Source organism: Mucilaginibacter oryzae (assembly GCF_003148845.1).
GTDB classification, from domain to species: domain Bacteria; phylum Bacteroidota; class Bacteroidia; order Sphingobacteriales; family Sphingobacteriaceae; genus Mucilaginibacter; species Mucilaginibacter oryzae.
Genome location: NZ_QGHA01000004.1, coordinates 57,672 through 173,014, shown reverse-complemented (window position 1 = coordinate 173,014; position 115,343 = coordinate 57,672). Strand labels below are relative to the sequence as shown.

Genomic DNA, 115,343 nt, shown 5'->3' with positions numbered 1-115,343 from the left:
CAGGGGTATTAAGAATATTGTTTGCCTTTACAAAAACACTGATCCCGCCTTTAAACCTCTTCTCGGCCGAGGCATCCATCTGGATAAAGCCTTTTTGCCATAAGTCGTTGTTCAGGAACTGCGATACCGTGTTGATACGCGGACCGGTGTAAGCCCCGGCTACCTGCGCGTCCCAACCTTTTTTAGTGTCTTTATACAATAATGCCAGGTTGGCAATGTGCGCCGACTGACCATACAAAGGTCTTGACTGATCAACCAGGTAAGCCTCAATATCGCCGGTTGTTGAGTTGATCCTTCTTGCGGTTTTTGGGGTAGTAATGCGTGAGTGGGTGTAAGTATAGTTGGCCCTGATACCAATTTTATTGAAAAACCTGGTATAATCAACCTCCGCACCGTAGTTTTTGGCGGTACCAAAGTTACCCGGACTGTAGTAAACATCCTGCCCCCTTACGGCATCTGGCTGGAAGGTATACTCGATAGGGTTATTGATCCTTTTGTAAAATACGCCGGCCAATAATTGCTCAGAAGCACCGGGGAACAACTCATAACGCAAATCGTAGTTATCGGCAATGGCTCGTTTCAGGTTAGGGTTGCCACGCTCCTGGTACTCTTCGTTAACAACTTTACTTGGCACAATTTCATAAAAACCCGGACGGTTTACTGCTTTATAGTACGATGCGTGTAATTGTGATTTGGCATCTAAATGATATTTAACAATAGCGCTTGGCAATACATCGGTATAAATCTGGCTGCCAGTAGGTTTTGATTCGCCTGCCGGGAATAACAGGTTATAACCCTGGTTAGTATGCTCAATACGTACACCACCGGTTAGTTCCAGTTTTTCGGAATTGTATTTGAACATACCATAACCCGCGCTTGTTTTTTCAGAAGCGTCGTACGTAAGCGGGTTGGCCACCGCGCCGGTTGGATTGGTTACAACCAGGTTAAGGTCGGTATAGTTTTGAAAATCTGTGCCGTATTGGTCACCTGCATGGGCAGCGGGCTGGGCAAGGGTGTAGTTATTGAAAAAGCTGCTGCGTTGTTTATCGCGGTATAAACCACCAACCATTACATCAAGCTTTTTGTCCCCTCTGAAAATATTGTAGGTAAGATCCAGATAACCAGCCTTATCCTCGTCGGTGTTACGCTCCCAGCGGCGTTGTACCGGCGAAGTGTTTACCAGCGAGGTGCGCTTATCCTGGAAGTTTTGCTCTATACCGTTTACGCTGATGGTAGTGTTATCTGGTACATCATTTTTAGCTGATGAATACACTGCCGACCATTGTACTTTAAATTTGCTATCGAAAAAGCTGTGATCGCCATGCAAAGTACTGTTATAAATCTGCTGTTCGGTTAAGCGGCTACGGGTAGTATAAGTTAACTCAGCGTTACCGGCCGACGGATTATACACCCCATTGTATGAAGTGCTTAACCCATCGCGCAATTGCTGGTTAATTAAGTTAACATACACATTGTAAAGGCTGATCTTGTTGTTTTTATCAAACACATAATCAACTTTGCCATGCAAACCTAAACGTTTTTGCTGCTCAGAATACTGGCGGTAATCTTTACTGGTGATAACGGCGTACTGATCGGTACCGGTTACCGACGAGTTATAAAAAGTACTGTTGCTGCCGCGGTAAGTATTTTGATAACTTCCGGCTACAATAATACCCAGTTTGTTGTTTAAAAACCGCTGACCGATTGAAAGGCTACCGATCAGGTTAGGAGCAGGTTTTTTGGAGGTATAATCTAAAGTACCTTTGGCAAAATCGGCCTGGGTTGCGTTGTAGTTACGGCCATGTAACTCGTAGGGCGATTTGTGGTTAATGCCGGAAGCGTCAAAACTTGTAAAATTGCGATCAAAAAACAACTGGCTGTAGCCGGTGGCAATGTTAGCGTTGATCTGCAAGCGCTCTGGCGCGTTTTTCATCACCATGTTTACAGCACCACCAATAGCATCGCCTTCCAGGTTAGGGGTAAGGGTTTTGTAAACTTCCAAACGTTCTAAAAGGTCGGAAGGGAAAAGGTCGAGTGGTACGTAACGATATTTGTTATCGGGGCTTGGAATTTTAACGCCGTTTACCAAAGTATAGTTATAGCGTTTATCCATACCGCGTAAAATAGCATACTGGCCATCGCCATTGCTGTTACGCTCGATAGATACGCCGGATACACGCTGCATTACGTTGGCTACCGTTAAATCGGGCGATACTTCGATGGCTTTGCCCGATACGATATTCATAATCTGTACCGCGTTTTGCTCAATACGGCGGGCTTCCCTATCGGTAGACCCTCCTGCCGATGCTCGTACAGTAACCTCTGTGATATCTTTAGAGGCAGCCTCCATATAAATTTTTAAATGAGGGTTATCCTCTTTCAAAACATTAATTTGCTGGGTAACGGTTTTATAGGTGATGTAAGTTACCCGGATAGTGGCCGACCCGGTTGGTACGTCCTTCAGTTCGAACGAACCGTCGAGGCCGGTAACAGTTGCTTTGTTGGTTTGCTCTAAAACAACTGTCGCGCCAACAAGGGCCTCGCCCGTTTGCTTGTCATAAACATGACCTTTAATTTTTGCAGCGCTGGCTACCGAGGCGCAGAACAGCATCGGTAGCAGGATTTGTAAAAGTTTATTCATTGTATTACGATAACGTCCTTGATTTTGATTGACGATGCAAAGTTGTGTAACTGTCTTAATTGGAATGAAACTTAGGCTGTTACATTAAAGCAACAGCGTTACCAGGTGCGTATATCAAAAAGAAACAAAAACAAACAAAAAACTGATTTTCAAAACATTATATCATTTAAAAACCTCCGTTATCGTTTAGTTACCGTTACATTAACAAATTGTTAACCATATTTTTGACCTAAAAACAGCCAAAAAAAACGTTTTATGTAACGCTATTATAAAGCCTGTATAAAGGCGGTAAGGTTATCGCCCTGCGGTATATTGAGCTTTTTGCGCAGCCGGTAGCGAGATACCCGCAGGCTATCCGGCGAAATACCGAGCAAAGTGGCGATATCGTTCGAGTTGAGGTTGATGCGCATCAGCGCGATGAGCCGCATATCGGCAGAAGTGAGTTCGTTGCTGTATTTACGGATATTATCAAAAAATTGCTGGTGTACCTGCTCAAAGGCTGTAGTAAATTCTTTCCAGTATTGTTCGTGGTTAAAGCTGTCGTTAATCTGCGCTATCAGTTGCTGCATTTGCTTTTTCTGGTCGCGCTTATCGTCTTTTACCATCGCGTGGAGGCTACTGCGCAGATGCTCCAAAAACTGGTTATTTTTAATCAGGTTCAACGTGTGGGTTGATAGTTCCTTACTTTTTATTTCGAGCTGCTGCTTCAGGTTTTCTTCTTCCAGTTGCTTGTTTTTTAATTGCATCTGTACCAGTTCATGCTCGGCTTCCTTTTGCCTGGCCAGCGTTTGCTGCTCCTTAATTTTAAACCGTTGCCGGCTAAAGATCACCAGGCTCAGGATGATGATCAATACCGCCACAATTACCCCGGCAATGGCTATTACCTGGTTTAACTTACGTACGCTGTTCAGCCGATTGATCTCATCGCTTTTTTTATTCATATCATACAGTACCTGTAAAAAAGCGGTTTGATTTACGCCATCCTTCGAGTAAACTTCGAGCGAATATTTTCTGCTGAGTTCGGCATAGTGATAGGCGCTATCCATCTGGTTCATCAGTTCGTACACCTTACCCAGATCTTTGCTGCACGATGCCAGTTGATAAATATTACCCGTTTGCCGGGCAAGTTCCATAGCCCGGCGCGATTGCACAATGCTTTCCTTATACTTCCCCGTTTTACGAAGTATGTCGCCCAGGTTATTGATTACTTCTATTGATCCTATTTCGTTGTGATCTTCTTTATACAACTCCAACGAGCGATTAAAGCTTACATACGCCGAATCGTATTTTGCCAGGTCTTCATATACACTGCCCAGGTTTTCGTATATCTTTGCAGCGCCCTGCCTGTAATTTGCCTGCTTATAACATTTTAGCGCCAGGTTCTGGTAATAAAACGAGCTGTCGTATTGGTGGCTTTTTTCGTACAGGTGCCCGATGTTGCCCAAAATAGCGGCCTGCCCTTTCAGGTTATTATTCTTTTTGTAGATGGCCAGCGCTTTATTATACATCTGTCGCGATTTGCCTACCTGCTTGTTGTAGTAATATAAAACGCCCATTTCGCCCATGTTAGCGGCCAGCAGGTTTTGATTGTTAATCTTGTTAAAAACCTTATCGGCATGCAGGTAAAACTCCAAGGCCTGCGCGTAATGACCCTGGTTAAAGCAAATTTCGCCCATTTGCTGCAGGCACATCCCTTCGGCTGCACCGTCGTTTTTATCAACAGCGCGGGCATAGATTTTTTTTAAAATGATCAGTGCCGAATCAGGATGTTTTTGGCTAAGGGAATGGATAGAGAGGAGTTTGTCGTCTTCGGCGCGGGCGGTTAAACCCGGTAATACGATGCCAAAAACCGCGATGAGGAAACAAAAACGTTTAAACATTTGCTAATCAGCTGATTTAATAAGCGGATAATCAGCAAATGAACGGCTTTAATGTTAATTTAATATTAACAAAACCCAACAATCAATCTATGTTAATCGCATCAAAATCATCAATTCAACTGATCAGCAATTTGTAACTTTTAAAAATGCAACGAAACATCCCTGCTGTTCGTGATATATTTGCAGGCATCCGCCAATTATTTACCATGACAAACATCCAGGCCCGCATTTATCCATCTAACCTGCACTTCCTGCAACAGTTGAAAGAGCACAACGAACGTAACTGGTTTAACGCCAACAAAAACACTTACCTGAAAGAGCTTGCCGATATTGAACTATTTGCAGGGGAATTGCTGAAACTGATGAACACCCATGATGTTATAGAAACTCCATCGGGCAAAAAGAGCCTGCACCGCATTTACCGCGATACGCGTTTCAGCCTTGATAAAACTCCTTTTAAAACCAATTGGAGCGGCGGCTTTAAACGTGCCGGTAAAACCCGCAGGGGTGGTTATTATTTTCACATTGAACCGGGCAACAGTTTTGTAGGCGGCGGTTTCTGGGGGCCCAATGCCGATGACCTGAAAAGGATCAGGGAAGAAATTGCTTATGATGCCGGTCGTTTAAGAGAAATACTGAACAGCCAGCTATTCATAACTAACTTCGGAGCGTTAGAAGGCGAACAACTTAAAACTACCCCAAAAGGCTTCAACGCAGATAATGACGCCCTTAATCTGCTCCGTTACAAACAATTTCTGCTCAGAAAGCCATTCAGCGACGAAGAAGTAGTAAGCGGCGATTTTTTATTTAAGATGAATGAAGCATTCAAGGCTATGCGGCCGTTTTTTGATTATATGAGTGAGGTGCTGAGTACGGATATCAACGGCATTGAGATCATCTGAAAGTCAGCAGGGCCATCATTTATAACTTTTAAGTAAAAACGCGCCAGCCTTGCCATTTTAGTAAAGTTTCAGTCTGTTCATTGCTTAACTTCGCGCTATTATCGGCCGGGGCGTCGATGTGATCAAATCTATCCACACCCTTGTAAAGGCCGTTAAACGCTATAACAATTGGTGCGATGTTAAAAGAAAAAAATCAAAAAATTGCCACCTTGCTGGCATTTTCCCTTATACCATTATCGGGCTTTGCCACTGATATATACATACCCTCATTACCCAGCATGGGGCTCAGCATGCATGCGGGCAGCCTGCAGGTACAAATGACGTTAACCTTCTTCCTGATCAGCTACGGCATATCACAGCTTTTCATCGGGAGTATCCTGGATAGTTTTGGCCGTTACCGTTTTAGCCTGGTGGCTTTGCTGGTATTTGCCGCTGCCAGTTTTATTATAGCTTTAACGCATAATGTTTATGTAGTGTACCTGATGCGTATTATCCACGGCATTACCGTTGCGCTCATCGTGGTATCAAAAAGAGCGTTTTTTGTGGATGTTTATAAAGATAAACAGCTAAAACATTACCTCAGCCTGTTCACCATTATCTGGTCGGCCGGGCCAATTGTGGCGCCTTTTTTGGGTGGCTACCTGGAAAGCGCCTTAGGCTGGCAGTATAATTTTTACTTTTTAGGAGGTATGGCATTGGTAATAGCCCTGCTTGAATTTATTTTTAGCGGCGAAACATTAAAAAAACCGGCAGAATTTCATCTCAAAAAGATAACAGGCGTTTATGCTGACATGATCCGCGCAACCGATTTTACGTTGGGCTTATTGATGTTGTGTTTCGCTTATTCGATGGTGATGGTCTATAACATGACCGGGCCATATATTATTGAGCACCAGTTGCGCCTTACCCCGGTTACAGCAGGCTATTGTTCGCTGATATTGGGCTTGGCCTGGATGATTGGCGGCTTCATCGGCAAAGCCACTATCGACCGCCCCTTTTTCAAAAAAATGGCCACTAATATTACCCTGCAACTGTTATTGGTAAGCATCATGATCATCAGCCTGAAATTTATAACCGGGTTGTACGCTATGGTCACCTTCGCGTTCCTGATCCACGTTTGCGCGGGCTACACCTACAATAATTACTTTACTTACAGCATGAGCAGGTTCCCTAAAAACGCTGGTATTGCAGGCGGTTTAACAGGCGGCGGCGTTTACGTGCTGCTATCGTTTTTAACCTATGGTATCGTTTACCTCATACCGGCACGTGATGAACGGAACCTGAGCTACAGCTATATGATCCTGATCGTGTTATCGGCCATCGGTATGTACTTTATCCATCGTTTAAATAAAAAGCAGGAAGCCAAAGTATCCTCATTAGCGGCAGCTTAAGCAAATATCGCCTGTTAAAACTTGGTGTAAACAGACTTTGCTTCCGGGTAGGTTTTAACAGGATAGGGAGTTATACTAAGCTTATTAAAAAAGTCGGCAGTTTTTTGAATATTGGCTTTATCATTCACAGCAAAATACCAAAACTGCTCACGGTCGCCATCGTTCATGCCCATCTGTGCAAAACCCTGCGATTTATGTTCGGCAATTTCCCAGTTGGCTATCACTTTGTAGTTTAAACGGTTTTTATAGCTGAATGAGGCCGTGCGGTCAACCCTGAATAAAGCGGTATCTGCTATGGTTTGTGTTTCCGGATAACCTTTATAAAATGCAAACCTGCTTACCAGATCGGTTTTGTTGGCGGTAGCTGCCCCTAAAATCACCGGCCGGTTTTGCGGCGGCAAGGCTTGCACTGCATCCAAAGCTAATATTGCGGCAGCCTTATGCCCGCCGTGGGTACCGTTAACAGGCAGCAATACAAATAGGTAATCATAACGACCGGCTGTTAATACCTCTTTCAGGCGCTTTTTCACTGCAGGAACATGCCAGCTGGTATCCAGGGCTTCTTTTTCATCAAGGGTAAAATGGGCATCCAGCTGATCCATAAAGTAGCATTTATTAACGCCCAGTATTTTACCGGCACCGGCCAGCTCTTTTTTACGGATGCGGGGCAGGTTTGCCCGGCCAACCGGTTCATCTGTAAGTTTTACACCGTAATAATCCTCGGCAAGCGTTGAGTACTTGTAGCCCGCTTCTCCGTTGGTAATCACAAACAAATCAACAATGCCATGCTGCTCTTTAGCTATTTTGTATAGCGTTACCGAAAAAGTGCTTTCATCATCCGGGTGCGCTATTACCACCAATGCACGTGGGGGCGGCGTAGTTATCTGCGCCCTGGAACCGGCAACACCCAGGCAAATCGCCATTATAGATAATAAGATGCGCTTTTTCACGCTGATCATATGTTATAGTCAATTAAATTTTAGCTTTTTGCCTTCCGCTTTAAGCTTAAACAAGAGGCGTGAGGACGGATTCGAACCGTCGTAAAAGGTTTTGCAGACCCCTACCTAACCACTCGGCCACTCCGCCTTATTTGGCGGCTACAGCTTTGAACCATAGCCGCCGTTTATTTTAGTTTACGTCAAACCACAATTTGGTGGTTAATGCGTCCGCGCCCTGGCTGGCTACGGCCGCGTTATAGCTAGTTTTATTAAGAGTTTGCTCGCTTCCCGGATAAATAAACCGAACCGGTAGTTTACCATTTAAAGTAGCCGCCGGGCCAGGCTGCAGCACCGGGTAATCAAGCCTGCGCCATTCTGTCCATCCTTCAAGGCCCTGCCCAAATAAGGCGATCCATTTTTGTTCGCCAATTGATTTTTTGTAGTTTGATGCATCGTACTGCACAGCCGGTTGCGCCAGGTAAGTAGCTATATCCGTTGCGCTTACACCATACTGAAGCAATGCTGCGGTAACAGCTTGCTGATACAATGAAGCGGCATCTTCAGTAGTGAACCCGCGGGCAGCCGCTTCGGCCCTGTCAAACAAACTTTCGGCGTAGCTTAATATCACAGCCGGGGCATTAGCGCCTCTGAAATAGGTACCCGGTTTTGAGGTTTTTGTGAAACCATAACCACTTGCATCTCCTACCAATAAACCATTAGGCAGGCCCACATAATTTTGAGGCGTCGCATCCTGCGTTTTGGAGGCGTATATAGGTAAACGCGGGTCATTCAGGGCAAACAGTTTATCAACTATGGTTTTACTGATGCGGTAGTCATCGCGGGTATCAAACAAATTGCTTACCGGGTTTTGATTGGGTGAGTTCACATAAACAAACTGCGCCGTTTCGGCATTAGCGCTAATGTAACCGCTGCCGTCTGTCTTGATATCATCCAATACCTGTTTTGCTTTAGCTGGTTCCCTATCGGCAATGCGTAAAGCGATACGGAGCCTTAAGGAGTTAGCAAATTTTTTCCATAGCGCGATGTTACCGGCAGCTTTACCGTATATCACATCGCCGCCGATAGCCTTGCCCGATGGGTTAAGCGCGGCTTGCGCGGCCTTTAAATCATCTAACAATGCAAAATAAACATCCTTTTGGCTATCATAAGCCGGAGTAAGATATTGATCAATATTTACCGATTGCTTGTAAGGGATATTGCCGTAAGCTTCGGTTAATAAGCTAAAAACCCATGATCGTAACACCAACGCTACACCTTTGTAATTTGAATTTCCCTGCGCGTCGGCAAGTTTAATGATCTCGTTAAAATTTCCTATTCCTTTGGTATAGCCTGTAGTCCACAGTTCCTCAAAAGCGCTACTTGCATAAATATAGCGGTCGGGATCGGTGTACTGTATTTTCGACCAGTATTGCGCAAAAAGCAAACTGGCATCCATGTTATTGGCTACTCCCCAATAAGTATCGGCAGTTGCCTTGGTGGCCGCGGTTAAAAGGTAATCGGGCTGTGCAACCTCCGATCCGTTGGGGTTTTGATTAATCCTGGAAAGTTCCTTTTTGCACGATGCAACAGATAATAAAGCCGCGCCGGATAGTATAGTGATGTATTTAAATTTCATGATATTTTAAAATTTAAGGTTTACGTTAAAACCAATGTTACGTACCGTTGGCAGGGTCAAATCTTCCAAACCTTGCCCGTTGCCCGAGTTGAAAGCGGTTTCGGGATCGATGTTAGGCGCATTTTTATGGATAATCCACAGGTTGCGACCGACTACCGAGAAGGTAGCACCCTGGAAACCTATTTTATTGATCCATTTGGCTGGCAGGCTGTAGCCTAATTTCACCTCGCGCAGTTTGATGTATGAGGCATCATAAACAAAGGCCTCATCAACATTGGTAAACCCTTTATAGTATGATTGTGCAGGCAGTATGGTAGTGTTTGGTGAACCGTCGGCTTTAACACCTTTAAATATCATACCATCATGATAAACAGTTTCTCCGTTAGGTGCGGCACCTGTTACCTGTACCGCGGCAGCAGATGTATTGTTGCCCGGATAATAATAGCTTAAGCCCCCGTTGGCAGCGCCGCGACCCGGCAAGGTAGAGGCCAGTACACCGGTATAGGTGCCGGTACGGTTGGTATTGGAATAAATCGATCCGCCAAAACGTGCATCAACCAAAAAGCTTAGGTTAAAGCCTTTATACGTGAAACTATTGTTGATGCTTCCCTGCCATTTAGGGGTGTATTTGCCAAGGTATTGTTTGGTAGGGTTGATAACCGGGGTTCCGTTAGCACCGATAATGATCTGGCCCTGGGCATTACGCTGATAGGCGTTGCCGTAAAGTGTGCCGTAAGGCTGGCCCAGTGCTGCCAGTACCTGTACGGTACGGTCAGTACCCAAAACAATGCTTTGCAGGCGCCCGTCGGCATCAAGCGAAACCACCTTACTGCGGTTTAACGAATAATTGGTGGTAATATCCCAGGTAAAGCCTTTTGACTTAATTGGTGTGATACCCAGTTGTACCTCTAAACCTTTGTTGTTGATGCGGCCGCCGTTAATTACTTTTTGGCTAAAACCTGTAGTTGGGCTTACATCTACCGTGAGGATCTGGTTTGTACTATTGGTATTATAGGCGCTCACATCGAGATGCAGCCGGTCGTGAAAAAAGCCCAGCTCAAAACCAGCCTCTGCCGATGTTGTGGTTTCGGGCTTCAATTTGTCATTCAAATCGATAGTTGGCGAGCTCTGTTGCGGATTTGAACCAAAAAGTGTTGAAGAGATATAAGCATTGTTTAGCTGGTACGGATCGGTAGCCTTACCCACTTTACTCCAACCGCCGCGCAGTTTGGCGTAGGTAAGTATATCGCTCTTAATGTCTAAAGCCTCCGATAGCACCAGGCTACCGTTTACTGAAGGATAAAAGTATGATAGGTTATCTGCCGGCAAAGACGACGACCAATCGTTACGAGCGGTAACGTTCACAAAGGCGTAGTTGCGGAAACCTACCTGCGCCGAGCCGAACAGGCTGTAAGTTTTTAGTTTGGAATAATAGTTTGATGATACCAGCGGATCGCGGGAGTTGCTCAAGGTATATAAGCCGGCAACGGCAAGCTTTGGCGCTACCTGGTCGTTTTGCTCAAAAGTACGCACAGCAATATTGCCACCGCCAAAAACATCGAGCGAAAAATCGTTGCTCAGCTTTTTGGTGTATTGCAACCTGCCCTCGGTATTATTTTCGTTTACGCTGTAGGCATCTTCCTCGTACGAGCCAAAGGGTGTACCGTTGGTGCCGTAAGCTACTTTAATTTTGCGGCGATCGTTATAGTAATCGGTACCGGTACGGAAGTTTGCCGACAGGCCATCGATAATTTTGTAGTTTAACTCCACGCTGCCTATCAGGTGGTTTTTGTGCTGGCCTACCGTGTTTTCATACGCAAGCCAGTAAGGGTTGCTGTAGTAACTATTGTTCCAGTTAAAAGTGTTACCATTGGCATCTTTATAATTTTTTAACCGGCTGATATCAACCTGGCGGCCAAACCAGGTAAACTGCAGCATGGTGCTCGTAGCGCGTTTACCATAAGTGCCAGGCAAATTATCGGCATCATCCTTACTGTAATTAACAATGGTATTGACAGTTAATTTTGAGTTGACACGGTAGCTTGAATTTAAAGCGAACGAGTTGCGCCCCTGCGAAGTATTTGGCACAATACCGGTTTGGTGCAGGTTATTGTATGAAAGCCTGAAATCGCTTTTGTCATTACTGCCTGCTATGGCTATGCCGTTGTTAAGGGTAACACCGGTGCTGAAAAAATCGCGTACGTTATTGGGGTGTGCCACAAAGGGAACAGCCTGCCCGTTTGAATAAAACTGCGGGATGAGCGAACCATCTAAGGCAGGTCCCCAGCTCTCATCAACTCCATCGTTAACGCCGCCACCCTTGCCATCCACATAGCTGAATTTTCCGTTTGATCCCTGGCCATACTGGTTCTGATAATCGGGCAATATTTGCACGTTAGAAAAGCTGGTGTTGGAGTTGATCGTGATTCCGAGGCCCTTTGCGCCTTTACCTGTTTTTGTACGGATAAGAATAACACCCGCTGCCGCGCGCGAGCCGTAAAGCGCCGCGGCATTTGGCCCTTTTAACACACTTACCGATTCGATATCTTCCGAATTGAGATCAGAAATGGCATTGGCAAAATCTCTTGAGCCGCCGCTACCTAAAAACTGGCTGTTATCAACAATAACCCCATCAACCACAAACAAGGGCCGGTTGTTACCTGATATGGATGTTTCGCCGCGGATAACGATACGCGACGATCCCATATCGCCCTGGCTGTTGGTAACCTGTACACCGGCAACTTTACCGGCAAGGGCGTTAACAAAATTGGTTTCCTTGGCTTCAGAAATATCCTTTGATTTTAATCCCTGAACCGAATAACCCAGTGATTTTTTATCCTTCGAGATGTTCAGCGCCGTAACCACAACCTCGTTAAGGGAGTTGGCCTGTTCAACCAATACCACATTAAGCGAGGTTGTACCGGCTGTTACCGCGATTTCCTGCGTGGTATAACCTATATAGGCCACCCTGAGCACATCATTAACATTGGCGGTAATAACAAACTTTCCATTTACATCGGTTTGCCCGCCGGTATTTTTTCCTTTAACCGATACACTTACGCCCGGCAATGGCAGGCCGTCGGCTTTGGCGGTTATCACCCCGCTTATTTTAACAGATTGCGCCGCAACCGTTTGGATGAGAATAAACGGCAATAAAACTGCCAGTAATACTTTGTAAATTTTTAACATGATGTCAAAATAATTGTGATTGATTTTTAATGTCGATACAAGCTTGAACAGGGCATAGCAATGGCTAACACAGGGGTTATTTAACCCTGCCCAAAAGCTGTAAACCGTAATTTTTAACTGATTGCCAGGCTGATAATACGCCTTTAAGCCAATAAGGCTTAAACGTTTGCTGCCTGCTGTAGGAGGATCAACAGCAACAGCGCATACTTAAAAGAGGGGTTGTGCAGGCAAACTGCAATGATGAATTGGAGGCAGGAACCAGGCCGCTTTGTGTTACGGGGTTAATGGTTTTGTTCATGACGATAGTAATAATTATATATGCTGATAGATTTGTGCTTTTTTAAATGGCGACCGGACAGGCCGGCCACCATAGTTTATAGTTTTAGTTTAGTGATGCGGTTTTACTGTTTACCAGGGCATCAACGGCTTTCAGCATCGATGCAAATTCCTGCTTATCATACAGGCGGGTGAGGTAAACTATTTTGCCATCCCTGTCAATGACCACGTTGCGGGTTACGCCGCTTTTTTTATTGGCAAAACGCCCGAAAATATCGGCGCCGGGATCAAGCGCCAGCGGATAGCTGATGTTCATTTGTTGCTGGAAACCTTTCACTTTCTCCAGCGGTTCATCGCGGTCAACGCCTATTAATACCAGGCCCTTATCTTTATAAGGCTGCCATACGTCGCTTTCCAGATGGGGCATTTCTTCGCGGCATACGCTGCACCAGCTTGCCGTAAATTGCAATATCACCACTTTGCCGCGCAATTGCTGCAGCGATGTTTTGGTGCCATCGGTTAAAGCCAGCTCAAAATCGGCAGGGGCCGTATCGCCAACTTTTACAATGTACCCCTTGTTGGCATCGGCGGGGTTAGCAACTGTTTTTGTCTGGGCCGATGCGAACGCGGCAACTGCAACCAAAGAAAAAGTAAAAAGCAGATGTTTAGTATTCATTGTTATACATATTAACCTCAACACTTAATTACCAGGAAAAACAGAGAAGAAAAGGAAGATGCACGGTATGTAAATCATGCACTATTTACTTTTATTATCTTCTCTGCCATGTAAACGGCAGACAGGAATTAGCACCTTTATAACAATGGGCTTACAGGTTGCTAAGACATCACAGGGCCTTTCCCTCAGTCTTTCTTGATAATTAAAATATTAAAGAACCATTTGATGATGCAAATGTAAACAAATAATCTACTATTTACATAGATATTATAGATTTAATTATATTTTTCTTCAAATGACATTCTGATTACTGAAAAGCCTATTGCAGATTTAATTATTTAAACATCGCGCAGCTTGTGACACAATTTATATTTAGTTATTTTACAGCGCCTTAACTAACCAATTAAACCCTACCTTATGCAGGCAAAAACCATTGACGAAGTAATAACAGCCTTACAGGCGATTATTGACGATAGCAAGAAAAACAACAGCCGCCTCGGCTACTTTGCCGTATTATACTACAAAGTAACCGCCAGCGTGCGCGATGGCATCAGGAACGGCCAGTTCCAAAACGGGCCGCGAATGGAGCAACTCGATGTGATCTTCGCCAACCGTTACCTCGAGGCTTACACTCAATGGCAGCAAGGCGCCGAACCATCCTACAGCTGGAAACTGGCTTTCGAAATGACCAAAAAATCATCGGTTTTAATTTTACAGCACCTGCTGCTGGGTATGAATGCCCACATTAATCTTGACCTGGGCATAGCCGCCGTTGAAGTTTCGGGCGATAAGCCCTTGCAGGAACTGCATAATGATTTTAACATGATCAATACCATTATATCCTCACTAACCTACCAGGTATTGAGCGAAATTGACCGGTCATCGCCCCTGCTTTCGTTGTTAGGCCTGCACGCGGGCAACAGTAATTCGGTACTCATTCAATTCAGCATTGATAACGCCCGCGATGGGGCATGGTGCTTTGCCGAAGAGCTTTATGCCAAAACCGTTGCCGAAAGGCCGACAGAGATCAAAACCCGCGACCAGAACGTTTTGGCCATAGGCAAAAGCCTGGTTAACCAAACCGGCTTCCTGAAGTTTACCGTTTGGCTTATTCATTTATTTGAATGGAAAAACCCGCTAAAAGTGATTGAATTACTACAGGAAAATCAAAAGAAATATTTTAGCGTGAATGATCAAATGGAGGTAAAGGCATCATGAGTTGATTGACGGAAGGTATGATCTAAACGGAACCGCTTACTTAACAGCCTCATCATAATTGATGAACAGATCGTCGTTATCATCATCATAAACCGCGCCCGCTATAATGCTTTGCCCGGTAATTCCGGGGTTATTACCACTCCCCAACGGCCACGAACCTTTAGAATTGGTAACACCAAACCCCGCGAACGAGGCCGCCTGCAAGGCAAAATCAGTACAGTTATTTTTGGATAAGTGATATTCCAAGCCTTCGTAACGTTGGGTTAATTTCAGGATGCGTTGAAATTTCCGTTCAGAGATAAACTTACCCATCACCTCGTCCCAGTGATGGTCCGAATCATTTTTAAAGCCGCCGGTAGTTTCCGGTTCCCAGGGGGTGGCCGAAAATATATTATCCTTTACGGGATAAAACCCGAATGAAACGGAAACCGAAGTTGAATCGGTATTGTATTTGATGAGGGTGATAAAAGTATGCCCCGTATTAGCCCTCACAAATACCGTTGGCTTGCCTGGTTTGGGTTGCTTAACATGAAACAACAAGGCATAGGCAGCGGCTTTTTTACCATCATTAAATGTATTGAGGATACGGTTATAAGTAATGGATTTGCTTTTCTTTTCCTTCTTCTCCTTAAGCTGTACAGGGCTGTTTACAAATACGGAGTCGTCGACCGCGTTGATGGTTAGCGCAAATCGGTTAAACCCTAAACCGGTTTGAGCCGCCATTACCGAATCGGGCTTATGTTGTGCCTTCTGCTTATAACCCATCGTTTTAAAAAAACACTTCATGGCCAAAGGATACAACCGCAGCTTAGCGAACAGACCGGCAAGTTTATAATAGCCCTGCGCTTTTGCCTGGTTGTAGGCAAGCTCATCGCTATTGTTATCGCTTAAATCCTTCAAATACTCCAGTAATTTCTCACGACCGACACGGGTATCCAGCTGGCTTTCTATGTTACTTTCAAAGCTTGATATGCTTTCGGCGCTTAGTTTTTTATCAGTTTTGGGGGAAGTGATGGCGGCGGTGTAATTATCATCGATAATACGCAGTAGTGTATCGGGCAGCTTATTTTTGATCTTTAGCGAAGCCGATAGCTGTGCGGAGCCTGTAGAGGCAAAGAAAATAAAACCTACTATGGTATATGCAGTAAATTGATACTTTATGTTAAAGGTTTTCATGGTAAAATTTTTAAACTGTTATTGTTGTATGATAGAGCTTAACGCGCTTATTTATCAGCATCGGCAACAACAACACCCTGGCGGGCTACAGCTTAAAAGTTGAAAACGGAGCATTATGTTTTGTTATATCGCTACAAACGTAAAAACAATTTAAATAGTCTACAATATTAGTAGATTATTTTTATTTAAACTTGCAACTCGTTAATATCTGAAACCGATGGAAGGATACGCTTTAATAACCGGCGCAGGCAAAGGCATAGGCCGGGCCATGGCATTACAACTTGCGCAAAAAGGTTATAATTTATTGCTGGTTTCCCGCTCAGAAACCGACCTGCGTGACCTGGCCCGGCAACTGCTTGCCGAATATAAAATTAAGGTTGAATACCTCGCCGCCGATCTTTCGCTTGATAACGCGGCTTCAACAGTATACAACCGGGCTGCTCAACTCGCCGTTCCGGTATCCATTTTAATTAATAATGCCGGTCATGGCCTTTGGGGCGATTTTGAACAACTGGATCTTCAAGCGCAAACCGGTATGATGCAGGTGAACATGAACGCGCTTATTGAACTTTCGCACCTTTTTATACCCTTGTTAAAAACACAGAAGCAGGCTTATATCCTCAATGTAGCCAGTACTGCGGCTTACCAGGCTGTGCCAACACTGGCTGTTTACGCTGCCACCAAGGCTTTTGTATTGTCATTCAGCAGGGCGTTACGGTTAGAGTTAAAAGACACATCGGTATCAGTAAGCTGCTTAAGCCCCGGTCCTACCGATACCGGTTTTATCAAACGCGCGGGCATGGAGGCTGTTGCGGATCTGGCGGCAAAATTTAACATGGATGCCGGAGAAGTAGCCGGAACCGCGTTGAAAGGCATGTTTCACAAAAAAGCGGAAATAATACCAGGCCTGTTAAACGTGTTTTCGGCATTTGGCGCACGGCATATTCCCAAAGCATTTGTTGAGCGTATAGCGGCTAATCTGTACAAGCGCTAAAAAATATTTTTAGAAAAATTTGGTGCGATTAACATTTTCTTTACATTTGTATTAATCTACTAAAAAGATAGATTTAATATACATTGAACAATTACCACCACATATCGCTTGCATCCCGAATGCGAATGCCTTTGTTAACAAGGGAGATGTGTAGCTGTTGTTGTTAATTTCCACTTTCAGGACTATTGTCCTCCACTCGTCCCATGCGGGCAATCCAAAAACTTTCTTAACTCATTTTCCAGGTACTTTAATCATTCTGTTTTATGGCATCGTCATATCAAAAATTCACCTTAGGCTCAACAATCACACCCCAACAGCAAGCTTTTTTCAATCAAAACGGTTACATCCACTTTAAAAATTTCATCAAGCCCGAAACGGTAAATGATATTATCGAGGCGTCTAAAAAGGTGGAGCAAAAATGGATCAGTGAAAAAACCGAAAAAGTGAATGGCGTACCCATCAAGTACGGGAAAGACCTTGACGGAGCGCCCATAGTACAACGCTTCGCTTTTATCAACAAGCATAGCAGTACGCTTGATGAATTTTCGAAAGATCCGCGTTTTCAGATCCTGTTAAGCCTTGTTGGAGATGGCGCGAGGCTCGGCACCGATGAAAAAGACGGGATGGTTTTTAACCACTACGTAAACGGCCCTAACAGCAGCTTTACCAAAATGGGCTGGCATACCGATGGGTTGCGCGATATTTTCCACGGGCAAAAGCTGAACCCGATGCTGAATGTAGGCATCCACCTGAGCACCCTGAAGCCTGAAAACGGCGGTTTAAGGATTTTGCCTGGTACCCATAAACAAAACCTGTATCAGCTACTATTCCGTAAAAAGTATTTCCTGGATCACGATACCGATGAAAATGAGATTGCCATTACCCCCACCGCGGGCGACCTCACCATACACGATGGCCGCCTGTGGCACCGCGTAGCCCAATCATTGGTAACCGGCGAAGAAAGCCGCCGCAGGGTGATCTACATTCCCATCATCGCCGGTAAATACGAGCCCAAGCATGCCGATAGTCCGACAGCTTTTTATCAACGTTTTGCAGGTATAATAAAATAAATATGTTTAAGTAAAATATCTGTTATACTGTTAATTAAGCGCTATTTTCACTAACTTAAAGGCTCAAATTAATTTAGTAAAATGACTATATCCTGTGTTTCAAGGTATGGCAATCTGCTGATCGGGATTTTACCCGTATTGGCAGCGCTTACATCGTGCCAAAAAAACAAACAGGCTTTTCAAAGCAACTGCAACGCGGGTACTAACTACAAAAAGGTATCCTTTGCCGAACTGGTGAATCATGCAGAAAAATACCAGCATCAATATGTCGAGGTTTCAGGGAAATACAGGGAGGGATTTGAGCAGTCGGCTTTATTTAACGGCGAACTTTTTGCCGATCATTCAAACGCCAGCGCTTTATGGGTTGACTTTAGCCAGGATTGCCCCCTGTACATTCCCGGTACACAAACGGGGCTTTTTACTTACAACAGCGGGGAGTTTGTACAAATCAATAACCGCCCGGTTATCATCCGCGGCATAGTTGATGTAAAAGATAAAGGCCACCTGAACCAATACCGGGCCACTATAGATCGGGTGAGCTATATCGAACTATAAAAACAAACCAGTTAAACGGACATCGGCAGATACTTTGAAAACAGAAAAAGTAAATTATTATATTTAACCATGCTTACGCTGCTTGTAAGTCATCAAAAACCGGTTTAAACTACACTATCACTTATGAAGATCTTCAACATTGTTTGGGTTGTGCTTTTTATCATTTTTGCAGGCCTGCAATACAATGACCCCGACCCTTACTTATGGATCCCTATTTACCTGTACTGCGCCTGGTTTTGTTACCTGGCCACCAAAAAAGAGTTTTACCCTATAGGTTACGGTGTTGGTATAGTTATATTTTCGGGGTATGCTATCTATAAAGTTTTCGATAGTAACGGGCTCATCGACTGGTTTAAGTTTCATCATGCGGAAAGCCTTGTACAAACCATGAAAGCTGAAAAGCCATGGGTTGAGGAAGTACGCGAATTTTTTGGCTTAGTGATCTGTATAACGGTTTTAGGGATAAACTGGATCTATGCTGCCAGGCAGGACAGAAAATCGGCACCGTTAAAATCAACCAAAAAACGTTAAACCGGCCTACAGGTAAGTGATGCCCAAAAACTCATCTTGTTTGTAAAAAAATGGCTCGAAACAGGTGTCAGCCAGTTCGCAGCTTACCTCCATACTGTTAAACATCACATCGCCAAAAATATTCGCCACTGCCGAGTCGGCAGCGTCAAAACCTGTGGCTATTTTAACAAAACCGTTAAGAGGTACCAGTCCGGTGGCATCAAACAACACCCATTTGCCGTTTAAAAAAGCTTCAAAACAAGCATGAAAATCGGCAGGGTAAAGCTGGTAGGCGTAGCCGGTAAAATATCGTGCCGGAATAGTAAGAGCGCGGCAAAGGGCAATCCCCAGGTGTGCAAAATCGCGGCATACACCTGCCTGTTCGGTAACGGTGTTAAAGGCTGAGGTTTGCGAGTTGGTTGAACCGCTGAGGTACTGCACATTTTTGTTGATCCACCCGGTAAGCGTAAGCACCTGCTGAAAAGGATTTGAAATATGGCCAAACATGTTGTGCGCCATCCGGTACAGCTTATCCGACTCGCAATAGCGGCTTGGATTAAGGTAAGGCAACACCGAACTGTCAAGCGCCGATACATGTGTTTCAGTAGCATAGCTAAAATCATTCACCTCGTAACAATTATCAACCGTAGCCTGATAGGTGGCGCTAATGTTAGGTATATATTCGTTAACATCAAATCTTACTAACCGCTTTTCACCCTGCGGTAATTCAAACTGGTTGTAATTAATATAGGGTTCTAACCAAAATTCCTCGTTAATTACAGATTGCTTCCATGTATTAAGCGCATGAATATTGAGCACCAAAGTACCTGCGGCATGCGCCGTATATCCTAACCGGCTAAATACACTGAACTTCATAACTATTTATATCTCTTTCTGATGGCTAAGCTGTAACTGATGGCAGGTAATTAGCGGAGGTTGTTCCGCCGGTTCACATTGCTGTTTAATAATACTAAATATTCTTAAACTATTGGTTCATTTATTGATAAATCGGCAATAAAACTATGATTTGTTAATAACATTTATTTATCTTGCTTTGCCTTTTACCTTGTATAGCAATGAGTTGTAAGCCATTCCTGCTTTTATTATTCGTTATTATCATCAACACTGCCTTTGGCCAGGCGCGTAAACCGGTACCCGTTATTTTTGATACCGATATTGCAGGCGATTACGACGACGTGGGTGCTATGGCCCAGTTACACGCTTTTACAGATCAGGGTAATTGAACAATTAATGATGCACCAACCGGTTAAAAAAGCTTAAATAAACATTAAAAAAACGTCCACCGTCCGGTATGTGTAATTTTATAAAATGACAGCACCTTAGTTATATTATGAACAGGTTTATAAAAATTCAGGATTCTATTTTTGTTGAAAAGTGCATTGTTTGCGGCAGCCGCCCCGTTATTCAGCAGGCGCCCGGAGGTAAATTTATTGTGCGTTGCAAAGCCAACGCCGATCACTATAAAACCCAACCCGGCCTTATTGATATCGATGCATGGAATAAACATAACCGCAAACCCGATAACGGATCAGACAATATCAGGCACCTGAAGCGTGGCTAAACGCCTGTTAATTAAACAGGCGGGTTACTGAATAGCCAATCACTTCTTTGATATACAAACCCCAGCCCGCCAAAGCGCCGGTATTTGGCAGTAAATCATCCACGGAAATGGAAAGTTGTTTACTTGAAAAGTTACAGGGATAAGGAATTACGTCAATTCCCTGCTTTTTAAATATCATTACCGAACGGCGCATATGAAATGCCGAAGTAACCAACAAATACGGTCCCTGCAACTTTTGTTTTTGAAGCAATGCCTTTGTAAAGGCAGCGTTCTCGATTGTATTGCGCGATTTATCTTCTACCAGTAAACAACTGTCAGGCACCTTCAAATCTATATACTGCTGCCTCACCCAATCTGCCTCCCTATACCCCGACGGAATGAGCAAACCATTTCCGCCTGTTATCAAAATTTTACCAACCTGCCCGGTACGCTGTAAACGGAGCCCCTGGATAAACCTGTCTGCCGCCATATTGAAAAAGCCGCCGCCCTTACCATCATCCGAACTAAAACCGCCCAGCACAATAGCGCAGCTATACTTCTTATCAGCCAGAGCTGTAGTGTCCCGGATATCCCAGGCCGAGCTAACTATATTAATAAGCACCGAATTAGAAAAAACATACAGTAATACAATCCCCCAAATCAAAAATCTTTTCCGTTGTTTCACATTCTTTGAACATAGCGCTATTAACAAAAAAGCAAACACCCATAAAAGCAGGTTCATTAAAAACGAGAGTACTTTGGAAAATATAAAAAACATTGCCAACAGTTAGGTGCCTCAAATATAGAAGCTTTTAATAACGATAGTAACAAACTGGCATTATCATTGTCATATATCCAAACAAATAAAAAAGGAACAACATGGGCTTTATAAAAACCATTGCCATAGGCGCAGCTGTTGCTTACGGCATTAACTATTTAACAAAAAAAGGACCTGATGGTAAATCAATCATTGATAATTTGGTGGATAACGCTCCTGACTGGGCCGAACGTGCAAAAAAATATGGCGAGCTTACTTTAGAGCAAATTGCTGTTCGCGCTCAAAACATCAGGGATAATACAAGGGGATAATCATCTCCTGCACATATGCACAACATATTGTTTTTCGGCGATAGCCTTACTGCAGGCTATGGCCTTAAAGATGCAAAAAATCAATCGTTGCCGGCTCTCATCCAGCAAAAACTGCGGGATGAGGGCCTGGCTTACCATGTTATTAATGGCGGTGTAAGCGGCGATACTACATCGGGCGGGTTTTACCGGCTTGACTATTGGATCAATCGCCCTGTTTCGATTTTCGTGTTAGAATTGGGGATTAATGATCTGATCAGGGGAATGTCTCCGCAAAATACAGCTGATAACTTACAAGCTATCATTGACAGGGTAAGGCAGAAACATCCGCAGGTAAAAATAGCGCTGATGGGCATGGAAATCCCGGATTTTATCCCGGGTACATTTGCCAACCGTTTTAAAGCCATTTTCCGCGAAATCGCCGAAGCTAACGATCTTGCCTTTTTGCCGTTTTATTTACAGGGAGTGGCTGGCATTGCGCATCTTAACCTGCCTGACAGGCTACATCCGAATGCCGAAGGCTATAAAGTAATGGCCGAGCATGTTTGGCCGGTAATAAAAAAACTATTGCCTGTTTAAAACCCGCATAACAGATTTTTCTTGCACATCCGGATGCTAAACATCATAGCTTGTTTTCATTAACCATTGCTCGCGGTATTGTTTGGGCGTTATGCCCTCAAAGCGTTTAAAAAACTTGGTAAAATTTGATGGATCAAAAGTAAGCCGCGTAGCTATTTCGGCAATACTTAACTTATTTGCCTGGAGAAGGGCTTTGGCTATTTCCATAATTTTCTCTTCGAAAAAGAAACAGGGGTGCCGCCCGGTGGTTAATTTTATGGTATTACTAAGGTGTGTGGGGTGAATGTGCATTTCATCTGCAAAATCGCGGATCTCGTACATATCCTGCACCCGGTTATTCATCACGTCATCCAAATGCTTTTCTATCGCCTTTAAATAATCGGCGGTAATTTCATGCTGCCGGGCCAGGATCTTTTTGGGGATAGTGATTGTTGCTTCCATATCATCACAAAATTAACCAAACAAATCGGGCTTATACAATGGTGCTACCCGCTTGTTGGAAGCCTGCTCGTAAGCGTAACCCATTTTTATGAGCTCCCCCTCGCGGTAAGCAGTGCTGAAAAACGACAATCCTACTGGTAAGCCGTGCGCTAACCCCATAGGCACTGTAATATGCGGATAACCCGCCATAGCTGCCGGTCCCGAAAAACCAAAGCCGTTGTCATAATCTCCGTTTACCAGGTCAATGCAAACCGCGGGCCCGTTAGTGGTGCCTATAATGGCATCCAGCTTGTATTTAGCCAGCATATCATCAATAACCTTGCGTGTGCCGGCATTGGTTTGCTTAACGGCGTCAAGATACTCTTTGCTGTTTAAATCGCCTTTGGCCTGGGCCAGTTCCATGGTTTCCTGTTTAAAAAATGGCATGGCTTTGGCCTCGTTTTGTTTGTTAAAAGCTATCACATCCGCCAGCGACTTAACTTTGCTGTTGGCGCTGGCAAGGTACTGGTTAAGGCCATCTTTAAACTCATAAAGCAATACATTAAATTCATTTTTGCCGATATCCTTCATTTCGTGATAAAGTTGCACCTCTATAACTTCAGCCCCCTGTTTTTTCAGGGTTTCGATGGCATCTTTTAACAAAGCCACAACGGCAACATTACCTTCCAAAGCATTTTTTTCAACGCCAAGGCGTTTGCCCTTTAAACCGTTAATATCTAAAAACCTGGTATAATCAGCTTCAACCTTCCCTTTGCTATCCAGCGTAGCCAAATCAAGGGTATCAATACCGGTAAGCAGCCCGAGTAATATGGCCGCGTCTTTAACCGTACGGGCCATGGGGCCTGCTGTATCCTGTGTTTTTGAGATAGGGATAATACCCGACCGGCTCCATAAACCAACAGTTGGTTTAATGCCAACCAATCCGTTTACCGAAGACGGCGATACGATGGAACCATCCGTTTCTGTACCGATCCCTATCACACACAAGTTAGCTGCAACAGCAGTACCTGTTCCGGCGCTCGAGCCGCTGGGGTTCCTGTCTAAAACGTAAGGGCTTTTAGTTTGCCCTCCCCTGCTGCTCCAGGCACTGGTTGAATGTGTTGAGCGGAAGTTGGCCCATTCGCTTAAATTGGTTTTGCCTAATATTACTGCGCCGGCCTCCCGCAATTTATGCACAATAAAGGCATCCTGTTTGGCAAAATTATCGGCAAGGGCCAATGAACCTGCCGTTGTATGCATGTTATCGCCCGTGTTTATATTATCTTTAATGAGCACCGGGATACCATGCAGCGGACCACGAACTTTACCTTTTTCGCGTTCCTTATCCATCGCATCGGCCATATTCAGGGCGTCTTTATTTAATTCGATAACGGAATTAAGCATAATGCCCTTCTTATCTATCTGGTCTATGCGTTTCAGGTAAAGCTCGGTGATGAGGCGCGAGGTAAACTGTTTAGACTGCATCTTTTGCTGCAGGTCGGTAATAGTTGCTTCGCTCAACTCAAATATATCACCCTTGGCATTGGCGGTAGCTGTACTATCTGAACCCTGATTTTCTGCCGATGGTTGGGCACAGGATGCGGCTACGAGAGTTGACAAAGTTAAGCCGGCCACCGAACCCGTTTTCAGGAAATTTCTTCTATCCATAAACGTTTAAAATAAAAGGCGTTACAAGTAACAAAATATTTAACTATTTTGAAAGTGGCAAAGGCGCTATGTGGTTAAATGTGGCGAATTAATAACTCTCGCAAAGCCTCGGTGACGCAAAGATTGTAAGTGATTTTTTTATGATGTCCCCCTTGTGCGGCTATCTATAAAAAAGTTTGCTTCTTAGCGTGTGCGTACCTAAAAATCTCCTACCAGAGCCATCGTTTATCTAAGATAATCTTAATAATCAGCCAATACCACCAGCTTATCACAAATAGGCGCTATCCGCTCCCTCCCGTTCAAAAAGCCCAGCCCTACTACAAACGAAAAGCCTGCTACCACACCGCCCATCTCCTTAATCAGTTCGCTGGCTGCAGTAACTGTACCGCCTGTAGCCAACAGGTCGTCATGTAATAATATATGCTGACCGGGTTCAAAAGCGTCGGTATGCATTTCGATAGTGGCGGTGCCGTACTCCAGCTTGTAGGCTTTTTGTTTAATGGTAAATGGCAGCTTACCCGCTTTGCGTACAGGCACAAAAGGCACACCCAATTTAGTAGCCAGGCTTAGCCCGAATAAAAAACCGCGGCTCTCTACACCGGCAACGGCATCTATGCGGATATCTTTTAGTTGCTCAACAAAGGCATCCACAATTTTTTCGCACAGGGCGGGGTTTTTCAATATCGGGGTAATATCTTTAAATACAATTCCGGGTTTCGGGAAATCCGGGATATCGCGTATGGCGGCTTTAATTTGCTCGGCTATCATTTAAAAACTAAATAAGGCTCAATTTTACGCAAAATTTGGGCATTTAGGATGGCTATATTTTCCAGATCTTTTACCGACCGGTAATTACCGTGTTCATCACGGTAGGCTATAATGGCATCCATCTGTTTATAGCTTAAATAAGGGAAGCGCTTCAGGTCATTAAACACGGCCGTATTGATGTTCACCTTAATAAGGTATCTGCCATCAACACTTACTCCATCCTCTATCTGCTTATACTTCTGTTCGTCAATACCGTAAACTTCCTTTAACTGCGCTTTGCTGTAAAACCCGCCTACCCGCTGCCGGTAACGCACAATGCGCCGGGCAAAGGCAGGCCCGATCCCGCGAATCATGGTGAGCTTTGCCGAATCGGCTGTATTCACTTCAATCACCTCGCCGGGTTTGGCTTTATTCATACGGTAGGCCGGACCATCGGGCAATTCAATATAAGGTTCAAGCCGTTTGTAGGTTTCGGCATTGATGCTGTACATTTTCTGCACATCGCCTTTGGTATAAAAACGCCCGCCTTTTTCCTGGTAGTGTTTAATAACCTGGGCCTGTTGAGGGCTAAGGCCGAGTTTTACCCACTCTGTAAGCGATAGTTTATTGGGGTTGAACCTGAAAAGTGAAGCGCGTTTAGCCACACCGGCATTTATTTCTGTATCATCAGCATTAAAACCGGCATTTCCGGGCGCTGTATTCGCCGCTTTATCAAATGCCTTAAAGTTTATTGTGTTATCTTTGTGGTTTGCCTGCTCAATGAAGGGGGCAGCTAAAACCAGAGCGATTAAAATAATCATTACCACCATTCCGTTCCATTCTTTTTTACTGACGGACAGGTAGTGTTTGATTCGCGGTATCATTATACAGGTTACGGCTGTTAAATTAAATAAAAATTTAAGATATTTATTTGTTAAAACATACTGCTTATAAACAATATGAAAGTTATAACCACCGAAGAGTTTGCCAAAGCCACCAAACTGGATAAGTTAAAGATGCCTGGCCTGGCCGCTTTATTGATGGAACTGATGAAGATAAACCAGGTTAACGACCTGTTTGCCCAGGCCCAGCCCAAGGTAGGTCCGGAGTTTGTGGACGCCATTTTAGAGGGCTGCGGTATCGACATTGAATTTGACGAGCGCGAACTGCGCAACATCCCAAAAGACGGCGCCTTTATAGCCATTGCCAACCATCCTTATGGTGGTATTGAAGGCATGGTATTGTTAAAAATACTATGCATGGCCCGGCCCGATTCAAAGCTGATGGCCAACTTCCTGTTGAAAAAGATCCCCAACCTGGCCGATTATTTTATAGCTGTAAACCCGTTTGAAAATGTGGAGCATTCATCAAGCATCAGCGGCCTTAAAAACACGTTGGAGCTTTTAAGTAATGGCACGCCAATAGGCATATTCCCCGCTGGCGAGGTATCAACCTTTAAAGTAGAACAAAAACAGGTAACCGACAGGATGTGGCACCCGGTTGTAGGCAAAATCATTGCCAAGGCTAAAGTACCGGTTGTACCTATTTATTTCCATGGCAATAATGGTTTACTGTTTAACTTCCTGAGCCTGCTCCATCCTACCCTGCGCACCGCGAAGTTGCCCTCAGAGTTATTTAATAAGCATGGCCATACCATTAAGCTACGTATAGGGAAACCCATTAATGTAACCGATATTCCTGATTATACCAACAGTACCAAGCTGCTTAACTTTTTACGTGCCCGCACCTACGCGTTGGGTACCGGTTTGGAAGAGGAAAAAAAGATTTTCAGTCCGCGCAACCTGTTTAAAATTAAACGCGAAGCCGAAGAGATCACCCCCGAAATAGACAGCGCCATTCTTGAAAAGGAAATTGAGCCGCTGCGCGAAAGTTATAAAGTATGGACCGAAAAAAACTACGAAGTATTCATCGTACCAACCTCAACCATACCCAATGTTATCCGCGAGATAGGCAGACTGCGCGAAATTACCTTCCGCGAGGTTGGGGAAGGTACCAATAAGTCGATCGATCTTGACGGGTACGACATTTACTATCATCACCTTTTTATATGGGATTTTGAGGCCAAACGCATAGTAGGCGCTTACCGTATAGGCCTGGGCGACGAGATTTTTTACAGCGTAGGCAAAAAAGGTTTTTATATTAACGAGTTGTTTAAACTTAAAACGCAGTTTACGCCGGTGCTGCGCCGCAGCCTTGAGCTGGGCCGATCATGGATCCGCAAGGAATACCAGACCAAGCCGCTGCCGCTTTTTTTACTATGGAAAGGTATTTTGAAGTTTTTGCTGGATAACCCGAGGTACCGCTACCTCATTGGCCCGGTAAGTATCAGCAACTCGTTCTCCAAATTCTCTAAATCGCTTATTGTTGATTATATCAACCGTAACCATTTTGATCATGAAATGGCGCAGTACGTTAAACCGCGCAAAAAGTTCAAGGTTAACTTTGCTAAAATTGATACCGACCTGCTGATGGCCGGCGAAGATAGTTTTAAAGGCCTGGATAACCTGATCTCGGAAGTGGAAACCCGCAATATGAAGGTACCGGTGCTGCTCCGTCAATACATCGCCCTTAACGCCAAAATCATCAGCTTTAACATCGACCCTAAATTTGCCGATTGCCTGGACGGCTTTTTGGTGCTCGACCTGGAAAATGTACCTCAGGATACTTTGGAGAAGCTGGGAAGGAATTTGTAATACTAACTTATCAGCATAAACTTATCAATGCCGTTTCATATTTTGAAGCGGCATTTTTTGTATTACCACATTAACGCCGGTTATTTAATGTTAAGCAATGTTAACAGATTGCACAGGCCGCTTATAATCAATCTAAATTTATTGTAAGCAAATAACTCAATGAAAAAGAAACTTAAAATTGTATTAGCACTGATAGCATTATCGCTAAGTGGCATTATTATTTTCCAAACCTATTGGAGTATCAACGCCTACCAGGTAAATAAAAAAACATTCGATACCAACATTGATGCAGCCATGCAACATGCGCTGGATAGCTGCAAAAAAGATTATTTCGATTCAATAAGGGTTGTATTGGTAAGGAGGCTTTCGGATACAAACGTTGTTATCAAAATTGATACGGTACGTGTTCAAATTATACACAAACAATTCTCGCCCGGCGTAATTACGCGCGTTATACCTTCAACACCCGAAAATAACGCTAATGCAACGCTCAATATCTGGATCTCAAACCGTCACTCCGAATCCAGCGATCCTATCAGCACAAGTATTCCTATTTATAATTACTACAAAAACAAAGTGGCTGAAACGGCTACCATACCACAAGTGTTAACTGAAATGGCTTTTTATAGGCCCGAAGTTGCATCATATATCATCAGCTTACTTAGCATTGGCGATATACCAACGTTTCCGCTACACCCAACGGCTTCAGGCAAACCACTGCCCTACGACTCTGTCTTTAAAAACGCTACTTTCTCGCTACCCCAAAACTATCGTGAAGCTACGGTTTTAAAAGTCAGTAAATATTACAGGGCCGAGCTAAAAAAAATGCATACTTACAGCCCGTTCAACCTGACTGTAACCGAGGGTTCAACTCAACCTAAAACGCCAACATCAAGCTACAGCGAAACCAACGAGTATGATTACAGGTATAATGCTTTCCTGCTTTTTAATCAGCATAACTTCCATCCCATATTTTTAAGGGCCGTTTTCCACCAACCGCAATACGCTGTAATAAAAGGAATGTTGCTTACGCTCACTTGTTCAATATTACTGATTGCGCTCACTATTTACTGTTTCTATTACATAATCAACACACTTAATCGGCAAAAGCGGCTTGCCGAATTGAAAGACGATTTTATAAACAATATGACGCATGAACTCAAAACGCCTATTGCCACCATGACAGTAGCTATTGAGGGCTTACAAAAGTTCAACGGATCAAATGATCCGGATAAAACACAGCGCTACCTGCAAACTTCCCGTAACGAGTTAAACCGGCTTAACGAACTGGTTACCAAAGCGCTTAACGTAGCTACTTTTGAAAACAATGAGATCATCCTGGTAAAAGAAAAGATTGAAATAGATACGCTGATCAATGAAATAATAGCGACGGAAAAGCTGAAAGCCGATAAAGAAGCCTTGATCACCTATACCAATAAAAATAATATCAGATACATTACAGCAGATCAATTGCATTTCAGGAATGTGATCACCAATCTTATTGATAATGCCATCAAATATTCAAATGAACCAGCTAATATTCAAATCATTTTGCAACAAATCGGCGATAAGCTTCAGCTATCTGTTAAAGATCAAGGCATTGGTATACCTCCGGCCCATATCAACCATATATTTGATAAGTTTCACCGCGTGCCAACCGGCAATATACATCATGTAAAAGGTACCGGACTTGGATTAAGTTACGTTAAATATATTGTAGAGGCACACAAGGGCAGTGTTACCATAAAAAGTGAAGTTAATGCCGGCACTGAGTTTATTGTTACCATACCATTAAACCAATGAATAAAATACGGGTATTATTAGCTGAAGATGAGCTGGCGTTGGCACATATAGTGCGCGAAAGCCTGGAAGAAAGCGATTTTGAGGTAACATTATGCGCTAATGGCGAACAGGCCCTGCAGAAATATCAAACCACTAAACCCGATATTTTAGCGCTCGACGTAATGATGCCCAAAATAGATGGCTTCCAGGTAGCCAAAAAAATTCGCGATACGGACAAGCTAACGCCAATAATATTTTTAACAGCCCGCTCGCAACCCAAAGATGTGGTGGCAGGTTTTGAGTACGGAGCTAATGACTATTTGAAAAAACCATTCAGCGTAGAAGAATTGATTGTACGGATAAAAGTACTGTTAAGCAACAACCGACTATTGGACCCGCCCAGGATTAAACCCGAAAATGAAAACTACCAGATAGGCAGCATTACCTTTAAACCCCTTAAAAACACAGTACAGCAAGGCATCAATACCTGGCAGCTCACCAACCGCGAAAGCGAGATCCTGAAACTGTTATGCAAAAAACAACATGAGATTATATCCCGCAAAGCGCTACTTGATGAGCTTTGGGGCGACGATAGCTTTTTTAATGCCCGGAGCCTTGACGTGTTTATCAACAAGCTACGCGGTCATTTAAAAGCCGACCCTAATGTGCAGATCATGACTATAAGAACGGTGGGCTATAAATTGGTTTGGTAATACAAACTTCCTGTTACAAAGAAAACGCCCTATCGGATACCGATGGGGCGTTTTCAGTTTGTTTAATCTTAACTATTATACTTTGTTTACAATTACCAGCTGTAACGTATACCAAACTGCATTTGCCAGCGTGAAGCGAACAAATCAACTGAGTAAGGTACACCCGGATCCACAAATGTATATTTAGGATAAGTTGTAGCAGCCTTTTCAAACGACGGGGTTCCACTCTTCACTGGTGTTAAACCAACACTTGATGTTGAATTATAGGTATTAGCTGAGAAATAATATTGTCCCCATTTCTTATTCAACAGGTTAGTCAAATTGATAACGTCGTAAGTAAACGTAATCATTTGTTTGTGTTTGTCACCAAATTTAAAGTCTTGAGTAAACCTGAAATCCAATTGGTTATTCCAAGGAGTAAATGCGGCATTACGTTGAGTAAAGTTGCCACGGCGAGATGACAAATAAGCACTCTTGTCGATAAAGGCATCAAATGCCGCAGCTTGTTGTACCGCTGTTTGGCCGCCTGCAATGTCGGAGAAGAAGTTAACTGTTTCGCCGCGTTTAGGGATGTAAGCTAAGCTAACTTGTTGACCAGTTCCGTCGATAGCATTTGGATAGAAGCCATAAGTATATGGATTACCAGATTGTGCGCTAAAGAAAAATGAAAAGTTTGCAGTATATTTTTTAGCCGCGTCCCAATCTTGTTTGAAATTCAAGTTTGATACGATACGGTGACGGATATCAAAGTTTGAATTGGCTAAGCCCGGGTTGTTTGGATTTAAAGCCTGGTTCAATTGCCAGTTTGACTCCATTGAGTTACGGATACCGTTGGTAACATCTTTTGAATGGCCAAAGGTATATGCAACTGATACATTCAGGGCGCTGGTTGGGCTAAATTGGGTATTTTTAGCTATTTGTGCCGTTAAGCTGTAACGGTAGCCTTCGCTTGTATTTGATAATAAGTAAGCGTTGGTATACAACGGGTTAATTTTACCTTTATTAAGAGCAGTGGATGTGTTATTAAAAATCGGCTGTTGTTTTTGGGTATCGTAAACGTAATAAGTTACCTGATCAAGCGTGTTTACCTGTTGGAATTTTAGGTCATGAATAACTTTGGTATAAATACCTTCGCCGGTAAATTTCCACTGATCATCAGTAGTATAATCAACAGCAAGACTGCTTCTCCAAACCTGTGGCATTTTGAAGTTATTGTCAATCATATCTACCTGGGTTGCTCCCGAAGCAGAAGTATTAACAGCAGGTAATTGTTTGTTCACGTAATTCAACTCGCCGTTTGCAGCAGTTTGTACCGGATTAGTGCCAGGTGTTTGAGCTGAAATACCAGAACTTGGTGCTTTTACATCATAAGCGCCATAGGTTCTGCCATTGTTATAAAACGCATAGCCAAACCATGCAAATGGAACACGACCGGTGAAGAAACCACTACCACCACGTAAAATAACGCTCTGATCGCCGTTTAGGTCGTAGTTAAAAGACACACGCGGGTTCCATTCAATATTACCCAAATAATTTTGTTTAATATCCTTTGGTTTAGTATAAGTATAAGTGGTGCCGTAATTAGGATCAACCGGCGCGTTAGTTGTTTTATCGCTTAATGGTTGTTTATTAGGTACACCTGCGTAATCAGCACGTAAAGCTATCGTTAATTTGAAATTATCTGTTAACTGAATTTCATCCTGTCCATACAAACTCATTAAGTTAACTTTGAACTGAGCAGAAGGATTAGCCAGGATATAATCGCGGGTATTATTGGTATAATTAAAATTGGTACGTACACGACTTGGATTATTCGCTATAAAATCTTCAATGCTGCTGTAAGCAACACGACCGTTCCATGCGTTAACGAAGTTATAAGTGATGTTATAAAACTCGTTGTGGGTACCAAAAGTAAACGTATGCTTGCCTTTAACCAAAGTTAAGTTATCAGTAAACTCGGTGGTTTTTTGGTGCATATCAAAAATAGCCGCTTCACGGTCGGTACCCATAAAAATTGTGGTACCAGGGGTACGGCCGGTAATTTCGATCTGTGGTAATGACGGATCTCTGTTAGGATCACGATAATCATGCACGTTAGAATAACCTAATACTAAACTATTGCTCAGGCTATTGCTAAACCTCGATTTCAACTCAGCAACTGTTGATGTTGAGTTGTTGTGCGAAGTGTAGTCAATACCGCTGAAACGGAAGTTTTGCTGATCGCGCTCTAAGTTAGTAGCTTTTGAGCTGATGGTATTGTTACGGATAGTTAACTGGTTATGATCATCGATATTCCAATCCAAACGGTTAAAAAATTTGTTTGAGTTAGAGAAGATGGTAGTATTTTTGTAAGTACCCGGATCAATACCATTTGGATGCGCCGCATCTGTGGTATACTTTACAAATGCGTCAATCAATTTATCACCATCCGCCTGGCTCAGGATGTTCGACGCGCCGTTGTGATCAAGACCGCGGATAACCGGATCCTGCCTGCGGGCAAGCTCTTCGTTGGTGAAGAAGAATAATTTGTTTTTAATCAACGGAAAACCTAAACGGATACCGGTTTGATAATCATGGAAATCTTTCAGTTTTGAACCATCGCCACCAGAAGCAGTTGCTGCATTGTTTGGACCAACCATGAATGAACCGCGACCGTAACCGTAAACAGCACCGCTAAAATCGTTTGTACCACTGCGGGTTACAGCGTTGATACTACCACCTAATACGTTACCGATTTTAATATCGTAAGGGGCAACATAAACCTGGATATCCTGGATAGCATCTAACGAGATAGGGCTTGTACGGGTACTGCTACCTACCTGGCCGGAAGCATTGTTCTGGCCGCCTAATGATGGGCTGAAACCAATCGCATCGTTATTGATAGCACCGTCAAGCGTTACGTTATTGTAACGGTAGTTGGTACCCTGAAACGAGTTGTTGTTGCTTTGAGGGGTGTTACGGGTTAAATCCTGTAAGCTGCGGTTGATAGATGGCGCAGTACGGATCTGGTTTTGGTTGATGCGGGTACTTGCACCTGTTTTGGTAGGACCGGCAGATGCCCTTACTTTAACTTCCTGCAGGGTAGTGGTTTCATCCTGCAATACAAAATTAAAAGTAGCGTTACCTAATTGTAAGGTAATGTCGCTGCGTTCGTCTTTTTTGTAACCTACAAAAGTGGCGGTTACAGTATACGGACCACCCGGGTTAATGTTGTTAACCGAATAACGGCCTTCGGCATTGGTTTGAGCGCCATACCTGGTACCTGTACTGGTATTAACTACCGAAACGGTTACACCCGGCAGGGCTGTACCTTTTTGGTCTGTCACTTTACCGGTGAGTACCGAGGTTGTGATCTGCGCATTTGCTATGCCCGCAACCCCGATAATCATCAGTGTTAAAATAATAAAGTAAAGCTTTTTCATTTGTGATTTTTTGATGCACAAAATTGCCCACACAATGTTAAGTTTATATTAACATCAGATTATTATATTAACAACTGCTTAATGATTTCTTTTTTACTTAACATTAGCGGGGAGAAGTCAAAACAAAACTAACTGGTTATCAATAAAATAAAAACAAACACCAAACAATAATGTTAATTTTTCGTTTACGGCGGCTTACTTTAATCACGGCAAACATGACTTTTTACTGAATAAACACGGTTGTTTATCGCCTTAAACAAACACCTTGAAAACGAACGTTTTAATAACTATTTAATACGCAAAGGGCAATATCAATTTTTGATTCTCAGTTTATTAAGTAATTGATTTAAGAGGTAGGCAGGCGCTATGATCAATGATTTGGCGTTAAGCCCGTTTTGCGGATAGTTAACCTCACGTGTATTACCTATTAACAGCGCCGATAATGAAGGGATAAACACCAACAGGCAAAGCTCCCACATGGCAGGGCCGCCGGTTTGCTGCCAGTTTACCAGTTCCATAATCGCGTAGCTAAAGCCTAATAATATAAACAGGATAAAGTAAGAGATAACAGGCGAAAGCTTCAGGTAAAAATAAATGGCGATAGCTATTACAAACGATGCCCAGTTGAAGTAACCGTTATAAATACCTAAAAAACCAAGGTGAGGGAAAGGGATAGCCCAGATTAACCCGAATAAACTGAAACCGAGCAAAGGAATGCAGAAATAATGGATAAGCTTATTTACCGGATCCTGGTGCCCGGCGGCATAATCTCTGAAATAACGATCAACCGGGCGCTCATCAATATGAACTGATGTTTTAGCCGCCGGTTTGTTTGGGGTATTGGATTTTTTTATAGCCACGGTACAAAAGTAAAAACCCTCCCGGTTATTACACCGAAAGGGTTTTATTTAATTTTCATACCTGCTTACTTGGCAAACGCCACCGAACGGGTTTCCCTGATCACGGTAACTTTAATTTGCCCGGGGTACGTCATCTCGGTTTGGATGCGGTTTGAAATATCGGCAGCCAATACTTCTGATTGCGCGTCGCTGATTTTTTCGCTTTCAACTACTACGCGCAGTTCGCGGCCGGCCTGGATAGCGAAGGTTTTTTCAACGCCCGGGTATGACAATGCCAGTTCTTCCAGTTCCTTTAAACGTTTGATGTAGCTTTCAACCACCTCGCGGCGTGCTCCAGGACGAGCGCCTGAAATAGCATCACAAGCCTGGATTATCGGCGATAGCATCGAGGTCATCTCAATCTCGTCGTGGTGGGCGCCGATGGCGTTGCAAACTTCAGGGTGCTCTTTATATTTTTCGGCCAGCTGCATACCTAAAATAGCGTGTGGCAGCTCCGGGTTATCATCAGGTACTTTACCAATATCATGCAGCAAGCCGGCACGTTTGGCCAGTTTCACGTTCAGGCCCAGTTCGGCAGCCATGGTAGCGCAGAAGTTGGCAACCTCGCGCGAGTGCTGCAACAGGTTTTGTCCATATGATGAACGGTAACGCATCCGGCCAACCATACGGATCAGTTCAGGGTGCAAACCGTGGATTCCCAGATCAATTACGGTACGCTCGCCTATCTCTACAATTTCTTCTTCAATTTGCTTTTTGGTTTTGGCAACCACCTCTTCAATACGGGCCGGGTGGATGCGTCCGTCCGTCACCAGGCGGTGCATAGCCAAACGGGCAATCTCACGCCTTACCGGGTCGAAGCCGGAAAGAATGATGGCTTCCGGGGTATCGTCAACAATAATTTCGATACCGGTTGCGGCTTCCAGCGCGCGGATGTTACGCCCTTCCCTACCAATGATGCGGCCTTTGATCTCATCATTTTCGATATTGAATATCGATACCGTGTTTTCAATAGCGCTCTCGGTAGCGGTACGCTGAATGGTTTGGATAACTATCTTTTTAGCCTCTTTGGTAGCGGTAAGTTTAGCCTCGTCCACAATATCTTTGATCTGGATCATGGCTTTGCTGCGGGCCTCTTCACGCAGCGTATCAACCAGCTGGGTTTTCGCTTCCTCGGCAGATAAGCCGGCGATGGTTTCCAGTTGCTGTACGTGCTGGTTTTTCAGGTGTTCAACCTCATCCTGCTTTTTAATAACAATTTCGGTTTGTTTTTCGAGGTTTTTGCGTGTGTTATCTAACTCGTTCTCTTTACGGTTCAGGTTTTCCAAACGCTGGTTAAGCGATTGTTCTTTTTGTTTGATACCGTTTTCACGCTGATTAAGCGTGTTGTTTTTGTTGTTTACCTCCTGCTCGTGCTCTGCTTTCATCTGCAAAAATTTCTCTTTGGCCTCAAGCAACTTATTCTTCTTCAGGATCTCGGCATTATTCTCAGCGTCTTTCAGTATCTTTTTAACTTTATTCTGCGCAGCGGCTTCCTGGTCTTTAAACAGCTTTCGCAACAGGAAGCGGCCTATCAGCACGCCAATAATGGCGCCTACCAACAGGCCGATGATAACGTATAGTAATATGTCCATTTTAGGTTTGAGTGGTGTGTTATGTATATGTATGTAAATAAAAAACCGCAGCTAACTTTTAAGTATCATGTATTTAAAACCTCATTCCGGATATTGGGGACCATGGGTTTGTTAACGTTAATGGTAACTAACGCATGCCTCTTGATCCGCTTAATATTGAAGCGTTAAGTTTTTAATAGTGAAACCTAAAATTTAACTGCGGTTAAATCTTATCGTGCTCTTATAAATTATGTAAAGAACGTTTATTACTTCGAAAAAAATTCGTTCAGCAAATGATCTAAATGATAAACTTTTTCTGTTACCTCAGTATCTTCTACAGTAACTTTTTTCTCGGCCTTTAATGATGATGTTGCATAATGCAACACGCACATTGAAAGTAAATCCTGCTTATCCCTAACCGAGTAATTCTCCTGATATTCCTTTATCCGGTCGTTGATCAGCTTCGCCGCCCTGCGTATTATTTCTTCTTCTTCCATGTTCACCTTTAAGGGGTAAACACGGTCAGCAATATTTATTTTTATGGAGATTTCTCCCATTTGAGCTTTTCACTTTTTGCGTTATTTTTTCAATAACACAATACACTTATCTATTTCCTGCACAAAATCGTTAATTTTTTGTTTAATGTCAACAGTTTTTTCATTTGTTTCTGAAAAAGCCTTGGCAACTTTAACAACTTTAAGCTTTTCTTCCAGTTCTTTTGTCTTGGCCTTACTGGCGTTCAGCGCCACCGTAAGGGCCTCGCTTTCCAGTTTTAAAAGGTCGTTTTCTTCCTGCAAAGCAGCGCACAACTCAATCAGGCGCTCGGTTTTATCTACAATTTTATTTAACTGCTCTGCTAACGAAGGCATTTTTTCAATTACTGAATTATTGATTTAATGAATTACTGAATTCTAAATCCGAAATCGAACATCCGAAATCCGAAATTACTTCCTGATCTCTGCTCCCGCTTCTTTTCCTAAATTATAAATTAATTTCTGCATAATAGAATCGATAGCCTTATCGGTTAAGGTTTTCTCTATATCCTGGATAATAAAGCTTAGCGCGTACGATTTTTTGCCGGCCGGCAGCTTATCGCCCTGGTATACGTCAAATACGTCAACCGCTTTCAGCAGTTTGCGCTCGGTACGTAAAGCTATCTGTTTCAACTGGCCAAATGATACGCTTTGATCTACCAGCATGGAAAGGTCGCGTCTTACGGCCGGGAATTTGGAAATTTCCTGGAACACGATCTTGTTTTTACGAATGGCGTTCAACACCAGGTCGAAATTAAAATCGGCATAAAACACCTCTTTATCCACATCGGCCTTTTTTAACGATGCGGCAGCTACGGCACCAAATTTTACCAATTGCTTACCATTAAGCATGTATTGAATGCCAAACGACATTTTTTTGCAGGTGGCATCCTCAACCGTAAAGTTGCTGATATTTAAACGCTGTAAAATACCGTCAACAACAGCCTTAATGTTGTAAAATGTTACCGGCTTAACCTTTTGGTTCCAGTGTTCGGCAGTATTGGCGCCGGTTATGAAAATACTGAAACGCTGGGTTTCGATGTATTTTTCATTTTCCAGTTTGTAAACCTTACCAAACTCATAAAATTTTAAATCGGCGGCACGGCGGTTCTGGTTGTAAGCGATGGCTTCCAAACCCGAATACAGCAACGTTTGGCGCATCACATCCAGATCGCTGCTTAAAGGGTTAAGGATTTTAACAGCCGTATCCAGGTTATCCGAATAAGCCGATTTGGTAAGCGAGTTAGCCAGTATTTCATTAAACCCATTGGCGCTTAACAAATCAGAAAGCTGGTTTTGAACGGTATCTTTCTCCGGGCGGATGGAGTTATTTAACGAAGCCCTGATCTGTGTCGGGATTTCGATGTTGTTGTAGCCGTAAATACGCAGGATCTCTTCCACCACATCCACATCGCGGGTTACATCCACGCGGTATGGCGGCACTTGTAACGATAATGAATCCGCAGTTTCATTCACTATCTTTATATCAAGCGCGGTGATGATACTTTTAATGGTATCATTGCCGATAGCTTTACCAATCAGTTTATCAATGGTATGGTAAGTGATCTCCACGTTAAACGGAGCAACCGGAGCAGGGTAATGATCAGAAATTTCTGATGATACCACACCACCTGCAACTTCCTGAATTAACAAGGCCGCACGTTTAAGCGCAAACACTGTCATGTCCGGATCGGTACCGCGTTCAAACCTGAACGAGGCATCCGTTTTTAATCCATGTCTTTTTGAAGTTTTCCGTACCGATACGGCGTTGAAATAAGCGCTCTCGAGGAAGATATTTTTAGTTGATTCCTTTACGCCCGATTTTGCGCCGCCAAATACCCCGGCAATACACATCGGCTCTGCTGTATTACCGATCATCAGGTCATCGGCAGAAAGTTTGCGGTCAACCTCATCCAGCGTTTTGAATACAGTTCCTTCGGCATAGTTTTTTACAATCACTTTGCCGCCGGTTATTTCATCGGCATCAAAAGCATGCAAGGGCTGACCAAGTTCGTGCAGTACGTAATTGGTAACATCCACAATGTTATTGATAGAACGGATACCGATAACCGCCAAACGCTCCTTTAACCATTTTGGTGATTCCTTAACTTCAACCCCGCTGATGGTTAAGCCCGAATAACGCGGCGCGGCAGCCTCGTTTTCAACAACAACCGGGATAGTTAAACCGGTATTATCAACTTTGAACGCGCTTACATCAGGTTTTTTAATCGCGATTTTTAAGAAAGCCGCAATATCCCTTGCTGTACCTAAATGCGAAGCCGCATCGGCACGGTTAGGGGTTAGCCCTATCTCGTACATGTAATCATCGTTCAGCTTAAAGTATTCTTTGGCTGGGGTACCAACAGGGGCATCGGCCGGTAAAACCATAATCCCTTCGTGGCTGGTGCCTAAACCTATCTCGTCTTCAGCGCAGATCATCCCGTGCGATTCCTCGCCCCTGATCTTTGATTTTTTGATAGCGAACGGCTCACCGGCTGTTGGATAAACGGTTGAACCAACAACAGCAACCACCACTTTTTGTCCGGCCGCAACGTTGGCAGCGCCGCAAACAATCTGCAGGTCTTCCGGTGCGCCTACATCAACTTTGGTAACATGCAGGTGATCGGAATTGGCGTGGTCAACGCATTCTTTTATGTAACCAATTACCAGGCCTTCCAGGCCGCCGGGGATGGGCTGTACCTTTTCCAGGCTCTCCACCTCCAAACCTGTACCGGTAAGGATAACCGAAATTTCCTGGGGCGTTTTATCAGTATCAATAAATTCTTTAAGCCAGTTATACGATATCTTCATTATTCTGAAATGATAATCGGCAAAGATATAAAGATTTCGGATGTCGGATTGGTTGATTTAGGATTTCGGATGCTCGATTCGGGTTTTATTTTTGATTTTGGACGATTGGCGTGCTCCGGTTTAACCTGTATGTCAAAATCAAGGTAATCACAACTCAGCGGCATCAAAATCCAAATCAACGGTTTACCTTTGCACCATGATCAAGAATATCATTCCCTGCTTTATAATAGTATTACTTGCCCTGGGCTGTTCAAAAAAAGTACCTCTATATACCATATCCCGCGTAACCAAAACAGATACAGCCACCAAATTAACCGTTAACATAACGGGCAGGCTTAAATGGGCCGAGCTGCTTGGCATCACCTCTAAAATAAAAGCCGACAGCGCCCAACTGCCCAACCTGCAACTATATTTTATGCTGCCGGGCCATAATGATAAAAGTACTGGCACCAATAATTTTTACGCCATTGCCCGGTACCCAAAAACCAGCCAGGTTACCATGCAGGATACCACGAAGGATGCCGACGGCAATACGGTGCGCCTGAGCATCCTGGGCCTCTCTGCCGAAAAAGCTAAACACCTGTTAAGCCTTAACCCTGACGACCTGAACGGTAAAAACATCATAGGCCGCTTTATTGATGATAATAACCATACCCTGATTGTGCCTTTTACAGATATTGCCGATGGTAAAAAGGAAACTTATATTATTGAACTGGATACCCTCGGCAACGTAGTATCGCGCACTATCCCGCTTGTTGATAAGCGCGATGGGGTTGAAAAGCTGCATGTAACCCAACGGGGCGATTACATCACCATAAAAGACAGCGTGCTTACCCAATACTCGGTAGATGACCTGGGTTTGCCTTATAACAGCATCAAGGCCGGGATCTGATTACCGGGTGGCGTAATGTGCAAAAATCACCATTGACTTATTTTTGCGTTAAAAATTTAAGGTCTTAGCCGGTAAATCATTTATTGTTTAAAATTATACCGATATATTTATAATGTTTAAAACATTTATAAATATGAACCGAAATTTTATCAAAACCTTTGCGTTCACCATTGTTGCGGCTTTCAGTGCCTTTGTGGCCACCGCGCAGGTGAGGCTGCCCGAGGGCTATTTCCTGAAAACACTTCCCAACGGATTGCGGGTGCTGGTTATTGAAAATGCCAAAGTGCCTTTAACCACTATCGAGATTGCTGTAAAAAATGGCGCCTACACCGAAGGGCCCGAATACAGCGGCTTATCGCACCTTTTTGAGCACATGTTTTTTAAAGCCAACAAGGTATATCCCGACCAGGAAAAGTTTCTGAAACGCACCCAGGAACTGGGGGCCATCTGGAACGGCACCACCGGCAACGAACGCGTTAATTACTTCTTTACTTTCGATAGGGACAGCCTTAAAGCGGGCCTTAACTTTATGAACGCCGCCATCCGTTTCCCTATATACCGCGAGGAAGACATGAAAAAGGAACGCCCTGTGGTTGACGGCGAGTTTCAGCGCGCCGAGAGCGATCCGGGTTTCCAGCTTTGGTATGCCATGCAGCAAAAACTTTGGGGCGACCTCATCACCCGCAAAAACCCTATCGGTATCCACGAAGTGATCAACACGGCTACGCCCGAAAAAATGATGATCATTAAGGATAAGTACTATTTCCCTAACAACAGTTTGCTAACCATTTGCGGCGATGTGAAGCATGATAACGCCTTCGCCCTTGCCGAAAGCATTTTTGGCGACTGGGCAAACAGCGGTTTCGATCCGCAAACCAAATTCCCGATTCCGCCTTTTAAACCTTTGGCTAAAACCGAGTATTTTGTTAAGGAAGCCACCATTGCCCAAACCCCTTATATGGATTTTACCTGGCAGGGCCCTTCGTACCCTACAGATTCTGCCGCTACCGTTGCAGCCGACGTGTTCTCGACCATCGTAGGTTTAAACTCGTCAAAACTGCAGCAGGCTTTGGTTGATAAAGGTTTGGCCAGCGGCGTTTACGTTAGCTATAATACCAGCCGTTATGTTGGCCCGGTAGATGTTTTTGTAGTGCCCAACCCCAACAAGCTGAAAGAGTGCTATGCCGAAGTAATGAACCAGATAGGCCAATGGGCTAAGGACGATTATTTTACTGATGAGCAAATGGCTACCGCTAAAGCCATACTGCACCGTAACGATATCAAAGCCAAAGAAAAACCATCATCATTACCAAGCCAGATCAGCTACCAGTGGTGCAGTACATCGTTTAATTACTACACCGATCTGGATAGCAATTACCAGAAGGTTACCCGTGCCGATATCAAACGGTACCTGAACACCTATGTAATTGGTAAACCTTATGTTGCAGGTATGATCATTGCGCCCGAGTTAAATAAAACAGTGAACGCGGCTTCATTTTTTGCAGCCAAATAACCTAACCATTAACCATCATGAAAAAATATATAATTGCCCTGCTGGTTGCAGCGGCTATAACCGATACCGCAAGTGCGCAAAACAAGGCCTACGAAACCACGGTTGATGGCGTTAAGGTAATAGTGCAGCCCAGCGGAAACGAGATTGTTGAGGTGCAAACCATCATTAAAGGCGGCGTACAAAACTACCCGGCTACCAAGGCTGGTATTGAATCATTAGCCATGAGCGCACTTACCGAGTGCGGCACCCTTAAGCACGATAAAAACAGCTTTAAAGATGAACTGGATAAAGTAAGCGCCACCGTTTACGGCAGCAGCAACAAAAACTATTCGGTAGTGAGGATGAACTGTATTAAAGGCGATTTTGATGTGGTTTGGCCTTTATATGCCGAAGCGATAACACAACCAAAATTTGATGAAAAGGAGTTTGCCCGCATTAAACAGGATGCCATCAACAACCTGAAACAGGAAGATTCGCAGCCGGATAACGCCATTGATAAGTATGCTGATAAAATTGCTTTTGCAGGCACCAACTATGCCAAAGACCCAAGCGGAACAGTGCCCATCATCACCGCGTTAACCGCCGCCGAAACCAAGGCTTACTATCAATCTATCCTCACCAAATCGCGCATGGTGATTGTGGTTGTTGCCGATCTGGACCAGGCTACCATCGAGGCGAAGGTAAAAGCCATGCTGGCCGGTGTTAAGCAAGGCGCACCGTTCAGCTTTAAAAAGTCTACTTTCAGCGCGCAGAAAAACAGCATTAATGTTGAAAAGCGCGACCTGGCTACCAATTATGTGGAAGGTATTGCCAGCGGCCCTGCCGCGGGTACGCCCGATTTTAACGCTTTTAACGTAGCTATGCGCATTTTCAGCAACATGCACTTTTTAGAGGTTCGTACCAACAATGGTTTATCATACGCGCCGCAGGCCTGGTTTAGCGCAGGGCAAACATCAACCGCCCGTTTCTCGGTTTCAACCACCCAGCCCGATAAGTACATCGCCGTGTTTGATAAACTGGTTGACCGTATTAAACGCGAAGGCTTTAAGCCCGAAGATGTAGCCGATATGAAGATCACCTACCTTACCGGCTTCTATTACAAAAACGAAACCAACAGCGCCCAGGCATCGGCCTTAGCCGCAAACGAGGTACTGCATGATAACTGGAAACGTTCAATAACCCTGGTTGATGATGTTAAAAAATTAACCGTTGATGATGTAAGCAACGCCTTCCGCAAGTACATCAACAACATTGTATGGGTTTACCAGGGCGACCCCACCAAGGTAAACCAGATCTTATACATCAACGGCACCCTGAAAGGCGGCGAAAGCCCGGTGAACCACTAAATTTTTAGGGTAAAGGTTAAAGGCGAAAGGTAAAAGGTAGCACAGCCATGCTGATCCTTTTGCTTTTCGCCTTTTGTTTTTCTACGTTTCGCCTTTAACCTTTTGCCTTTCACCTAAATTTTTAGGGTAAAGGTTAAAGGCGAAAGGTGAAAGGTAGCGCAGCCATGCTGATCTTTTTGCTTTTCGCCTTTTGTTTTTCTACCTTTCACCTTTCGCCTTTCACCTTTCGCCTTTCGCCTTTCACCTCAATCCGGCAGCACCGCCTTGTTGCGGTTTTTGGTCCAGCCGGGGCCCTTGCGGCGGGTGGGTACGGTATCGCCAAGCAGTTTTCCCCAGGGTTTGAGGTCTTCTATCCTGTCGAAAATAATTTTCAATACTGCTATGAACGGGATGGAAAGGAACATGCCCGATAAACCCCAGAGCATATTACCCAATAGCACCACCACAATAGATACCAGCGCGTTGATCTGCACTTTTGATGATACGATTCGCGGCACCAGGATGTTGTTATCAATAAACTGGATAACAATATAAGCGATGATGACGCCTAACTGCGTGCTATAACCGTCTTTAGTTACCGTAGCCATTAAAACAGGTAATGCTATGGCTATAATGCCGCCAATATAAGGCAGCAGGTTAAGGATAGCGCCGATCACGCCGATCAGGATACCGTATTTAACGCCTAACAGCATCAAAGCTGCCGAGTTCATGATGGCTACGATCAGCATTTCAATCAACAAGCCCTGGATATAGCTTTGTATGGCTGCTTTGGTTTCTTTCAATACCTCGGCTACCTTTTTGGAGTTCTCCTCCGAAAATACCTCGAACAGAAAATTGAGGATCAGGGTTTTATAAAACAAAATCAGGAATACGTATACCGGCAGCACAAACAGCAACCCAAAGGTGCTTAACACGTTGCCCAACGTACGGCCAAGCAGCGCCTGGCTGTTATCCATGGCATCCTTAATCATCTGGTCCTGCTTTTGAATGGGATAGTTGAGGGTTGTGGCTACCCATTGTTTCAGGGTAACAAACAGTTCGCCAAACTTCTTTTTAAGCATCGGCAGCGAATCGCCAAACTGAATGATCTGGGTTGATAAAAAATAGAACAAGCCCGCAAGCAGGATAGCCCCAAGCAGCATCGCCAGGCAAATGGATAACACCTGCGGCACTTTACGCTGCTGCAGCCAGTTGCTTACCGGGTTAAGCAATATGGCAATAAAGGCGGCAAAAGCCAGGGGAATCATTACATCTGCCAGTTGGGCAAAAACATAAACCAATAAAATCAGCCCGAAAAGTACAACGGTACTTTTAAGGTAAAAAGGGTATTCTTTAACAGGAGGCATGTGAGCAGGATTTAATACGCAAGGAACAAGATAGCGAATTGTTTTATTGAGGAGGATTTTGTGCGAGGATTGGTGTACGTCCGTCCGGTTGGGGAACCGGAGTGGTTGGAGACGAGGGAGGACAAGCATAAAAACGTCATTGCGAGGTACGAAGCAATCGCGAACTTTACAGGGCGTACCTGCTTCCGGGCGATTGCTTCGTACCTCGCAATGACGTGGTGTAGAATGACTTAATATCTTATTAACTCAACACATTCCTCCAGCTTACCAGATCGCCGATGATTTTATCCAGCTGATCGGCGGCTACGCGCTCCTGAGCCATGCTGTCGCGGTGGCGGATGGTTACGGTATTATCTTCCAATGTCTGGTGATCTACCGTAATGCAGAACGGTGTACCGATAGCATCCTGGCGGCGGTAACGTTTACCGATGGCGTCTTTTTCTTCGTACTGGATATTGAAATCAATTTTCAGTTTATCCATAATCTCGCGGGCTTTTTCGGGCAAACCATCCTTTTTGGTTAGCGGGAAAATAGCGGCTTTAACCGGGGCAAGGCATGGGTGCAGGCGTAATACAGTGCGACTGTCTTGCTTTTCGTCGGTGCTCAGGTCTTCCTCTTCGTATGCATTGATCATGGTAAGGAGGAACATCCTATCCAAACCAATCGACGTTTCAATTACATAAGGCACGTAGTTACCGTATGGCTTACCAGTTTCAGGATCAACCTCCGGATCAAAGTACTGCATTTTTTTGCCCGAAAACTTTTCGTGCTGGCTCAGATCGAAGTTAGTACGGCTGTGGATCCCTTCAACCTCTTTAAAGCCGAACGGAAACTCAAACTCAATATCATAAGCCGCATCAGCGTAGTGGGCCAGTTTGGTATGCTCGTGGTAGCGGTATTTAGCCTCGTTGGTACCCAGGGCAAGGTGCCATTTTAAACGGGCTTCTTTCCATTTATCAAACCACTCTTTTTGTGTGCCGGGGCGAACGAAGAATTGCATCTCCATTTGTTCAAACTCGCGCATGCGGATAATGAACTGGCGGGCAATCACTTCGTTACGGAAAGCCTTACCAATTTGCGCTATACCGAAGGGGATTTTCATCCTGCCCGATTTTTGCACGTTCAGGTAGTTTACAAAGATCCCCTGCGCGGTTTCGGGGCGCAGGTAAATGGTATCGGCATCATCAGCCACGGCGCCCATCTGGGTGCTGAACATCAGGTTAAACTGGCGTACTTCGGTCCAGTTGCGGGTACCGCTTACAGGGCAGGCAATTTCATGCTCGATGATCAGGTCGCGCAGGCGCGGCAGGTCTTCGGCTTTCAGGGCCTCGTCCATGTCGTGCTGTAACTGCTCGGCTTTATCTGTTTTGCCTTCGCTATCGTATTTGGCTATTTTATCTTCCAGTAGCTGATCGGCACGGTAGCGCTTTTTTGAATCTTTATTATCAATCATCGGGTCGCTGAAGCCATCAACGTGACCGCTCGCTTTCCAGATTTTGGGGTGCATAAATATGGCCGAATCGATACCTACAATGTTTTCATTCATTTGCACCATGGCTTTCCACCAGTAGGTTTTGATGTTATTTTTAAGCTCGGCACCGTTCTGGCCGTAATCATAAACTGCACTTAAACCATCATATATCTCGCTGGAAGGAAACACAAAGCCATATTCTTTGGCATGTGAAATAACATTTTTAAAAAGTTCGTCGGTTGATTTGCTCATAATAGCTGCAAAGATACAATTTAGGCACAAAGCAAAAAGCAAAAGGCAAAAAGCCTTGAAATACAGTTACGCCACCTGTATGGTGATGTTTTGTACGTCCGTCCGTCGGGAGGAGTCCATTCTTAAATATAAGCCATGCGACACTTCTAACTAATACCTGTCCACATTGCTTTTTTAGGGTTGGGCACAGTGTGACGGACGGACGACAGCCTTTTGTAAATATATTCTTTATTTATAAAGAAATTTCTTTATATTTGTATAGCCAAACTTCAATATCAGTTTAGCACCCGTCCACCTTTGGCTGCTACAGTAGTGACTCCATGTTACGGACGGACGTACAAAACAAGCTCTACGGCTTATCTCCACATTTTCTACAGATCGGTTGCATCCGCTTCCCTTCCATGTTAATATATAAATTAGCTAATGGAGGGGTATTTTTTAAAAAACTCATTTTTCGTTTTTTGAGATCAAGGAGAGATTTCGCAGTTAAATAATCTCCAATAAGCAAAGCAAGAAGCAATCTGTTCACCATCAAGTCATGGCGACGTACGAAGCAATCGCGAACTATACAGGCGGATTTGCATAGCTACCCTACTTCCGTGCGATTGCTTCGTATCTCGCAATGACGGCTTTAAGATATGTTTTGCAATCTTCAATAAGCAAAGCAACCAAGCAACCCTTTCTTCATCACGTCATTGCGAGGTACGAAGCAATCGCGAACTATACAGGCGGATTTGCATGGCTACCCTGCTTCCGTGCGATTGCTTCGTACCTTATAACGACGTGGTGTTAAATAATCAAAACCATCTTCTCATTTCTGCGCTTACTATTTGAATTAAAGCCGTTAACAATGGAATATATAGTAAAAATCATCTCCGTAAAACAAATTACCCACAATGTAAAACAGTTCAGGCTGGAAAAACCACAAGGCTATACCTTTATACCAGGGCAGGCTACCGAACTATCCATCAACCTTGAGCAATGGAAAGATGAAAAGCGCCCCTTTACTTTCACTTGCCTCAACACCGACGACTACCTTGAGTTTACCATAAAAACCTATACCGACCATAATGGTGTTACCAACCAGTTGAGTAAGCTCAACATAGGCGACGAGGTAATTATCCGCGATGTATGGGGAGCTATCGGGTATAAAGGCGAAGGTTATTTTATTGCAGGAGGTGCTGGTATAACGCCATTTATCGCAATTTTAAGGCAGCTTAATAATGATGGGGCTATAGGGAATAACAAGCTTTTCTTTAGCAATAAAACCGATAAGGATATTATTTTGAGCGATGAACTGAAAAGCATCCTCGGCGCCAATGCCGTGTTTACAGTTACAGGGCAAAAGGATAGCCAGTACGATACCCGCCGTATTGATGCCGATTTTCTGAAAGCCGAGGTGAAAGATTTTAAAAAGCACTTTTACGTTTGCGGGCCTGATGCTATGGTTGAGGAGATTAGTGGAGTGTTGGCAGAGTTAGGGGCTGATACGGAATCGGTGGTGTTTGAGCGATGATTTCGAATTGGGCTTGTACGTCCGTCCGTCGGGGGGAGTCCAACTTTTAAAAATGGATGTGGACGGTTTAATTTTAGAAGCCGTTATCACCATCATGTCATTATAAGGTACGAAGCAATGACGTGGTGGAGGTTTTTTCCTCACAGAAATCCTACTTCGTCTTGAATTATTCCTCCGTCCACAGCCTTCCGCCAAACCACCAACTCCCCGTTACGGACGGACGTACAACCCCAAAATCTTAAATCCCCCACCCCACATCTCAATTCTAAAACATATTTTTACAGCCATGAGTATCACGGTTGAGGCATTAACAAAGGTTTACGGCACACAAAAAGCCGTTGATGGCATTAGTTTTACGGCCTCGCCGGGCGTATTGGGCTTTTTGGGGCCTAATGGAGCGGGCAAATCAACCACCATGAAAATACTCACCGGCTTTATTCCGCAAACATCGGGCACGGCATCGGTTTGCGGTTTTGATGTGGTGAAGCAACCTTTGGAGGTTAAGCGCCGCATAGGCTACCTGCCCGAAAGTAACCCTCTGTACACGGATATGTACGTGAAAGAATCGCTGGGTTTTGTTGCGGGTATCCATAAAATACAGGATCCGGCCAAACGCATAGCCGATATTATTGAACAAACAGGCCTCGGCCCCGAGCAGCAAAAAAAAATAGGGCAGCTATCAAAAGGCTACCGCCAACGGGTAGGCCTGGCACAGGCTATGCTGCACAATCCCGAAGTGCTGATACTGGATGAGCCAACCTCCGGTCTTGATCCCAATCAACTGATCGGCATCCGCCAGTTAATCCTCGATCTGGGTAAAACCAAAACCATTGTACTATCCACCCATATTATGCAGGAGGTTGAAGCCGTGTGCAGCCAGGTAATCATCATCAATAAAGGCCGCATAGTAGCTAACGATAGCCTCCATCAACTCCGCGAAAGCTACGGCGGCAAATCGCTCGAAGAGGTGTTTATCAGCCTTACCAATAATTAAGTTTCTTTAACGCCAACGGGTTATGTCCCACCCGGTGAACGGAGGAAAAACGAATTTTAACTGGTTAATTATTAACTATTTAATATTTTTTTCAAATTTCTCTGTAACAAAATGCTGGCTATGTGCATCTTTGCATATAAACCGGCAACGCGGAGGTACCCCGCGGCGCCAAACTTTATTACAAATTATTATGAAAAAACTATTATTATCCTTAGCCTTTTTAGGCTTCACCGCTATCGCGGCCCATGCACAATCAGCAAATTCAGACGGAGGAAAATTCAGTATCGGTATTGAAGCCGGTCTTCCCGTTGGCGATGCGCACCAAATTTCAAATTTCACTATCGGCGGTTCGTTAAAGTACGATCACCCTATTGCCGATCAGTTATTTTTAACCGGTTCGGCAGGTTATACCCGTTTCCTGTATAAAAGCGAGATTAAAGATTTGTTCGGCAAATCGGGCGAAGGTTTTATCCCGGTTAAAGCTGGTTTAAAATACTATTTTGACGATGCCTTTTTTGCCGAAGGCCAGTTAGGTGCGGCATTCAGTACTGAAAACGGCGGCGGTACTTTTTTTGCTTACGCGCCAGGTATCGGTTATAGTTTTGCAGGCGGTTTGGAAGCTGGCGTACGTTACGAAGGCTGGTCGAAAAACGGAACCATAAGCCAGGTGGCCCTACGCGTAGCCTTCAGGTTTTAATTAAGTAAAACATCAATATTATTAGGATAAAGGCCCGGGATTTATTTTCCGGGCTTTTTTTATTTCGAAGAACTATATTTTTAACACCTTAGTGTGCAACGATCACATTGCGTAAAGACGGATCTTTTGCCTCGTATTTTCCCTAACCCTCTTTGCGGCTTGCCGCAGAGAGGGTCCAGCGAAGTGTAGTCCGGGTGAATAAATCAGGCGATATGCGAAGCCTGTTAACCCCATGCTCCCAGCAACCTCCTGATCACAATGATCTCAGCCATATGGTAAGCGTTGTGATCTGCCGCCTGCAAGGCCTCACGTAACAAGGTTTGCCCGTCGCCATGAGGGATCTTTTTATAAATATCTTCTGATTTCACCAGGCCGATCAATTCCTCCAGGTCATCATCAATTTGTTTAATGGATTTTTCCCAGGCAGCATCATTTGCGGGTGCAAGCTCTTTTACCCAGTAATCATCGGGCCAGTTGGGCGATTGGTGGCTGCCATCTTTACTAAACTCCAGCATATCCCATTGCGCAATGCGGATATGCTCAACCAGTTGCCATATGGTGTAGGGAAGTTTATCAACCTTAACGCCCCGCATATTGGCAGGTAAGCCATCAAGCGCTTTTTTTAAACCCGCATGCGCGTTACCGCCCTGCAACAGGTGCAAAACCTCGTCAATTACTATTTGGTGTTCGTTGTTCATCGGTATTTAATCTTTCTAAAAGTAACAAATTAGCCAACGGTTTGATTTATTCGGCTTAAATGTTTTAAGTTTATGCTTCATTGTAAAACACCCGTCAGTCGTGATTAAAAACATAACTTTTAGATTAGCATTAGCCAATATTTTATTGATAGTTGTATTAACAGGTTGTAAAAAGGAAGGAGGGTCAGGCACGGGCCCGTTGCTGGGTAAAGACGACGAAGCGTTTGTTAAATATGAAAATACGTTTTTAGATAATTTCTGGAAGCTGAACCCCGATTGGGCAACTTCGGCAGGTTATCATAAATACGATAGCCTGATGGTTATACCCGGCCAGCAAAGCCGTGAAAAACTGCTCACGTTTGCCAGGTACCAGGTTGATTCGTTAAGCCGGTTTGAACCTAATACCCTTAACGAGGGTAATCGTATTGATTTTAAAATACTGCAAAACCAGTTAGATTACCTGCAATGGCAAATTACCCATTTAAAACAGTTTGAATGGGACCCATCATCATACAATGTAATAGGCACCTTCGCCTATATTTTGAACGAACATTACGAGCCTTTACCAAAACGCCTGCGCCATTTTTATGAGCGTATGGCATTTATTCCGCCGTATTATAAAGAAGCCCAAAAGCAAATTAAAAACCCGGTTGCCGAATTAACCAGCCTGGCTATTGAACAAAACCTTGGCGGGCTTGAGGTAATTGCCAAAGACTTTGCCGATTCGCTTAAGAAAACCAATATCCCCAAAGCCGAGCAAAAACTCATGACCGACAGGGCCGCGCAAAGTGTTGCGGCTATTAAAGCCTATGCCGACTGGCTGAAAGCTTTAAAAAATGATCACCCGCGAAGCTTCAGGTTGGGCAAAGATTTGTATGAGGATAAGTTTAAGTACGAGATAGTAGCCGGGAACACCGCCGAAAAAACATACAATGCCGCGGTTGAGCGCAAAAAATATACGCACCGCGAAATGGCGAAGATCAGCAGGCAGCTCTGGCCAAAATATATGGGTACGGCGGCTATGCCTAAAGATAGTTTGGAAATGATCAGCAAGCTAATTGATACCATTTCTGTTAAGCACGTTAAACCGGAGGATTTCCAGTCGGCTATCGAGCAGATCATCCCCAAACTGAACAACTTTGTAAAAACAAAAGATCTGCTTACGCTTGACCCTACCAAGCCATTAATTATCCGTAAAGAGCCCGGTTATATGGCCGGTGTTGCGGGCGCATCCATGAGCGGCCCCGGTCCGTATGATAAAAATGGCAATTCGTATTACAATGTTGGCAGCCTGGCCGGCTGGAGCAGCGAAAAAGCGGAGAGTTACCTGCGCGAATACAATAATTATATTTTACAGATCCTCAGCATCCACGAGGCAGTTCCCGGGCATTATGTACAGGGAGTTTACGCAAACAAGGCGCCAAGTATTATCAAGGCGGTGTTTGGCAATGGTGCCATGGCCGAGGGCTGGGCTGTTTACACCGAACAAATGATGCTGGAAAACGGCTTTGGCAACAACGAGCCCGAAATGATGCTGATGTGGTATAAATGGAACCTGCGCTCGGTATGTAACGCGATATTAGATTATAGCGTACACAACGGTAATATGACCAAAGATGAAGCCATTAAAATGTTAACACGCGAGGCTTTCCAGCAGCAGGCCGAAGCCGATGGCAAATGGAAAAGGGTGAGTGTTACCAGCGTACAGTTAACCAGCTACTTTACCGGGTATAAGGAAATTATTGACCTGCGCGACGCCTACAAACTTAAAATGGGCGATAAATACAAGCTGAAGGAGTTTAATGAAAAGTTTTTAAGCTACGGCAGCGCCCCGGTTAAATTTATACGCGAAGCCATGCTGGCTAAAACAGCCGCTACAAGCAGTACAGGCAAATAGAAAATTAATTGATAGTCCATGAGCAAAAAACTCATGGACTATCAACCATGAGATCACATCCCACGAACTATCAAAATCTTTACGCGTAGTGTTCTTTAATCTGGTGCGATAGCTGCGACAGTATTTTTGGTTTTAACCTGCCTTTGCAGCAAACACAATTGTCATGATCGAAATTAACTTCAGCTATGATGTTACCCTGATCAACCACGCGGAACCTTCCTGCTTCATTAGGTAATACGGCCAATACTCGTTCGTCCTGCTTCGAAAAATTGATCAGCACGTGAAACTGGTGCTGCGGTATAAATGCTAACTGCTTTAACATAAAACCTCCCTTTCCGTTTATAAAATGGTTTAAATAGAATAGACGCTAACTATGATAAAGTTAACGAATTATGTTTTAATTAATTGTTATATCGGCCCGGGTTTTTTTGCCGGAATATTGTGATACCTTTACCCTATATATCACAGATCATGAAAAAAAATTTATTAGCGGCTGCTATGCTGATCATAGCAGCAAGCGGTTACGCGCAGAAGGTAAAACCGGTGTTGAAATTAGTTAAAGGCAACACTTACTACCTGGCATCTTCAGCACATTCGGTTGTTAAACAAACCATTAACGGGCAGCTCAATAATATTGATATGACGATTGACGGTAAAATGTCATTCAAAGTATTAAATGCTGATGACTCATTGTATTATATGGAAGTTAACTATACCAAAGTAGGTATGAAAATGGTGTTGGCTACAGGTACGGTAGCTTTCAATTCGGATAGCAGGGATACCAGCAATATTATGGCGCGGATTATGCAGGGCATTACCAACAAGCCCTTTACCGCTTCCATTACCAAAAGCGGAAGGATCCGTTCGGTAGAGAACGCGGAGAATATGATCTCGGCCATGATTGATGGTATTAAAGAAGTGCCCCAGGCTCAAAAAGATCAGCTTAAAACGCAGTTAACACAATCATTCGGCTCGTCGGCACTGAAAAGCAACCTGCAAATGTCTATGGCGGTATTGCCGGAAACTGCCATCGCCAAAAACGATAAATGGACCATCGGCACCAAACTGGAAGGGGCGATGACGGCGCAGATCAACTCGGTTTACCAGTTAATGGATGTAACCCCGCAAAGCTATGTAATTCACGGTAGTTCAACGCTGGCCACTGATAATGCTGCCGGATACAGAACCATAAGCAACATGCCCATGAAATATAACATGAAAGGCACCATGACATCTGATGTGGTGGTTGATAAGGCAACCGGCTGGATCAGCAGCTCGAAAATGAAACAGAATATTGATGGTACCGTAGAGATTAAAGATAACCCACAGGTGCCGGGTGGCCTTACGTTCCCGATGACCGTAACCACCGAAACCACCACCGCCGATCATTAAGGGATAGACCATCTGATTAAGATCATCTGTTATTTTCCTGGAGCTAAGCCAAAGGTTGGGTGTTTTGCTGTCCCGGAAATCCACCCAACCTATAGAGAAATTCCCAATCTGAACGCAGATTTTGCCTCGGTACCGCCATGGTATGATATGCCGTACATGGCCCTGATATTAAGGTACTGCAAACCGAAGCCCAGTTCGGCATAGTTCTTTAATTGGGGTGTATACAGGTAATTGATATCCACTATTTCCTGCAGTTTAAACTTGCGGATCAGCGGGATTTTATTGGTAATGAAACCGGAGAAGTTGTGTTCAAAATGCCCTTCAAGATATTTATCCGCAGTGCTGAAATCATAATAATCCAGTAACAGGAAGCGGTTGATCCTCGGTTTGTATGAGAAAACTTCATTCCCGGTAAAATGGAAGTAATCGGGGTAAAAAACGCTCTTCGCATTCAGAAATTTACCTGCGCCTATAAAAAATGAACTATTACCATAAAAACCCATGCTGATGCCGGTTTTGGAAATATCGGCGCTGATTTTATCATAATCCACATCCGAGCCTAACGCATTGCTGATACCCCTGGTATAATTTACGCTGATAGTTGGATACTTTGACGGTAAATACCTCCTGCCCGACGGATAAGTTTCATACTTGTTACTGAAATCATAACTGGCCCGCAGGTTAACCGTAAGCGATTTATTTTCGGGGAAGAGCGGCACATCCTGATCGGGCACTAACGGGTTGTTAGAGGTAAACTGGTGGCCATGCGGATTAAAAATACTGAACGAAGTAGCATTTGGCAACCATTTGCGGTTAGCCCACTCAATACCGGCGCTGCCCTGCAAGCCACCTGTTATCCTCCCGGATATTGAGGCCGACGCGAATTGCTTCTGATACAGTTTTTTAAAGTTTTGCTTAGCCAGGAGGGTGTGCAGGGTATTTACAAAAGCCGACATCGGGGCGAGGTTATTCAGGTCAACCACATCCGAGCCGCCGTTCAACCCCAGCGTAAACCGCTGCAAAGGGATAGCCGCCCCTGTCGAGCCGTTAAACAAATGGTTAGCAAAACCGTAGCGTAGCTTACCATTCAACATAAAATAACGGTTATTGAGGGTATCAACCAGTTTGCTGTAGCCGGCCCCGTAATCTATCGCCAAACCCTCAACGGTATTGTACAGCATCGATCCGATCAGTGGGTCGTAATGAAAGTACTCTTTTTTGTAGCGGTTGCGGGTATCGATACCGGTAAACAGCAGGTTAACGGGTTTAAATTTGTTATTGGCTTTATCCAGCGAATCGAGGTATTCTTTTGATTCCCTGCGTTTGGCCAGCTTGTCCTTGGCCCTGTAGTCAATTATTTCTTCGCCGGTTAAAGGGATAGGCCGGGCTTGCTCCCAGTAGGTCGAATCTTTGGCGGTACCTTTGGTTATGCGGAGTTGTTCATTAAAATTGGCTTTGCTCAGGTCGGGGTCCAGATTGTAGTTTTTGTATATCGATATAAAATATCCCCCTATTTTAAAGCCGAACAAGCCGCCTGTAAACTCAAACTTGATGGACGAGTTCATCCATGTTTTTTCATTTACCGGAAAAAACTGCTGGTTAACTTTAAGGGTATCAACAAAATTAATGTTGGCTTTTTTGGTGATGTAAAGCTGAAGCCCGTAAATGCGCCAGCTATCATCCAAAATATAAATAACGCCTTCAAAACAGGGGTCGTGCGCCCGTTTAGGGATCACCTCAATTTTGTTAATGGTTTCACCGTTCTCTACCGAGGTGCCGATATATTTAAAATTATAATAAAACAAAGCGTTATCGGCCACGGGCGATACCAGCGGACGGTTGCTGAGCCCCTCCCAGTTTTCAAAGTTTTCATAAAAATTAACCTGCATGTCTGATGCCCGGTTAAAACTGAAGGCCCGGTTGTGCCCCGATACTTTGGATGATACCTGCTCCTCATGCACCTGATCCGGACGGATAAAACTATATTTTGATTCGGATTCGGAAAGATAAACAATACCGCGGCGGTTTGAATCCAGCCCGGCTTCGTTGGTGGCCTTCTGCACATCAAAGCCCATAAAGGTTTTAGGGGCGGCAAGCAGCTTTTGCAGGCCTTTAATGTAGATGTCGCAGGTGTAGGCTTTTACTTCGTTTAAGTAGCTTTTACGTTTTTTGATGGCCTTGCGCATAATGGCATAGGCAGGGTCTTCGCCGCCTGCATGTACGGTAACATCTTTAAGCTGGTAGGTTTCGGTTTGCAGGCCGATGTTGATCACCCTATCGGCAGTAACCTCAACAGTTTTACTTTGCTGGGCGTACCCTACGGCTTTGTACTGGATATCGTACTTTCCGGCGTTAACGCGCAACTGGTAGTTACCTTCGTTATTGGCAGAGGCGCCTTTGGTGGTGTTTTTAATGTAGATAGACGCAAAGGGGACAGGTCTGCCGCCCTCATCGGTTATTTTGCCGCTGATAGTAAATTGCTGCGCGAATAAAGAAGAACTGAAGAGAGAGAGAAGGATAAGCAGGACTGGCTTCATTGAGCTGATTTTTACCGCTAAGATGAAGTTTATAAATTGATTGTTACAGCCCCAAAATGTTAAATAATGTAAAAAGGCATCCCGTTTAGGATGCCATTTCATTTGTTTTGTAATAATATAAGCGCTTACAGTTATTTAATCATCGCCAGTAATTCATCATCGCTGATGATAGGGATGTTTAGTTTATTGGCTTTTTCCAGCTTAGCGGGCCCCATATTATCACCGGCTACGAGGTAATTCAGCTTGGCCGAAATACTACTCAATATTTTGCCGCCGTTTTGCTCGATCAGGTCTTTCAACTCATCGCGCGAAAACTTTTCGAAGGTGCCCGAGATGATGAAGTTTTTACCAACCAGCGTATCGCTTGCCAGTACCACCTCTTTTTCTTCGGCAACAAACTGCAGGCCGTGGCTGCGCAGTTTTTCTATTTGCTCGCGGTGTACTTCGCCTGTAAAATATTCGGTAATACTTTGGGCTATGCGTTCGCCAATTTCCTCGGCCGCTGTAAGTTCTTCAACGGTGGCAGCCATCAGCTTATCTATCGATTTAAAATGGAAAGCCAGCTTACGAGCTACTGTTTCACCCACATAGCGGATCCCCAAACCAAAAAGCACTTTTTCAAAAGGCATTTTTTTGGAAGCCTCAATGCCATCCAGCATATTGTTGATTGATTTTTCGCCAAACCGGTCCATCTGTTTTAATTCGGCGGCGCGGGTGTGCAGTTCATAAATATCGCTGATGTGGCTGATGAAACCTTTGCTGTAAAGCGTTTCAATCGTTTCATCGCCAAGGCCATCAATATTCATGGCTTTCCTGCCAATGTAGTGCTGCATCTTGCCAACTATTTGCGGCGGGCAGCCTTCGTCATTAGGGCAATAAAAAGCGGCTTCACCCTCTTTGCGCTCCAATAGCGTATTGCAGGCAGGGCAGGTGGTACGGTAAACTACTGGCGCCGCACCCGCTTTACGTTTTTCGGGGTTTACGCTGATAATCTTCGGGATGATCTCGCCTCCTTTTTCCACAAAAACGGTGTCGCCTTCATGCAGGTCGAGCCGGATAATTTCGTTGGCGTTATGCAGGGTGGCACGTTTTACCGTAGTACCTGCCAACAGCACCGGCTTTAAATTAGCCACCGGTGTAACGGCGCCGGTGCGGCCTACCTGGTAACTCACTTCCAGCAGTTCGGTTTCAACACGTTCGGCTTTAAACTTATAGGAGATAGCCCAGCGCGGCGATTTGGCGGTAAAGCCAAGCTCCTGTTGCTGCGAATAATTGTTTACCTTGATAACAATACCGTCTATATCGTAACTCAGGTTAAAACGCTCCTTATCCCATTTGTTGATAAACTCCAGTACGCATTTAATATCGGGACAAAGCTCGCTATGATCATTGGTATGGAACCCCCATTGCTTAACATGCTGCAGGCTTTCCCAATGGGTTTTAAACAGCGGCTTTTCGGTGTATAAAAAATACAGGAAGCAATCCAGCGGGCGTTTGGCTACCTCGGCCGAATCCTGCATTTTTACCGTCCCCGACGCGAAGTTACGGGGATTGGCATAGGCCAGTTCCCCGTTTTCTATGCGTTCGTTATTTAACCTGTCAAAAGCTTTGCGGTGCATAAACACCTCGCCGCGGATATCGAAATAAGCAGGGTAGCCCTCGCCGTGCAGGCGTTTGGGTATGGTGTGGATGGTTTTAATGTTGGTGGTTACATCATCGCCCTGAACGCCGTCGCCGCGGGTAACAGCGCGCGCCAGTTTGCCATCTTCATAGGTAAGGCTCATGCTCAGGCCGTCAAACTTCAGTTCGCATACATACTCAAAATTGTCGCCTATGGCTTTGCGCACACGCTGGTCAAAATCAAGCAGTTCCTGCTCGTTATAAGTATTACCTAATGAGAGCATCGGCCAGCGGTGGCGCACGGTTTCAAACTCTTTGGTGATATCGCCGCCTACTTTTTGTGTTGGCGAATCAGGGTCGGCAAATTCAGGATATTCTTTTTCCAGCCTGTTAAGCTGCTCAAGCTTTTTATCAAAATCAAAGTCGGATATGGTAGGCATGGCCAGCACATAATAGTTGTAATTGTGCTGTTTAAGTTCGGTAGTTAATGCCTCTATTTGTTTTTTTGCTTCAGCTGATGACATAGGTACGAAGGTAATAAATTAGTTTAATTGCTTGTTTTGGTTGGATTAAATAGGAGCGCCGGTTGAGGGCATAGGGAAGCTAAGCCCGCTGCCGGTATCACACCAACAACCTGCGCCATAATACCGGCAACAGGCAAAATATTATATTATTAATATGAATAAAAAAATATCATAAAATCCTTTTATATCTGCTTTACTCCTGTTAGTTTTAATACACCAAACCACATCAACATGAAGACACTTAAATTGCTGCTGTTAGCAGTGCTGTTGCCCTTTATAACAACAGCTCAATCCCAATCTGTACAACAACATGGCCCGCATGCCGCCAAATTACATCATGCTATCGTACGTGGTGTTACCTACGCCGATTTTAAGGCCTCGGTAACCGATTTTGCCGATACCTCGGCCAAAAAAGAGTATGCCGATTCGGCCTGGGTACTTTGGAAAGCCGAAAACTGGCCTGCGCTTGAGCAACTGTTTAATGATAAGCAATTAAACGGCGGCTGGCCTCCAAACCGAGGCGCGGTTAACCTGCTTATTGTTACGCTAAAAAAGGGCTTTCTAATTGATCGTTACGGTGGTTATACTGACGCCAATGGGGTTTTTCAGGATAAGGGTACTTTTGTTTCGCCTAAAGGCGTGCCCTTCCCTGAGCGCGCCCTGCCCGATGCTACATTGAAAAAGCCTTATAAAATATATGTGATATTGAAACCGATACCTAAAGTACGTGAAGGGAAAATTATCCCCTGGTTTGGCCAACCGGGTTTAGGTATCCAGTATGAATTACCATACAGTATCAACGACCTTAAACAGCAGGGTTACCTGGAAGAGCAAAAACAATAAACCTGATCATGAGATAACGATGTCGGTTTGAAGGTTGGTTTATATTGCCTTTAAACCGGCATTCGTTTTTAATATCTTTGTTGATGATTAAAAGATACGAGATAGCAAAATCACTGCTGTTTGATAATACAGATGATACCCTGTTCAATAAAACCTTCGATATTAAACTACCCCATGGCTCAATAAGTTTTGATGATTTTGCAAATAATAACTTTGAGGGTCTGGCTGATGTTATAGGTGCTGATAACTTTAATAGCATTGTAAAAACCGCAGGTTTTAAAACTGATGGCGGCTTTTTAAACCTTTACCAGGGCAGCGACGGCCTCAGGCTTTACTACGCCAAAAAAGGTCATCATATTTTTGTTTTTGCCTTCGGCGAGTTTCAGCCCCAGCGCTATAAAGTTTACCTTGAAGGTGTTTGGGAATTGCAGTAGCAAACCGGAAATATAAAAGCTCACATCAGCCCGTCATCGCCCAGGCTGGTATAAGCGCTATCAGTTATAATTAAATGATCCAATACCTTGATATCTAACATCCGGCCGGCTGCCGCTATTTTTTTAGTGAGATCAATATCCTGCTGGCTTGGTTTGAGGTTGCCCGACGGATGGTTGTGCACCAGGATCAGGTTGCTGGCCTGGTACTGCAGGGCTGCATAAAAAATAATCTTCGGGTCGCATATGGTCATTGATAATCCACCTTTGCTAATCAGCTCTGTTCCTAATACTTTGTTTGACCGGCCCAGCAATATCACCCAAAACTCTTCGTGGTTTAAATCCATCAAATGGCGGCGCATGATATTGTAGCCATCCCTACTGGCGGTAATAAACTCAACTACCGAAGCTTCCGAATCATTGCGCCTTCTGCCTATCTCAAGCGCGGCGATAATGGCTATCGCTTTGGCCTCACCTATGCCCTTAAATTTGGATAGCTCGGTAATGGATGCTTTGCCCAACTTATTCAGGTCGTTATCATAATGGTGCAAAATGCGTTTGCTTAGCTCTACGGCGGTTTCGGTACGGCTGCCTGAGCCTATCAGTATAGCTATCAGTTCGGCATCGGTTAAGGCCCGCCTGCCCTGGCCGCTTAGCTTTTCGCGGGGGCGGTCTTCTTCAGCCCAGGCTTTAATGCTGATTTTGTTTGCGTAGTTTTCCACGGCATTAATGTATAAAAAAACGCCAAACAAAAAAAGGGACAGTACCGCTGTACTATCCCTTTAATATATCGTTGAAGCTGAGATTAGCTTAAGCCGTTAACAAATTTAGTAAGCTTTGATTTATTGTTCGAAGCTTTGTTTTTGTGAATAACGTTCTTTTTAGCTAAACGATCAAGCATCGAAATCACTTTGCTCAACAATACTGAAGCATCAGCTTTGGTTGTAGTGTTTCTTAATTTTTTAATAGCGTTCCTGGTTGTTTTAGCCTGGTACCTGTTACGCAGACGCTTCGCAGCATTTGCCCTGATTCTTTTTAATGATGATTTATGATTTGCCATCTCGTATAGCTTGTTATTCTTTTCTACTTATTTTAAGGACTGCAAATATAGGGTGATTAAAACTAATATGCAAGTTGTTTTTTAATTTAGTTTTTAAGCGCATCGTGCTGATTTTCTGCCGGGCCGCTTATAAAATCTGAATTTTGCGGCTTGCTCATTTAATTTTCCTTTAACCATAATTTCACTGCGTGTTCATACAACACATTGATTTTTGTAACGTTATTTTAAGCAAAGCGATTATGATGGTTAACGATAGCACCACAAGGTTTAGCAACAGGGTTGAAGATTACGTAAAATACCGCCCGGATTATCCTGCGTCAATCGTTAACTTTTTACATAATACCTATGCCCTTACACAGGATAAACTGATAGCCGATATTGGTGCAGGTACAGGTATTTCAGCAGCTATATTTTTAAATAAAGGTTACCGGGTTATAGCCGTTGAACCTAATGCCGAAATGCGTGCCAAATCTATCGAATTATTAGGCGCATATCATGGTTTTATGGCCCATAACGGCACTGCCGAAAATACCGGGCTCAGCGACGCAAGTATCGACGCTATTGTTGCAGGCCAGGCTTTCCACTGGTTTGATCCTGTGCTTACCCGCACCGAATTTAAACGGATATTGAAACCCAATGGCATTGTAGCCCTGATCTGGAATGAGCGAAAAACCGGCTCTGCATTTGAACAGCAATATGATCAGCTAATTATCAAACACGCGCGCGATTACGTTAAAGTTGATCACCGAAATATAGATGCAGAACGTATAGCCGCTTTCTTTACCCCGGCAGTTATGCATCTTGAAATATTTCAAAATAAACAGGTGTTTGATTTTGAAGGGCTAAAAGGCAGGCTGGTGTCATCATCGTACATGCCAACTAAGGATGATGCGGGTTTTGAAGCCATGATCACCGATCTGCAGGCGCTTTTTGATAAGTTTGAGCAGGGTGGGGTAATTACTATAAATTACGATACCAAAGTTTATTCGGGAAGATTATAGTACCAACTTTCGGCCTGTTTTTATACCAGTGAAACCGGGTAATATTAACAAGCAAATACATTAGCTTTATTAATATTACTTTTAACCATGTTTTACTGGATTATTGCTGTACTGCTACTACCTTTTGTCGTTATTTTAATAAGCTACTTAAAAAGTAAAGCCAAACAAAAAACAAAGCTGGCCGAAATAAAGGAGCGATGGGCTAAACCTATTATAGCAGGCAGAAACTTTAAGCTGATCAGTTACTATTTAACCGCTTATGGCGGCACCAGCCAGATCGCTGCCAGTACGGCTGCCGATCTTGACCTCGATAATGTATTTGAATTTATTGACCGCACTAATTCCCGGCCGGGTCAGCAATATTTATACAAGCAATTGCATTCGCCTCAAAGTTCGGAGGGATATTTTAACGCGCTTGAACAGCGGATTAGCCATTTTACCGCTGACACTGAACTTAGGGAAGCTACCGAGTTCAAACTCTCCCAATTAGGTAATAACGATGCCTATTACTTACCTCAACTATTTAAAGAGCCACACAGATCTTTTTTCCCCGCTATCGGGAATATGTACATCAGCATTGCACCTTTTTTAATTGTCGGGGTAGCATTAAGCCTTTTCATAGCAGCCAACCAGTTTATGATGATGTTGTTATTGGTTTTGATGATTGCCAATGTGGTTATACATTATAGCAACAAAACGCAGATGATGAGTTATACGCATTCATTACCGCAATTGCTGGCGCTACATAAAGTTGCCGCCTGGCTGGATGAAAATAACTTATCAGATCAGGAGGAGAATATCCGTACCAGTCTCGCCAACTTAGGCAGGCTCAAAAAGTCTCTTAATTTTATCACGCTGCAAAACAAAGCATCGGTTGACCCTACCGATGTGGCTTACCTGGTAAGCGAATGGCTTAAAATGTTCCTGCTTATTGAGCCAATGGTGTTCATCAAATCTATCAGTAAGGTAAATAAATACCTTGCTGATATTAAAGTTGTTTATGAAGCTGTAGCCAAAGTTGATGTTGCTATTTCCGTCCTGTCAGTACGGGATGGTGCCCGGCATTATTGCATACCGCAGCTTGAAACCGGCAATACCAATATATCGATTACAGATCTTTATCATCCGCTTATCGAAAACTGCGTACCTAACTCAATTTCGATAGATAACCGGCATGGCGTTCTGATTACAGGCTCAAACATGTCGGGTAAAACAACTTTCATCAGGGCTATAGCTATTAACGCCTTACTTTCGCAAACTATAAACACCAGCTTTGCCACAGCATATAAAGCCCCGCCGCTTAAAATATTTACCAGTATCGACATGACCGACGACCTTGGCGATAACAAAAGCTATTTCCAGGCCGAGGCTTTGGCGGTTAAGAACATTGTTGATCAAACTATCACCTGTAAACCCACCAATAGCCTGGTAATTATCGACGAGATTTTTCGGGGCACCAACACCATCGAACGCATAGCCGCAGCCAAAGCTGTACTAAGCTATTTTATCCAAAATCAAATTTTTGTGTTTGTTTCTACCCATGATCTGGAACTTGCCGAATTATTGGGCACCGATTACAAAGTTTTTTCATTTGAAGAGGTGATTGGCGATGATCGGCTGGTGTTTGACTATAAAATAAAAGAAGGGCTTTTGAAAAACAGGAACGGCATAGCGGTTTTAAAAGGTGTAGGCTTCCCGTCGAGCATTATTGACGAGGCAAGTGCGGTGAGCGGGCAGCTCAGGGAGAAGTATAATTTGTGATTTAAAATTCGCGTTTAAGTAGCATCTTTACCTTCATGAAACGCCGGATAGCCTTGATCACAGCAGGTATGAGTATAATGATGCTGTGCTCATCATGGGGTTTCTTCGCCCACTACCGCATTAACCGCCTGGCAGTTTTTACTTTGCCCAAACCGATGGCCGGTTTTTATAAAGCTAATATCAATTATATAACAGAGCATGCCGTAAGCCCCGATAAACGCCGGTATGTAGATTCGGCAGAAGCGCCACGCCACTTTTTTGATGCCGACCGTTATGGCAAAAAGCCATTTGAGGTGATGCCTGAAAAATGGAAGGCTGCCGTTGCCAAATACTCAAAAGATACCATTATCAAATATGGCACCGTACCCTGGAGTATTCAATATCAATACTACCGGTTGGTTAGGGCTTTTAAAGCGCATGATACTACAGGCATTTTAAATGCCTCGGCTTATTTAGGTCATTATATTGCCGACGCGCACGTGCCGCTCCATCTCACCCAAAACTACGACGGGCAATTAAGCGGGCAGCAGGGTATCCACGCTTTGTGGGAAAGTAGACTGCCAGAGTTATTCGGCAATAAATACAATTATTATGTGGGTAAGGCCCGTTATATTGATAACCCGCTTAAGGAGGCTTTTCGTATTTGCCGGTCATCATACAAAAGTGTCGACAGCGTTTTGCGCTTTGAGCGGATGCTGAACAAAACTTTTCCGCAGGATAAAAAGTTCGGGCTGGTACAGCATGGTAAAAGGCAGGTGCAGGATTATTCGGCAGCTTACGCGCTGGCCTATCATCAGATGCTGAAAGGCATGATCCAGCGAAAAATGCGTACGTCTGTCCGTTCGGTGGGCAGCTACTGGTATTCTGCCTGGGTAGACGCCGGTCAGCCCGACCTGGATAAACTGATTACCCAGCCTTTAAGCGCCGGGCAAAAGGCTGATCTGCAGAAAGAAGAAACAGCCTACAGGCAGGGGAAGGTATTGCCGGTTAATAAATAATATTAGTTCAGGATAAGAAAACCGCGATGTCATTTCGAACGAACAGCGAGGGGCTGCGGCTCGGGGTGAGGAGAAATCTTATACGCCCTGCTTGTATCCATGAAGCCACTTTGCATGACGTATAAGATTTCTCTTTCGCGCCACCTCTCAGTCCGTCCCCCCGCTATATCGAAATGACATTACGTTAGTACCAGAGATTAATTTTCTACACCCGGATGCTTTACTGCTGAACAGTTTTCTTGCCTGTGCGGCTTTTAATAGCTGCTACTATCGGCGGTAATATAGATACGAGGATAATGATCACCCCAACCAGCGAAAAGTTTTTGGCAATAAACTCCACCTGACCCAGCTTATATCCTGCAAAGAGAAATACTATGATCCATGAGGCGCCACCGATGATGTTGTAAAGGCTATATCTTAAAAAAGGCATCTTGCCCACACCTGCTACAAATGGCGCGATGGTACGGATGATAGGCATAAACCTGCTGAAGATAACGGCTTTGCCGCCGTGCTTATCAAAAAAAGCCTGGGTTTTAAGATAGTATTCCAGCTTCAGGATCTTGTTTTCTTCTTTAAATACTTTAATGCCAAGGTAATTACCCACAAAGTAGTTTACCGTATTGCCGATAAAGGCGGCTGCAATTAAAATAATGCCCAGGAGCCAGATATCCAAACCCGAGCTGCCACCGGCAATAAGCGCGCCTGCAGCAAATAACAATGAATCGCCAGGTAAAATGGGGAAAATTACCAGGCCTGTTTCGGCAAAAATAATCAGGAACAGGATAAGGTATGTCCAGCCCTGGTAAGCGCTTGTTATTTGCACCAGGTGCTTGTCAATATGCAGTACAAAGTCGATAATGCTTTTTATTACTTCCACAGGCTTAAATTTTGCCCAAAAATATAAATATTAAGCAAATAGCCTACTATTGAAGTGTTTTAGAAAGCAGATTATTGGTAAGCACCCCGGCGCCAAAAGCCAGCGAATCGGCCCGGCCCACTACGCCAAGCGTGTAAATGGTGTACGCCCTGCCATCCTGTATGGTAACATTGGGTAGTGTTTTTTCTATTTGTTTGGGTGTGGCTGTTTTGGTAATGGTAAAATTATAGCTCCCGGCGGGTAATTCCACATAATTAGAAACCTTATTAAAGGTTACGCCCTTAATAGCCAGCGTATCATTAGCCCGCAGATCGAGCGCGGGAGAAGATACCGAAGCATTTACAAACCTTACCTTGCCTTTACCAATAGCAGGCAAACTTGTATTATCTGATACAATGAATGAGTTAGCTATCGTGCTATCCTTGCGCAGGCCGGTTATAAAAAGGGTGTACTTGCTGTTGGCCTTAAGCGTAGTATCAAACTGCAGCAAGGTTAACGGTGCCAGTGTCGCCGTTTTGATCTGAAGCGGCGGCTGTAAAGTTGAAAGGTAAAAATACCCCGAACTGTTTGGATAGGTATAAGTAGTTGTATTGTACCTGATAAAATGTTGGTACAGGTAAACCGCCTGGATATCCGAGCTAAGGTTAACTATCTGAATACCCGTGTTAATACCTACCGATGACGCGTTTGCTCCCTTACCGCATGATGATATGCCGCAGGCAAGCATGGCAAATACAATCACCGCGAAAAATGAAACCAGTACCTTGCTTTTTTTCTTCTCAGTCATTTTTATTTATTGTTGAAAACGCCGGCGCCTAATCCTGTAGTTTTATTACCAAAGCCGTAATAGGTGTATACTTTGCCGCCGCTAAGCAGTACCGTATCTCTCATTACAGCTGTAAGCTGGCCATTAGCGTATAACGCAATGTTATGTACACCGGGTTTTACCAATACAAAGTTGGTAGTGGTTTTAAATGGTACACCCGGGAATTTATTGGTGTCGGCACTACCTTCAAAATGCATACTGAAATTCCCTCCATCCGGCGAAGCATTAACCAGTCTTATTTTGGCTTGTGGTGAAGAGCCGGTATCTGAAACAAGCACATCGGTAGTTTTAAAAGCCATGTCGGCAGTAGTACCGGCTACGTAAAACGAATAAACCGAATCTTTACTGAGCGTCATGGGGATGCTGAACAACTCAATACCGGTGCCGTTTATTTTAGCCGAATAATTTTGGGTGCCTGATTTTACCGAAAGGTAGCCCAGCGTACCACCCGGATAATAAGTTGATGTTTGGTTGATGCGGTTGCCATTTAAATAAACATTAACATCATTAAACGTAGCATTGATCACGTTTAAGCCCGATACATCTGAAGCGGCATCCGGCTTATCATTAGTGTTTTTTTTGCAGGCTGCAAGGCAGCTCGCAACTGCGGCTGTTATCAATAAAGCTTTAACCTTTATATTCATATACAATTATAAGCTATAACTGCTTACTGTAATTTTTGGTATCGGTTGCTGAACAAAAAAAGTCCGGTTTTACGTGCCGGACTTAGTTTTTGGATTTATAATTTAAGTTTACACTTAAGCATAGCTATTAAGCATCACCGGCATTACCAGCATCAGCACATCTTCGTTTTCATCACCACCCTGCGGCAGCAATAAGCCTGCGCGATTTGGCGTTGACATTTCCAAAGATACTTCTTCACAGCTTAAATTCTTCAACATTTCTATCAAAAATCTCGCGTTGAAGCCAATTTCCATGTCGTCTCCCTCATATTGGCAGCTTAAGCGCTCATGGGCCTCGTTTGCAAAGTCAATATCTTCGGATGAAATGTTCAGCTCGCTGCCGTTTATTTTAAGCCTTACCTGGTGGGTGGTTTTGTTGGCATAAATAGCCACACGGTTTAATGAACCTAAAAAGGTAAGCCTGTCGATACTTAATTTATTAGGATTGTTTTGAGGTATAACCGCTTCGTAATCAGGATAGCGTTCATCAATTAAACGGCAAACCAGGTTAATGTTGCCAAATTTAAAAAAGGCGCTGGTTGAGTTATATTCAACTGATACGTTTACATCATCGCTTGGTAATGATGATTTTAAAAGCGTTAAAGCTTTTTTAGGTAATATGAACGATGCAGTGCTTGCCGCTTTTGCATCTTTACGGCGGTAGCGTACCAGTTTGTGCGCATCGGTTGATACGAAGGTAAGCGATGATGTGCTGAGCTGGCAGTAAACACCTGTCATGGCGGGGCGTAACTCATCATTACTTACCGCAAAAATAGTTTTGTTTATGGCTTCGGCTAAAACTGAAGCGGGCAGGTTAACTGACGACGCGTTTTCAACAACCGGGATTTTCGGGAAATCCTCACCGTTTTCGCCGCTTAGTTTGTATTTACCATCACCGGCGTTAATTTCGATGGCGAAGGTTTGATCATCAACCGCGAAAGCCACAGGCTGCTCGGGCAATGATTTAAGGGTTTCCAGTAATATACGCGATGGGATAGCGATCCTGCCATTCTCTTTAGCCTCAACCGGCAATGAGGTGGTCATGCTGGTTTGCAAATCGGTAGCAGAAATGGTCAAGTTTCCATCCTTTATCTCGAACAAAAAGTTTTCCAGAATAGGCAATACCGTGCTGCTGCTTAGCGCGCCGCTCACTGCCTGCAGTTGTTTGAGTAATGTTGATGTAGAAACAATAAATCTCATATGGTTGTATTTAAGCAATCAAAAATATAAAATTTAACGGGCATACTTTTGCCTGCGTAAATAATGTTGAAAAATAGCACATATTAACACTAAGGCCAGCGGCGCGGCGGTATTTAATATTTGCCAGTACATTTTTTCGGTACGCACACGCGCCCTGTCAAGCAAACGCACCTTAAGTTCTTTGGTACGCAGGGCTATCAGGCCCGAATCGTCTGTCATGTAATCGGCAATATTAAGCAGCAGGTTTTTGTTGCCGTAGGTTTGGTGCGTATAATGATCATAGCCCAGCGGGTAGGGCGAACCATCGCTGCCTACCTGGTTCTTTAAAATATCGCCATCGCTTATCACAATCATTTTGGTGGGTACGCTTTGCTGCAGTATGGTTACCTGCTCTTTCAAACCTTCTGGCAGCGGGCGGTTTTGCCAGTCGCTTACAAACCGGCCCTCCAGTAAAACACCTGTTATTTTAGGCGCACTCTGAAACTCTTTGGGGTTGGGTTCCTGCTCTAACGCCTGTAACGACAGGATATGCGGCGCGCTTATTTTTTTATTATAGGGCGATGAGTTTAAAAGCACCGTTTTAGTTACGTTTTTGGTATGGAGGATATCAATGGTGCTGGCAAACTCGCTGCTGATGCCATCAAGATTTTTTACTATGGGGTGTTTGCTAAGGGGGATAAACACCGGGTAATATAGCCAGGGCAGCATCTGGATTTGTGCCTGCCCGCCCACATTGCCGGTGCTAACCGGGATTTGGGAACAGTTCATGTCGGCAATCAGGTCATCATTGATGCGGATGCCGTAGCGGAAAAGCTGATCGTCCAGGTTAAGCTGTTTGGCAAAGGCCAGTTGCTCGCCGCCATGTCCGCGCAGGCTGTCCAGTTCGGCGCTTACCTGGTCGATAGCCCAAAGTACACGGCCCCCGTGCATAATGTATTGGTCTACTTTAAATTTTTCTATTTCGCTGAACTTTTGATCGGGCTTGGCTATTACAAGGAGTTTAAGCTTTTGCAGATCGGCTATTGAGATCGCGTTCAGGTCAACCCTGCCTACCTGGAAACCTTCAGCCAGCGATTTCATGGCGTCATTAAGCTGTACGTCATTTAACTCGTGATGACCTTCGGTAAAGCCTATCTGCGGCCTGCCGCCGTTAACGGCTTTTTTGATGGCTGATGAGAAAGCGTATTCAAGGTTTTGGATGGAATTATTGAGCACTTCGTCGGGCCCGAGACCTATCCTGCTGAGCAATAACTTTACGGGGATATCCTTCCCATCTGCCGATACCAGCGCCGACGGGAAAATGAGTTTCTGGCTCACCCCGTTATCGGTTTTAACGCTGAGGTTGGTGGGCTCAACACCTTCGGCAGCCATGTTCTGGATCACGTCGTTTTGCTGATCGTTGGTTAAGCCCTTCAGCGGGTCACGAAACTCAAACTGTATTTTACCATGACTATAGGCCTGCAAATCGCTCAGCATATCTTTGGCGGCAGTTTGCAGGCGTTTAAAACCGCCGGGCAGGTTATCGCCCTGTAAATAAACCACCACTTTTACCTTTTTAGGTAATTTATCCATGATTTGCCTGCTGATGGGCGAAATGGTGAAACGCTTTTCGGCAGTAAAATCAAACCTTGTAAAAGTTAATGAGGATAGTATCCCTGTAAAAAACAATACACCTAGGGTGCTGATCATTACCGTGCCCTTTAAGTTTTTTTGGCGTTGCCGGGCTAATACAAACAACGTAAGCCAGATAAATACGCCTGCGGTGATGATGAAATAAGCCAGGTCGCGGGTATCAAGCACGCCACGGCTAACCGATTCGTAATGTTGCGTAATGCCCAGGTTTTGCAAACCCAGGTCCTGCAAGGAAAGCAGCTGACTGATAGAATCAAACCCGCTGTAAAAAAAGAAGCAGAGGAAAACGGCTATGGTAAAAGCGATGATCTGGTTTTTGGTGATGGACGAGGAAAACAAACCTATCGCCACAAAAACACCTCCCAATAAAAACAAACCGATGTATGAGCCTATAACTGCTCCTGTATCGATATTGCCCTGCGGCATACCCAGCGCACTTACCGAATAGTAATATACCAATGTGGGCAACAAGGCGAACAATACGATCAATAAACAGGCAAGATACTTACCTGTCACTATCTCCCAATCTTTTAAAGGGCGGGTAAACAGCAGCTCAAACGTTCCCTCCTTACGCTCCTCGGCCAATGAGCGCATGGTGACAGCCGGGATCAGGAACATGAACAGGTATGGCGCGGTGCTGAAAAGGCTTTCTAACCCAGCATAACCATACTCCAATATGCTCGACTCGGGGAATACCCACAAAAACAAGTCCAGCACCAGTAAAAACACGCCAATGGTTACATATGCCACCAGCGAACTGAGGTATGATATAATTTCTTTTTTAAGGATGCTCAGCACGTTATAATATATTGTGTTAAGCGCCGAAATTACGACAATATTGTGCCAAAGCAAAGTGCAAACAGCGCGTTCCGTCCGTCCGTTCAGGGGAGCCGGGGTGACGGTACAGCACTGCGGACAAAATACAGGTTTGAAACCGAATTGATCCCCCCGGCTATATGCAGAACAAACTAAACAGGATTACTGCATTGCACTATGATCACACTCAGAACCTGTATTTATAAGCCACATTTAAACCCAAAACGCTTATTGGCTGGTTATAATGGATGCTTTTGTAACCACGCCCAAAGGCAACCCCAAAATCAATAGCGTTATGCACACCTATAGGCGCAACAGCCCCCGCACCTGCTGCATATAGAAATGAGGTGTACTAATTATTATTAAGCTTGAAAGCAACGCCTGCTTCGGCATTTAAATAAAAGTACTTTTCCCAGTAATTTATTACCATCGTTTTTATCAATACTTCACAGAGCGAACTTTAGGTATAAATACTGAACCCGCCCTGTTAATAGTTGTGCACGGTCACGCATTCATAGAGAGGGGTGATAACCGCGGCGATATTTTTTTTTGGGGGGGGAAGTAACCTACTTAGCCGTTTTTGTAATAAAATTGATAATCGCCGTTACAAACTCAGGTTTCAGCGGCAAATCGGGTTGGCTATAGGTTTCTTTATTCTTTTCTTTATCGGCGGGAGCTTCCTTCAATACGTGGTTCATGTTGGGAATGATGGTAAGGATCGCATCCGATTTTGCTTTCTTCAGTTTTTCGGCGTCGGCAACAGTTACCTGCAGATCGGTAGTGCCCTGGATAATGAGTACCGGTGCTTTTACCTTCCTGATCTCGCGCTGAGGGTTATACCTGAACCACGACATCAGGTATTTCTGAATGCTCGGCCTTGCTATAAAATACAGGGCGGGATCAATATTATCGGTTGTTTTACCGCGCTTTAAGCTATCCAGCATGCGGTTAAAACCATCCGAGATAAAAGAAGGCTGCGATTTCATCTGCTCTGTAAGGATCTTGTCTGCCGAATCGCCTGCGCCCGCTACCGATATAAAACCTTTGATGGGTTCATCAGAGGCGGCCATCATACCAACCAATGATCCTTCGCTATGCCCTAAAATAATAACTTTTGAAAAGTGCTCGTCGGCAGTGACGGTGTTAAGCAACGCTGCCGCGTCTTCTACATAATCTTCAAACCTTATTTCATTTTCTTTAATAGAGGTTGTGCTTTGGCCCACCAAACGCTTATCATAACGTAACGAGGCTATCCCCTTTTTGCCCAATTCGTTGGCTATCATTTTATAAGTATTGGCATGCAGGCCCAGTTTGGGGCTATTGCCATCCCTGTCGGTAGGGCCCGAACCGGCAATAATCAGCACCAGCGGCACTTTGCCGTTGGCTTCCTTCGGCATAGCTAACGTACCCGATATAGATCCCAACAGGGTTTTAACAGATACCGGCGATTCGGTTAATGACGGATCGGTAGCGATAGTATTGCTTACCGGCGCCGTTGATGCCGCTGTGGCCGGCGCGGTATAAGGAGTTAATGAAAGGCCGGTAAACTTGTTATCTGAATTTAAGGCCAGGTTAAGCAAAAAAACACCTTTTTGAAAAGTTGCCTTATAATGTGCTATAGGTGTTTCATAGCTGGCAAAATCGGTTTGCAGCAAGGTGCCTAACTGCACCCTTAGCTGGCTGGTAGTGTTCCTGAAATCAACCGGCGTAAGCGCCTTCATCATTTCGGGGCCAAACATGGCATACACGCTATCGGGGTGATTGTTATTGTATAACTGCTTAAACTTACCCAGAGCCACGGCATAATTAGCAGGTGGTAACTGGGCAAACAACTTACCCGTAAAACATGATAACAAAACCAACAGAAAAAGCTTTTTCATTTTATAACCGGTGAAAATAACGTTCAAATTAACAAAGTACCAGGCCGAAAATAATGAAAAAAATCAGCTTGATTTTTTTTATTGTGTTATTAATAACCAGCGGTGGCGGAAACGGCTTTATAGCTGGAACCGCATCTCGCCTGGCCGGCTCTATTTTCATAATATTTTGACGGTCTACTTTTTCTGAGTTACCTGTGAGTGGCGATATATCATTTTTTCTGTTTTTCCCATCGAATTACACGAATGCTATAATAATATAATGGGAAATAACCATTCGTGTAATTCGTTTAATTTTGTCCGAATTAAAAGATCATTCGTGTGAAAATTCTTCATACAATTTCTGTAATAGCAATAACTATTTTAAAAGTAATTTCCCTGGGCGTTAAAAACTCATCGATTTTTAATACTTTTTTAACATTAGAGATCATTCGGGTAGTTTTAACTTTTTTTAACGCCCTTGTAAAGCTTAATTTTTTAATTTTAAAAAATGTTTCGTTCAGCTTTAATACTCCTGCTTTTATTGATTGCATCCTTCGCTTATGCCCAGCATAGCCAGGAGGGCATTGTTTATGAAATTAAAACGCATATCGCGCTGCCAGATATCCGTGTTGAAAACCTTAACGGCAAGTTTAAAACCCAAACCGATAAACAGGGCCATTTTTCTGTTCCGGCTAAAGGCGGCGATCTGCTCGTTTTCAGCGGGATGTCCTACAAAACCGATACCGTGGTGGTTACCAACCTCGATGCCCGCTATTTTTATCTTACCCCGATCCAGCACCAACTGAACGAGGTAGTGATTAATGGCAAAGGAGCCGGTGCGGTAAATCAGGCGGCATTTAAGCCGCAGGTCGATCCGCTGTTTCATAACCAAACCATGACCTACCAACGCAATACCGATGGCCCGTATGCGGATGGCTCGGTAAAAGGGGGCGTGAGCCTGCGGGTATGGTCAAACAAATCCACCGAAAACAACGCCAGGAAGCAGGCGCAATTACAGGAGCGGGATAAAACTATCACAATCATTCAGCAAACATTCAGTGATGAAAACATTGGAAAATATGTGCCCCTGAAAGACCAGGAACTGCATGCCTTCGCTGTACGATACACGCCCGACATCAAAACTTTTACCGCAAAAGAATTTAACCTTGCAACCTATCTCAGCAAATGTTATGGGGAATTTATGAAACTTTCGCCGGAGGAAAGGCTGAAGCTACCTGTTTTTGAGCACCATGAAGATCAATCGTCAAATTGATCCGGATCCCAACCTGCCGAAAAAGCCAATAACCGGATAAAAAGCACTTCAATAAATCATGACATTTAACAAATAAATGTTTAAACATTTATTTGTTAAATTTGCATTGAACGCTTTTACATATTAAAGCTTATGAAAAAGATAGGATTTTTATCATTCGGGCATTGGTCTGATCATCCGGCATATCAAACCCGTACAGCGGCTGATACCCTGCTGCAATCCATTGATCTGGCTGTAGCGGCCGAAGAACTTGGTATAGACGGGGCCTACTTCAGGGTGCATCACTTCGCGGCGCAGCTGGCTTCGCCGTTTCCCCTATTATCCGCTGTCGGCGCTAAAACAAGTAAAATAGAGATTGGCACGGGCGTAATTGATATGCGTTACGAAAACCCGCTGTATATGGTAGAAGATGCAGGCGCGGCCGACCTTATTTCGGGCGGACGGTTACAGCTGGGCATCAGCAGGGGTTCGCCGGAGCAGGTGATAGATGGCTGGCGCTATTTTGGTTATGAACCGGCTGAAGGAGAGACGGATGCAGACATGGGCCGCAATAAAGCTTTACAATTTTTGCAGCGGCTGGATGGTGTTGGCTTTGCCGAGCCTAACCCCTACCCCATGTTCCCTAACCCGCCGGGCTTATTGCGTTTAGAACCTTATGCCAAAGGGTTACGCGAACGCATATGGTGGGGAGCGGCATCAAATGCAACAGCGGTTTGGGCTGCCGAAAACGGGATGCACCTGCAAAGCTCCACCCTTAAGTTTGATGAAAGCGGCAAACCATTCCATATTCAGCAGGCCGAGCAGATCAGGCTTTATAAAGAAGCGTGGAAAAAAGCCGGTCACCAACGTGAACCGCGGGTTTCGGTAAGCCGTTCAATTTTCGCGTTGGTAAACGAGCAAGACAGGTATTTATTTGGCCGTGAAGCCAGGCAAGCCGATAAGATTGGCTATATTGAAGCTGATAAGCGTGCCATATTTGGCAGAAGTTATGCCGCCGAACCGGATCAGCTGATCAAAGAACTGGCTAATGATGAAGCCATTAGGGAAGCAGATACGCTGCTTTTAACCATACCCAATACATTGGGCGTTGATTATAACATACACGTACTCTCGGCTATATTAGAACATGTAGCGCCCGGCCTGGGCTGGCGTTAAATATAATCTTTATCTGCTATGCCTGGAACAAAGGCATAGCAGATAAAGATTATGCGCTGTGAATAACTGTTGCCTTGAACTTTAATGATCGTCCGTTTCTTTTCGAAAACACGGCCTTAATTTCAGCTATTATTGATAGCGCTATCTCTTCCGAAGTTTCCGAACCGATGTCGAGCCCAACCGGTCCGTATATTGTTTCCAGGTTGCTCTCGCTTATTAATGTGCCGCCCTGCTCCAATTCATCAAGCATGCGTTCCAGCTTTTTCTTCGGCCCTAAAATGCCGATATAAGCGGGATTAAGCGGAAGTAATTCCCTTAAAAAAGCTATTTCGTAATTGTAATTATGGGTCATTAACACAAAGGCGGCCGGTTGTTTTAGTTGCAGCTTTTCCAGTACCTTGTCGGGTTTGGCAATTACCTTTTTCACTCCCGGAAAACGTTCTTCGGTAATATATATTGGGCGGCCATCAACAACCGTAATATCCCAGCCCAAAATACCGGCCATTTTCACCACCGGAACAGCATCATTACCGGCGCCAACAATAACCAACGGGATAAGCGGCTTCACAAACTCAACAAAGGCGGTATACTGTTGGTATGTTTTTATAGCGGAGACCCGTCTGGTTAATGTATTCCGCGCATCTTCCAGCAATTCGTCAAAAAACGGTGTCTCGGGGCTTTTTGACAACACTCCGTCGGCGGTAAGGCATAAACAGGAGCCCGGTTGCGGCCCCTTGCGGTTCTCCATCGAAAACAAAGTCACTAAAACTGAATTCCCGTTGGCCGCCATGGCGCATTTTAATAAGGTAATAGGATTGGTATTACCCTCACAAACAGGCTCGATCAGGATATGGATAATGCCGTTACAACCCAGGCCAACGCCCAGCTTGGCATCGTCATCGTCCATGGTATCGTAAGTAACCAATAAAGGTTCCTGTTGTAAAATAACCATGCGGGCCTTGCGCAGGGCATCACCTTCCAGGCAGCCGCCGCTGATGGCGCCGGTTAGTTGCCCGTCTTCCGTAATAAGCATCCTTGCCCCCGCCCGGCGATAGGCCGAACCTTCTACCAGCACCACGGTGGCTAAAGCGGTTTTCTTATTTTCGGCTATGGCACGCTCGTAGGCTGCTACAATGTCAGCAATTTCCTTCATTATTAACCTGCCTGCCGCTGTTTAAATTATTATACCTCATTTAAATTAAAAGGCAGCTTGCGGATCCTTTTGCCCGTCAAATCAAAAATAGCATCGGTAAGCGCGGGTGCAAAAGGCGGCAAGCCGGGTTCGCCCACACCACCCGCATTAGCAGTATTTTCCATAATGTGTACCTCAACCGGCGGCACATCGCTCATGCGCGGCATCAGGTAATCGTAAAAATTATTTTGTTCTACCAGGCCATTTTTAAAAGTAATCTCATGGATGGTTGCCGCGCCTAAGGCCATCACCACCGAACCTTCAACCTGCGCGCGGATGATGTCCGGGTTTACGTACCAGCCGCAATCCATCACCGCCCAAACCTTATCTATCTTCACTTTACCGTTTGGTTGGCGTGATACTTTTACGATCTGCCCAACGGTGGTTTCGAAACACTCGGTTATGGCTACGCCATAACCTTCGTTCTGTTTCCTCGTTTTCCATCCGGATACCTCCTCCATCCTGTCAATCAGGCGCTGGCTGCGTTCGTCCTTTAAATATTTTCTGCGAAAATCAAGCTGATCCTGCCCGGCCAAAACCGCCATTTCGTTCATAAAACTTTCGTAGGCAAAGCCGTTTGTTGAGGCATAAACCGAACGCCACCACATATTGGGCAGCGGCATTTCATAAGGTACATCGGCAAAGCTGATGTTTTTGATGCTATCATAATAGGGCTTCAGGAAACCTTCGGTAGTGCTGCCATTGGCCTTGTCGCGCCCCGGACCGTTCCAGTGATCGATATTTTGGCCTGCCATTTTAAATTTAAGGGCAGTGATCTCACCGTTTTCAATGGCCCCCTGTCCGCGGTACGAAATCCCGGCGCGATATGGTCCTTGTTTTACGTCGTCTTCCCTTGTCCAGATCACCTGCACCGGGCCGCCCAATTCTTTTGATATGGCAACCGCTTCATGCGTATAATCCAGGAAAGCTTTACGGCCAAATCCTCCGCCTAAAAAGGTCATGTTCACAATTACCTTTTCCTTCGGCATTTTAAATTTATCGCTGATATCACCCTGCACCCAATCCGGCGCCTGTATAGGTCCCCAAATCTCTATTTTATCCTGCTGATAATGGGCTATGCAGTTTAAAGGCTCCATAGCGGCATGCGCCTGGTAAGGGGTTTGATATATTACATCTATCTTTTTATCGGCCTTTGCTAAAATGGCATCGGGTTCGCCTTGTTTTTTTGCAGGGAGGCCTTCATTAGTTTTAAGCAGATTTTCGTGAGCCTGGTATATATCTGCGGTGTTTACATGATCGAACCCGGTATCATCCCATTCAACTTTTAACGCTTTCCGGCCCTGCATAGCGGCCCAGGTGCTATCGGCAACCACCACAACGCCATCGCGGGTAGTTTTAAAAACCATCATCTGTATTTTAAATACCTTTTTTACCCCTGGAACTTTTAATGCAGCCGTGGCATCAAAACTTTTAATTTTACCTCTAAGCCTGGGGTTGCGCTCTACCGAAGCGAAAAGCATCCCGGGTAACCGTTTATCCAAACCAAAAACCGCTTCCCCGTTGGTTTTCATCGGGGTATCCATCCTTTGCAAGGGTTTACGGATCAGTTTATATTGCGATGTTTCTTTCAGTTTAACCTGGGCAGGCGGTGTAATTTTCGAGGCTGCGGCCACCAGTTCGCCATAGTTTAACTTTTTGCCGGATGGTTTATGAATAACATGCCCGCCTTCGGCATAGCACTCAGCTGCCGGAACGTTCCATTTATTGGCGGCGGCAGTAATCAGCATTTCGCGTGCGGTAGCGCTCAGTTTAAGCAGTTTTTTATAGGAGCCACGAATGGTTGAGCTCCCCCCGGTAATCTGGCTGCCGTATTTAACGGGATTGCCCTGGGCAAATACCACATGAATATCGCTCAGGTTAACCTCCAGTTCTTCGGCAATGATTTGCGGTACCGATTGGTAAGAGCCCTGCCCCATTTCGGCACGGTGATCTGTAAGGGTAACTTTTCCATCAGTATCTATCCTGATCCAGGCATTAAAGTCAAAACCAGATTCGGCGGTTGCTGCTGCCAGTTCTTCTTTTTTCGCGTTGGCAGGCAAATAAAAACCCAGGCAAAGCGCGGCACCGGCAAGTCCGGATGCCCGGAGAAAATTTCTTCTTGATATGGTGTTGGTTTCCATCATGATTCGTTTAGCGTTAAACCTGTTATTTTGCTTTGGCCGACGGAGCGTAAGCACCCTTGGCTATCCATAAACGTACCTGCGCAGCAAAGGCTGCACGGCTCATTGGCGGTAAAGTGCGGCCATCGCCGGGGTGCCAGGCCCAGCCAACCAGATCATCTTTAGCCATATGGTCGATAAGTTGCTGCTTGCTGCGGCCACCGTTTTGTTTCGGATCGAGCAGTTGCAGCGCCAGTTGGCGCGGCGTACGGCCCTGGAACACCATTTTCATATTTTCGGGAGGCAAGCCCCATTTAGGGTTACCCGGCGGCATGTGCAAACCAGCCGTATTTTCGGCCTGGTGGCAGTTGCTGCAACGGGCAGCATACAGGCCGTGTCCGTCTTCTCCCCGTTTTACGTTCATGGTGTGAATATGGCTGTCATCACCCTGCAAAGGCGCGTTGCCCGCCGGATGGCAGTTCATGCAGCGCGCGCTCATCAATACTTTATATACCGACATGAAGGCTTTCACCGAACCAACGCTATCCTTTGGTAAAACGGCGTAGCTGTTTTTTTTCCTTTCGGCCCTGAAAGAGAGTGAAACGCCGCCTACTATCAGCAACAGGCAGCTTATTACCAATAACTTCCTCATATTTTCGCCCCTTCCATCTGCATAGCCGCCGCCTTATGAATAGCCGCCCTGATCCTTTGGTAAGTTCCGCAGCGGCAGATATTGCCCGACATGGCATCGTCGATATCCTGATCGGTAGGATTTGGGTTTTCGCGCAGCAGCACTGCCGCCGACATTAACTGGCCCGACTGGCAGTAGCCGCATTGCGGCACATTCATCTCGTTCCAGGCTTTTTGCAAGGGGTGATCGTTATTGAGCGAAAGCCCTTCGATAGTCACTATTTTTTGCCCCGCGGCCCGGCTTAATTTAGTTACGCACGAGCGTACGGCCTCGCCGTTTAAATGCACGGTGCAGGCCCCGCACTGCGCGGCCCCGCAGCCAAATTTAGTACCGGTTAAACCGATAATATCCCTGATGGCCCAAAGCAAGGGCATATTAGGGTCGGCATCAATATCGTGTTTCTGACCGTTAACAGTAAGCGTGATCATAAGCAATAAATTGGTTAGGTAAATTTAATTAAAAACCTGAGCAAACCCCGAATCGTCCAATATTATTTTGGTTACAAAACATAACGTAACAGGTTAAGGTAAGTTTCCTCTGATTAACATAAAAGCCGGAGCATGGTTTTAGTTTAACAGATAGACGGGCTACAATAAAACCTGATGCTGATTTTACAAGTGATACCGGCTATAGAAAACTGAATTTTAAACCGGCATCATTAACAAATCAAGATCCGGTCAGGGAGTAACCAACTCAACCTTCATGTTAAAATCTTCGCGGTTCAGCTTACCCCTTCTCATCTGGCTAATGTATTTTATTACGCTCAGGCGATCAAGTTCCTGCTGATAGCGCTCACGGTTTGCCGCTATACTGGTTTGATCCTGCAATTTTAAACGGATAGAGGTACGGGAAATTTCACCTTCCAGCTCGTCAAGCGGACAGGTTTGAAATTTTTCGAAGGTTTGGCGTGAAAATGCTATGCGTATCATTTGATTTTAATGATAGCGTTTATATGCAAACTGGCTTTTAACGAAAAATGAATAAATTGTTATGAATTAACCTCACCTCAGACTGCTCCTTTGGAGCACAATCCATCAACTTAAGCAAAAAAGCGATGGATTGTGCGATTCCCCTCTTGAGAGCGTAGCCATCAAGTAAGGCTGGGACAAAAATTTTTTAGAGCAAAAATCGGCAAATCAAACATGTAGGGTTTATTTAAATGCTTAAAATCAGCGTTATTCAATTCATGTTATCTTGATAAGCTTGCAAAAAGCAGCGGAGCAACCAAGCGCTTCAAAAAGATATGCGGGACAGAACTGCTTGACATGTTACTGTTTGGCGGGAGCAGTCGTTCAACGGGATGAGTAAGCAGCTGATGCTCAGGCAGTCAATTAATACTTCCAGACAAGCGTTGCATCAAAAGTTTAATGCGGGGATGCTTGAGTTCATTAAAGAAGCGTTTAAACTCCTTTTAACGATAGAACTCCCGGCAGCGCAGCTCAAGGGGCTTGAAATAAGCATTAAGGATTCTACGCGTTTTGCTTTACCCGAAATAATGGTTCACGCAGGAATCAGGTGGTCAATATAAGCGAATTCTACATGGTAATAATCAACGCCATGAAAGGCCGCGAGGTACAGCTTGACCTGGGCAAAGTAATGGCGAAAAGGCTGACCATCACCGGTTCTATGCTGCGAAGCCGGGAACAGGAATTTAAAACCGCCATTGCCCGAAACCTCGAACAAAATATCTGGTCTTTAATATCCGCCGGAAAAATCAAACCCGCTATCTATAAAACCTTCGATGCCGGGGATGCCTCAGCTGCTCACCAACTGATGGAAAGCGGCGAACATACCGGTAAAATTGTGCTCACTTTCGCGCATTGAAACCGGGTATTTAACAATCTTAAAATTATCCTTTAAAAAACTCAGGGCACTATTTAAATAATTGGATATAAATAGTAACTTTGCGCCTCTGAAATAGCATCTTATACATTCCTGTTACAATTAATGTATGTTGCTGTTCAGTAAACGCATTTTTTAAAAAACACCAGGTTATATATGCCAAACATTGGAAAAATTTCACGGATCATCGGTCCGGTAGTTGACGTAAGTTTCGCTGATGACGCTCATCTTCCAAAAATTTATGACGCGTTAGAGATCACGAAAGACAATGGCCAAAAAGTTATTTTAGAGGTTCAGCAGCACTTAGGCGAAGACCGCGTTCGTGCCATCGCGATGGACTCGACCGACGGTTTGTTACGTGGTATGCCGGTATTGGATACCGAAGCCGCTATCAAAATGCCTATCGGCGATAACATTAAAGGCCGTGTATTTAACGTGGTAGGTGATGCTATCGACGGTATCGCCGACCTTGATAAAACTAACGGTCGCCCTATCCACGCAACTCCTCCAAGGTTTGAAGACCTATCTACCGAAACCGAAGTACTTTTTACAGGTATTAAAGTTATCGACCTTTTGGAGCCTTATGCAAAAGGTGGTAAAATCGGTTTGTTTGGTGGTGCCGGTGTAGGTAAAACAGTATTGATCCAGGAACTGATCAACAACATCGCGAAAGCTTATGCAGGCTTATCTGTATTTGCCGGTGTTGGTGAGCGTACACGTGAAGGTAACGACCTTTTGCGTGAGATGCTGGAATCAGGCATTATAAAATATGGCGATGCTTTCATGCACTCGATGGAAGAAGGCGGTTGGGACTTATCAAAAGTTGATACCGAAGCCATGAAAGATTCGAAAGCGACATTCGTATTCGGACAGATGAACGAGCCGCCGGGTGCACGTGCACGTGTGGCCCTTTCAGGCTTAACTATTGCCGAGTATTTCCGTGATGGTGATGAAGATGGTAAAGGCCGTGATATCCTTTTCTTTATCGATAACATCTTCCGCTTTACCCAGGCAGGTTCAGAAGTATCGGCGCTGTTAGGTCGTATGCCATCGGCGGTAGGTTACCAACCAACGCTTGCTACCGAGATGGGTGCCATGCAAGAGCGGATCACTTCAACCAAACGTGGTTCGATCACTTCAGTACAGGCCGTTTACGTACCTGCGGATGACTTGACCGACCCTGCGCCGGCTACAACCTTCGCCCACTTAGATGCTACTACCGTACTTTCACGTAAAATTGCCGAGCTTGGTATTTACCCTGCGGTGGATCCTCTGGATTCAACCTCGCGTATCCTTAGCCCAGCTGTTTTAGGTGATGAGCACTACAATACCGCTCAACGCGTTAAAGAAACTTTACAACGTTACAAAGAGCTTCAGGATATCATCGCCATCTTAGGTATGGATGAGCTTTCTGAAGAGGATAAACTGGTTGTATCACGCGCCCGTCGTGTTCAGCGTTTCCTTTCTCAGCCGTTCCACGTTGCCGAGCAGTTCACCGGCTTAAAAGGTGTATTGGTTGACATTAAAGACACTATCAAAGGTTTCAACATGATCATGGATGGTGAAGTTGACGAATACCCTGAAGCAGCTTTCAACTTAGTTGGCAGCATTGAAGATGCTATTGAAAAAGGCAAAAAGCTGTTGGCTGAAGCCAATAGTTAATAAGAAGCAAGAAAATAAGAGTCAAGAATCAAGAAAGGGAAGTCTCCTGCATCTTGGTTCCTGATTCTTGAATCTAAAAAAGATGACATTAGAAATTCTTACTCCCGATAAAAAAGTTTACGAAGGCGAGGCTACCTCGGTAACAGTGCCGGGTGCTTTAGGATTATTTGAAATACTGAACAACCACGCCCCTATTATTTCAACCCTTCAAGATGGCAAACTTACCGTACGCGGTGGCTCAGCCAAAGAAGAAGTGTTTTTTATAAAAGGCGGTGTTGTTGAAGCTTTAAACAATAAAGTAACTGTTTTAGCCGAAGGTATTTTGACTAAATAAGCTTTGCTTTATTAAAAGTATTGGAGCGCCCGGATAAAATCCGGGCGCTCTTTTTTTGGGGGTAATTTTTATATTTGTGTTGATGGATTTTATAGAAGAAAACCAACAGGAGTATCCGGAATTAACCGAAGAGCAGCTTCATTTTTTGGAGAAGGAGCGGGGATTACATTTGGCTGGCAAAACGAAGTCTTATACTCGGGAAGAGGTCAATGAGATAATAAAAGCAAGAAGAAACAATATTCCAAGCTCGCAATCTATTTAAAAACCTCTGCCAACATCAACAAAAAAAGCAAAGCTTTAGAATAATCCGGCAACTCATATTCCAGACCAAACAGTCTTATATTGTTATAGTAGGTTTGATAGCTGGTCGTTTGCTTTTGGCCTCGTGAGCTATTGTCTTTAATGGCAATTCTTGTTGGTGAATGGCCAAAGATGGGGAGGGTTGTTTATTGTGGCTGTTACGTTGGGCTTACGGTAAGTGAGATTATTTAAAACCGTGTTTTGCTAATTCCTCACTAATTTTAATGACTCTCAAATCATCCTTATGGATTCGATCATTAAGCATCATTTTTATTTTTTCAAGTACCTTTTCATGCGGAAATCCATATTTCTGCATAACCTCAACCAGTTCGTCGTTATCTTTTGCTCTTTGAACCACATCTGCTACGTGTTGCAAATTTTCTTCGGTTTCCTCATTGTACCTTATTTGATCGGCCAAATGAGCACTAACTGCGTTAGGTTTTCCTATAATCCAGTCTTCACAGTTTTTCTCCAATTGTAAGTTTGTGGTTAATGCAAACCATAGGTCTCTGTCTGCTCGATGAATTGTGTCTAACATCGCTTCTTCAGTATTAGGGAAAATTGTCAAATAATGCTTGCTGTCGAGCGGGAGCGAAATTATGTTGGTGTGGTCAAATAAATCAAAAGCATTCCCTGCGACACTATCCATAATAACAGGGTTATCGGAAGTGATTAATTGAATATCATCATAGATTCGGTAAACAGCTATTGCTGAATAAAGCTTAAATGTTATGAAGTCGTGCCAATCCTTTAAATGATTTTTTAAAAACTTAATCTTATTATCAATTTTTAATTGAGTACGAACTTCATCAATATCCTTAATGTTGAAGTTTAAATCTATATCCCGATATTTAAACTGTATATCTCCGTTTTGATTTTGAAAATTTCGCGAAGCATAATTTATAAGAGAGTTAATGGTACGCTGGTTATGGTTTAGAAATTTCGGCGTTCTAAAAAATAAACTCATTGTTGTCCGAATTATTTGAGCACGTTGCTCAGCTGTTATTTTCGTAACATTTGGATTGACCAATAGGTCGTAAACTTCTGGATAAACAGCATCTATTTCTCGGGCGTAGTAATCCTCTAATGCATATTTTTCATCTTCTCCCTTATTCGGTATCGTGTAAAGATTTTTGTTAACGCAAATATCTTTAATGCTTATAAGCTTATCTTTTGGCTTTTCTTCAGAGCGAAGTTTTGCTTCGACAAATAATTTGTCGTCATCGCCAACTGCAAAATTTTTCAGATAAGAACGTGGAATAAAGTGCTGATGTTGTTTAGCCATAAACGATTTATTATTTAAATATAAGTGTAAATACTTTTAACAGGGTGGTATTTCATCAAAATGTCGATTACCCTTAACTTAACGTAATAACCCACCTCTGAACCCAATTTCATATTTTCTAACTGGTCGAAGTTTAGCGATAGCGTAACTTCGTCCAATACTGTGTTAAGCTTTCAGCTTAACTTTATAAACCATAATAACCTTCACCCAAAACAAAACTAAAACAGCGCTTCGCAAGCAGAATGCTTGCAACAGTTTAGGTCGAAGTTACGCTATACGCTAAACTTCAACCAGTATTAGACCAGTATTAGAACTTCGACCAGGTTTTGAAAACTCAAGCGTGCCCACTTAAATACCCTCCCAAATCCCCCATTTTCTCCAACCTCCAACCCCATTCCACCCATTTCAGGCAGAAAATCGGCAACTTACTATGCATGCATAAAAAACATACCGAATACCGTTTTAAACTTTGGTCTATTTTATAAAAAATTTTATATCTTTATAAATAAAAATAACAGAATTAAATTTTACAAAATAGAATAAATTAAAATTAAATACTTATTTCAAAAAATCAATATAGTCTATTGTTATTACATCATGCGATGGCTACCTTACATATATTGATTTTCGATACCTGATAAACCTGTATCAATAACAAAATACGAGTACTAAAACAGTTTATATATCATATAAAAATGAGTTCATCATCAGATACCACCAAGGCTATAGAATTGAACAAGTATAGCAAAACCTTTACCCAGGATCCAACGCAGCCTGCAGCTCAGGCCATGCTTTACGGGATCGGCTTAACAGACGATGATATGCGCAAAGCACAGGTCGGCGTGGCCAGCATGGGTTACGATGGTAACACCTGCAACATGCACCTTAACGATCTGGCTAAACTGGTGAAACAAGGTATCTGGGATGAAGATATGGTGGGTCTCATTTTCCACACCATTGGCGTAAGCGATGGTATGAGCAACGGTACCGAAGGTATGCGTTACTCGTTAGTAAGCCGCGATATCATTGCCGATTCTATCGAAGCTGTTACCGGCGCTCAATATTATGATGGTTTAATTACCCTGCCCGGCTGCGATAAAAACATGCCTGGTTCGGTAATGGCTATGGGGCGTTTAAACCGTCCATCAATCATGGTTTACGGTGGTACCATTAAACCGGGCCACTGGAAAGGTGAAGATTTGAACATTGTATCAGCATTTGAGGCTTTGGGCAAAAAGATTGCCGGCCAAATTGATGATGTTGATTTTATGGGTGTTATTAAAAATGCCTGCCCAAGCGCCGGTGCCTGCGGCGGTATTTACACGGCCAACACCATGGCGGCCGCTATCGAGGCATTGGGTATGAGCTTGCCATATTCATCATCAAACCCGGCCTTAAGCGACGAGAAAAAAGCGGAATGCCTCGCGGCCGGTAAAGCGATCAAAGTATTATTAGAAAAAGATATAAAACCGTCGGACATCATGACCCGCGAAGCGTTTGAGAACGCGATAGTAGTGATTATGGTATTGGGTGGTTCAACCAACGCGGTATTACACCTTATAGCGATGGCAAAAAGCGTAAATGTTAAATTAACGCAGGATGATTTCCAGGCTGTAAGTAATCGCATCCCGGTACTGGCCGATATGAAACCGAGCGGTAAATACATGATGGAAGACCTCCATAACATCGGCGGCGTTCCTGCTGTTATGAAATACTGTTTGGAGCAGGGATGGTTACATGGCGATTGCTTAACTGTTACCGGTAAAACCCTTGCCGAAAACCTGGCCGATATACCGGCATTAGAGTTTGAAACCCAAAAGATCATCAAACCAAAAGAAAACCCGATTAAAACTACCGGTCACCTGCAGATCCTTTACGGAAACCTTGCTGAGGGTGGTAGCGTTGCCAAAATTACCGGTAAAGAAGGCGAGCGTTTCACCGGCCCTGCCCGTGTATTTGATGGCGAGTTTGAACTGATAGCAGGTATCCAGAGCGGCCGTGTTAAAAAAGGTGATGTTGTGGTGATCCGCAATGTAGGCCCTAAAGGCGCGCCGGGCATGCCCGAAATGTTGAAACCTACTTCGGCCATATTTGGTGCCGGTTTGGGTAGCTCAGTTGCATTAATTACTGATGGACGCTTTAGCGGCGGTACTCACGGCTTCGTCGTCGGTCACATCACACCCGAGGCTTACGATGGCGGGTTTATAGCGATGGTGCAGGATGATGATATTATTGAGATTGATGCCATTGCCAACACCATAAATGTTTCGCTGCCGCAAGAAGAAATAGCCGCACGCCGTGCCGCATGGCAAAAACCGGCGCTGAAGGTTACCAAGGGTGTGTTATACCGTTACGCTAAAAACGTAACTACCGCTGCCGAAGGCTGCGTTACCGACGAATAATTAATGAACCAATGGCCCATTAAAAAGCCATAAATAAAGTGAACGGAAACAAAGCGCGTTCATTTTAGCCAATCAGAAAAAACGAGAATAAAATCCAGTTTAGCGCCCTAAAAAGCGCTATAAACATAAAAAACTAACAGGTATGGAAACTGCACAAGAAACCTTAACCGCGCCAGCCGCCACCGAAACCGTAAACGTTTCGGGATCGGTAGCATTATTGGAAGCATTGATAGCCGAAGGTACCGACACCATTTTTGGTTACCCGGGCGGCGCTATCATGCCCATTTATGATGCTTTGTATGATTACAATGATAAACTGAACCATATACTGGTACGCCACGAGCAGGGCGGCATTCACGCCGGCCAGGGCTACGCACGTACATCGGGCAAAGTGGGTGTGGTATTCGCCACCAGCGGTCCGGGAGCAACCAACCTGGTAACAGGCTTGGCCGATGCCCAGATTGACAGCACCCCGCTTGTTTGCATCACCGGCCAGGTATTTGCGCACCTTTTAGGTACCGATGCCTTCCAGGAGACCGACGTGATCAACATCACTACCCCGGTTACCAAATGGAATTATCAGGTAACTGATGCCACCGAAATTCCGGAAGTTATTGCCAAGGCCTTTTACATTGCCCGCAGCGGCAGGCCGGGCCCGGTATTGATAGATATTACCAAAAACGCACAGATCCAGCTGTTCGATTTCCCGGGCTACCAGCCTTGTAACCATATCCGCAGCTACAGACCGAAACCGATTGTTCGTCCGCAATATATCCAACAAGCCGCCGAGCTGATCAACAGCGCTCAAAAACCTTTTATCCTGTTTGGGCAGGGCGTTATTTTGGGTAGTGCCGAACAGGAGTTTAAGGCATTTGTTGAAAAAAGCGGCATCCCGGCAGCGTGGACCATTTTAGGCGCGGGCGCTATCCCATCAGATCACCCGCAAAACGTTGGCATGTTGGGTATGCACGGTAACTACGGCCCTAACGTTTTAACTAACGAGTGCGATGTGCTGATCGCTATCGGGATGCGTTTTGATGATCGTGTAACCGGCAGACTGGATAAATATGCCAAACAGGCAAAAGTTATTCATTTAGATATCGACCCGGCCGAGATCGACAAAAACGTAAAATCAACCGTACCGGTTTGGGGCGATTGCAAGGAAACCCTTCCGATGCTTACCGCAGCCATCGAACAAAAACAACACACCGAATGGTTGGCTAAATTTAACGATTATACCCGCCAGGAAGTTGAAGCGGTTATCCATAATGAGCTTAACCCCGCTACAGAAGAAATGACCATGGGCGAGGTAATTAAGCACCTGAATGAATTAACCAACGGCGATGCCGTTATTGTAACCGATGTAGGCCAGCACCAGATGGTGGCCTGTCGCTATGCCAAATTCAACAAAACGCGCAGCAACGTTACCAGCGGTGGCCTGGGTACTATGGGCTTTGCGCTGCCTGCTGCTATAGGCGCTAAATTTGGAGCGCAAGACCGTGAGGTAGTAGCCATCATTGGCGACGGCGGTTTCCAGATGACCCTGCAGGAATTAGGTACCGTAATGCAAAGCGGTATCGATGTAAAGATCATCATCCTGAACAACCGTTTCCTGGGTATGGTGAGGCAATGGCAGGAGCTTTTCAACCAGCGTCGTTATTCGTTTGTTGATATCCAGAGCCCTGATTTTGTAACCCTGGCTTCGGCTTATGGCATCCCCGGCAAATCAATTGATAGCCGCGACGATCTGCCTTCGGCGTTGAGCGAAATGTTGAACAACAAAGGCTCGTACCTGCTTGAGGTAATTGTAACCAAAGAGAATAACGTATTCCCGATGGTACCGCAAGGATGCAGCGTAAGCGAGATCAGGTTAAAATAAAGCCAGCCCCACCCAACCCTCCCCGGGAGGGAGGGCTTTAAATATCGGGTTCAGAGATATTAATGCTTCTAAACGAGGATAAAAAAGATAATAACAATGGAAAACAACCATAAAACAAATCATAAAGTCTCCCCTGCCGGGGGAGATTTAGAGGGGGCTTCTAAAAAGGAATTTAACATCACCATATATACCGAAAACCAAATTGGTTTATTAAGCAGGATAGCTATTATATTTACACGCCGTAAAATCAATATCGATAGCCTGAATACTTCTCCGTCGGAGATTGACAGTATTCACCGCTTCAATATCGTGATTAACGAGTATGAAGAAGTAGTGCGCAAGCTTACCCGCCAGATTGAAAAACAGGTTGAGGTTTTGAAAGCATACTATCACACCAACGAAGATGTGATTTGGCAGGAATTAGCGTTATACAAAGTATCAACCGATGTAATTGCCGAAAAGGTTAGCGTTGAGCGTTTGCTGCGCGAAAACGGTGCCCGCGCGGTAGTGATACGTAAAGATTACACCGTGTTTGAAACCACCGGTCACCGCGAGGAAACCGATAACCTGATCAACATATTACAACCTTACGGCCTGATAGAATTTGTACGCAGCGCCCGTGTAGCCATCATCAAAGACAGCGAAGGCTTCAACAGCAAACTGCGCGAATTTGAAAGGCTTGAACCAGGTGAAGAGGTAATTGAAAACGAATACCTGAACCAGGGGCAGAAGGTATTTACGATGTAGAGCTTAAGGCTGAAAGCCGAAAGGTTAAAGCTAAAGCACCAGTCCCACATCAGGAAATGCCCTCCTAAGTTATTTTAGGAAAGCGTTTCCCGGTTTTGAAGAATTAAGATTGCATACCAGAGAAACAGAAATTAAATAAGTGAATAATAAAAGACAAATTGGTTGGGCAGTGTTTTACAATCTGCTTAAAGAAAAAAGGCCTTTTTCTTTTATGGGGATCACATTTACGGGCGGTGCGGTATTGATATTGCTTCCTGTAGCTTTAATTATTTCGGTAGCGGGTACACAACCCTATGAGAAATATGATAATGAAGCAATACAGAAAAACGGCATAGAAAAGAATGCTAAGATCACCTACATTCAGACAATGCAAAACGTAAGTGAGAACGGAGAACATCCGGTCACCATCAGTTATGAATATGAAAACAATGGATCTGTGGTTAAAGATAAGTTTGAAACCTTCGATCTGGAAAAGATTTCCGGTTTAGCAGTTGGAAATGAAATAAAGGTATTGAGTTACAAAAACCAATCTGTTATTAAAAACCTGAAACCTTTTAGTTTTCCATTCGGAGTGTTTTTCATTTTACCTGGTATTTTTGGATTGATGGGCGTGATTTTCTTATTTATAGGTTTTTTCCCGGCCTTAAAAAAATTCAATCTTTATAAAACCGGAATAATTAGGGACGCGAATGTAGTTTCAATATCCTCACATAATGGGACGACTACATTCAGGACATTTCAATCAAAATTCCTGGTAAATTACTATTTTTCGGATGGATTGGGCAATAAAATTTTTGGTAATTCTACTACAACTGATTTCCTTTTAGTCAACGAAAAAAAAGCTGGAGATACTGTTAAAATATTTGTAGACGAAAGCGATCAAACCAAAACATGTTTGGTACCGCGACTGGAAGCAATGAAGTACAACTGGAGTATATAAACTTAAATTAGCATAAAATAAAAATCGGTGAAATCAACTAAATCATTGAAATCACCAAAAAAATCAAATAATAAAACAATGGCAAAACTAAATTTCGGCGGCACTGAAGAAAACGTAGTAACCCGCGAAGAGTTCCCTTTATCTAAAGCTCAGGAAGTATTAAAAAACGAAGTTGTAGCGGTAATTGGCTATGGCGTACAAGGTCCTGGTCAGGCTCTGAACCAGAAAGACAATGGTATCAACGTAATTGTTGGTCAGCGTAAAGGCACCAAAACATGGGATAAAGCTATCAGCGATGGTTTTGTTCCCGGCGAAACACTTTTTGAAATTGAAGAGGCCCTTGAAAAAGGAACTGTTATCTGCTACTTATTGAGCGATGCAGCCCAGATTGCGTTATGGCCAACTGTTAAAAAACACTTAACTCCGGGTAAAGCCCTTTATTTCTCTCACGGCTTTGGTATCACTTTCAACGAGCAAACAGGAATCGTTCCTCCTGCTGATGTTGACGTATTTTTGGTTGCGCCTAAAGGTTCGGGTACTTCGTTGCGTCGTATGTTCCTGCAAGGCCGCGGCTTAAACTCAAGCTTTGCTATTTTCCAGGATGCTACCGGCAAAGCATGGGATAGGGTAATTGCATTAGGTATAGCTGTAGGTAGCGGTTACCTGTTCGAAACCGATTTCAAAAAAGAAGTATACAGCGATTTAACCGGCGAGCGCGGTACTTTAATGGGTTGTATCCAGGGTATCTTCGCTGCTCAATACGATGTATTACGTAGTAAAGGCCACACCCCGTCTGAGGCATTTAACGAAACTGTTGAAGAACTTACCCAATCATTAATGCCGCTTGTTGCTGAAAACGGTATGGACTGGATGTATGCCAACTGCTCAACTACTGCTCAGCGCGGCGCGCTTGACTGGTGGAAAAAATTCCGCGATGCTACCAAACCGGTATTTGAAGAGCTTTACGAAAGCGTTGCTACCGGTAAAGAATCTCAACGCTCTATCGATTCAAACAGCCAGCCGGATTACCGCGAAAAACTGGATGCCGAACTGAAAGAATTACGCGAAAGCGAATTATGGCAAGCCGGTAAAACAGTACGCAGCCTGCGCCCTGAAAACCAGGTTGTAGAAGCTTAAGCCAGCCCTCCTAAATCCTCCCCGGAAGGGGAGGACTTTTTAATAAATACTACAGTTATTATGAGCGAAGAAAAAAAAATAAGTAATCATGTCTCCCTCCCTACCGGGGAGGGCCGGGGTGGGGCTACATTATTTGATAAGATCTGGGATGCGCACGTCGTCAGCAGCAGCGAGGGGTTCCCGGATATTTTGTATATCGATACACATTTCATTCACGAGGTAACCAGTCCGCAGGCATTTGATGGCTTGCGTCAAAGGGGTTTACCCGTTTTCAGGCCAAAACAAACTGTGGCCACTGCCGATCATAACGTTCCTACTATCGATCAGCACTTACCTATTAAAGAAGAACTTTCACGCTACCAGGTAGATATGCTCACCAAAAACTGTAAAGAGTTTGGTGTTGAGCTATATGGCTTAGGCCACCCGTACCAGGGTATCGTTCACGTTATAGGCCCTGAGCTGGGCATCACCCGTCCGGGTGGTACTTATGTTTGCGGCGACAGCCACACTTCAACCCATGGCGCTTTCGGTGCTATTGCCTTTGGCATTGGCACATCGCAGGTTGAGCAGGTGCTGGCTACACAATGTTTACTTCAGTCGCGCCCTAAACGCATGAAAATTGAAGTGAACGGCAAATTGCAAAAAGGCGTTGGCGCTAAAGATATTATCCTTTACATCATTGCGCAGATCTCGGCTGCCGGCGGTACCGGCTATGCCGTAGAATATGCGGGCGATACCATCCGCTCGTTGAGCATGGAAGGCCGCATGACCATCTGTAATATGAGTATTGAGATGGGTGCCCGTTGCGGGTTGATCGCTCCCGACGAAACCACCATTAACTATGTAAAAGGCCGCGAATTTGCCCCTAAAGGCGAAGAGTGGGACAAAGCGGTTGCCTACTGGCAAACGCTGTACTCTGATGAGGATGCCCAATTTGACGCGGTGCTTTCATTCAAAGCAGAAGATATTGAGCCGATGATCACCTACGGAACCAATCCGGGTATGGGTATCGGCGTAACACAACACGTTCCTGAAACTGCTTCGTTCGAGGCCAAAGAGCAGGGATCATATAAAAAAGCCCTCGATTACATGGGCCTGCGCGATGACGAAACGCTATTGGGCAAACCGATAGATTACGTATTCATCGGCAGCTGCACCAACTCGCGCATTGAAGACCTGCGCCAGGTAGCCGAGTTTGTAAAAGGCAAACACAAAGCCGATAATGTTACCGTATGGGTAGTTCCGGGCTCAAAACAGGTACAGCAACAAGCCATAGCCGAAGGCCTGGACAAAATATTTAACGAAGCCGGCTTCCCGCTAAGAGAACCAGGCTGTAGCGCATGCCTTGGTATGAATGAGGATAAGATCCCCGCAGGTAAATACTGCGTATCAACCTCAAACAGAAACTTTGAAGGAAGGCAGGGACCTAACAGCCGTACTTTCCTTGCAAGCCCTTTAACAGCGGCTGCGAGTGCTATTACGGGGAAGGTTACGGATATAAGGGAGTTCCTCGCGGAGGAAGTTGTCTGAACCGGAATTAAACGAATTTGTTGAATTACACGAATTTTAGAATTTTTTGAATTGGCTTTTGAAATTCGTGTAATCCTTTAATTCGACAAATTCAGGTTCAGAAAAATAAAATAAAATGAATTTTTTGAATGGGCTTTTGAAATTCGGGAAATTCCTTAATTCAATAAATTCAGGTTCAGAAAAATAAATGGAGAATCTCAAGAAAACGCCCACGGAATTTAAAGACTGCTCAAGCAAAATCATCGGTTGTGCGATGAGGGTTCATTCAGTTTTGGGGAATGGTTTTCAGGAGGCAATTTATCAAAGGGCTTTAGAGCTTGAAATGGCTCATGAAGGCTTAGGATTTGTAAGAGAGAAGGAGATGCCGATTTTTTACAGAAACGAGCAGATTGGTACGCGACGGGTTGATTTTTTTGTTGAGGGTGAAATAATGGTTGAACTGAAAGCGATTATATTTTTGGAAGATGTTCACCTTGCCCAGGGCATTAATTACCTTGAAGCATACAATATAAAAACCGGGTTGCTCATTAATTTTGGAAGTAAGAGCCTCCAGTTTAAGCGATTATTGAATAAGAAGTATAATCCGGATAATGTCTGAACCGGAATTAACCGAATTAAAGAATGATCAGAATTAAAACCTGATTCAAAGAATTCTAAAATTCGTGTAATTTAAAAAATTCGACAAATTCCGGTTCAGAAAAAAAGAAAAGAATGGCGACTAAAATATTTAAACACGTTCAAACCACAGTGGTGCCGCTGCCTATCGAGAATATCGATACCGACCAGATCATCCCTGCAAGGTTTTTGAAAGCCACTACCCGCGATGGTTTTGGCAATAACTTGTTCCGCGACTGGCGTTTTGATGAGAACGATAACCCTAAAGAGGATTTCGTACTTAACCACCCAACTTTTAGCGGTAAAGTACTGGTAGCGGGCAAAAACTTTGGTTGCGGCAGTAGCCGTGAGCATGCTGCCTGGGCTATTTCTGATTATGGTTTCGATGCCGTAGTGAGCAGCTTTTTTGCGGATATTTTTAAAGGCAACGCCCTTAACAATGGTTTATTACCGGTACAGGTAAGCGACGATTTCCTGAAAAAGATCTTCGACGCGGTTTATGCCGATCATAAAGCCGAAATAGAGATCGACCTGGAAAGCCAGACCATCACTATCTCATCAACCGGCGAGCAGGAAAGCTTCGAGATCAATCCATACAAAAAAGCCTGCCTCATCAACGGCTACGATGATATCGACTACATCCTGAGCCAAAAAGGCAAGATTGAGGAATTTGAATTAGCGAGGTAAAAGGCGAAAGGTTAAAGGCGAAAGGTAAAAGGTCAGAAAAAAATGACTCAATGACCTAATGACTGCGAAGCAAACAATGACCGCAAATCAAAATGACTGAACAAAAACACATCCAAAGAGAAGGCAAAGGTACCGCCAAATTATTCGATGAACGGAGTTTAGCGAATGATTATGCTACCCTTGCCCCTATGCTTAGGCCGGGCCTGAGGGTATTGGATGTGGGTTGTGGTACAGGCGCTATATCTAAGGATATAGCGATGCTGGTTGGTGAAAGCGGTTATGTTACGGGTATTGATAATACGGCCTATTTTATTGAGAGCGGTAAGGAAACTTATGCCCCGGTAAAAAACATGGATCTGATCTATGCCGATCTGTTTAGCTTTGAACCTGGCGAGCAGTACGACCTGATCGTATCTGCGCGGGTGCTGCAATGGCTCAGCAACCCGGTTGAGGCTTTGAAGAAAATGTATTCATTGGTGAAACCTGGTGGTATGGTATCCATTTTGGATTACAACCACGAGGCTTTGCAATGGCAGCCGCAGCCGCCGGTAAGTATGCAGCGCTTTTATGCTACCTTTTTAAGGTGGCGGGGCGATGCAGGTATGAACAACCATATTGCCGAAGACCTGCCCGGCTATTTGCAGGAAGCAGGTTTTACCAACATCGAAACCTTTGATGCCGATGAGGTTTACCTGCAAGGTGAAGCCAATTTTATAAGCAAAGTCGGCATCTGGGCCAAGGTAGCCCAATCCAAACAAATGGTTGAGGAAGGTTACATCGACGATGAATTGCGCCTGCTGGCTATTGATGAGTACACCCAATGGGTAGAAACCAAGGCCGAGCAAATGGTGATGAAATTAAAAGAAGTAAGAGGAACAAAAAATAATAATTAACTCAAAAATTCCCCCTTTAGGGGGTTAGGGGGCTTATGGGAATTAAAAAACACATTTTAGTAATACCCGGCGACGGGATAGGCCCCGAGGTTACCACCTGGGGTAAAGCAGTTTTAGAAAAGATCGGTCAGGATTTCGGCCACGAATTTACGTTCGATGAAGCCCTGATGGGCCACGCTGGCATCGAGGCAACCGGCAATCCGCTGCCTGATGAAACGCTGGAAAAAGCTAAAGCAAGCGATGCTATCCTGTTTGGCGCTATCGGTCATATCAAATATGATAACGATCCGTCGGCTAAGGTACGCCCGGAGCAGGGATTGTTGAAGATCCGTAAAGAGCTTGGCCTGTATGCCAACCTACGCCCTATTATGCTGTTTGATGAGCTTCTGGATGCATCAAGCCTGAAGCCCGAAATATTGAAAGGTACTGATATCCTTTTCTTCCGCGAGCTGACCGGCGACGTTTACTTCGGAGAGAAAAAACGCAGTGAAGACAGGAATACCGCTTCCGACCTGATGATTTACTCTCGTTACGAGGTTGAACGCATCGCCATCAAAGCTTACGAGGCGGCACGGGTGCGCGGCAAAAGGTTATGTTCGGTTGATAAGGCAAACGTACTGGAAGCTTCACGCCTGTGGCGCGAAGTGGTACAGGAAATTGCCAAACAATACCCTGATGTTGAAACCGAGCACATGTTTATCGATAACGCGGCCATGCAGCTGGTTAAAAACCCTAAAAAGTTTGATGTGGTATTAACCGCCAACCTTTTCGGTGATATTTTGACCGACGAAGCTTCGCAAATTGCAGGTTCGATGGGTATGCTGGCTTCAGCTTCGGTAGGTGATGGTACCGGTTTTTTTGAGCCGATCCACGGTTCGGCACATGATATTGCCGGCCAGGACAAGGCTAACCCGCTGGCCTCTATCCTATCGGTTGCACTGATGCTCGAAATCAGCTTCGGTCTGAAGGAGGAAGCCAAAAAGATAACCGACGCTATTGATAAAGCGCTGAAAGACGGCTACCGCACCGGCGATATCGCTGATGCCAATACCGACAAAGCCAAAATTTTAGGCACCACGGCTATGGGCCAAAAAGTGCTTGAATATTTATAAGCCCCACCCAAACCCTCCCCGGGAGGGAGGGCTTAAAAAAGGGAACTTAATAATATTATATAAAAAAATAACATAAAAAAGTCTCCCCTACCGGGGGAGATTTAGAGGGGGCTGATACATGAAATGGAACGCTGATTTATACGACCAAAAACACGCCTTCGTATTTAAATACGGAGAGGATGTGTTGGAGTTTCTGGATGTGAAACCTGGTGAGCGCATCCTCGATCTGGGTTGCGGTACAGGCCATTTAACCAAACAAATCCAGGATAAAGGCGCCATTGTAAAAGGCACCGACTATTCGCCCGAAATGATAGCGCAGGCTAAACAGCTTTACCCGGATGTTGATTTCGCGGTGGAGAACGCGGCCGATTTTTACACCGACGAGAAATATGATTGCCGTATTCTCGAACGCGGCCCTGCACTGGGTACTTGATGCGAACGGCGCAATCCGCAGCGTATTCAACAGCCTGAAAAAGGGTGGCAGATTTGTTGCGGAGATGGGTGGCAAAGGCAACGTTGAACGCCTGATCCACGCCACCAAACAAGTACTGCACAATCATGGCTACAATGAAAAAGCTGATACCAAAGTTTGGTACTTCCCGTCAGTAGGCGAATACACTACCAAGCTGGAAGAGCACGGTTTCAGGGTTACTTATGTAATTCATTACGACCGTAAAACCCCGCTTCAGGATGGCCACCAGGGCGTAGCCAAATGGATCACTATGTTTGGCGCACAATTTTTAGACGGGATCCCGGCAGATGAGAAAGAACAGATCCTGGCCGAGATCACCAAAAAGCTCGAACCTTTTTATAACGAGAACGGCCAATGGTACGCCGATTATAAAAGGTTAAGGTTCATTGCAGTGAAAGAGTAAATAGAGGACGAAGAAAATCGCTTTTAGAACACGAGGCTCCTATGGAGCCGGGAGAACGGAGCAAAACATAACTATAAAACACGATACTCCTAACGGAGTTATAAAAGTACCCCAGAGGGGTAACGTGTTTATAGCAGGAGATTGAAAGAATTTTAAGGCTCCATAGGAGCCACGTACCGCCGATTTGTAAAAGCGATTTCGAGGAATTTGAGATATGAGATTTTTTTCTCTAACTTGAATGTCCGCTCTAAAAAGATATGAGACGTGAGATTTGAGACATGAGATTTCTATCTATCTCAAACCTTACTTCTCACAAAAAATAAAAGGAACAAAAAACAATAACACTGATGATTAGGCATGAGTCTCAAATCTCATATCTAACATCTCAAATCTAAAATAAGATATGTTACACGATCCCAACCGCGTTTATGTTTTTGATACCACGCTTCGTGATGGCGAGCAGGTACCGGGTTGCCAGTTAACAACCCCCGAAAAGATTGAGATAGCTAAGGAACTGGAACTGCTGGGCGTGGATATCATTGAAGCAGGTTTCCCGGTTTCAAGCCCGGGCGACTTCCAGAGCGTCGTTGAAATTTCAAAGGCTGTTAAAGAGCCTACCGTTTGCGCGCTTACCCGTGCCAACAAAGGCGATATTGATGCCGCTGTAGCATCGCTGCAATATGCCAAACGTCCGCGCATCCATACGGGTATCGGCTCGTCGGATATGCATATTAAGCACAAATTTAACAGCACCCGCGAAGAGATTTTGGAGCGCGCTGTTGAAGCTGTGAAATACGCCAAAAAATCGGTTGAGGACATTGAGTTTTATGCCGAAGATGCCGGCCGTGCCGATGTGGTTTATCTGGCCCAGATGGTTGAGGCCGTTATAGCTGCAGGCGCTACCGTGGTGAACATCCCGGATACCAATGGCTACTGCCTGCCGGATCAATACGGCGCCAAGATCAGGTTTCTGAAAGAGAACGTTAAAAATATTGATCAGGCTATCATTTCGGTACATTGCCATAACGACCTGGGCTTGGCTACTGCCAACTCCATAGCCGGTTTGCAAAACGGTGCCCGCCAGATTGAAGGTACCATTAATGGTATTGGCGAGCGCGCAGGTAACACCTCGATAGAAGAGGTGGTGATGATTCTGAAAACGCACCATACCTTAGGCCTGCATACCAATATCGATTCGAAAAAATTCTACGAGCTGAGCCAGATGATCCGTACGCAGATGCGGATGCCGGTACAGCCAAATAAAGCTATTGTAGGTGCCAACGCCTTTGCACACAGCTCGGGCATTCACCAGGACGGCTTCCTGAAAATGCGTGAAAATTACGAGATCATTCGACCTGAAGATGTAGGCTTTCCGAGCGCCACAATAGTGCTAACCGCGCGCAGCGGCAGGCATGCTCTGAAATTCCATCTGGAGCGTTTAGGATATACGCTGGATAAGGAAGAACTTGCTTTTGTTTACAATAACTTTTTAACGCTTGCCGATAGCAAGCTTGACATCAATGACCAGGATTTGCAAAGCCTGATGGCGCACCGACTGGTAAAAAATTAACAATGGAAACTGATACAAAAGGCCTGCTTGATTTTGAAGCGGCATACCAGCGGGTAAAGGATGTTGTGAAACATACCCCGCTGCAATATAACGCCGGGCTTTCGGCAAAATACGAGTGTGAGGTTTATTTAAAGCGCGAAGACCTGCAGGTTGTGCGCTCATACAAATTGCGCGGCGCCTATAATATGATCAGTCAGCTGAATGATGATGAGTTGAGCCGTGGCGTGGTTTGCGCCAGCGCGGGGAACCATGCCCAGGGCGTAGCCTTTTCGTGCAATAAAAAAAATATTAAAGGCGTAATTTTTATGCCCGAAATTACCCCCAAACAAAAGGTTAAACAAACCGCCATGTTTGGCAACGGTAATATTGAGATTGTGCTTACCGGCGATACGTTTGACGATTGCCTGGCCGAAGCGCTCATTTACACCGAAAAAAATAAAATGACCTTCATCCCCCCTTTCGATAATTACCGGATTATTGAAGGCCAGGGAACCGTGGGTGTTGAAATACTGCAAGACTTACCCGATGTAGAAGTGGCTATTATGCCTATCGGTGGTGGCGGCTTTGCATCAGGCACAGGCACCTATCTTAAAAATAACAACCCGAACATCCACCTGATAGGCGTTGAGCCTGAAGGTGCCCCATCAATGCTGGGCGCTATCAACCATGGCAAGCCCATCACCCTGGATGAGATAGACCGCTTTGTTGACGGAGCCGCCGTAAAACGTGTAGGCGCCTTAACCTACGAGATCTGCAAAGAGATCCTGGATGATATGCTGCTGGTACCCGAAGGAAAGATCTGCACCACCATCCTGAAATTGTACAACGAGGATGCCATTGTAGTTGAACCGGCCGGCGCGCTATCGGTAGCCGCGCTTGATACCTGCAAAGAGCAGATCAAGGGCAAAAAGGTAGTTTGCATCATCAGCGGCGGCAACAACGATATTGCCCGCATGCAGGAGATCAAGGAAAAATCGCTGTTGTACGAGGGATTGAAACATTACTTCATCGTAAGGTTCCCGCAACGTCCGGGTGCTTTAAAACTGTTTGTGACCAATGTATTAGGCCCCGGAGATGATATTACCCGTTTTGAGTTTATCAAAAAGAATGAAAAGGAAAACGGCCCCGCGCTGGTAGGCATCGAGTTGAAAAACGCGGAGGATTACCCGGCACTGTTACAGCGGATGCACACGCATAGGTTTAATGTGATTGAATTGAATAAGGATCAGACTTTGTTTGAGTATTTGGTGTAGCTTAGTTTTTCCTGTTAAAAACAAAATGGAACCTACCGCACACTGGAACTTTCAGACCTCGGTAATCGACGGGCACCGTTACGACATCGATGGCTTAAACGTCTGGGATTTTGATTGGAAATCAACCGGCGAGAGCTTCTCCGCAAACGACCCAATTTATAACAATACCATCATTGTTGTAGTATATGAGATAAGTTCCGGTACCAGGAGTGTACAATTTGGCGCGGTTGAAGTTTCAAACCTTATCTGGCTTATTTATCAAAAGGCGGATAATAGCTGAAGCCAACACTCAATTATACGCTTATACAAGCTTCAAAAAGTTTAATACAAAGAAGAGAGCCGGATCAACTACCCGGCTCTCTTTATATTCTGCTAATTCTAAAATTCTGTAAATTCTGATTCAGACATTATTCAGCCACTTCTACATCAATCCAATTCCCATCAGCTTTTATGATATTGATCAACTCATCAAGCGCATTGGCCGAACTGATATTCTTTTTCACCGCCTCTTTACCGCGGTAAAGGGTAATCTTATCCGTACCCGACCCTACATAGCCATAATCGGCATCGGCCATTTCGCCGGGGCCATTTACTATACAGCCCATAATACCAATTTTTAACCCTTTCAGGTGACTGGTACGGCTGCGGATCATCTGGGTAGTGATCATCAGATCGAATAGCGTACGTCCGCAGCTCGGGCATGAAATATATTCTGTTTTGGAGATCCGTGAGCGGGTAGCCTGCAAAATACCAAAAGCGGTGGAGGTGATTACACCGGTAGGTAATTCAGGAGCATCTATCCAGATGCCATCACCAAAGCCATCAACCAACAAAGCGCCGATGTCTGTTGAAGCGTAGAGCTGCAGTTTAGAAACAGCAGCTTCTAAATCAGCCCCCTCTAAATCTCCCCCGGTTGGGGAGACTTTTTGCGTTAAAGCCCTCCCTTCCGGGAAGGGTTGGGTGGGGCTGCTGTAACTCCTCTTCACAATCACCGGTACATCCAACCCTAATTCTTCCATTTTAAAGAAGAAGGCGCGCTGCTCGGCCATTCCGTGCAGGGCTTCGGTTTCCAATACCAACACTAATGAGTTATCCAGGGGGATCGACCCAAAAGCATCCGAATCAATATCGGCAGGCTGCAGCCTCACCATGTTCAGCTTTGACGAACGGTCGACGTCGCCAATATATTCCTGCAAGGTAAATACCGGGTGGCAGTTGGTTTTATCGGCCAGTTTAAGCCAGGTGTTGTAATTATATAACTGTTTCAAATTGCCCGGCAAGTTGAACGACGGCAACTCATCGGCTAAGTAAACAAAATCAACCGACGCTTCGGCCATGTTATATTTATCCAGCAGCGGCGAGTACAGGTAACCGGCCTCGTTCAAAACAGCCGGATCTTTCAGGTTCTTTTTTGATAGATCAATCACCACGCGCGGCACCAAGTGCCCGCCAATAAAAGCGTTGGCCTCGTAGGTTTCGCGCTTTTTGTAGTTATAGGGAGAATGAGCCCCCTCTAAATCTCCCCCGGTTGGGGAGACTTTGGGTTTTAAGCCCCTCTCCCCCGGAGAGGGGTTTGGGGTGAGGCTTTTCCGCTCCGTGTAACGGCGAACTAATTCAATCGCTACAGGTGCTTCTGCTTCAGGTTCTTCGGTTAGGGATACGCGTACGGTATCGCCGAGGCCATCCTCTAACAAAGTACCTATACCTACGGCAGATTTAATGCGGCCGTCTTCGCCATCGCCGGCTTCGGTTACACCAAGGTGCAGGGGATAATTCATTCCTTCGGCAACCATGGTTTCAACCAGTAAACGGTAGGCTTGTACCATTACCTGCGGGTTGCTCGATTTCATGGAGATCACAAGGTTATAGTAATTCAACTGCTCGCACATCCGCATAAATTCCATTGCCGACTCTACCATGCCTTGCGGGGTATCGCCGTAGCGGCTCATGATCCTGTCGCTCAGCGAGCCGTGGTTGGTACCTATACGCATGGCGGTGCCATACTCTTTACACACTTTTACCAGCGGGGCAAACTTTTGGAAAATGCGTTCCAGCTCGCACTGGTATTCCAGGTCGGTATAATCTATCTGGTCGAATTTCTTTTTATCGGCGTAGTTGCCGGGGTTTACGCGTACTTTTTCAACTATGCGGGCGGCTACCTCGGCAGCATTGGGGGTAAAGTGGATATCGGCAACCAGCGGCACGGTGTAGCCACGGGCACGGAGCTGCTTTTTAATTTCGGCCAGGTTTTGGGCCTCTTTGATGCTGGGCGCCGTGATACGCACATACTCGCAACCGGCATCAACCATGCGGATGGTTTGCTCAACGGTACCAATGGTATCCATGGTATCGGTAGTAGTCATGCTTTGTATGCGGATTGGATTATTGCCGCCCATGGGCACATCGCCGATATTAACCTCGCGGGTAACAAAACGCGAATATTCGGTTAAGGAGTTACAATAACGACCGGGCAGCACTTTAACAGCATCAGTATTCATCAGTGATGGAAATTAATATAATGCAAATTTAGTGAATATGTTGAGATTAGCTTGAGCGTAGATAAATGATAATTATTATCAAAGTAATTCTCAATTTGCCGGAAATATCTAATTTAGCTCCATCGTTAACCTTATCAGCAACAAATGAAATATAGATGGCTTCTTGTCGTGATTGCAACAGCTTTTATATCCTGTAAAAGCAAAACTAAGGCACCCGTTTCTGATACTGTTTTGCGCGTCAAAAACACAAATACTATCTCCGGGCTGGTACAGCAATTCAAACCATTTATTCAAGGTATTTGGGTTACCAGCGATTATATTACCGATCTCAGCCGTACCAAATCTCCATATATATCGTCAAAAAAATTAGCCGGAGCTGCGGCACTTGAAATCAATTTAGATTCCGCAGAAAAAGACAGTACGGTAGTTGGTGTAAGTTTGAATAACCATGAAGGCGCAAGCTTCACGCTATTTTTTAAACCGGGACATCAACCAAATTCACTAAAAACCAATTGGCCCGACTATGAGGTAAATAGTAATTTTTATGAACTTGGATATCAGATAGCAGGCGGCGACACTACCCTGCTGCTTTATCACTACAACAAAAACAACCAGGTTATTGACAGCGTAAAATACATCAGGGTTTTAGCCAAACAGAAAGATAACGATTTGGGATATGGTATAACCTATATTACCAACAAGCTGCTCATTAGTGGAAATTATGAATTGACCGACACTAACGGGACAACATCCAACATCTCCTTTAATAACGAAGGTAAGGTAAGCGGCTTTACTGGTTATGAAACCTATTATGTTAACACCGATTTTGAGGCGGGCCCGCAAAATGATCTCGACCAGTTTAGCTTTAATATTTATACAAAACAACAAAAGGATTATCTTTTTAAGATAAAAGGTGACACTTTAAACATTTACAATATTGATTTCAGTGCAGATTCGGTTCATTTGAAATGGGGAGAGTTGAAATACAAATTGGTGAGGCGGAAATGACATCTAAACCGGTTTTCGATTACAGATCGTCTATATCTATAATCCGTGTTTCACCCTTTTCTATCTGTTTTTTGCTCTCTTGTATCTTTACTACAAATTCTGGATCATAACTCTCATTATTTTTAAATAGCAGAAGCTTCTCTATCAGCTTTTCCGTGTCAACTTCGTCACCGAAAGATTTAAGTATTTCAAGTACAGTTGCCTTTTTCATATCAACAAGCATAAACTAATATACAAAATCACACCAACCTATCCTTAATCACCAACGTACCAGCAATCATATCATGCAAACACTGCTGCTGCTTATTAAAAAAGGCTATCAGGTACCCAACAAAAAATGTAAGTACCGAAAACGTCTTGGCAAGGTTACGCCCAATTGCCTTCCCAACAGAAATCCTGTTGCCATCCATATCCACCACCTTTATTTTGAGCACCTGCTTACCGATGGTTGCCTGTTTATCCGAACTTTCCATCACAACTTGATAAATAAATTTGCCGACAGGCGTAAACCCAACGATAGCTAACGAAGTAAAAATCCGCGCCTGCTTGTCGGTTATAAATACAAAAACCACCAATGCCGCCAATAATACAAACGCCCCAAAAACAATAAACCAATCTAAGGCTGAGGCCAGCCAGCGCTGATCAAAACTGCCATAATACTGCATAAGCAGCTTAGGCTTTGCAAAACCAAACAGTTCGCGCAGTTCCGGAACTTCATGCGCCTCTTTGTAATCAACCATATCATCGGTTTTCACAAAATCGCCGGGTTTAATACCACGGCTTTTTAGCTCGGGTATGGTAAACGGCCCTTCGGGTTTACCGTTTACGACTAAGATATAAGGTTGGGACATCGAGGCAACTTTTGTTTTAAGGTTGGAATGTTGTAAAGTTACAAAGCTTATCCCATCACGACAAAAAGTCTCCTCCCTTTAGGGGGAGATTTAGAGGGGGCTCAAATATTCCTTCCACCAATCAGAATTATATGCGCCTTTTACTTCCGTCGGCTCGCCGGGTTTGGGTACAAATAAATCAATATGTTTTTGCACAGCCAACGGTACCAGCCATTCAACAGGTTCGTACCAGGCGTGGGGGGCAAGGTTAAAGGTGCCGTAGTGGATAGGCATCATGAGCTCGCCTTTCAAATCGCGATGAGCGTTGGAGGCATGATCAGGCCCCATGTGGATATCGGGCCAGTATTTACCGTAAGCGCCAATTTCCAGCATGGTTAAATCAAACGGACCAAATGTATCTCCTATCTCCTTAAACTGGGGCGAATAACCCGAATCAGCCCCGAAATAAATATTATGCTCCGGCCCTTTAATTACAAACGAAGCCCAGAGTGTTTCATTACGGCAAACAATACCCCGGCCCGAAAAATGGCGCGATGGTGTTGAGGTTAACACAATTTCGTTGCTGATCAGCGCGCTGTCACCCCAGTCCATTTCCGTTATAAGATGAGGTGCTATACCCCATTTTTTAAGATATTGCCCCACCCCCACCGAACAAAAGAAAGGGATATTTTTACCTGCAAAAAAATGAATAGTGGCTTTATCCAGGTGGTCATAATGATCGTGCGATTGGATCACGGCATCCAGCGGCGGCAAATCTGCCAAAGCTATCGGCGGCTGAAAAAAACGCTTAGGGCCGAATGACTGCGAAAACGATGCCCTATCGCTCCAAACCGGGTCGGTTAAAATGCGCTTACCATCAATTTCAATTAAAATACTTGAATGTCCTATCCAGGTAATGCGTAAACCGGACGGCGGCGGGGTATGGTAAACCGATGGGTCTGTTTTAAAAGGCCCCAGGGTTTTCTTTGGCGTATTCTCGGCTTTGTTGTTCATGTACTCCCTCAAAATCGGGACCATTTTGCCAAAGCCGGCTTCATCTGTGGGTATCGTATTTTGGTATTTTCGTCCTTTTTTGCGCGATGCAGGTAAGCTCATAACAACAATTATAGCACTTATATAGGCTATGATGTAACTAACGCAAAAAAGTTACGATTGATTGAAAGATACTCAATTTTATTTACTTAAAAATGATATCGCGGTATCGGCAAATTCCTTCAGTTGGGCAGGCAAGGTATCTCCAGCAAACGGGTGCGAGCCGCCAAAAGTGTGATCGGCTCCTTTTTGTACCACGTAAACGGCCAGCGGGTTGGCCTCATGCAACAGTAATGACCGTTCTACCGGTACGGTTGGGTCGGCATCGCCATGAACAATAAGCCATGGCCGCGTTATTTTTGCCGCCTGCCTGGCAATATCTAATCTAAGCGGGTTCGCGTCCAGATCGTCCAGCAAGGTTGATTTGATAGGCATTTGCTGACCGGTACGTTTATTTTCAAAATAAAACACACCCTGTAAACGCCATTGCTGCTCAATCTGCTGCGGCCAAAGGCTGCTAAAGCCGGATATAGATGCCATGGTGACCAACTTTTTTATGCGCGGGTCTTCGGCTGTTTTGATGATACTTACACCACCACCCATGCTGTGGCCTATGAGGTAGATCCCATCAGCAACGGGCATACTTGCACCGCTGCAGGCAAAATCGATAATAGTATCGAGGTCTTCCAGTTCGATGCTGATGGTATTATCGGCAAAGGCGGTCAGATCGGCAAAATCCTGCGGGTGAGCCGGGGTAGTGCCGTTATGCGAAAAATTAAATTTGAGAAAGCGAAACCCGTTTTCAACAAAATAACGGGCCAGCAGATCATGCGTTCCCCAGTCTTTAAACCCCTTAAAACCATGCGCAAAAATTACCAGCGGCGCGTTTTTAAAAGTGTCATCGTAAGTAACGTCAATAAGCATAGGGCGGCCCTTAGCGCCGGGAAGGGTAAAGTTTTCTTGCCTGATCATGGCGGCTAATTTAGTGTTATTGGGGGAGAAGATAAGCTCAAAAAAGTAATGGCATAGTAATTAATATTGGTCGATGATATTCTGTAGAATACATATGCAGGAGGCTTCTTTGCGCTTCGGCCTGACACCATACCTTCGCTTGCCTTTGCCCTGCAAACCGGGCAGAACCACGGGCTGCTAAATTTTGCCCTACTTCGTTCGCTCATTGCCCCGGCCTTCTGCAAAAAGCAGCTATGCCTCCATCAGGGTCCTCTGCGAGAGACCCTGATGGGACGAATTGTCATAAGCTTGCTTGCGAACCAGCGTCTCCCCTGGCATCATGCGCAGCGGGTGCCTGGTGTCCCTCCTATTAGATTTATTGCAAAATAATCCTAAGCACATTAAATGTAACGGGGCGGGGCAATATATTTTTTACCTTGCTAAAGAGGTATCCGAAATAGTTTCGCAATTAGAACAACAATTAGTGCAACAAATAATGCAACAATGAGAAAACCTACAGCCTTGTATCTTTGAACAGGGCTTAAATATATATAAGAGGCAATTAATATTAAGAAGCAAACAGATAATACTATTATATCAACATAATTAACTTTTTTAATCTTAATTAATACATAAATCTTTCCAATTAGGTAGATTGGCCCTAAAAATGATACTAAAGCTGTAACGTATTCTAATTCCTTTTTATATTGTCCGAATATGGTCTTCATCGTTTCTGTTTATCTTTACTATCATCACTTGTTATGGCATTAACAACTTTGGATACAGCGTTAAAACCTACAGCACTAGCAACTCCAGCCTTTCTGTCCCCTCAGGGTCTCTCGCAGAGGCCCCTGAGGATGTCGGTTATTGCTCCAAGCACAAAACTTCACTATTACAACGTAATATTATCCAAAATCGATAACTATATCTACTTTTAAATATGGCGACCCGAACTTTACACGATAACTCAGGCGAAACATGGTTTATTACTTTTACCTGTTATGCCTAGATTCCATTATTTGAGATCACAAATTCCTATGATTTATTGTATAACTGGCTCCAGTTTATAGCCAATCGATATCAAGTACAAACCCACGCATTTGTATTTATGCCCAATCACGTTCATATAATTATTAAACTATATGAAAATGAGAACGGACTCAATAAAATTATAAGTAATGGTAAAAGATTCCTTGCTTATGAGCTTACTAAAAGATTAAAAGCATCATGTAAAACAGATCTGTTAGAGCGACTTTCGGCCGCATGCACGGAAAAAGAAAAAGCAAAAGGACAAAAACATAAGGTTTTCGAACTATCATTTGATGCCAAGCCTATATTTTCCACAGCATTTCTTCATCAAAAAATAGATTACATACATCATAACCCTGTAATGGGTAAATGGTCATTATGTAGCGATTTTACTATTTACCCGCATAGCAGCGCGGCTTTCTATCATTTATCTAAGCCTCATGAGTATGTTGCCATTGCAGATTATCGCGATTTTTGGACGGACATTAATCAGATAAAACCAGTGAGTTTATTCTAATATGGGCTTCAGAGCTTATCGCAGTATGAATATCGCAAATATCAGCGTCCTTTGGGAGAGACCCAGATGGGACGGTAAGTTTATTCTATATGCGCTGCAAAATTTATCACGATATACGCATCGCAAAACCATCAGGGTCCTCTGCGAGAGACCCTGATGGTACAGTAACTATAAACAAACATTCTGCTACAGAACAACGGGGGTAATCAATCCTGCTTACACCCTCTTCCCGTTAAAAGTAACATTATACAGATCAGTCCTTCTATCCTTAATATTCTGCACACTACCGTACTCATGCAACTCATCTAACAAGGACAGATCAACATCCGCGATAACGATCATCTCGGTATTAGGTGTAGCCTCAGATTGAATACCATTAGTAGGAAACCCAAAATCAGAAGGCGTAAACACGGCCGACTGCGCGTAGCTCACCCCCATATTATTAACATTGGGCAGGTTACCTACACAGCCTGCAATGGCCACATAACATTCGTTTTCCACGGCGCGGGCCTGGGCGCAAAATTTAACCCGGTTGTAGCCGTTTTGCGTATCGGTAAGGAAAGGTACAAACAGGATCTGCATATCCTGCCCTGCCAATATGCGTGAAAGTTCCGGAAATTCCACATCATAACAGATCAGGATCCCGATTTTACCCGCATCTGTTTCAAAAACCTTTACCTCGTCGCCGCCACGGATCCCCCATGAGCTGATCTCGGCCGGCGTGGGATGGATTTTAAAAACCTCTTCCATGCTGCCATTACGGCGAAGCAGGTAGGATACATTGTATAACGATTCCTCCTCAATTTTGGGCATGCTGCCTGCTATGATGTTCACGTTATAGGATACCGACAGTTTGCCAAACTCTTCTACAATCTGATCTGTATATTTCGCCAGTTCGCGCATGGCCTTGGCCGTATCCATGTGGTTATAATCGGCCATCAACGGCGTATTGAATAACTCGGGAAACAGGATAAAATCGGCCTGGTAATCGCTCACCGCATCAATAAAGTACTCCGCGTGTTTAAGCAGCTCGCTGATGTTATTGTATGATCGCATCTGCCACTGCACCAACCCTATGCGCACCACCGTTTTGTGATTAATGGCATTGCTTACCTCTTCATAATACACATTGTTCCATTCAATCAGTGTTGCAAACCCTTTTGAGCGGCTGTCTTCCGGCAAATAGTTTTTCAGCACTTTTCGTACGTGAAAATCATTGGAGAGCTGAAACGACAAGGTAGGATCATAAATCTCCTTATATTTCACCTTATCAATGTATTGACGGGGAGTCAGTTCATTCTGATATTTTTGATAGTTGGGGATGCGCCCCCCGGCAATGATGCTTTTCAGGTTCAGCTTTTCGCAGAGGGCCTTACGGGCCTCATATAATCTGCGGGCCAGGCGCAATCCCCGGTAATTGGGGTGCACAAAAATATCGATGCCATATAATACGTCACCTTTATCGTTATGGGTTTTAAAGGTACTGTCGCCGGTTATTTGTTTATAGGTATGGTTATCACCAAATTTCTGATAATCAACAATGATGGATAAAGCGCACCCTACTACCACATCGTTAACCGTAACACAGATCTGCCCTTCGGGAAAAAGCTTAATGAGTTTTTTAATGGAGTTGGCATCCCAATAATCTTCGTCCATATCCATATAGGCCGATTTCATTGATTTTTTTAACTCCTGGTAATCCTGTACCTCCAGGTTGCGCAATTCAACACTTTGCAGATCCATATATTGTATTTAGATATCCGTTTTTGTTTACTCACCCCGACATCGCTGCGCTCGTCAGCCCTCTCTACGGCAAGCCGTAAAGAGAGGATTATTTGTTGTTCACCCCCTTTATCCGAGGATAGAGAAAGTGGCCCAGCAAAGTGTAGGCCGGGTGAGTCATTTCTTCCAACACCCAAAAGCTCAATTGGTTTAAACTAATTTCTGCTTGTCGTTGGTGTGCCGGTAAACCCAGGCTATCAGTAAAAACTGTGCCGCAAGCCTTAGCCAGGCAAACAAGGGCGTTACCGTTAAGCCCTCTACCTTAAACGGCGCTTTAAATATCATACCCACGTGCACCGTTAAAAAAGCAACCAGCATTAATATAATGCCCCAGGCGGCCCAATACCTTGTTTGGGTTGAAATAAGCAGTAAGCCGAGCGCTATTTCAACTATCCCGGCAACAATATTTACAGCCTCCGGATACAAAAGGTTATGGGGCATTACGGCATAATAAAAAGCCGGATTAAGAAAGTGATTGCCGCCTGCCAGTATGTAAAACGCGATGAGTATGATGAGGCTTATTTTTTTAAACGTATTCATAATTTAATTTACGAATATTTCGTTAAATAGTCTATAAAACAGTTTAAATACGGTAAAAGAAGCCATTTTCCTAATTTATAAACATTCCAAATAAGCCGTTCTGACAAAGTATTGACATTGAATGTGCTGAATAGTGATACTTTTGTTCGGTCAAATTTAAAACTGCTTTGAAGTATCTAAAGGTTATAGCTTTTACGCACAAACAGATTGAACTGAAGGAATTGGGTAGACTGGTGGTTTGTCAGGAAAATCTGTCGGAAAAACTGGCGCAGGTAAAAGCCCAATTTAACATTCCCGAGATCTTCTACCTGGCTACCTGCAACCGCGTTGAGTTTGTAATGACCACCCCTCAAACAGTTGATAAAGATTTTGCGAAAAAATTCATAGAAGCCTTTAATACAGAACTTTGCCACGATTCGCTGAGCACTTTTATGGATAGCGCGTCTATCTATGAAGACCAGGAAGCGATGGTACACCTGTTGCGTACATCATGCAGTTTGGAGAGTTTGGTAGTAGGCGAGAAAGAGATTCTGGCCCAGTTGCGCAAAGCTTATGAGCATTGTAAAGAAGCAGGCTTAACCGGCGATGCCATGCGCATGATCATGAATTGTGTGGTAAAAACGGCCAAGGAGGTTTATACCCATACCAATATTTCAAAAAATCCCATTTCGGTTGTATCACTGGCCTATCGTAAGCTTAAAGACCTCAATTTGTGTTCAAACGCCCGTGTATTGATTATCGGGGCAGGCGAAACCAACCGCAACCTTTCTAAATATCTTCAAAAGCATAAATTTTCAAACTTTACGGTATTTAACCGTACGGTAGCCAATGCCGAAATATTGGCTAAAGACCTTAACGGCGAAGCTTTTGGCCTGGAAGCGTTAAAAACCTATAATAAAGGTTTCGATGCCATTATCACCTGTACTTCGGCAGTTGAGCCTATCATCACACCCGAAATTTACAAATCGCTGCTAAACGGCGAAACCGGGCGCAAAACCATTGTGGATTTAGCCATTCCTAATGATACCGCTCCCGAGGTTTTGGAGCAATTCCCGGTTAACTTTATCGAGGTACATTCGTTAAACGAAGTTGCCAAAAAAAACCTGCAGGAACGCTATCATGAGCTGGTACATGCCGAAGCCATTATTGAGCAAAACATTGCCGAGTTTATTATGCAGCTTAAACAACGCCGCATAGAACTTGCTATGCGCCGGGTGCCCGAAAAGATCAAGGAGATCAGGAACACCGCCATCAACTCGGTATTTGCCGAAGAGGTGCAAGGTATGGACGAGCAATCGCGCGAGATCCTTGAAAAGGTGATCAATTACATGGAAAAAAAATATATCAGCGTACCCATGATTATGGCGAAGGATATATTGATCAATGAAAATTGAGAGCGGTTGTAGATTTCACAAACAACCTGTATAGCTTACCCGTATAAAATCCTCAAACTAATTATAAGGCACCGCAAAGCACTTCTTTTTTCTATCTCATATCTGCAAGCGTTCAGCCTTTAGTTTCTTCTGCACATCCTGCTTATAATTACGCCCTATAGGCAATTCATGCCCGCCAATATCAATACTGTAGGCATAAAAAGAATCGATTTTGTTCAGCGCTACTATAAACGACCGATGAATGCGCACAAACCTGTTTTCGGGCAGCATCTCTTCCAGTAAACTTATTTTTTGCCGGGTAATGTAAACATGGTTATTGAGGGCAACCACTTTGATATAATCGCGCAGGCTTTCTATCCATAAAATATCATTGATATTCACCTTAACCGTTTTGCGGTCAACTTTCAGGTAAATGAAGGTATGGACATCGCCAACGGGCTCTTCATGGCTTATCAGCGGCTTGCCTTTTGGTTCGTTCAACTGGTAGATCTTATCAACAGCTCTCAAAAAGCGTTCGAACGAGATCGGTTTCAGCAGGTAATCAACCGCGTTCAGTTCAAAACCATCTAAGGCGTATTCGCTGTAGGCTGTGGTGAAAATTACTTTTGGTGGGTTTTTAAGGCTTTTAAGCAGATCGGTACCTTTGATACCGGGCATTTGGATATCGAGGAACATCAAATCAACAGGCTTTTGCTGTAGCAGGCGGAAGGCCTGGATGCCATCGGTACAGGTAGCGGTGATTTCCATTTCGCTAAAGCGCGAAAGGTAGTTCTTCAGCACCTCAATGGCGTGCGGCTCATCATCAACTATCAGCGTGCGGATTTTCATGCCAATGCCGGTTGTGGGGTTAAAGCAGGTTTAGGCTGCCTGTTTATCTTCAGGTCGAGATCGAGCACTACAAAAAAAGTATCTTCTTCGTCGATGATCTTAAGTCGTGAGGTATTAGGGTAGAGCAAATTTAAACGGGTGCTTACATTTTTCAGGCCGATATGCCCCGGAGCGTCATTGCCCGTATCAACAGGTCGCTCTGGTTTGCTGTTGGCTACCTTTAGTTTAAAATGGTTGAGGGTAACGCTAACATCGATATTGATCCAGGTATCGCCAACCTTTTCGCTGGCGCCATGTTTAAAAGCGTTTTCAATAAAGGGAAGAATAAGCAGCGGCGCTATGGTTTTATCTTTCAGATCGCCGGTGATGGTGAAATTAATATCAATACGGTCTTCATAGCGCAGCTTTTCCAGCTTTACATATTGCTGCATCATAAAGATCTCTTTCTCTAACAGCACTTCATGATCCGAACATTCATAAAGCATATACCTTAAAATATCCGACAGGCCCATGATGGCCTGCGGCGATTTAGACGAATTATTAAGGCTGAGCGAGTAAAGGTTGTTTAAAGTATTGAACAAAAAATGCGGGTGAACCTGCGCTTTCAGGGCGTTCAGTTCGGCCTCCAAAGCGGCCTGTTTGCGCTCGTACCACATCTTAAACAGCTTAATAGCCAATACAAACCCGGTAAACAGGTTATTGCCTTTAAATGAATTGACTAGGCTTTGCCCATCAAACAATTGCTCCAAAAACGGGCGACTGGTTGATTCGAGGTAACCTGCATCGGTAACATGCATCACCCTGATGAGGTAAGGAGCCACAAACAGGATCCCTATAGTGCGGCTGATAAACATTACCGCAAAAACAAGCGGTATTAGCATCAGCATAAACATTAGATAGCGTTTTTGAAAAACATATTTGGGTATAAGCCAATAGGCAATGGCATAGTAGTAGGCTATCTGGATAGGCATGTAAAGCAAATTATTGCGGAGCGACACCCAGAAGTTGGTTTGCAGTGAATACAGGCCGGTAATAAACAAGGAAACAATGATCCAGAATACGAGATGCTGCAAAAAGCGAGGCAGCCTGATATTACCCAACGGGAAACCGGAACCATGATTCATATCACTAATTTACGCTAAAGCGATGATATAGTGCTTCTACAACCAATCAATTGCGACAAAATACCTTGGTTTAACGACGAACAACATGAAAAGCCGGGTTTCCTGTAATGTTTATACGATAAACGTACCTAAAAGTAACACATCCACAGTTCATCTACAGATAGCGGCGGTATGGCTGCAATGTTTTATTGATAGTTGAAGTAAGCCTAAATTGGTTTCATCATAAAATAAAACCATGAGAAAAATTATCACAACCATCGCCATTATTGCCGCCCTGATTACCGGTAGCCGGGCACAAGATAAAATAACTGCCAACCAGGGTTTCTGGGTTATTGAAAACAACATCAACCTGCCTAAGGTACAAACGGTAAAGTTTTACGATGCCCGTAACAGGCTGATGTACGAGGAAACCGTTTACACCAAACTCAACATCAAAAAGAAAAAAATATTGGTAGCGTTAAACCAGATCCTGGATAAACTGAATGAACGCACCGCTTACATTGAAAGCCGAAACCTGGTAACACTTAGCCTTAACCTGAAACATTAAGACCTTTTTTTAATATACGTTTAAGGACCGGTTGTCGGCGCGAGGTACGGCAGCGGTCCAAAATTTTAATACTCCAGCCATTTATCCACCCGCACAGCCACCTGCTCCCCTTCTGTATGCATGCCGGGTTCTTCGCTCAAAACCCGCATTTCGGTTTCACCTTGCCGCAATATTAATTCCTCATAAAAACCTTTAAACAGCACCTGTTTTACCACCCAGTTTTTTGCAGGGGCGATGAGTTTTATTTTCACATGCTCCGGGTAAATAACCACATACTGTGCCCCGGTATTGATGCCCGAAAAATGGGCTTCGGCAGCATTGAAGATATTGCAGTTGGTTAAAAGCTTAGCTGTATAAAGGTTTTGCGGATGCTTATACATCGTCTTGGGGTTGCCGGTTTCAACTATCTCGCCCTTATTTAAAACGATGAGTTCGTCGGCCATCGAAAGCACCTCAGCCGGATCGTGCGATACCATGATCACCGTTATGCCGGTTTCCTTCACTATCTGCCTGATGTCATGCTGCAAACCCTCCCTGAATGAGGTATCTACCTGGTTAAAGGGTTCATCCAGAAATAAAACTGCGGGCTGAGTAACAATGGCCCTGGCTATGGCCACACGTTGTTTTTCGCCGCCACTTAAATCGGCCACGCGTTTATCGGCCATGGTAAACATGTTAAGCTGCCGTAGTACACGCTCGGTTTTTTCCTGTTTGGCTTTCAGATCGGTAGCCGGGAGCATGGCTGCTATATTATCCCATACTTTGGCAAAAAGGTTCAGATCATCAGTATGCTGGGTTACCATTTTCATGGCATCATGACCGGGAATCAGTTTTTCTTCCGGTCCCCAGATACGCTCACCTTTAAAGTAAACCTTACCCTCATCCGGCGAGAGCAATCCGTAGAGCAGCTTTAGTAAAGTACTTTTGCCGCTGCCGCTTTCGCCGATAATGGCCGTGATCTTCCCGGGAGCAATCGTTAAATCCGTTTTTTTTAAACCGGATTGCTGTTTACCGGGATATATTTTACTTACGGCAACCGCCTGGAAAAATGGTATATCTGACATCAGGGGTAAAGATACGCCGTTGATTTTATTTTGGGGATTACACCGATTATTTTAGTGATTACACCGATTTTTTGAGGATTGATTATTTGTGATTATTCCATTCTTCATGTGGTTATGTCCGCTGATTTGAATGGGGATTTTATCAATCATTAAAATATCCAGAATTGATTCTGTTCTTAAAAATCATCTTTCGGCCACCGGTAAGGTATCGGTGTAATCACTAAAATAATCGGTGTAATCCCACAAAAAATCAGAAACCGAATGTTAAACCAAACGAAAAGTTTCTCAAACCCTTTTGCGCCGGGCTATCCTCGAACATATCGTTGAAGTAGTATTTGGCATATAAGCCCATGATGCCGTAACCCATGCGCACAAATACACCTTTGCGCAATTTGGCAAAATGGTAGTCATCGTTAAATTTCTGCTTGCCGTTTTCCTCGCTGA

At 44.3% G+C, this 115,343-nt stretch carries 104 protein-coding genes, 1 tRNA gene and 1 riboswitch (2 of these 106 cut by a window edge); of the genes, 53 read left to right on the top strand and 52 right to left on the bottom strand.

The window, feature by feature from the left end; translation table 11 throughout:
- Positions 1 to 2,641 carry the 5' portion of a TonB-dependent receptor gene (locus LX99_RS12555; protein WP_109608197.1) on the bottom strand. The gene continues 137 nt to the left of window position 1, outside the view, so only the first 2,641 of its 2,778 coding nucleotides appear in the window; its start codon is at positions 2,639 to 2,641; its stop codon lies beyond the left edge, outside the window.
- A gap of 266 nt (positions 2,642 to 2,907) precedes the next feature.
- The gene (locus LX99_RS12550; RefSeq protein ID WP_109608196.1) at positions 2,908 to 4,521 is read right to left on the bottom strand and encodes a tetratricopeptide repeat protein; all 1,614 of its coding nucleotides are present in this window, start codon (positions 4,519 to 4,521) and stop codon (positions 2,908 to 2,910) included.
- Positions 4,522 to 4,667: 146 nt separating this feature from the next.
- Here LX99_RS12550 and LX99_RS12545 point away from each other — a divergent pair, with 146 nt between their 5' ends.
- Together LX99_RS12545 and LX99_RS12540 are read left to right on the top strand one after the other, a co-directional pair.
- A complete protein-coding gene (locus LX99_RS12545; protein WP_211319017.1) occupies positions 4,668 to 5,423 on the top strand; it encodes a DUF2461 domain-containing protein in 756 nt (251 codons plus the stop codon).
- Between the two features lie 176 nt (positions 5,424 to 5,599).
- Positions 5,600 to 6,814 (top strand): MFS transporter, encoded by a 1,215-nt coding sequence (locus LX99_RS12540; protein ID WP_022832609.1) that lies wholly within the window; start codon positions 5,600 to 5,602, stop codon positions 6,812 to 6,814.
- Between the two features lie 14 nt (positions 6,815 to 6,828).
- On the opposite strand, the gene LX99_RS12535 is transcribed toward LX99_RS12540, so the two are convergent.
- The 5 genes from LX99_RS12535 to LX99_RS12515 form a co-directional block, all read right to left on the bottom strand.
- Positions 6,829 to 7,773, bottom strand: a complete 945-nt coding sequence (locus LX99_RS12535) for a PIG-L family deacetylase (RefSeq protein WP_109608195.1) — start codon at positions 7,771 to 7,773, stop codon at positions 6,829 to 6,831.
- 55 nt (positions 7,774 to 7,828) lie between these two features.
- A tRNA-Cys gene (locus tag LX99_RS12530) sits at positions 7,829 to 7,900 on the bottom strand.
- Between the two features lie 42 nt (positions 7,901 to 7,942).
- On the bottom strand, positions 7,943 to 9,388 hold the full coding sequence (locus LX99_RS12525) for a SusD/RagB family nutrient-binding outer membrane lipoprotein (RefSeq protein ID WP_109608194.1): 1,446 nt from the start codon (positions 9,386 to 9,388) through the stop codon (positions 7,943 to 7,945).
- Between the two features lie 6 nt (positions 9,389 to 9,394).
- On the bottom strand, positions 9,395 to 12,577 hold the full coding sequence (locus LX99_RS12520; RefSeq protein ID WP_109608193.1) for a SusC/RagA family TonB-linked outer membrane protein: 3,183 nt from the start codon (positions 12,575 to 12,577) through the stop codon (positions 9,395 to 9,397).
- A gap of 382 nt (positions 12,578 to 12,959) precedes the next feature.
- Positions 12,960 to 13,529 carry a TlpA family protein disulfide reductase gene (locus tag LX99_RS12515; RefSeq protein WP_109608192.1) on the bottom strand — a complete coding sequence of 190 codons (570 nt, stop codon included), beginning with the start codon at positions 13,527 to 13,529 and terminating at the stop codon, positions 12,960 to 12,962.
- A 91-nt stretch (positions 13,530 to 13,620) separates the two neighbouring features.
- Positions 13,621 to 13,734: riboswitch (SAM riboswitch) on the bottom strand.
- Between the two features lie 212 nt (positions 13,735 to 13,946).
- Here LX99_RS12515 and LX99_RS12510 point away from each other — a divergent pair.
- A complete protein-coding gene (locus LX99_RS12510; protein WP_109608191.1) occupies positions 13,947 to 14,747 on the top strand; it encodes a DUF5995 family protein in 801 nt (266 codons plus the stop codon).
- A 36-nt stretch (positions 14,748 to 14,783) separates the two neighbouring features.
- Here the strand turns inward: LX99_RS12510 and LX99_RS12505 are convergent, their stop codons facing one another.
- On the bottom strand, positions 14,784 to 15,923 hold the full coding sequence (locus LX99_RS12505; RefSeq protein WP_109608190.1) for a hypothetical protein: 1,140 nt from the start codon (positions 15,921 to 15,923) through the stop codon (positions 14,784 to 14,786).
- A gap of 217 nt (positions 15,924 to 16,140) precedes the next feature.
- Between LX99_RS12505 and LX99_RS12500 the strand changes: the two genes are divergently transcribed.
- From LX99_RS12500 to LX99_RS12485, 4 genes are all read left to right on the top strand, one after another.
- Entirely contained in the window at positions 16,141 to 16,917 is a 777-nt protein-coding gene (locus LX99_RS12500) for an SDR family NAD(P)-dependent oxidoreductase (protein WP_109608189.1), read from the top strand.
- A gap of 263 nt (positions 16,918 to 17,180) precedes the next feature.
- Entirely contained in the window at positions 17,181 to 17,987 is an 807-nt protein-coding gene (locus LX99_RS12495) for a phytanoyl-CoA dioxygenase family protein (protein ID WP_109608188.1), read from the top strand.
- 81 nt (positions 17,988 to 18,068) lie between these two features.
- Positions 18,069 to 18,542, top strand: a complete 474-nt coding sequence (locus tag LX99_RS12490) for a hypothetical protein (protein WP_109608187.1) — start codon at positions 18,069 to 18,071, stop codon at positions 18,540 to 18,542.
- Positions 18,543 to 18,665: 123 nt separating this feature from the next.
- Positions 18,666 to 19,073: a transmembrane 220 family protein gene (locus LX99_RS12485; RefSeq protein ID WP_109608186.1), complete on the top strand. Its 408-nt coding sequence runs from the start codon at positions 18,666 to 18,668 to the stop codon at positions 19,071 to 19,073.
- A gap of 6 nt (positions 19,074 to 19,079) precedes the next feature.
- Here LX99_RS12485 and LX99_RS12480 read toward each other — a convergent pair whose 3' ends face one another.
- A complete protein-coding gene (locus LX99_RS12480; RefSeq protein ID WP_109608185.1) occupies positions 19,080 to 19,928 on the bottom strand; it encodes a transglutaminase-like domain-containing protein in 849 nt (282 codons plus the stop codon).
- 200 nt (positions 19,929 to 20,128) lie between these two features.
- Between LX99_RS12480 and LX99_RS25645 the strand changes: the two genes are divergently transcribed.
- Both LX99_RS25645 and LX99_RS12475 read left to right on the top strand, forming a co-directional pair.
- Positions 20,129 to 20,296: a hypothetical protein gene (locus LX99_RS25645; protein WP_170122682.1), complete on the top strand. Its 168-nt coding sequence runs from the start codon at positions 20,129 to 20,131 to the stop codon at positions 20,294 to 20,296.
- Positions 20,297 to 20,403: 107 nt separating this feature from the next.
- Positions 20,404 to 20,634 (top strand): hypothetical protein, encoded by a 231-nt coding sequence (locus LX99_RS12475; RefSeq protein WP_109608184.1) that lies wholly within the window; start codon positions 20,404 to 20,406, stop codon positions 20,632 to 20,634.
- A gap of 7 nt (positions 20,635 to 20,641) precedes the next feature.
- Here LX99_RS12475 and LX99_RS12470 read toward each other — a convergent pair whose 3' ends face one another.
- Entirely contained in the window at positions 20,642 to 21,391 is a 750-nt protein-coding gene (locus LX99_RS12470) for a YdcF family protein (protein ID WP_109608183.1), read from the bottom strand.
- Positions 21,392 to 21,492: 101 nt separating this feature from the next.
- Between LX99_RS12470 and LX99_RS12465 the strand changes: the two genes are divergently transcribed.
- Complete coding sequence (locus LX99_RS12465) at positions 21,493 to 21,702, top strand: hypothetical protein (RefSeq protein WP_109608182.1); 210 nt, start codon at positions 21,493 to 21,495, stop codon at positions 21,700 to 21,702.
- A 15-nt stretch (positions 21,703 to 21,717) separates the two neighbouring features.
- The gene (locus LX99_RS12460; protein WP_109608181.1) at positions 21,718 to 22,278 is read left to right on the top strand and encodes an arylesterase; all 561 of its coding nucleotides are present in this window, start codon (positions 21,718 to 21,720) and stop codon (positions 22,276 to 22,278) included.
- 36 nt (positions 22,279 to 22,314) lie between these two features.
- Here the strand turns inward: LX99_RS12460 and LX99_RS12455 are convergent, their stop codons facing one another.
- The 4 genes from LX99_RS12455 to LX99_RS12440 form a co-directional block, all read right to left on the bottom strand.
- Complete coding sequence (locus tag LX99_RS12455) at positions 22,315 to 22,719, bottom strand: helix-turn-helix domain-containing protein (RefSeq protein ID WP_109608180.1); 405 nt, start codon at positions 22,717 to 22,719, stop codon at positions 22,315 to 22,317.
- A gap of 12 nt (positions 22,720 to 22,731) precedes the next feature.
- Positions 22,732 to 24,366, bottom strand: a complete 1,635-nt coding sequence (locus tag LX99_RS12450; protein WP_109608179.1) for an amidase — start codon at positions 24,364 to 24,366, stop codon at positions 22,732 to 22,734.
- Positions 24,367 to 24,606: 240 nt separating this feature from the next.
- A complete protein-coding gene (locus LX99_RS12445; protein WP_109608178.1) occupies positions 24,607 to 25,134 on the bottom strand; it encodes an adenine phosphoribosyltransferase in 528 nt (175 codons plus the stop codon).
- Positions 25,131 to 25,997 carry a ComEA family DNA-binding protein gene (locus LX99_RS12440; protein WP_109608177.1) on the bottom strand — a complete coding sequence of 289 codons (867 nt, stop codon included), beginning with the start codon at positions 25,995 to 25,997 and terminating at the stop codon, positions 25,131 to 25,133. The genes LX99_RS12445 and LX99_RS12440 overlap by 4 nt, the downstream gene beginning before the upstream one ends.
- Before the next feature lie 75 nt (positions 25,998 to 26,072).
- Here LX99_RS12440 and LX99_RS12435 point away from each other — a divergent pair, with 75 nt between their 5' ends.
- From LX99_RS12435 to LX99_RS12425, 3 genes are all read left to right on the top strand, one after another.
- Positions 26,073 to 27,827 carry a lysophospholipid acyltransferase family protein gene (locus tag LX99_RS12435; protein ID WP_022832062.1) on the top strand — a complete coding sequence of 585 codons (1,755 nt, stop codon included), beginning with the start codon at positions 26,073 to 26,075 and terminating at the stop codon, positions 27,825 to 27,827.
- Between the two features lie 159 nt (positions 27,828 to 27,986).
- A complete protein-coding gene (locus LX99_RS12430; protein WP_109608176.1) occupies positions 27,987 to 29,630 on the top strand; it encodes a sensor histidine kinase in 1,644 nt (547 codons plus the stop codon).
- A complete protein-coding gene (locus LX99_RS12425) occupies positions 29,627 to 30,322 on the top strand; it encodes a response regulator transcription factor (protein ID WP_109608175.1) in 696 nt (231 codons plus the stop codon). Before LX99_RS12430 ends, LX99_RS12425 begins: the two co-directional genes overlap by 4 nt.
- A 92-nt stretch (positions 30,323 to 30,414) precedes the next feature.
- Here the strand turns inward: LX99_RS12425 and LX99_RS12420 are convergent, their stop codons facing one another.
- The 6 genes from LX99_RS12420 to pheT form a co-directional block, all read right to left on the bottom strand.
- Positions 30,415 to 33,744 (bottom strand): TonB-dependent receptor, encoded by a 3,330-nt coding sequence (locus LX99_RS12420; RefSeq protein ID WP_109608174.1) that lies wholly within the window; start codon positions 33,742 to 33,744, stop codon positions 30,415 to 30,417.
- 311 nt (positions 33,745 to 34,055) lie between these two features.
- Positions 34,056 to 34,604, bottom strand: coding sequence for an Mpo1-like protein (locus tag LX99_RS12415; RefSeq protein WP_109608173.1), 549 nt, complete (start codon positions 34,602 to 34,604; stop codon positions 34,056 to 34,058).
- A 65-nt stretch (positions 34,605 to 34,669) separates the two neighbouring features.
- Positions 34,670 to 36,235 carry a ribonuclease Y gene (gene rny, locus LX99_RS12410; RefSeq protein WP_109608172.1) on the bottom strand — a complete coding sequence of 522 codons (1,566 nt, stop codon included), beginning with the start codon at positions 36,233 to 36,235 and terminating at the stop codon, positions 34,670 to 34,672.
- A gap of 245 nt (positions 36,236 to 36,480) precedes the next feature.
- A complete protein-coding gene (locus tag LX99_RS12405; protein ID WP_109608171.1) occupies positions 36,481 to 36,771 on the bottom strand; it encodes a cell division protein ZapA in 291 nt (96 codons plus the stop codon).
- A gap of 21 nt (positions 36,772 to 36,792) precedes the next feature.
- Positions 36,793 to 37,083, bottom strand: coding sequence for a hypothetical protein (locus LX99_RS12400; protein ID WP_109608170.1), 291 nt, complete (start codon positions 37,081 to 37,083; stop codon positions 36,793 to 36,795).
- A 75-nt stretch (positions 37,084 to 37,158) separates the two neighbouring features.
- Positions 37,159 to 39,558, bottom strand: a complete 2,400-nt coding sequence (pheT, locus tag LX99_RS12395) for a phenylalanine--tRNA ligase subunit beta (protein ID WP_109608169.1) — start codon at positions 39,556 to 39,558, stop codon at positions 37,159 to 37,161.
- A 196-nt stretch (positions 39,559 to 39,754) separates the two neighbouring features.
- On the opposite strand from pheT, the gene LX99_RS12390 reads away from it, so the two are divergent.
- The 3 genes from LX99_RS12390 to LX99_RS12380 all read left to right on the top strand — a co-directional run bounded on the left by LX99_RS12390 (position 39,755) and on the right by LX99_RS12380 (position 43,309).
- Positions 39,755 to 40,450, top strand: coding sequence for a hypothetical protein (locus tag LX99_RS12390; protein WP_109608168.1), 696 nt, complete (start codon positions 39,755 to 39,757; stop codon positions 40,448 to 40,450).
- Positions 40,451 to 40,583: 133 nt separating this feature from the next.
- Positions 40,584 to 41,963, top strand: a complete 1,380-nt coding sequence (locus LX99_RS12385) for a M16 family metallopeptidase (RefSeq protein WP_109608460.1) — start codon at positions 40,584 to 40,586, stop codon at positions 41,961 to 41,963.
- A 17-nt stretch (positions 41,964 to 41,980) separates the two neighbouring features.
- Positions 41,981 to 43,309, top strand: a complete 1,329-nt coding sequence (locus LX99_RS12380) for a M16 family metallopeptidase (RefSeq protein WP_109608167.1) — start codon at positions 41,981 to 41,983, stop codon at positions 43,307 to 43,309.
- 245 nt (positions 43,310 to 43,554) lie between these two features.
- On the opposite strand, the gene LX99_RS12375 is transcribed toward LX99_RS12380, so the two are convergent.
- Together LX99_RS12375 and LX99_RS12370 are read right to left on the bottom strand one after the other, a co-directional pair.
- Positions 43,555 to 44,655 carry an AI-2E family transporter gene (locus tag LX99_RS12375; RefSeq protein ID WP_109608166.1) on the bottom strand — a complete coding sequence of 367 codons (1,101 nt, stop codon included), beginning with the start codon at positions 44,653 to 44,655 and terminating at the stop codon, positions 43,555 to 43,557.
- Between the two features lie 241 nt (positions 44,656 to 44,896).
- A complete protein-coding gene (locus LX99_RS12370) occupies positions 44,897 to 46,378 on the bottom strand; it encodes a glycine--tRNA ligase (protein ID WP_109608165.1) in 1,482 nt (493 codons plus the stop codon).
- An 850-nt stretch (positions 46,379 to 47,228) separates the two neighbouring features.
- Here LX99_RS12370 and LX99_RS12365 point away from each other — a divergent pair.
- The 3 genes from LX99_RS12365 (at position 47,229) to LX99_RS12355 (ending at position 49,585) form a co-directional block, all read left to right on the top strand.
- The gene (locus tag LX99_RS12365) at positions 47,229 to 47,894 is read left to right on the top strand and encodes an FAD-binding oxidoreductase (protein WP_109608164.1); all 666 of its coding nucleotides are present in this window, start codon (positions 47,229 to 47,231) and stop codon (positions 47,892 to 47,894) included.
- A 286-nt stretch (positions 47,895 to 48,180) separates the two neighbouring features.
- Complete coding sequence (locus LX99_RS12360) at positions 48,181 to 48,888, top strand: ATP-binding cassette domain-containing protein (protein ID WP_109608163.1); 708 nt, start codon at positions 48,181 to 48,183, stop codon at positions 48,886 to 48,888.
- A 190-nt stretch (positions 48,889 to 49,078) separates the two neighbouring features.
- Entirely contained in the window at positions 49,079 to 49,585 is a 507-nt protein-coding gene (locus LX99_RS12355) for an outer membrane beta-barrel protein (protein WP_170122689.1), read from the top strand.
- A gap of 224 nt (positions 49,586 to 49,809) precedes the next feature.
- Here the strand turns inward: LX99_RS12355 and LX99_RS12350 are convergent, their stop codons facing one another.
- Positions 49,810 to 50,283 carry a DinB family protein gene (locus LX99_RS12350; RefSeq protein ID WP_109608161.1) on the bottom strand — a complete coding sequence of 158 codons (474 nt, stop codon included), beginning with the start codon at positions 50,281 to 50,283 and terminating at the stop codon, positions 49,810 to 49,812.
- A 100-nt stretch (positions 50,284 to 50,383) separates the two neighbouring features.
- Between LX99_RS12350 and LX99_RS12345 the strand changes: the two genes are divergently transcribed.
- Positions 50,384 to 52,180, top strand: coding sequence for a DUF885 domain-containing protein (locus LX99_RS12345; RefSeq protein WP_245927903.1), 1,797 nt, complete (start codon positions 50,384 to 50,386; stop codon positions 52,178 to 52,180).
- Between the two features lie 79 nt (positions 52,181 to 52,259).
- Here the strand turns inward: LX99_RS12345 and LX99_RS12340 are convergent, their stop codons facing one another.
- Positions 52,260 to 52,502, bottom strand: coding sequence for a hypothetical protein (locus LX99_RS12340; protein ID WP_109608160.1), 243 nt, complete (start codon positions 52,500 to 52,502; stop codon positions 52,260 to 52,262).
- 149 nt (positions 52,503 to 52,651) lie between these two features.
- Here LX99_RS12340 and LX99_RS12335 point away from each other — a divergent pair, with 149 nt between their 5' ends.
- The gene (locus LX99_RS12335) at positions 52,652 to 53,572 is read left to right on the top strand and encodes a DUF6263 family protein (RefSeq protein WP_109608159.1); all 921 of its coding nucleotides are present in this window, start codon (positions 52,652 to 52,654) and stop codon (positions 53,570 to 53,572) included.
- An 89-nt stretch (positions 53,573 to 53,661) separates the two neighbouring features.
- On the opposite strand, the gene LX99_RS12330 is transcribed toward LX99_RS12335, so the two are convergent.
- Both LX99_RS12330 and ligA read right to left on the bottom strand, forming a co-directional pair.
- On the bottom strand, positions 53,662 to 56,109 hold the full coding sequence (locus LX99_RS12330) for a DUF5686 and carboxypeptidase regulatory-like domain-containing protein (RefSeq protein WP_109608458.1): 2,448 nt from the start codon (positions 56,107 to 56,109) through the stop codon (positions 53,662 to 53,664).
- A 131-nt stretch (positions 56,110 to 56,240) separates the two neighbouring features.
- Positions 56,241 to 58,253 (bottom strand): NAD-dependent DNA ligase LigA, encoded by a 2,013-nt coding sequence (gene ligA, locus LX99_RS12325; protein ID WP_109608158.1) that lies wholly within the window; start codon positions 58,251 to 58,253, stop codon positions 56,241 to 56,243.
- Positions 58,254 to 58,484: 231 nt separating this feature from the next.
- Between ligA and LX99_RS12320 the strand changes: the two genes are divergently transcribed.
- Together LX99_RS12320 and LX99_RS12315 are read left to right on the top strand one after the other, a co-directional pair.
- A complete protein-coding gene (locus tag LX99_RS12320) occupies positions 58,485 to 59,096 on the top strand; it encodes a TNT domain-containing protein (RefSeq protein ID WP_109608157.1) in 612 nt (203 codons plus the stop codon).
- 83 nt (positions 59,097 to 59,179) lie between these two features.
- Positions 59,180 to 59,530 (top strand): hypothetical protein, encoded by a 351-nt coding sequence (locus tag LX99_RS12315; RefSeq protein ID WP_109608156.1) that lies wholly within the window; start codon positions 59,180 to 59,182, stop codon positions 59,528 to 59,530.
- 20 nt (positions 59,531 to 59,550) lie between these two features.
- Here the strand turns inward: LX99_RS12315 and radC are convergent, their stop codons facing one another.
- Both radC and rpsT read right to left on the bottom strand, forming a co-directional pair.
- Positions 59,551 to 60,249, bottom strand: coding sequence for a RadC family protein (radC, locus tag LX99_RS12310; RefSeq protein ID WP_109608457.1), 699 nt, complete (start codon positions 60,247 to 60,249; stop codon positions 59,551 to 59,553).
- 83 nt (positions 60,250 to 60,332) lie between these two features.
- Entirely contained in the window at positions 60,333 to 60,587 is a 255-nt protein-coding gene (rpsT, locus tag LX99_RS12305) for a 30S ribosomal protein S20 (RefSeq protein WP_022833130.1), read from the bottom strand.
- 239 nt (positions 60,588 to 60,826) lie between these two features.
- Between rpsT and LX99_RS12300 the strand changes: the two genes are divergently transcribed.
- The 3 genes from LX99_RS12300 to LX99_RS12290 all read left to right on the top strand — a co-directional run bounded on the left by LX99_RS12300 (position 60,827) and on the right by LX99_RS12290 (position 64,347).
- Positions 60,827 to 61,588, top strand: a complete 762-nt coding sequence (locus tag LX99_RS12300; protein ID WP_211319016.1) for a class I SAM-dependent methyltransferase — start codon at positions 60,827 to 60,829, stop codon at positions 61,586 to 61,588.
- A gap of 87 nt (positions 61,589 to 61,675) precedes the next feature.
- Entirely contained in the window at positions 61,676 to 63,349 is a 1,674-nt protein-coding gene (locus LX99_RS12295) for a MutS-related protein (protein ID WP_109608155.1), read from the top strand.
- A 35-nt stretch (positions 63,350 to 63,384) separates the two neighbouring features.
- Positions 63,385 to 64,347 carry a zinc dependent phospholipase C family protein gene (locus tag LX99_RS12290; protein WP_109608154.1) on the top strand — a complete coding sequence of 321 codons (963 nt, stop codon included), beginning with the start codon at positions 63,385 to 63,387 and terminating at the stop codon, positions 64,345 to 64,347.
- 220 nt (positions 64,348 to 64,567) lie between these two features.
- On the opposite strand, the gene LX99_RS12285 is transcribed toward LX99_RS12290, so the two are convergent.
- From LX99_RS12285 to LX99_RS25905, 6 genes are all read right to left on the bottom strand, one after another.
- Positions 64,568 to 65,224, bottom strand: a complete 657-nt coding sequence (locus tag LX99_RS12285) for a VTT domain-containing protein (RefSeq protein ID WP_022833126.1) — start codon at positions 65,222 to 65,224, stop codon at positions 64,568 to 64,570.
- Between the two features lie 46 nt (positions 65,225 to 65,270).
- The gene (locus LX99_RS12280; protein ID WP_109608153.1) at positions 65,271 to 66,011 is read right to left on the bottom strand and encodes a DUF4397 domain-containing protein; all 741 of its coding nucleotides are present in this window, start codon (positions 66,009 to 66,011) and stop codon (positions 65,271 to 65,273) included.
- Between the two features lie 2 nt (positions 66,012 to 66,013).
- On the bottom strand, positions 66,014 to 66,694 hold the full coding sequence (locus tag LX99_RS12275; RefSeq protein WP_109608152.1) for a DUF4397 domain-containing protein: 681 nt from the start codon (positions 66,692 to 66,694) through the stop codon (positions 66,014 to 66,016).
- A gap of 114 nt (positions 66,695 to 66,808) precedes the next feature.
- Positions 66,809 to 67,933, bottom strand: coding sequence for a DNA polymerase III subunit beta (gene dnaN / locus LX99_RS12270; RefSeq protein ID WP_022833123.1), 1,125 nt, complete (start codon positions 67,931 to 67,933; stop codon positions 66,809 to 66,811).
- 33 nt (positions 67,934 to 67,966) lie between these two features.
- On the bottom strand, positions 67,967 to 70,363 hold the full coding sequence (gldG, locus tag LX99_RS12265; RefSeq protein WP_109608455.1) for a gliding motility-associated ABC transporter substrate-binding protein GldG: 2,397 nt from the start codon (positions 70,361 to 70,363) through the stop codon (positions 67,967 to 67,969).
- A gap of 584 nt (positions 70,364 to 70,947) precedes the next feature.
- Positions 70,948 to 72,261: an alpha/beta fold hydrolase gene (locus LX99_RS25905; RefSeq protein ID WP_211319015.1), complete on the bottom strand. Its 1,314-nt coding sequence runs from the start codon at positions 72,259 to 72,261 to the stop codon at positions 70,948 to 70,950.
- Between the two features lie 487 nt (positions 72,262 to 72,748).
- On the opposite strand from LX99_RS25905, the gene LX99_RS12255 reads away from it, so the two are divergent.
- Together LX99_RS12255 and LX99_RS12250 are read left to right on the top strand one after the other, a co-directional pair.
- Entirely contained in the window at positions 72,749 to 73,513 is a 765-nt protein-coding gene (locus tag LX99_RS12255) for a peptidase associated/transthyretin-like domain-containing protein (RefSeq protein ID WP_022832236.1), read from the top strand.
- Between the two features lie 132 nt (positions 73,514 to 73,645).
- Positions 73,646 to 74,668 carry an LLM class flavin-dependent oxidoreductase gene (locus LX99_RS12250; protein ID WP_109608151.1) on the top strand — a complete coding sequence of 341 codons (1,023 nt, stop codon included), beginning with the start codon at positions 73,646 to 73,648 and terminating at the stop codon, positions 74,666 to 74,668.
- Positions 74,669 to 74,717: 49 nt separating this feature from the next.
- Here LX99_RS12250 and LX99_RS12245 read toward each other — a convergent pair whose 3' ends face one another.
- The 5 genes from LX99_RS12245 to LX99_RS12225 all read right to left on the bottom strand — a co-directional run bounded on the left by LX99_RS12245 (position 74,718) and on the right by LX99_RS12225 (position 79,600).
- Positions 74,718 to 75,821 carry an XdhC family protein gene (locus LX99_RS12245; RefSeq protein ID WP_109608150.1) on the bottom strand — a complete coding sequence of 368 codons (1,104 nt, stop codon included), beginning with the start codon at positions 75,819 to 75,821 and terminating at the stop codon, positions 74,718 to 74,720.
- Between the two features lie 29 nt (positions 75,822 to 75,850).
- A complete protein-coding gene (locus LX99_RS12240) occupies positions 75,851 to 78,004 on the bottom strand; it encodes a molybdopterin cofactor-binding domain-containing protein (RefSeq protein WP_109608149.1) in 2,154 nt (717 codons plus the stop codon).
- Positions 78,005 to 78,026: 22 nt separating this feature from the next.
- Positions 78,027 to 78,632 (bottom strand): c-type cytochrome, encoded by a 606-nt coding sequence (locus LX99_RS12235; protein ID WP_022832232.1) that lies wholly within the window; start codon positions 78,630 to 78,632, stop codon positions 78,027 to 78,029.
- A complete protein-coding gene (locus tag LX99_RS12230; protein ID WP_109608148.1) occupies positions 78,629 to 79,099 on the bottom strand; it encodes a (2Fe-2S)-binding protein in 471 nt (156 codons plus the stop codon). The genes LX99_RS12235 and LX99_RS12230 overlap by 4 nt, the downstream gene beginning before the upstream one ends.
- A gap of 249 nt (positions 79,100 to 79,348) precedes the next feature.
- Positions 79,349 to 79,600 carry a hypothetical protein gene (locus LX99_RS12225; RefSeq protein ID WP_109608147.1) on the bottom strand — a complete coding sequence of 84 codons (252 nt, stop codon included), beginning with the start codon at positions 79,598 to 79,600 and terminating at the stop codon, positions 79,349 to 79,351.
- A 371-nt stretch (positions 79,601 to 79,971) separates the two neighbouring features.
- On the opposite strand from LX99_RS12225, the gene LX99_RS12220 reads away from it, so the two are divergent.
- From LX99_RS12220 to LX99_RS12200, 5 genes are all read left to right on the top strand, one after another.
- Entirely contained in the window at positions 79,972 to 80,199 is a 228-nt protein-coding gene (locus LX99_RS12220; RefSeq protein ID WP_109608146.1) for a hypothetical protein, read from the top strand.
- 11 nt (positions 80,200 to 80,210) lie between these two features.
- On the top strand, positions 80,211 to 80,495 hold the full coding sequence (locus LX99_RS12215) for a zinc-binding dehydrogenase (RefSeq protein ID WP_109608453.1): 285 nt from the start codon (positions 80,211 to 80,213) through the stop codon (positions 80,493 to 80,495).
- A 174-nt stretch (positions 80,496 to 80,669) separates the two neighbouring features.
- Positions 80,670 to 82,175, top strand: coding sequence for a F0F1 ATP synthase subunit beta (gene atpD / locus LX99_RS12210; RefSeq protein WP_109608145.1), 1,506 nt, complete (start codon positions 80,670 to 80,672; stop codon positions 82,173 to 82,175).
- 82 nt (positions 82,176 to 82,257) lie between these two features.
- Positions 82,258 to 82,509, top strand: a complete 252-nt coding sequence (gene atpC, locus LX99_RS12205) for an ATP synthase F1 subunit epsilon (protein ID WP_109608144.1) — start codon at positions 82,258 to 82,260, stop codon at positions 82,507 to 82,509.
- Positions 82,510 to 82,591: 82 nt separating this feature from the next.
- Entirely contained in the window at positions 82,592 to 82,771 is a 180-nt protein-coding gene (locus tag LX99_RS12200) for a hypothetical protein (protein ID WP_109608143.1), read from the top strand.
- 222 nt (positions 82,772 to 82,993) lie between these two features.
- On the opposite strand, the gene LX99_RS12195 is transcribed toward LX99_RS12200, so the two are convergent.
- Positions 82,994 to 84,094, bottom strand: a complete 1,101-nt coding sequence (locus LX99_RS12195; RefSeq protein WP_109608142.1) for a DUF4238 domain-containing protein — start codon at positions 84,092 to 84,094, stop codon at positions 82,994 to 82,996.
- A 695-nt stretch (positions 84,095 to 84,789) separates the two neighbouring features.
- On the opposite strand from LX99_RS12195, the gene ilvD reads away from it, so the two are divergent.
- From ilvD to LX99_RS12125, 15 genes are all read left to right on the top strand, one after another.
- The gene (gene ilvD / locus LX99_RS12190; protein ID WP_211319014.1) at positions 84,790 to 86,496 is read left to right on the top strand and encodes a dihydroxy-acid dehydratase; all 1,707 of its coding nucleotides are present in this window, start codon (positions 84,790 to 84,792) and stop codon (positions 86,494 to 86,496) included.
- Between the two features lie 142 nt (positions 86,497 to 86,638).
- Positions 86,639 to 88,375: a biosynthetic-type acetolactate synthase large subunit gene (gene ilvB, locus LX99_RS12185; RefSeq protein WP_109608141.1), complete on the top strand. Its 1,737-nt coding sequence runs from the start codon at positions 86,639 to 86,641 to the stop codon at positions 88,373 to 88,375.
- Positions 88,376 to 88,471: 96 nt separating this feature from the next.
- Positions 88,472 to 89,122, top strand: coding sequence for an acetolactate synthase small subunit (gene ilvN, locus LX99_RS12180; RefSeq protein WP_022830318.1), 651 nt, complete (start codon positions 88,472 to 88,474; stop codon positions 89,120 to 89,122).
- 139 nt (positions 89,123 to 89,261) lie between these two features.
- A complete protein-coding gene (locus tag LX99_RS12175; protein WP_146203113.1) occupies positions 89,262 to 90,062 on the top strand; it encodes a DUF3592 domain-containing protein in 801 nt (266 codons plus the stop codon).
- Positions 90,063 to 90,140: 78 nt separating this feature from the next.
- Positions 90,141 to 91,199, top strand: coding sequence for a ketol-acid reductoisomerase (gene ilvC / locus LX99_RS12170; protein ID WP_022830316.1), 1,059 nt, complete (start codon positions 90,141 to 90,143; stop codon positions 91,197 to 91,199).
- A 60-nt stretch (positions 91,200 to 91,259) separates the two neighbouring features.
- Complete coding sequence (gene leuC, locus LX99_RS12165; protein WP_109608139.1) at positions 91,260 to 92,729, top strand: 3-isopropylmalate dehydratase large subunit; 1,470 nt, start codon at positions 91,260 to 91,262, stop codon at positions 92,727 to 92,729.
- A gap of 187 nt (positions 92,730 to 92,916) precedes the next feature.
- Positions 92,917 to 93,327 (top strand): GxxExxY protein, encoded by a 411-nt coding sequence (locus LX99_RS12160; protein WP_109608138.1) that lies wholly within the window; start codon positions 92,917 to 92,919, stop codon positions 93,325 to 93,327.
- A 113-nt stretch (positions 93,328 to 93,440) separates the two neighbouring features.
- Entirely contained in the window at positions 93,441 to 94,031 is a 591-nt protein-coding gene (gene leuD / locus LX99_RS12155) for a 3-isopropylmalate dehydratase small subunit (RefSeq protein WP_109608137.1), read from the top strand.
- Positions 94,032 to 94,123: 92 nt separating this feature from the next.
- Positions 94,124 to 94,924, top strand: coding sequence for a methyltransferase domain-containing protein (locus tag LX99_RS12150; RefSeq protein ID WP_109608136.1), 801 nt, complete (start codon positions 94,124 to 94,126; stop codon positions 94,922 to 94,924).
- 41 nt (positions 94,925 to 94,965) lie between these two features.
- Entirely contained in the window at positions 94,966 to 96,036 is a 1,071-nt protein-coding gene (gene leuB, locus LX99_RS12145; RefSeq protein WP_109608451.1) for a 3-isopropylmalate dehydrogenase, read from the top strand.
- 118 nt (positions 96,037 to 96,154) lie between these two features.
- Positions 96,155 to 96,469 carry a class I SAM-dependent methyltransferase gene (locus LX99_RS26070; RefSeq protein WP_245927902.1) on the top strand — a complete coding sequence of 105 codons (315 nt, stop codon included), beginning with the start codon at positions 96,155 to 96,157 and terminating at the stop codon, positions 96,467 to 96,469.
- Positions 96,426 to 96,911 (top strand): hypothetical protein, encoded by a 486-nt coding sequence (locus tag LX99_RS26065; RefSeq protein ID WP_245927901.1) that lies wholly within the window; start codon positions 96,426 to 96,428, stop codon positions 96,909 to 96,911. Before LX99_RS26070 ends, LX99_RS26065 begins: the two co-directional genes overlap by 44 nt.
- A gap of 403 nt (positions 96,912 to 97,314) precedes the next feature.
- Positions 97,315 to 98,481: a 2-isopropylmalate synthase gene (locus tag LX99_RS12135; protein ID WP_109608135.1), complete on the top strand. Its 1,167-nt coding sequence runs from the start codon at positions 97,315 to 97,317 to the stop codon at positions 98,479 to 98,481.
- A 2-nt stretch (positions 98,482 to 98,483) separates the two neighbouring features.
- Entirely contained in the window at positions 98,484 to 99,734 is a 1,251-nt protein-coding gene (gene ilvA / locus LX99_RS12130) for a threonine ammonia-lyase IlvA (protein ID WP_109608134.1), read from the top strand.
- Between the two features lie 25 nt (positions 99,735 to 99,759).
- Positions 99,760 to 100,014, top strand: coding sequence for a hypothetical protein (locus LX99_RS12125; RefSeq protein WP_109608133.1), 255 nt, complete (start codon positions 99,760 to 99,762; stop codon positions 100,012 to 100,014).
- Between the two features lie 127 nt (positions 100,015 to 100,141).
- On the opposite strand, the gene ispG is transcribed toward LX99_RS12125, so the two are convergent.
- A complete protein-coding gene (ispG, locus tag LX99_RS12120) occupies positions 100,142 to 102,232 on the bottom strand; it encodes a (E)-4-hydroxy-3-methylbut-2-enyl-diphosphate synthase (RefSeq protein ID WP_109608132.1) in 2,091 nt (696 codons plus the stop codon).
- A 231-nt stretch (positions 102,233 to 102,463) separates the two neighbouring features.
- On the opposite strand from ispG, the gene LX99_RS12115 reads away from it, so the two are divergent.
- The gene (locus LX99_RS12115) at positions 102,464 to 103,240 is read left to right on the top strand and encodes a hypothetical protein (RefSeq protein ID WP_146203112.1); all 777 of its coding nucleotides are present in this window, start codon (positions 102,464 to 102,466) and stop codon (positions 103,238 to 103,240) included.
- A 19-nt stretch (positions 103,241 to 103,259) separates the two neighbouring features.
- Here LX99_RS12115 and LX99_RS12110 read toward each other — a convergent pair whose 3' ends face one another.
- The 5 genes from LX99_RS12110 to LX99_RS12090 form a co-directional block, all read right to left on the bottom strand.
- Entirely contained in the window at positions 103,260 to 103,451 is a 192-nt protein-coding gene (locus LX99_RS12110; protein ID WP_146203111.1) for a DUF2683 family protein, read from the bottom strand.
- A gap of 28 nt (positions 103,452 to 103,479) precedes the next feature.
- Positions 103,480 to 104,091 (bottom strand): RDD family protein, encoded by a 612-nt coding sequence (locus LX99_RS12105; RefSeq protein WP_109608130.1) that lies wholly within the window; start codon positions 104,089 to 104,091, stop codon positions 103,480 to 103,482.
- A gap of 90 nt (positions 104,092 to 104,181) precedes the next feature.
- On the bottom strand, positions 104,182 to 105,186 hold the full coding sequence (locus tag LX99_RS12100) for an MBL fold metallo-hydrolase (RefSeq protein WP_109608129.1): 1,005 nt from the start codon (positions 105,184 to 105,186) through the stop codon (positions 104,182 to 104,184).
- A 78-nt stretch (positions 105,187 to 105,264) separates the two neighbouring features.
- Positions 105,265 to 106,095, bottom strand: a complete 831-nt coding sequence (locus tag LX99_RS12095; RefSeq protein ID WP_109608128.1) for an alpha/beta hydrolase family protein — start codon at positions 106,093 to 106,095, stop codon at positions 105,265 to 105,267.
- A 419-nt stretch (positions 106,096 to 106,514) separates the two neighbouring features.
- Entirely contained in the window at positions 106,515 to 106,802 is a 288-nt protein-coding gene (locus LX99_RS12090) for a hypothetical protein (protein WP_109608127.1), read from the bottom strand.
- A 317-nt stretch (positions 106,803 to 107,119) separates the two neighbouring features.
- Between LX99_RS12090 and LX99_RS12085 the strand changes: the two genes are divergently transcribed.
- Complete coding sequence (locus LX99_RS12085) at positions 107,120 to 107,620, top strand: transposase (protein WP_170122688.1); 501 nt, start codon at positions 107,120 to 107,122, stop codon at positions 107,618 to 107,620.
- Between the two features lie 216 nt (positions 107,621 to 107,836).
- Here LX99_RS12085 and LX99_RS12080 read toward each other — a convergent pair whose 3' ends face one another.
- Together LX99_RS12080 and LX99_RS12075 are read right to left on the bottom strand one after the other, a co-directional pair.
- Positions 107,837 to 109,363 carry a carbon-nitrogen hydrolase family protein gene (locus tag LX99_RS12080; protein WP_109608125.1) on the bottom strand — a complete coding sequence of 509 codons (1,527 nt, stop codon included), beginning with the start codon at positions 109,361 to 109,363 and terminating at the stop codon, positions 107,837 to 107,839.
- Between the two features lie 189 nt (positions 109,364 to 109,552).
- On the bottom strand, positions 109,553 to 109,942 hold the full coding sequence (locus LX99_RS12075; RefSeq protein WP_109608124.1) for a DoxX family protein: 390 nt from the start codon (positions 109,940 to 109,942) through the stop codon (positions 109,553 to 109,555).
- Positions 109,943 to 110,109: 167 nt separating this feature from the next.
- Here LX99_RS12075 and hemA point away from each other — a divergent pair, with 167 nt between their 5' ends.
- Positions 110,110 to 111,336 (top strand): glutamyl-tRNA reductase, encoded by a 1,227-nt coding sequence (gene hemA, locus LX99_RS12070; RefSeq protein ID WP_022833388.1) that lies wholly within the window; start codon positions 110,110 to 110,112, stop codon positions 111,334 to 111,336.
- 96 nt (positions 111,337 to 111,432) lie between these two features.
- On the opposite strand, the gene LX99_RS12065 is transcribed toward hemA, so the two are convergent.
- Together LX99_RS12065 and LX99_RS12060 are read right to left on the bottom strand one after the other, a co-directional pair.
- Positions 111,433 to 112,164 (bottom strand): LytR/AlgR family response regulator transcription factor, encoded by a 732-nt coding sequence (locus LX99_RS12065; protein WP_109608123.1) that lies wholly within the window; start codon positions 112,162 to 112,164, stop codon positions 111,433 to 111,435.
- Positions 112,161 to 113,288 carry a sensor histidine kinase gene (locus tag LX99_RS12060; protein ID WP_109608122.1) on the bottom strand — a complete coding sequence of 376 codons (1,128 nt, stop codon included), beginning with the start codon at positions 113,286 to 113,288 and terminating at the stop codon, positions 112,161 to 112,163. The genes LX99_RS12065 and LX99_RS12060 overlap by 4 nt, the downstream gene beginning before the upstream one ends.
- 235 nt (positions 113,289 to 113,523) lie before the next feature.
- Here LX99_RS12060 and LX99_RS12055 point away from each other — a divergent pair, with 235 nt between their 5' ends.
- The gene (locus LX99_RS12055) at positions 113,524 to 113,835 is read left to right on the top strand and encodes a hypothetical protein (protein ID WP_109608121.1); all 312 of its coding nucleotides are present in this window, start codon (positions 113,524 to 113,526) and stop codon (positions 113,833 to 113,835) included.
- Between the two features lie 65 nt (positions 113,836 to 113,900).
- Here LX99_RS12055 and LX99_RS12050 read toward each other — a convergent pair whose 3' ends face one another.
- Positions 113,901 to 114,899: an ABC transporter ATP-binding protein gene (locus LX99_RS12050; RefSeq protein WP_109608120.1), complete on the bottom strand. Its 999-nt coding sequence runs from the start codon at positions 114,897 to 114,899 to the stop codon at positions 113,901 to 113,903.
- 250 nt (positions 114,900 to 115,149) lie between these two features.
- Positions 115,150 to 115,343 carry the end of an outer membrane beta-barrel protein gene (locus LX99_RS12045; protein ID WP_109608119.1) on the bottom strand. It continues 628 nt past the right edge of the window, so 194 of the gene's 822 nt are visible here — the last part of the coding sequence; the start codon falls outside the window, past its right edge — the gene reads right to left on this strand; its stop codon occupies positions 115,150 to 115,152.

Coding starts and splice junctions, on each gene's coding strand:
- ilvN (WP_022830318.1), top strand. CDS start 88,472: ATGGAAAACAACCATAAAACAAATCATAAAGTCTCCCCTGCCGGGGGA.
- LX99_RS12525 (WP_109608194.1), bottom strand. CDS start 9,388: ATGAAATTTAAATACATCACTATACTATCCGGCGCGGCTTTATTATCT.
- LX99_RS12100 (WP_109608129.1), bottom strand. CDS start 105,186: ATGAGCTTACCTGCATCGCGCAAAAAAGGACGAAAATACCAAAATACG.
- LX99_RS26065 (WP_245927901.1), top strand. CDS start 96,426: ATGATTGCCGTATTCTCGAACGCGGCCCTGCACTGGGTACTTGATGCG.
- LX99_RS12435 (WP_022832062.1), top strand. CDS start 26,073: ATGAAAGTTATAACCACCGAAGAGTTTGCCAAAGCCACCAAACTGGAT.
- LX99_RS12480 (WP_109608185.1), bottom strand. CDS start 19,928: ATGAAGTTCAGTGTATTTAGCCGGTTAGGATATACGGCGCATGCCGCA.
- LX99_RS12125 (WP_109608133.1), top strand. CDS start 99,760: ATGGAACCTACCGCACACTGGAACTTTCAGACCTCGGTAATCGACGGG.
- rpsT (WP_022833130.1), bottom strand. CDS start 60,587: ATGGCAAATCATAAATCATCATTAAAAAGAATCAGGGCAAATGCTGCG.
- LX99_RS12360 (WP_109608163.1), top strand. CDS start 48,181: ATGAGTATCACGGTTGAGGCATTAACAAAGGTTTACGGCACACAAAAA.
- LX99_RS12065 (WP_109608123.1), bottom strand. CDS start 112,164: ATGAAAATCCGCACGCTGATAGTTGATGATGAGCCGCACGCCATTGAG.
- ilvB (WP_109608141.1), top strand. CDS start 86,639: ATGGAAACTGCACAAGAAACCTTAACCGCGCCAGCCGCCACCGAAACC.
- LX99_RS12110 (WP_146203111.1), bottom strand. CDS start 103,451: ATGAAAAAGGCAACTGTACTTGAAATACTTAAATCTTTCGGTGACGAA.
- leuD (WP_109608137.1), top strand. CDS start 93,441: ATGGCGACTAAAATATTTAAACACGTTCAAACCACAGTGGTGCCGCTG.
- LX99_RS12500 (WP_109608189.1), top strand. CDS start 16,141: ATGGAAGGATACGCTTTAATAACCGGCGCAGGCAAAGGCATAGGCCGG.
- LX99_RS12105 (WP_109608130.1), bottom strand. CDS start 104,091: ATGTCCCAACCTTATATCTTAGTCGTAAACGGTAAACCCGAAGGGCCG.
- LX99_RS12330 (WP_109608458.1), bottom strand. CDS start 56,109: ATGAAGCCAGTCCTGCTTATCCTTCTCTCTCTCTTCAGTTCTTCTTTA.
- LX99_RS25645 (WP_170122682.1), top strand. CDS start 20,129: ATGAGTTGTAAGCCATTCCTGCTTTTATTATTCGTTATTATCATCAAC.
- LX99_RS12320 (WP_109608157.1), top strand. CDS start 58,485: ATGAAGACACTTAAATTGCTGCTGTTAGCAGTGCTGTTGCCCTTTATA.
- LX99_RS12460 (WP_109608181.1), top strand. CDS start 21,718: ATGCACAACATATTGTTTTTCGGCGATAGCCTTACTGCAGGCTATGGC.
- LX99_RS12550 (WP_109608196.1), bottom strand. CDS start 4,521: ATGTTTAAACGTTTTTGTTTCCTCATCGCGGTTTTTGGCATCGTATTA.
- LX99_RS12335 (WP_109608159.1), top strand. CDS start 52,652: ATGAAAAAAAATTTATTAGCGGCTGCTATGCTGATCATAGCAGCAAGC.
- dnaN (WP_022833123.1), bottom strand. CDS start 67,933: ATGAGATTTATTGTTTCTACATCAACATTACTCAAACAACTGCAGGCA.
- LX99_RS12475 (WP_109608184.1), top strand. CDS start 20,404: ATGAACAGGTTTATAAAAATTCAGGATTCTATTTTTGTTGAAAAGTGC.
- LX99_RS12385 (WP_109608460.1), top strand. CDS start 40,584: ATGAACCGAAATTTTATCAAAACCTTTGCGTTCACCATTGTTGCGGCT.
- LX99_RS12255 (WP_022832236.1), top strand. CDS start 72,749: ATGTTTCGTTCAGCTTTAATACTCCTGCTTTTATTGATTGCATCCTTC.
- LX99_RS25905 (WP_211319015.1), bottom strand. CDS start 72,261: ATGAAAAAGCTTTTTCTGTTGGTTTTGTTATCATGTTTTACGGGTAAG.
- LX99_RS12225 (WP_109608147.1), bottom strand. CDS start 79,600: ATGATACGCATAGCATTTTCACGCCAAACCTTCGAAAAATTTCAAACC.
- LX99_RS12520 (WP_109608193.1), bottom strand. CDS start 12,577: ATGTTAAAAATTTACAAAGTATTACTGGCAGTTTTATTGCCGTTTATT.
- LX99_RS12490 (WP_109608187.1), top strand. CDS start 18,069: ATGACTATATCCTGTGTTTCAAGGTATGGCAATCTGCTGATCGGGATT.
- LX99_RS12355 (WP_170122689.1), top strand. CDS start 49,079: ATGAAAAAACTATTATTATCCTTAGCCTTTTTAGGCTTCACCGCTATC.
- LX99_RS12405 (WP_109608171.1), bottom strand. CDS start 36,771: ATGGGAGAAATCTCCATAAAAATAAATATTGCTGACCGTGTTTACCCC.
- LX99_RS12055 (WP_109608121.1), top strand. CDS start 113,524: ATGAGAAAAATTATCACAACCATCGCCATTATTGCCGCCCTGATTACC.
- ispG (WP_109608132.1), bottom strand. CDS start 102,232: ATGAATACTGATGCTGTTAAAGTGCTGCCCGGTCGTTATTGTAACTCC.
- LX99_RS12235 (WP_022832232.1), bottom strand. CDS start 78,632: ATGAGGAAGTTATTGGTAATAAGCTGCCTGTTGCTGATAGTAGGCGGC.
- LX99_RS12250 (WP_109608151.1), top strand. CDS start 73,646: ATGAAAAAGATAGGATTTTTATCATTCGGGCATTGGTCTGATCATCCG.
- LX99_RS12420 (WP_109608174.1), bottom strand. CDS start 33,744: ATGAAAAAGCTTTACTTTATTATTTTAACACTGATGATTATCGGGGTT.
- pheT (WP_109608169.1), bottom strand. CDS start 39,558: ATGAAGATATCGTATAACTGGCTTAAAGAATTTATTGATACTGATAAA.
- LX99_RS12195 (WP_109608142.1), bottom strand. CDS start 84,094: ATGGCTAAACAACATCAGCACTTTATTCCACGTTCTTATCTGAAAAAT.
- LX99_RS12215 (WP_109608453.1), top strand. CDS start 80,211: ATGGTAATAATCAACGCCATGAAAGGCCGCGAGGTACAGCTTGACCTG.
- LX99_RS12470 (WP_109608183.1), bottom strand. CDS start 21,391: ATGTTTTTTATATTTTCCAAAGTACTCTCGTTTTTAATGAACCTGCTT.
- LX99_RS12240 (WP_109608149.1), bottom strand. CDS start 78,004: ATGATGGAAACCAACACCATATCAAGAAGAAATTTTCTCCGGGCATCC.
- LX99_RS12485 (WP_109608186.1), top strand. CDS start 18,666: ATGAAGATCTTCAACATTGTTTGGGTTGTGCTTTTTATCATTTTTGCA.
- LX99_RS12060 (WP_109608122.1), bottom strand. CDS start 113,288: ATGAATCATGGTTCCGGTTTCCCGTTGGGTAATATCAGGCTGCCTCGC.
- LX99_RS12380 (WP_109608167.1), top strand. CDS start 41,981: ATGAAAAAATATATAATTGCCCTGCTGGTTGCAGCGGCTATAACCGAT.
- LX99_RS12535 (WP_109608195.1), bottom strand. CDS start 7,773: ATGATCAGCGTGAAAAAGCGCATCTTATTATCTATAATGGCGATTTGC.
- ilvA (WP_109608134.1), top strand. CDS start 98,484: ATGGAAACTGATACAAAAGGCCTGCTTGATTTTGAAGCGGCATACCAG.
- LX99_RS12315 (WP_109608156.1), top strand. CDS start 59,180: ATGATTAAAAGATACGAGATAGCAAAATCACTGCTGTTTGATAATACA.
- LX99_RS12220 (WP_109608146.1), top strand. CDS start 79,972: ATGAGTAAGCAGCTGATGCTCAGGCAGTCAATTAATACTTCCAGACAA.
- LX99_RS12090 (WP_109608127.1), bottom strand. CDS start 106,802: ATGAAGACCATATTCGGACAATATAAAAAGGAATTAGAATACGTTACA.
- LX99_RS12390 (WP_109608168.1), top strand. CDS start 39,755: ATGATCAAGAATATCATTCCCTGCTTTATAATAGTATTACTTGCCCTG.
- LX99_RS12280 (WP_109608153.1), bottom strand. CDS start 66,011: ATGACTGAGAAGAAAAAAAGCAAGGTACTGGTTTCATTTTTCGCGGTG.
- LX99_RS12290 (WP_109608154.1), top strand. CDS start 63,385: ATGAAACGCCGGATAGCCTTGATCACAGCAGGTATGAGTATAATGATG.
- LX99_RS12515 (WP_109608192.1), bottom strand. CDS start 13,529: ATGAATACTAAACATCTGCTTTTTACTTTTTCTTTGGTTGCAGTTGCC.
- LX99_RS12275 (WP_109608152.1), bottom strand. CDS start 66,694: ATGAATATAAAGGTTAAAGCTTTATTGATAACAGCCGCAGTTGCGAGC.
- leuC (WP_109608139.1), top strand. CDS start 91,260: ATGAGCGAAGAAAAAAAAATAAGTAATCATGTCTCCCTCCCTACCGGG.
- atpD (WP_109608145.1), top strand. CDS start 80,670: ATGCCAAACATTGGAAAAATTTCACGGATCATCGGTCCGGTAGTTGAC.
- LX99_RS12150 (WP_109608136.1), top strand. CDS start 94,124: ATGACTGAACAAAAACACATCCAAAGAGAAGGCAAAGGTACCGCCAAA.
- LX99_RS12200 (WP_109608143.1), top strand. CDS start 82,592: ATGGATTTTATAGAAGAAAACCAACAGGAGTATCCGGAATTAACCGAA.
- atpC (WP_109608144.1), top strand. CDS start 82,258: ATGACATTAGAAATTCTTACTCCCGATAAAAAAGTTTACGAAGGCGAG.
- LX99_RS12465 (WP_109608182.1), top strand. CDS start 21,493: ATGGGCTTTATAAAAACCATTGCCATAGGCGCAGCTGTTGCTTACGGC.
- LX99_RS12450 (WP_109608179.1), bottom strand. CDS start 24,366: ATGGATAGAAGAAATTTCCTGAAAACGGGTTCGGTGGCCGGCTTAACT.
- LX99_RS12160 (WP_109608138.1), top strand. CDS start 92,917: ATGGAGAATCTCAAGAAAACGCCCACGGAATTTAAAGACTGCTCAAGC.
- LX99_RS12370 (WP_109608165.1), bottom strand. CDS start 46,378: ATGAGCAAATCAACCGACGAACTTTTTAAAAATGTTATTTCACATGCC.
- LX99_RS12545 (WP_211319017.1), top strand. CDS start 4,668: ATGCAACGAAACATCCCTGCTGTTCGTGATATATTTGCAGGCATCCGC.
- LX99_RS12375 (WP_109608166.1), bottom strand. CDS start 44,655: ATGCCTCCTGTTAAAGAATACCCTTTTTACCTTAAAAGTACCGTTGTA.
- ilvC (WP_022830316.1), top strand. CDS start 90,141: ATGGCAAAACTAAATTTCGGCGGCACTGAAGAAAACGTAGTAACCCGC.
- LX99_RS12495 (WP_109608188.1), top strand. CDS start 17,181: ATGGCATCGTCATATCAAAAATTCACCTTAGGCTCAACAATCACACCC.
- LX99_RS12455 (WP_109608180.1), bottom strand. CDS start 22,719: ATGGAAGCAACAATCACTATCCCCAAAAAGATCCTGGCCCGGCAGCAT.
- LX99_RS12095 (WP_109608128.1), bottom strand. CDS start 106,095: ATGATCAGGCAAGAAAACTTTACCCTTCCCGGCGCTAAGGGCCGCCCT.
- LX99_RS12505 (WP_109608190.1), bottom strand. CDS start 15,923: ATGAAAACCTTTAACATAAAGTATCAATTTACTGCATATACCATAGTA.
- LX99_RS12540 (WP_022832609.1), top strand. CDS start 5,600: ATGTTAAAAGAAAAAAATCAAAAAATTGCCACCTTGCTGGCATTTTCC.
- LX99_RS12050 (WP_109608120.1), bottom strand. CDS start 114,899: ATGTCAGATATACCATTTTTCCAGGCGGTTGCCGTAAGTAAAATATAT.
- LX99_RS12445 (WP_109608178.1), bottom strand. CDS start 25,134: ATGATAGCCGAGCAAATTAAAGCCGCCATACGCGATATCCCGGATTTC.
- LX99_RS12300 (WP_211319016.1), top strand. CDS start 60,827: ATGATGGTTAACGATAGCACCACAAGGTTTAGCAACAGGGTTGAAGAT.
- LX99_RS12075 (WP_109608124.1), bottom strand. CDS start 109,942: ATGAATACGTTTAAAAAAATAAGCCTCATCATACTCATCGCGTTTTAC.
- LX99_RS12135 (WP_109608135.1), top strand. CDS start 97,315: ATGTTACACGATCCCAACCGCGTTTATGTTTTTGATACCACGCTTCGT.
- LX99_RS12350 (WP_109608161.1), bottom strand. CDS start 50,283: ATGAACAACGAACACCAAATAGTAATTGACGAGGTTTTGCACCTGTTG.
- LX99_RS12080 (WP_109608125.1), bottom strand. CDS start 109,363: ATGGATCTGCAAAGTGTTGAATTGCGCAACCTGGAGGTACAGGATTAC.
- LX99_RS12430 (WP_109608176.1), top strand. CDS start 27,987: ATGAAAAAGAAACTTAAAATTGTATTAGCACTGATAGCATTATCGCTA.
- LX99_RS12295 (WP_109608155.1), top strand. CDS start 61,676: ATGTTTTACTGGATTATTGCTGTACTGCTACTACCTTTTGTCGTTATT.
- LX99_RS12510 (WP_109608191.1), top strand. CDS start 13,947: ATGCAGGCAAAAACCATTGACGAAGTAATAACAGCCTTACAGGCGATT.
- ilvD (WP_211319014.1), top strand. CDS start 84,790: ATGAGTTCATCATCAGATACCACCAAGGCTATAGAATTGAACAAGTAT.
- LX99_RS12400 (WP_109608170.1), bottom strand. CDS start 37,083: ATGCCTTCGTTAGCAGAGCAGTTAAATAAAATTGTAGATAAAACCGAG.
- ligA (WP_109608158.1), bottom strand. CDS start 58,253: ATGTCATCAGCTGAAGCAAAAAAACAAATAGAGGCATTAACTACCGAA.
- LX99_RS12230 (WP_109608148.1), bottom strand. CDS start 79,099: ATGATCACGCTTACTGTTAACGGTCAGAAACACGATATTGATGCCGAC.
- LX99_RS12340 (WP_109608160.1), bottom strand. CDS start 52,502: ATGTTAAAGCAGTTAGCATTTATACCGCAGCACCAGTTTCACGTGCTG.
- LX99_RS12245 (WP_109608150.1), bottom strand. CDS start 75,821: ATGAAGGAAATTGCTGACATTGTAGCAGCCTACGAGCGTGCCATAGCC.
- LX99_RS26070 (WP_245927902.1), top strand. CDS start 96,155: ATGAAATGGAACGCTGATTTATACGACCAAAAACACGCCTTCGTATTT.
- LX99_RS12440 (WP_109608177.1), bottom strand. CDS start 25,997: ATGATACCGCGAATCAAACACTACCTGTCCGTCAGTAAAAAAGAATGG.
- rny (WP_109608172.1), bottom strand. CDS start 36,235: ATGGACATATTACTATACGTTATCATCGGCCTGTTGGTAGGCGCCATT.
- LX99_RS12365 (WP_109608164.1), top strand. CDS start 47,229: ATGGAATATATAGTAAAAATCATCTCCGTAAAACAAATTACCCACAAT.
- LX99_RS12425 (WP_109608175.1), top strand. CDS start 29,627: ATGAATAAAATACGGGTATTATTAGCTGAAGATGAGCTGGCGTTGGCA.